Genomic DNA, 114,718 nt, shown 5'->3' on the forward strand with positions numbered 1-114,718 from the left:
CTCGTACGCCTTCATGTGCCTGCCGGACGACGCCGACGCGGTCACCGGGCCCACCGTGCGGATCACCGGCGGCGGGCGCAGCGGCCCGGCCGCCGCCCCGATCACCCAGCACGACCTGATCGGCCCGTCGATCGACTACCAGAGGTGGGTCGCCGGCGGACTCGACGACCTCGTCCGGCAGACCGACGCCCTCCGCGACGCCGTCACCGGCGGCGATCCGGCGGCGGCCCGCGACGCCTGGCTGCCCGCCCATCTCACCTACGAGCGGCTGGGCGCCGCCTACGGGGCGTTCGGCGACGCGGACAAGAAGATCAACGGGACCACCGCGGGCCTGGCGGGCGGTGTGCACGACCCGGAGTTCACCGGATTCCACCGCGTCGAGTACGGCCTGTGGCACGGCGAGTCAGCCGACGCCCTGCGCGCCCCGGCCACCGCGCTCGCCGACGCGGTCACCGCGCTGCGGGACGACTGGGCCCAGGCCCGGATGGACCCGGCCGCGCTCGGCCTGCGGGCGCACGAAATCCTGGAGAACACGGTGCAGTTCGAGCTGACCGGCCGCACCGACTACGGCAGCGGCAGCAACCTCGCCACCGCCCGCGCCAACCTCGACGGCACCCGCGCGGTACTCGCCCGGCTGCGACCCCTGCTCGCCACCAGGCTCCCCGAACTCCCGCAACTGGACCGTGAGTTGGACCGCACCCAGCAACTGCTGGACGGCTTCCGCACGGACGGCCGGTGGACACCGCTCGGTGAGCTGGACCGAAGCCGCCGGCAGCAGACCAACGCGGTGCTGGGGAACCTGGTGGAGCGGCTGGCATCGGTGGCCACCCTGTGCGATCCGCGCAGAACGGTCTGAGGCGGCGCTACAGATGGAGAACGGGACAGGTGGAGAGAAGAACGGTGGGTTTCGGTGAGCGGTGACATGAGCGGGGTCGGCCGACGGGGATTCCTGCGCGGCGCGGCGCTCGCCGGCGCCGGACTCGCGGCCGGCGCCGCCGCCCCCGCCTCGCCGCAGAACGGCGGGCAACTCCCGGTGCCCGGACCGCAGTTGACGAACGGTTCGCCGGCCGCCGTCGCCTTCCACGGACCGCACCAGGGCGCCGTTCTCGCCCCGCCCCGCCGGGTCACCGCGTTCCTCGCCTTCGACGTCACCGCCGCGGACCGCCAGGGGCTCGCCGACCTGCTGCGGACCGTCACCGAACGGGCCCGCTTCCTGGCCGGCGGCGGCGTCCCGGAGCCCGTCGGCATCACCGGCCCGCCCGCCGACTCCGGCATCCTGGGCCCCCGGCTGCCCTCCGGCGCGCTCGCCGTCACCGTCGGCGTCGGTGCCTCCCTCTTCGACGACCGTTTCGGGTTGCACGGCCGGGCGCCCCGCCGTCTCGCCCCGATGCCGGCCTTCCCCGACGACGACCTCCAGGCCGACTGGTGCCACGGCGACCTCAGCCTCCAGCTCTGTGCGGACGACACCGACACGGTGCTGCACGCACTGCGCGACATCGCCCGGCACACCCGCGGCGGGATGCAGGTCCGCTGGCGCCTGGACGGCTTCGCCAACCCGCCCCGCCCGACCGGCACCCCCCGCAACCTCCTGGGCTTCAAGGACGGCACCGGCAACCCGGACACCGGATCGGCCCGCGAGATGGACCGCCTGGTGTGGGTCGGCAAGGGGCAGGGCGAGCCGGACTGGGCGGCCGGCGGCAGCTACCAGGTCGTCCGCCTGATCCGTATGCTCGTCGAGTTCTGGGACCGGGTCTCGCTGACCGAACAGGAGCGGATGTTCGGCCGCGCCCGCGAGACGGGCGCGCCCCTCGACGGCGACCACGAGCACGACACGCCGAACTACCCCGGCGACCCCAAGGGCGACATCATCCCCCTGGACAGCCACATCCGGGTGGCCAACCCACGGACCGCCGCCACCGCCGACCAGCGCATCCTGCGCCGCGCCTACAACTACGACCGCGGGATGGACGGCAACGGCAACCTCGACATGGGCCTGCTCTTCTGCTGCTACCAGCAGGACCTGGCCCGCCAGTTCGAGACGGTCCAGCACCGGCTGGCCGGCGAGCCGCTGACGGACTACATAAAACCGTTCGGCGGCGGCTACTTCTTCGCGCTGCCGGGCGTCCGCGACACCGCCGACTGGTACGGCCGGGCGCTCCTCGCGGCGTAATCGTGGCGTGCGTCGCCTGGCAGGACGGGCCTTGCTCGCGTAGTACTGGGATACGAGCCGCTCCGTGGCCCCAAAGGTCAACAGAGGGTCAAGGTTTGGCCTGGGATACCTGACTCGGTGTTCACTTTCGCGCCATCATGGCTCTGCCCCGCCGCCGTCCGTCCGGCAGAGCATCCGGACGTACGGACCAACTCGATCCGCCCGGAGGAATAACCAGCATGACCAGTAGGGGAAGCAGAGCAGCGATACGGACCCTGGGAGCCCTCACGGGTGCCGTGGCCCTCGCCGCCGTGGGTGGGGGAGCCCCCGCACTGGCCGCCGGTCAGCCGCACGGCGGCGCCTCCGGCACCGCCACCCCGATCAAACACGTGGTGGTCCTCTTCGACGAGAACATCTCGTTCGACCACTACTTCGCGACCTACCCGCAGGCCGCGAACACCGACGGAACCAAGTTCACCCCGTCGCCCAGGACCCCCCGGGACATCGACAACCTGCGCACCGCCGGGCTGCTCAAGCACAACCCCAACCAGTACGCCCCCAAGCGGCTCACCCCGAAGCAGGCCATGACCTGCGACCAGAACCACGACTACGGGCCCGAGCAGTACGCGTACAACGGCGGCAAGGCCGACAAGTTCGTCCAGAACACCGACTCGGGCAAGTGCTCCGGCGGCCTCTTCGGCGAGCCCGGACTGGTGATGGACTACTACGACGGCAACACCGTCACCGGGCTGTGGAACTACGCCCAGCACTACTCCCTCAACGACCGCTCCTTCGGGTCGGTCTACGGACCGTCGACCCCCGGTGCCATCAACCTCGTCTCCGGCCAGACCCACGGTGTGATCTCCATGGATCCGGCCTCCGGCACCGAGAACCCCAAGCAGACCGCCAAGCCGGACAAGGAAGCGGTCCAGTCGCCCGACGTCAAGGGCGTCGGCACGATGGTCAACGACCCGGACCCGGCCTACGACGACTGCTCCGGCAAGGACCGCAAGAGCAAGAACGCGGTCGCCTCGATGCAGGGCCGCAACATCGGTGACATCCTCAACTCCCGCAAGGTCAGCTGGGGTTGGTTCCAGGGCGGCTTCCGGCCGAGCACCGCGTGGGACGGTCAGCAGGGCCACTACGCCAAGTGCAGCGGCACCACCCACACCAACGTCGGGGGCGCGCCGGTCGTCGACTACAGCCCGCACCACTCGCCGTTCCAGTACTACAAGTCGACCTCCAACCCGCACCACCTGCCGCCGAAGAGCGTCAACGAGATCGGCCACGCCGGCCAGGCCAACCACAACTACGACCTCAGCGACTTCGACGCGGCGCTGCGTGCGGGCAAGCTGCCGGCTGTCAGCTTCCTCAAGGCCGGCGCCTACCAGGACGGCCACGCGGGCTACTCCGACCCGATCGACGAGCAGCACTTCCTCGTCAACCAGATCAACCGCATCGAGCAGTCGCCGCAGTGGAAGGACACCGCCGTGGTCGTCGCCTACGACGACTCCGACGGCTGGTACGACCACGTCTACGCCAAGCCCCGCAACGGCTCCAAGGACACCTCCACCGGCTCCAACGGCAAGGCCACCGACAGCCCGGCCTGCCAGTCCGGCCCCGCCGCCGCGGGCGGCTACGCGGACCGCTGCGGCCCCGGCACCCGCCAGCCGCTGCTGGTGATCTCGCCGTACAGCAAGACCAACAAGATCGACCACACCGCCACCGAGCAGACCTCGATCATCAGGTTCATCGAGGACAACTGGCACACCGGCCGCATCGGTGACGCCTCGTTCGACGCCCGCGCCGGCTCGCTGAACGGCATGTTCGACTTCCGGCACCCCAACAACAAGCAGGTGCTGCTCAACGCCGACGGCTCGGTCAAGTCCGTCGGCCCGATCCGCCCCGTGGCGCCCGTGAACACCTCCATCGACCCGGGCCCCGCGATGCAGGACACCGCCTCGGCCAGTGACGCGTCCGGCTTCCCCGTCGTGCCCGTCGGCATCGCGGCGGCGGTGCTCGCGGCAGGCGCGACCGGAACGGTCTTCGCCCTCCGGCGCCGCAAGGAGCAGGGCGCGGCCTGACGCCCGCTCCACCGGCCCGCAGCCCGGCCGGATCGCCGCCCCGAGCGGTGATCCGGCCGGGCGTCGCTGCTTTCCGCCGCTTCGCCCGCTGCCCTCGCCCGCCGGGACCGCCGGCGGGCGAGCCTCACGCCCGCTCCGCCAGCAGCAGATTCGCGGCGAACCCCAGGAACGCCACACCGCTCAGCTGCTCCATCCGGCGCCGGAAGGACGGCCGCCGGACCCGCTCACCGAGGGCCGACGCGGCGTGGGACACCACCCAGTACCACAGCGCCAGTTCGGCCACATCGACCGCGGTGAGCAGCAGCGTGGAGCCGAAGACCGATGCGCCGTGCGGAATGAACTGCGGAATCAGACTCATGTAGAAGATGCCCGCCTTCGGATTGAGCAGGTTGGTGGCGACCCCGGCACGGAAGGCGGCCCGCCGTCCGCGCCGGGGCGATCCGTCGGTGGACCCGTCCTCCGCCACCGCGGCCACGACCGCGTCGGCACCGCCGTCCGCCGCCCCCTCGCCGTCCTCCGCCGTCTTGCCGGCGAACCGCCGCCGGGACGTCCAGAGGGCCGAAACCCCCAGCCATGCCAGGTAGATGGCGCCGCCGATCCGCAGGGTGTCGAAGGCGAGCCGGGAGGCGGTCAGCAGCGCCGTCAGCCCGACGGCGGTCGCCGCGCCCCAGGCCAGGCAGCCGGTGAGGATGCCGAGCGCGGCGGCCCGGCCGCCGGTCCGGCCATGGGCGACGGAGGTCCGGAGGACGAGCATGGTGTCCAACCCGGGCGTGACGTTGATGAGCGCGGCGACGCCGGCGAACCACAAGAGCGAAGTGAGCATGCCAAGAGCCTAGGAGAACCATGGCCCGCGGTCGTCCCCCTTCCGACCGACCCGGGTAGGGTCGCGCGGTCAGGGGAGGAGCCGGACGGAAGGGCGCTGTCGTGATCTGGATGGGTTTGGCCTGCCTGGTGGTGGCGGTGTGCTGCGCGTACCTGGTGCGCGTCGCGAACACCCGGGCCCGCGCGATGGAGAGCACCGAGACGCTTCCGGTCCAGGACCTGCGGGCCATGCACGAGGCGGCGGTCCGGGCCGCGGGGGAGGGGCACTTCCGCTACCGATGCGAGGTGGTCGGCCAGGCCCGGCCGCACGAGAACGGCGTACTCCGCTCCGAACTGGAAAACCTGGAGTGCGTCTGGCACAAGCACAAGATCACCCGCAGGTACGAGGAGACCTACCGGGACGGCAACGGCAACCGCAGGCGCCGGACCAGCACCGAGGTGGTCTCCCAACACTCCAGCTCCACCGCGTTCTTGGTGGCGGACGCCACCGGCATGATGGTCGTCCGCCCCGGCAACGAGAGCGTCATCGGCGCGGAGAAGGTCCTGGACCGCTTCGACCCGCACACCGACAACGGCAACCGCCTCGAACTCGGCCCGCTGCGCCTGAACCTCGGCGGCGGCGACGGGACCATCGGCTACCGGCGCGAGGAGTGGATCGTCCGCCCCGGCAGCCACTTCTACGTGCACGGCGAGGCCGGCGACGCCGGCGGCGTGCTCGCGATGGCCGCCCCCGCCGAGGGCGGAGTCTTCGTCATGTCCGTCAAGACCGAGGAGGAACTCCTCCGCGGCGAGAACAACAAGGTCCTCGGCTACGGCATCGGCACCGGACTCGCCGCGATCGCCGGGGTCGTCTTCCTCGTACTCGCCGCTCTCCGCTGACCCCCGCACACACCATGGGCCGTCTCCAACTCCGCCCCCTCTTCCCCCTCTTCCCCCTCTTCCTCTTCTTCCCCGCTCTTCACAACTCCTTGGCCGGCCAGTCCAGCAGCCGGGCACCGATCACCGCCGTGTGATGAACTGGCGTCGCGCGGCATCCTCTTGGCGTACCGCGAGGTGCTGCGCCCGCTCATACCCGCCGGCCGGTGCGTCGACGGCCTGCGCAACCACGGCCAGCACGCTGTCGGCCGACGCCGAGGCGGTCCGCGGCCACGCGGTCCGGGTCACCGCGAGGTGCGCATTGACCAGGGCACGCAGGCTGTGCCCCGCCTCGGCGCCCCGTTCCCCCGCGGCGCGCCGCGACTGGAGCTCATCGCGGTTCAGTCGCCGCCCGGTCTGTGCGACATCGGTGAGAACTCCCGCATACCCCTCCAGAAACCCCTCGGGCAGCTCTCGCCCCGTCACGCCGTCCCTCACCCCTTCATGTGTTTTCCTGACGCTTTCCTCACGTACGGGGGGTGCGGGCAGTCCAGGCGAGCGGTCGGCCCCTGCCGCCCGGCCGGCCCTCTGGACTGCCGGGTCGACCCGGCGGCGATGCTTCCCGCCCTCGGGCCGCAGACCTGCAAGGACGGTCCGACACGTCTGCAGCGCTCCCGCCCGAGCGTCGCGTTCCCGCCCGGCATCCGGTCCGCCGACGGCCGTCCGCTTCCGGCGCGCCGGCGAAGGGTGCGTCCGGTCGCCCTCGGTGATGACCGGGTGCACCGAGTGAGCGCACCGGCGAGGCCGTATACGCCTTGAGCCCGGCAAGAACGCGCTCCGGGCGATGATCCCGTCCCCATGACGGACGTTGGCATGAGAGGCGGGCCCGCGTGGCACTCGCGGGCCCGCCTCGGGCCGTGCACCGGGTCCGTGGACCCGACACAACACTCAGTCGTTGTCAGCTGTCGGTCGGCTGCGCCGGCAGCGGATCAGGTCACTACCGGACGATGACGACGACGTTGTCACTGCGGCCCCAACGGCCCCAACGACCCCAACCGCGGAAGCCGCCGCCCCAACCCCAGTCATCCCAGTCACCCCAGTCACCCCAGCCTCCGCGATCGACCTTGCGGAGTCGGGGGAAGAGTGCCTTGAAGGTCATCTTCGCCTCCTGTGCATCGAGCTTCGCCGCGGCTTCCCCGGATCGTGCTCTGGTGGCGATTCGGCGCGCCCGTCGGGGCGTTCCTGAGATTCGTTCCGGTGGAACGATCCCGCCGCGACGCTATCGACCCTACGTCGCTCCAGTAGCGCTAACAAGGATTTTATGTGAAAATTCAGGCAAAAGGGATGATTGCTATGGGTAGTTGGATGCTCGCTCATGGTTGGTGCGGTGGCCCCGGAGGCGACTGCCGCCCCTGCTCTGCCATGAAGCGTGCACGTCAGGGGCGGCATCGGGGGCGGCAACTGCTCTGCGGGCGAGGCTAGTCGGCGACCTCGATCCGGCCGTTCGCCGCTGTCGCCGCTGTCGCCGCTGTCGCCGCTGTCGCGCGGGCCGGGTCCTCGGCCTCCTTGACCTGGGCGATCCGCCGGGCCTCGGCCTCCTGCTCGGCCTGGTAGCGGGCGGCGTCCGCGGGCTTGCGGACCTTGGTGTCCAGCTCGCGGTCGGTCGGCGCCGCCTGCCGCTCGGCCACCTTCTCCTGCTCGGACGGGACCTCCTGCCGGCGTGCGGCCTCGGCGAGCGGGCCCGCCGTATTCGCCCGGGCGGCAGCGGTCTCGGTCTTTACGTTCCCTTGACGTCGCGGCGGATTGCTCAGGTCTCTTCGCTTCCCCTCTTGACTCTGGCCAAATCGGGAGGAAACTGGTTATTACACCAGACAACCGGAGAGCCGCACCGTCGACAAAGACGTTTGTTGGCAGGAGACCCTTGACGTGGCTCTGGCTAGGCCCCCGGAAGCCCCGCGATGCCGGAGCCTCAGCGACGACTGAGGCAGATGGCGACGACGCGGACTCCCGGGGACTGAATTGTGTCCGCGGGTATCGTGTGGAGCCCCTCCCGCACGCAGGGCGCCGGCTCCGCCCGCCCCGGCCGGAGGCCGTCCGGCTGCCCCGCCGGACCGAGGGACACCGCCAGGTCGGACATGTCCGCCTCGATCCAGCTGTGGACCAGGACATGGTCCCCGTCGCCGCCCCCGTGCATGATCACGACCGCGAGCCCGAACGACCTCCGCGCCGGTCCCAGTGCCAGATGCCCGCCCACGATCCGCAGCGCCGCCGCCGCGTCGCGCTCCGACACCACCCGTCCCGGCGCCACCAGTGCGTACACACCATCACCGCATCTCGGCCGGCCTCACGAACCCCCAACGCCCGTGCTGTACGCGCATGATGACCGTCACTCAGCGCCAGCAGCGCAGCCCCGTCGGCCGCCCCCGGAAGCCCTCCGGAAGCCCCTCCGGACGCCCCTTTTCCGCACCTTCGCTCGTCGTCACCATCCCGCCGTCATGCAGCGCCTGCCGCTTCCTGTGGGGTTTCCCGGCGGAGCCGCCTCGGAGTCGGTTCTCCTCGCCACCGGACCGTGCTCGGTGCCCGGTGATACCCACGAACCAGTCGTTGGCACGTGGGGGGTGCGCGTAGGGCGCCGGGGTGGCGGCGCCGATCGTCTCCGCCGGTCTGTGCCACCCGGTCTTACGGGCCGAACGGGGCGCACGGCCCGTAAGCCACCGCGGTGCTGGAGCTGGTTCTGGTGGGGACGTCAGCCGGCCGTCCGCGTGCCGCACTGCTCTTTGGTCTTGACCACGGTGAGCGTGATCTTCTGATGCTCCAGTCGGGCCCCGGGAGCCGGCTGCTGGTCGCAGACCTTCCAACTGCCGGGCCACAGGACGTGGCGGCCCGTGCCCCGGCCGTCCTTCAGCTGGACATGCGTGCTGTAGTTGAGGGCTTGGTAGGCGGAGACCAGGCCCCTGCCGCTCACGTTCGGCATGGTGCCGTCGTCGGCGTGGGCCGGGGCGGCCAGGGCCAGCGCGGACAGCGGGAGGGCGGCGAGGGCCAGCGCTGCGCTGGTGACGGTCTTCTTCAGGGGCTTGTTCACGGGGATTCCTTCGTGGCTGCCCGGGGCTTGAGGCCGGGGAGAGAACGGGTTTCTGCGGAGCAGGGTAGGGAACGACGGCTCGCCGCCGGGCGATTCGCCGTCGGGCATCCGGGCGGTGTTCAGCGCCGCGGCCCTGTCGTACGGATCGCCCAGGAGTCCGGCGAGAGGCAGCACGGTGAGGGGCCGGCAGCCCGGCCCCTCACGTGCGCCGGTCGGTGGTCAGGGTGTTCCGTTGCCCCCCTTGCCCTCCCGGTCGGTGCCTGTTGCCGGTGCGCCTGCGTCCACCGGGGTGGCGGCGGACGGCCGGTCGGAGCGGCAGCGGCTCTTCTCGGCCGCGGTGAACGGACCGGTGCGCTGGTAGATGCGGTCGGGAACCAACGCCGACGGCCCGTCGGCGACGACGTGCAGGCGGATCTGTTTGTCAGGGGCCTCGCCCTCGCCGATGAACCAGCCGTCGACGCGCTGGCGTCCGGCCTGGCCCTCGATCCACGACGCCTCGCCGGCCTCGATGGTCTCGTGGATCCTGCGGTCCGTGACGGTGTCCCAACGCCACGGCTCGGGTGAGCTCTTGGCGAAGCCCCTGAGGAACTGCTGGTGGAGGTTGTCCTTGGAGTTGGGCAGCCGGTCGATGTCCGCGCTCTGGCTCAGGCTGTCGTAGGAGCCGCCCGTGAAGCGGACCGGGCGGTCGTGACTGACGGTGTTGCGCGTGCAGTTGAGATACGACTCGCCGACCACGCGCGCCTTGTCGTAGTAGGTGTAGGAGTAGGGCGTATCGACCGTGAAGGTGCAGTTGTTGCGGCTGCCGGCGCAGTGGTCGGCGGCCTTTCTGGCGTCGATGCGCTCATTGCCTTCGAAGGCTTCCGCGGTGGGCAGCGCGTTCTTGTCGATGGACTTGTCGACCGGGGGCGGTACGTCGGTGGCGCGCACCTTGGCGAGGAGCGGGCCGCAGTCCCAGGATCCCTTCGTCTGAGCGGAGGCGAAGGTGATCAGCGGTTCGTTCTCGTCGGCGGTGAAGGTGTAGGTGCGGTCGCGGTGCCAGTCGGTGCTGCCCGGGTCGGTGGTGAAGGTCTGCCGGGTGCCGCCGGAGCCTTGCAGGGTGTACGGCTGGCCGCCGGCGATCTGATCCTTGGAACAGGCGCTCTTGAGCCCGCCGGTGCTGTCGTCGAAGGTGACGGTCACCTGCGCACCGGCCCGTACGCCGCGCAGGCGTTGGCTCACGCTCTGGTCCGTGGTGCGTTTGTTGCGCAGCAGGAGGGCGGCGAGGCCGTCGGGGTGGTTGGCGTCGGCGGGCAGCAGACGGAACGGGTACTGCACGGTCCAGCCGGTGAGCTTGTCGCCGCTGCCGCTGGCCGTGAAGTTCGGCGCGGTGAAGTCACCGTTGATGACCGGCACTTGGCGGGCGGTGACCGCGGATGCCTGCGGTGCGAGGGCCGGCCCGGCCAGCAGGGTGCCGGCCAGGGCGGCGAGTGCGGTGGCGGTACGTGCCGGATGGCGCCGGTGGGGGGATCGACCGGTTCGGGTCACGGGCTTGTGTGGGCCTTTCGTGCGAGGTCGGCGGGGAGCGGGGCCAGGCCGGAGGCGGTGCCGCGGACCGGGGCGGTGCCGCGGTGCCGTGACACCGCCGCGCGGCCGGTGCCCGGGGCCTCAGGGGCGCAGTTGGTTGCAGGTGGCGCCGGGTGTGGTGTCGGTCCGGGCGATGAAGGAGCTGGTGTTGATCGAGGACGGGGCGTCGACGATGACGTTGGTGATCCGCTGGCCGTTGTTGGTCGTCAGGATGCCGAAGATGCGCTCCATCGCGGCGTTGGCGGCGAAGACCAGGGTGTCTCCGCTCTTGACCTCCATCCGGTACATGGTGGATTCGGTGTGGGTGGTGGTCCAGGTGCGCTGGTATTGGGCCTTGAAGGCGCCGGAGAAGGTGGCCTTGAGGCCCACCTCGCCGCCGACCTTGCCGCTGCCGTTCGCGCCCACCTTGGCACCGGCCTCGGCCATCGGCCCCTTGTCCATGACGGGGGTCTTGGCGGTCACGTTGCCTTCGCCGTTGACGCCCGCAGACACCTCCCCGGAGGCGTTGATGTGGCCCTCCAGGGCGATGGAGCCGGTGATCTCACCGCCGAGGTTGTCCTGGCTGCCGGTCTGGAGCTGGACGGTGCGTTCCACGATGATTGGTTTGTTGGTGCAGTTGATGACCGCGTTGCCCAGGGACTTCACCACGCTGGTGAACTGCACAGGGAAGGCGCGGGTCATCTTGAAGTCGCAGCCCTTGGGATTCTTGTTGCAGTAGCGCAGCACCGGAGCCACCGACGCCATCGGCCTGTTGTTCTTGTCGTACGCGCGTGCCTGGGGAATGGCGGGAGGGGCCCCGGGCAACGGGGTGGTCGGGCCCTGGGCCTCCTGTGCGGGATCGGCTGCCGGCTCAGCGGACCGGGGGTGGGGCTGGGGCAGTGGCTCGGCGGCCACCGAGCCGGCTGCCGGGAGGAGCGTGGCCAGTGCCAGCGCGGTCGCCGGCAGGAGGCGGGAGCGTCGGATCCGACGGCCGCCGGAGGTGCGGGAGCATCGGCTCATGGTGTGGTCGCTCACTTGGCCATCGACTCGCACATGTCGGCGAGGGACTCTTCGCCGTCGTGGTGGTCCACCGTCGCCCCCGGCAGCATGCTCGCGAAGTTGTCGCAGGTGCTGCCCACCGCGGCGCCGGCGTCGTTCTGCGCCTCGGGGTGGAAGCCGTCCAGCTTCTTCTGGGTGTCCGCCATCCCCTGCTTCTGCTCCGCTCCGTCGCCGGCCAGCTTTCCCATGCACTCCTTGGACTCCGGCTTGCACTCCGCGACCTGGTCCTTGGCCTTGGAGATGTCCTGCTTGGCCGCCTCGGAGTCCTTGGACACCTGGTCCCGCCCGGAGTCGACCTGCTTCTCCTCCTGCCCGCGCTTGTTCTCCTCCTGGCACTGCTTGTCGTTCTCGTCGCACGGGGGCTCGGGCGCGGCCACGGGAGCGGAAACGGCGTGCGGCGCGGGCAGCGGGGCGGCGGTGGCGGCGGGCGCGCCGCAGAGGGCGGCGGCACAGACGGCGGCGGCGAGGGCGAGTGCGGTGCGGGTTCGGGTGGTACGACGGTTCATCGGTGGTTCCCTTCATGACGTGTGTCGATCGAGGTGGTGGGCACGGCGGCGCCGGGCGTGGCGCTCGGGCGCCGCCGGTGCCCGACGGCTCAGTAGGCGAAGCTGAAGGATGCGTTGCGGCCCGTGGCCAGGTGGGTCACCTCGCTGTGGGCGGGCAGCACGGCGACCGGCTGCTCGGCCCGGTCCGCGGCCGCCGCATTGCCGTTGCCCAACTGGCCGTTGGCATTTGCGCCCCAGGAAACGACCGACTGGTCGTCGCGTAGGGCAAGAGTGTGGTCGCGCCCGGGGGCCAGTTCCCGCACGCCGGTCAGCCCGTCGATGGCTACAGCGGCGGTGCGGTTGGTCTTGGTGCCTTCTCCCAGCTGGCCCGCGGCGTTCCAGCCCCATGCCTTGACGCTGCCGTCCTCGAGGACCGCGAAGGTGTCGTGCGGACCGCCGTAGAGTTTGGCGACGCCCTCAAGGTGCGGTACGTCGACGGGCGAGGTGCTGTTGACGGTGCTGTCATTGCCCAGTTCGCCGTTGCCGTTGTAGCCCCAGCTCTTGACCTTGTGGTCGCTGGTGAGGACGACCGCGTGAAGTGTCCCCGCGGCGAGCGCGGTCACCCCCTGGAGTCCGGGGACCTGCTGCGGGGTGTTGCGGTCGGTGGTGTTCCCGTTGCCCAGCTGGCCTTGGGCGTTTGCGCCCCATGCCCAGACGGTGCCGTCCTGGCGGAGCGCCAGGCTGGTACGGCAGCCGGCGGCGATGGCCTTGACCTTGTCCAGGCCCTGTACGGCGACCGGCCTGGGGACCCCGGTGTTCTTGGCGCTGTTCGTGCCGTCGCCCAACTGCCCGAACTCGTTGTAGCCCCAGGCCCATACCCGCCCGTTCTTCAGAGCCAGGGCGTGGTGGCAGCCCACGGCGATCGACCGAATGCCGTCCAGTCCCGCGACGGCGGCCGGGAAGGAGCGGGCCGTGGTGGTTCCATTACCGAGTTGGCCGAAGGTGTTGTCGCCCCAGGACTTGACCGTGCCGTTCTTCAGCAAGGCCACAGCGAACGGGCCCGTGGTCGTGTTGCCGCCCGCCTCCAGCGACTTCACGTCCTCGCGTGCCAGTCCCTGGACAGGGCCCGGTGTCTGTTGCGCCACGGTGGAACCGTTGCCGAGCTCACCGGAGGCGTTCTGGCCCCAGCTGTAGACCCAGGGATCGGGCGATGCGGTACCGGCCGTGGCCGGTGCGGCCGTCCCGGCGATCACGGCCAGTGCCGCGGTGGCCGCGACCGCGCCGCACACCCCGCGCAGCCGGCGCCGGGTACGTCGGGCTGTCTGCATCTTCTGCATTCAGGCATGCCTTTCACAGGTGGTGGCGCGGAGGCAGGCTCCAGCGCCGTACGAAAGATGAGGTGAGGTCCTGCGCGCAGGGCAGCAGGGTCAATACGCGTAGCTCGAATTGCCCGCCAGGGACGCGGCGACGTGATGGAAGTCCCCGCGGGCGGCGGTCACCGGCGCGAAGCGGGCGTGGGCGGTGCCATCGCCGAGCTGGCCCTCGCCGTTGGCGCCCCAGGCCACCACCTTGTCGTCGAGGATGGCGAGGTCGTGGCCGCGCCCCGCGGCCAGGTCGCGGGCCCCTTCGAGCGCGTCGATCGCCACGGGCGTGTTGCGGTTGGTCCGGCTCACGCCGGTGCCGTCGGACGGGTCGGACTCCAGCAGCTGGCCGTCCCGGTTCTCCCCCCACCCGTAAACGGTGTCGTCGTTGCGGATCGCGAAGCTGTGGTCCGCGCCCGCGGTGATCCTGCGGATGTCGCGCAGCCACCGGGCCTTGACCGGTTCGGCGCTGTTGGATTTGCCGGTCCCGTCGCCCAGCTGTCCCTTGAGGTTGTCCCCCCAGGTCCACACGGTGCCGTCCTCGGTGCGGGCGAGCCCGTGGTGGCACCCCGCCGCGATCTCGGAGATATGGCTCAGGCCCTTGACCTCCTGAGGTACGGATTCGGACTTCCGGTCGCCGGTGCCGAGTTGGCCCCGGGCGCCGTTCCCCCACGACCACACCGTGCCGTCCTCCATCAGCGCCAGGCTGAAGTCGCAGCCGGCCGCCACCTGCCGCGCCATGAAGATGCTCGGTACGCGCACCGGAGCCGTACTGTCGTCACCGGAACGGTTGTTGCCCAGCTGGCCGTCGCCGTTGTCGCCCCAGGCCCACACCCGGCCCTTGCTGATGGCCAGCGCGTGCGCGCCGCCCGCTGCGACATCGTTCACGTCCCGCAGCCCGTTCACGACGTCCGGGGTGCCCCGGTCGGCGCGGCTGCCGTTGCCCAACTGCCCGGCGGAGCCGTGGCCCCAGGCACGTACGGTTCCGTTCTCCAACTGCGCCACGGCGAAGGAGTCGCCGCTGCCCGTCCCTCCGGCGGAGATCCTGCGCACCTCACCGCGGTGCAGTCCCATCACCGGTCCCGGCGACCAGCGGTCTCCGGTTCCCCCACTGCCCAACTGGCCCGCGTCTCCCGCGCCCCAGCTGAACACCTCCGGTCCGGGAGCGGCCTGTGCCGGTCCCGTGACGGCCGGTCCGGCGAGCGCCGCCAGCACCGCGGCCACCACCGGCGCCACCCGCCGGGTGCCCCACCCCTTGCCCGACCTGCGCGTCCTGCTCGTCGTCCTTCGCAATCCACCCGTCCTCTCGTCAAAGGCGTTGTCCCAGTGGGCAGTTGACCAGAACCCGCCGGGCTCGGACGGATCATTGGATCGGGCGACTCCAGGTATGCGCAGACTGTCCTGCTGTCACCCCCAACGGGGTATTCGGTACCCCAATGGTCTAACGGACATATGGGTGAATCTGCTTGGGGTGCTATACGGTTCTCGCCGCTTGGCGATGACGCCGCGGCTACGCGTCGTTGGGGGAGGGGCGCTCGGTCCGTATCTCATCCCCCTTGCAGAGGAGGCGAGTTGAGAGAACGGAACCGGGCTCCCCCTGGCGGTCCAGGCACGGTGAAGCAGTCACGCTCCACCGTCGGCTGCCCTGCCTGTCATCCCCGGAACAGGGATTCTCCTTCGACGGTGCATGGTGCGGCGCCCGGGGAGGCGGAAGGGGTGATAAGGACGATCAACGCGCGGGAGGGGGCGGGTGTGGAACGTCAATGCCCCAGGCGGTCCAGGGCCTGTTGCGGATAGCGGTCTCCGGCCACGGCGTCGAGAGGGAACGCCGCCCGAAGCAGGGCGAGTTGCTCGGTGGTGAGGGTCAAGTCCGCGGCGGTGGCGTTCTCTTCGAGGTAGCGCACGCGCTTGGTGCCGGGGAGGGGCACGATGTCGTCGCCCTGTGCGAGCAGCCAGGCCAGGGCGGCCTGCGACGGTGTGCAGCCGATGCTCTCGGCGATGTCGGTGAGGGACCGTACGAGGGCGAGGTTGCGGTCGAGGTTGTCGGGGGAGAAGCGGGGCCAGCGCCTGCGGTTGTCGTCCTCGGTGAGCTGGTCCCGCGAGGTGAGCGATCCCGTCAGCATGCCGCGCCCGAGAGGCGAGTAGGCGGTGACCGAGATGCCGAGTTCGCGGCAGGTGGCGAGCATCTCTCCCTCGACGACCTCTCTGGTGAAGAGGGAGTACTCCATCTGCACGGCGCTGATGGGATGCACGGAGTGCGCCGTGCGCAGTGTCTGCGGGCTCACCTCGGACAGGCCCAGACAGCGCACCTTGCCGGCGGCCACGAGCTCCGCCATGGCGCCGATGGTGTCCTCGACGGGCACGTGCGGGGCGCGGCGGTGGACGTAGTACACGTCGATGTGGTCGACACCGAGCCTGCGCAGCGAGGCGTCGCAGGCCGTGCGGACGTGGGCGGGCGAGGTGTCGACCCGGTCGACCCGGCCGCTCGCCGGGTCGTGCCACAGCCCGAACTTCGTGGCGAGGACCACCGTGCCGCGGTCCCGGCGCCGGAGCCAGCGGCCCAGCAACTCCTCGTTGGCGCCGCGTCCGTACGCGTCCGCGGTGTCGAGGAAGGTGACGCCCAACTCGGCGGCGCGGTCGAGGGTGCCGAGGGCCTCGGTCTCGTCGGCCGGCCCGTAGGCGATCGACATCCCCATGCACCCGAGACCTACGGCCGATACGTCCAGCTCGCTGTGTCCGAGCCTGCGGTATTTCATGGTCCTCCTTAGGCGGTTCCCGCCATCCTGCCCTTCTCCGGCCGGGTCCGGCAGCGGAGTTGGCGAGGGCGAGGGTGATCGGCGAGGGACCGTCGGAGGGTGGTGGTGCGAGTGGGATGGCTGGATCTCGATGGCGGGGAGGCTTGGTCAGGCGTCGGGGCGCACCAGTGCGGCCAGGCGGTCGGCGTGCTCCTCGACGATGAGGTGCCCGGCGCCGGGCATGACGCGGAGTTCGGTGCCGAGGGTGGCGCGTACCGCGGGGGCGAGGCGGCGGGGAGGGAGGAAGACGTCGTGCTCGCCGGTGAGGAGGAGACGGGGGACGGGGCGCGGAGGCAGCGCGGCGGTGCCGGGTTCGGTGCTGGAGCGGGCGTGCCGGGCGACCAGGGTCATCCAGTCCACCAGCTCCTCGCGCGGTGTGCGGCCGGGCGCGTGCAGGGCGCGCAGGAGGCGGGCGCTGCTCTTCGGGGTGGGGCGGAGGTACCAGGTGGCGAAGGCCGTCAGCAGCGTAGGGGGCAGCCTCAGTTTCGTCAGGCCGCCGGGGGACAGCAGCACCAGCCGCTCGATCCGGGGCGAGTCGGCGGAGAGGGCGACGGCGGCGCCGAAGGAGTGCGCCATGACCACGACCGGTGCGGTCGCGAGGTGCTCGACGGCCTCGCTCAGCCAGGCGCCGTACCAGGACGACGTGCCGCCGGGGAGCGCGCGTTCGGCGGCGCTCAGGCCGGGCTGGCCCGGGATGTCCGCATCGCCACCCGGTAGCCGGCGGTGACCAGGGCGGTGGCGAGGGGCAGCGAGGTGGCGGCGTTGAAGTTGGTGCCGGGGACGTAGACGACCGTGGTCGGGCCGGAGCCGGCGAGGACCAGGTGGGTCCGGGCGCCGTTGGCGGTCAACGTCGTCCGCTCGTGCGGCACCGGCCATGCGGTCAGCCGGTCGTGGCACCAGGCGCGGAGGAGATCCCGGCCCCGCGGGCTGCGGTAGATCGAGTCCATCTGTGCAGTATCCGGGCGTACCGTTGGTGAGCTGGGCTCTTTGCCTCCCCGTGACCAGGTGACTACACCGGCGTAGACATAATCAAGCCAGCTGACTAAGGTATGCCTTCGCTAACTGAGGCAAGGCATACCGGCGAGGTCCGGCCGGGGAGGACACATATGTGGGACGACGCGTTTCCGAGCTTCTTGATCGGCTTGCGAGAAGGTCTTGAAGGCGGGCTCATCGTCTCCATCCTCGTGGCCACTCTCGTACGGGCCGGGGCCAAGTCGCGCCTGGCGCAGGTGTGGACGGGTGTGCTCGCCGCCATCGCGCTGGCGCTGAGCTTCGGGGCGGTGCTCACCTTCACCGCCGCCTCGCTGTCGGCCACCGCGCAGGAAGCCTTCGGCGGCACGCTCAGCGTCATCGCCGTCGCGTTCGTCACCGGCATGGTGTTCTGGATGCGCCGCTCGGCGCGCAGCCTCTCCGGCGAGATCAAGGAGAAGGTCACCGGAGCGCTCGCCATGGGGTCGGGCATGCTGATCGTCACCTCCTTCCTGGCCGTGGGCCGGGAGGGGCTGGAGACCGCGCTGTTCCTGTGGACCACGGCGCGTGCGGCCGGTGAATCCGCCGGGCCGATGATCGGGGCCGGCATCGGACTCGTCATCGCGGCCGGGCTCTGCTGGGGCCTGTACCGCCGGGTGCTGAAGATCAACCTCACCAAGTTCTTCACCGCGACCGGCGCGGTGCTCATCGTCATCGCCGCCGGCGTCCTGGGCTACGGGCTGCGGGATCTTCAGGAGGGCGGCGTACTGCCCGGCAAGACCGCCTTCGCCTTCGACCTGAGCCAGAGCATCGACCCGAGCGCCTGGTACAGCACGCTGGTGCAGGGTGTCCTCAACCTGACGCCGGCGATGACCTGGGTGCAGGCCGGTGCGTATGCCGCGTATCTCGTCGTGGTGATGGCGCTGTTCGTACGCGGTGTGCGGGCTTCCGACGCGAAGCCGGCCCCGCAGAAGGCGACGGAGCAGCAGCCGGGTGCGCAGGCCGGTCCCGAGAAGGCGGCGGTGGTGGCCGCGGCCACGGAGGCCGAGGACGGCGCGACGGCTGCCGAGGGCACGACGGACGCCGAACGGAAGCCGGCGGCCGAGGGCGCCGGGGAGTCCGCCGCCACCACGCCGGTTGCCGAACAGCCCGCCGCCGCGCCGCAGTCCGCGTCCGAGCCGCCCGCCGCCCCCAGGAAGCGGCCCGGCTGGCTCCTGCCGACCGCCGTGGTCGCCGTGCCCGCCGTCATCGCGGGGGGCATCGTGGCCTTCGGGAAGTCCAAGTCCGCCGACGCCCAGACCGTCTCGGTGTCGGAGAAGGAGTGCGGCAAGGGGTTCACCGCGCCCAAGCCGGGCCGGCAGACCTTCCAGATGCACAACACGGGCGACAAGACCTCCGAGGTGTACCTCGTCGACCCCGCGTCGAACGCGGTGTACGGGGAGATCGAGGGCCTGGCGCCCGGTACCACCCGTGATCTGGTCGCGACCGTCGCCGGCGGCTCGTACGCCTGGCGCTGTGTGCCCACCGGCGGCAAGGCCGTCACCTCGGCCGCCGTACGCGTCACCGGCGGCGGCTCCGCCAAGGCCGTGGTACCGGTCTCCGAGGACGATCTGGCCGCCCCGCTGCGCCAGTACAAGCAGTATGTCGATCAGGGGCTGGGCACGCTGGTGTCCCAGACGCAGCAGCTCAGCGACGACATCGCGGGCGGCGACCTGGACAGCGCGCGCACGGACTGGCTCACCGCGCACCGCACGTACTCCTCGCTCGGCGCGGCCTACGGCACGTTCCAGGACTTCGACAAGAAGATCAACGGGCGGGCCGACGGGCTCCCGGCGGGGGTGAACGACAAGGACTTCAGCGGGTTCCACAAGATCGAGTACGGGCTGTGGCACGGTCGGTCGGCGGATGAGCTGAGCGGGCCCGCGAAGCAGCTGAACACCGATGTCGCGGGGCTGAAGAAAGCATTCCCCACGCAGGACTTCGACCCGGGTGACCTGCCGCTGCGGACCCACGAGATCCTGGAGAACACCCTCCAGTTCGAGCTGACCGGCGACACCGACGAGGGCAGCGGCACCAACCTCGCCACCGCCGACGCCAACCTCTCCGGCACGCGGGAACTCCTCGGCGTACTGCGCCCGCTGATCACCAAGCGCGATCCGCAGCAGCTCGCGACGATCGACGGGGACATCGACCGCTTGCAGAAGCTGCTGGACGCCGCGCACCACGACAGCACGTGGACGCCGGTCGACAAGCTCGACGCGACGGCACGGGCCCGGCTGAACGGCATGACCGGTCAGCTGCTGGAACACCTCGCTCCGGTGCCCGACCTCCTGGAGATCCGGAAGTCCGCCTGATGACACCGGAATCCCGCCCGTCCGGCAGTCCGGACCCCCGGCCGGGGAACGCCGCACCGGCCGCCCGCCCCGCACGATCTGATGCACGCTCCGAAGGGAACCACGAGATGTCCGCCGAAACGCCCGGCCCGCAGGGCCGCTGCCCCGCCGACCGGCGCTCGTTCGTGAAGACCGCGCTCGGCGCCGGTGCGGCCGGAGCGGCGCTGGCCGGCGGTGGATTCGCCCTGAGCCGGGCCGGTTCGGCGTCGGCCGCCGAGACGGCGAACCCGGGCAAGGTGCCGTTCCACGGCGTGCACCAGGCGGGCATCGTCACACCGCAGCCCACCGCCGCCGCCTTCGTCTCGCTCCATGTCATCGCGGACAACCGCAAGGAACTCACCGACCTGCTGCGGACGATCACCGAGCGCGCCCGGTTCCTGACCGCGGGCGGTACCCCCGACGACCTCGGCGTCGGCGCCCCGCCGTCCGACAACGGGATCCTCGGGCCGGTGGTGCCCGCCGACGCGCTCACCGTCACGCTGGGCGTCGGCGCCTCGCTCTTCGACGACCGGTACGGCCTCGCCAAGGCCAAGCCGCGCCGGCTGACCCCGATGCGGACCTTCCCCAACGACAATCTCCAGGCCGCCGAATGCCATGGCGACCTCTCGCTCCAGATCTGTGCGGCGCGCCAGGACGTCGTGCTGCACGCGCTGCGCGACATCGCGCGGCACACCCGCGGCGCCATGCAGATCAAGTGGCGCATCGACGGGTTCCAGAACGAGCCGCGGCCGGCCGGGGCGCAGCGCAATCTGCTCGGCTTCAAGGACGGCATCGTCAACCCGGATGTGCGGTCCTCGCGCGAGACGGACCGGCTGATATGGGTCGGCGACCATCTCGGCGAGCCGTCCTGGGCCACCGGCGGCAGCTACCAGGTCATCCGGATCATCCGGATGCTGGTCGAGTTCTGGGACCGCGTCTCGCTCACCGAACAGGAGAAGATGTTCGGCCGCCGCAAGGACACCGGCGCCCCGCTGGACGGCGCCAACGAGAACGACGCGCCGGTCTACAGCAAGGACCCGCACGGCAACGCCATCCCGCTCGACGCCCATATCCGCCTGGCCAACCCCCGTACCGCGGCCACCGACGACTCCCGCATCCTGCGCCGCGGCTACAACTACGACCGGGGTGTCGACAACGTCGGCAACCTCGACATGGGCCTGGTCTTCTGCTGCTACCAGCAGGACGTCCGCCGCCAGTTCGAGGCCACGCAGACCCGGCTCATCGACGAGCCGCTGGTCGACTACATATCGCCGACCGGCGGCGGGTACTTCTTCGCGCTGCCGGGTGTCCGGGACTCCTCGGACTGGCTCGGCCGGAGCATGCTGGCCGCCGCCTGACGTCCCCGGGCCGCGCCGCCCGGCCGTGCTCAGATCCGCAGCATCAGCGGCGGCTGCGTCCCGTTCAGATAGTGGTCGCCGATGGCGCGGAGGCTGTGGGCGGGGGAGCGCTGGGCGGTGAGGACGCGGGCGTTCCGCCAGAAGCGGTCGAAGCCGGGGTCGTGGGCGGGGGTGCCGGAGGTGGCCGTCAACTCCAGGATCCGGGTGGTGATCCGGATCGCGGACTCGTTGGTGACCGCCTCCGCGGCGGCCACCAGGACCGCGATGTCGGCGCGTTCGCCGACGCCGAGGTCCGGGCCCATCAGGAGGCCCCGAGCCAGCGCTTCGGTCGCCGGTTCCACGACCGCCGCGGCGGTGTGGGCGGCGGCGACCAATTCGCCGTAGGCGAGGAGGAGATAGGGATCTCCGCCCGGTTGCTCCCCGTATGCGGCGGTGTCCGGGTCCTCGGCCGGCCGGCTGTGGGGGGCCGCGCGGCTGACGTCGCGGGCCTCGGCGAGCGCGCCCTCGACGATCCCCAGGCCGACGTGGACCAGCGCGAGGCGCAGTGCCAGCGGCGCGAGGGTGGCGTACGGGGTGACGTGGTGCTCGTCGCGGGCGGCCGAGCCGAGGATGCCGGCGGGCGGTATCGGCACGCCGTCGAAGGTGACGGTGCCGGCCCCGGTGAGCCGCTGCCCCAGGCGGTCGTGGGCCGGGTCGGTGGTGACGCCGGGGTGGGCCGGGTCCACCAGGGCGATGAGGGTGTCGCCGGTGGTGGTGCAGACGGCGCCGAGCACCAGCCGGTCGGCGACGCTGACGCCGGCGGCGAAGGACCGGCGGCCGTTGAGGAGATGGCCGGCCTTGGTGGGGGTGAGGGTGAGGTCGGGGGGCGCGGACCCGGCGAGGGCCGCGGCGCGGGTGTCGGATTCGGCGGCCGGGACCGTGGTGTCGCCGGCCAGCAGCCACTGTGCGGTGGCGGTGCCGCGTTCGAGCGCGTCGGCGGTTTCCGGGGTGCCGAAGAAGCGGGCGCTCCAGGTCAGCGCGTAGTGACGGCCGAGCAGTTCGCCGATGGAGCTGTCGGCCGCGGCGATCTCCCGGATGACCGCGCACGCGGTACGCCAGTCGCTGCCGCTGCGCAGCGGTCCGGGCGGGGTCAGCAGGGCCGGCAGGCCGGCTTCGCGCAGCCGGGCGAGTTCGTCGGACGGCGGCTTGCCGGCGCGGTCGCGGCTGAGTGCGTCGACGGCGAGATCGTCGGCGAGTTCACGGGTGACGCGCGGCCAGACGTCGTCCTCCGCCGGCAGGCCGGCATGGGGGGCGGCGGGGTGTGCTGCGGACCTCTTCGGCATGGCGCCGTTCACCGTCCTCCGGGCTTTCCTGGTTTTCCCACTGGATTGGTAGGGAATTCCCGATGATGCTGCTGAACTTGGTTCAGGGCAAGGGCTGTTCAAGGGGTGGACAGCGGCGTGTTGCATTTCGGACGTCCGACCGGTGCGCCGGTACCCGTCGCCGTCCGCCGGGGCGCGCTGGGGCCTGTCCGCCCCTGACCCACCGGGCAGGCCCTAGGGATTCGTCCAGGAGGCCGGGTCCTCGGTCAGTGCGGAGACCCGGGTGGGGAGTTCGGCCGTCGCGACATCGGCGAGGGAGACGCCGTCGAGGATCTCGCGGACATTGGCCCGCAGGGCGACCCACAGCGGGAGCAGGGACTCCGCGGGGCCGGTGTACGACAACTCCGGTGGGCGGACGCCGCGTACGGAGACCAGCGGGCCGTCCACGACGCGGATGACATCGGCGATGCTGATGTCCTCCGGGGCCTTGGCGAGGCGGTAGCCGCCGTTGCCGCCGCGCTGGCTGAGGACCAGACCGCCCCGGCGCATGTCGTTGAGGATGCCTTCGAGGAACTTGTGCGGAATGTCCTGGGCGTCGGCGATGGCCTCCGCCTTGAGCGGCCCCGCGTCCCGGGCGTGAGCGAGTTGCAGGGCCGCGCGCACCGCATAGTCCGCTCTGGCTGAAATCCGCATGGCGGCATTATCCCTGAGGGGAGGGGGCCCGGTCGCCTGCTCCGGGTTCCCCTCTCCCTGCCCTCCGGCCGTACTCGACGGCGGCGGCGTCCGCCGGGCGGAGGGGAGCGCCGCGCACCACTGCGCCCGCCGGTGCGCCAAGTCGCCCGCCCGGTGGCCGGGTGCCGGGCATTCCCCTTGACGTGGCGGGACGCCGGCTCGACACTCGTGGGCGGGAACCCTAGTGAACGGGTGGGAATCCATGGGGCACGCAGAGCTGGACGACGACCGCGCACACCGCGCGGCCCGGCGGCTTCCCCTCCCGACCCTGCTGACCTCGCGCCGGCACATCGATCTGCTGCGTGTGTGCAGCGCGGCAAGTCTCCTCACCTGAGGCGCCGGAGGGCGCGCGCCCGCAGCGCCGCGCCGTCCCCGTCGGACCCCACCACACCCCCCTCGTGTCCGATGTCCCGCTGTGCGGCGCCCGTCGCTCCCGTAACCCCCCACGCCCGTACGTGCCCATCCGTACGTCCGTGAACCGGACCTCGCCCCCAGGGACTCGTATGACCACCACCCCCGCCACCTCCGCGCCGTCCGCCGCGGCGGACGCGTCCAGCGCCGCGGCCTCGCTCCGCGGCCGGATCGGCGCCGATGTGCGCAGCGGCCACTACCCCGTCCCGCACCGCTACCGGCTGCATCTGTCGCTGTCCTGTCCGTACTGTCTGAGGATCGCCGTCACCCACAGCCTCCTGGAGCTCGGCGACACGCTCCCGGTGACGCTGCTGCCCGCCGTGCCGGACGCCCCGGACTGCGGATACTCCGCGCTGCGCCCGCTCTACGAGGCCAGCGCCCACCAGTACCCCGGATCGGCCGCCGCCCCCGTGCTCAGCGACGGCTGGACCGGACGGATCGTCAGCACCCACGCCCCCGACATCCTGCGCGACCTGGCAGGGCAGTTCGGCGCGCACGGCCCCGACCTCCACCCGGACCCTGCCCGCGACGAGATCGCGGCGCTCGACCGGCTCTGCGAGCAGCAGGTCAACGACGCCGCGCAGCACGCCGGCAGCCTCGGCGCCGGCCACCCCGGCTACGAGGCCGCCGTCGGCACCCTCCTGCGCGCACTGGCGTCGCTGGAGCGGCGGCTGGCCGGCCGGACGTATCTGCTCGGTGATGAAATCGGCGCCGCGGACGTGCAGTTGTGGGTGACCCTCGTCCAGCTCGACACCGTCCACCGCTGGCATCTGGACGCCGCGGCCGTGCACCGGATCGCCGGCCACCGCCGCCTGTGGGCCTACGCCCGCCGGCTGGCGGCGCACTCCGCGTTCGGCCGCCACCTCGACCTGGACGCCATCGCCCGCCGCCACCACGCCCGCTGCCGGGGCCGGGAAGCAGCCGGGGCGGCGGTGCAGATCGTGGACTGGACGGCACCGGCCGCCGCTACGCCCGACCCGCGTCCACGATCCTCAAGGGCAGCGACTTCAGCCCGTTGATGAAGTTCGACACCAGCCGCTGTGGCGGTCCGGCGACCGCCACAGCGGGTACCGCGGCGCACATCTGCTCGTAGAGCACCCGCAGTTGCAACCGGGCGAGGTGCGCACCCAGGCAGACGTGCGGGCCGTCGCCGAAGGAGACATGGGGGTTCGGGGCGCGGGACAGGTCCAGCCGGTGCGGGTCGGCGAAGACCCGCTCGTCGTGGTTGGCCGAGGCGTGGAAGACGACCACCTTGTCGCCGACGCGGATCCGGCGGCCGGCCAGTTCGGTGTCGCAGGCGGCGGTCCGGCGGAAGCTGAGCACCGGCGGGTGCCGGCGCAGCAGTTCGTCCACGGCGGTCGCCATCCCCACCGCGCCGCTGCGCAGCGCGCGGTACGCGCCGGGCTGCCCGGCCAGTGCCAGCAGGCCGCCGGGGGCCGCGCTGCGCACCGTGTCGTTGCCGGCGACGGTCAGTAGGAAGAAGAACATCTCCAGTTCGGGCGTGGTGAGTTCGGGATCCGCGGCGAGCACGGTCATGACATCGTCGGCCGGGTGCCGCCGCTTGTGGGCGGCCAGCTCGCGGGCGAAGGCGAACATGTCCTGGAGCATCGACGGGGAGCGCGGATCGACGGGGCGGCCGTCGGGACCGCCGGCGGGCGGTCCGGCCTCGTCCGGGTCCTGGTAGCCGATCACGCGGCGGGTCCAGTCGAGGAGCAGCCCGCGCTCACCGGGCGGTACGCCGAGCAGATCGGCGAGGTTGAGAGTGGCGAAGTCGTCCGTGACGGCGGTGACGAGATCGCAGACGCCGTCGCCGCCGGTGCGGGCCGCGGTGAGCGCCGCGGCCAGCAGGCCGCGGGCCCGGTCCCGTACGGCGGTCTCGAAGCGGTCGACCCGGCGGCGGGTGAAGGCGCGGCTGACCAGGCGCCTCAGCCGGCCGTGGTCCGGGGGGTCCTGATTGAGCATCATGCGGCGGATGAACGGCAGATCGGCGGGGTCGGGGTCGCGGATCTGGGTGGCGCCCAGGTGGGAGGAGAAGCTCCGCGCGTCCTTCAGGACCCGTACGACATCGCGGTGCCGGGTGACCGCCCAGAAGCCGGGGCCGGCGGGCCAGCCGAGCACTTCGTACTCGTCCTGCCAGGCGACCGGGTGCCGATCGCGCAGCAGCCGGTAGGCGGTGTGCGGCAGCCCGCCGGCGTAGACGCGGGGATCGAAGACGTCGGGGACGGCGTCCTGGGTCGCGGCGCCGGCGGGCCGGGGAGCCGGGGACGGCACGGGCGTCATCCGGCCGCCGGTCCGTCACCGCCGTGCCCTGCACCGTCCGCACCGGCGTCCCCGGCACCGTCGCCATCGGCCCGCAGGAAGTCCTCCACGGCCCGGATCAGCTCCAGCGGCGTCTCGTCCATGGCGTAGTGACCGGCCGACGCCAGCTCCACCAACGTGCTGTCGGTGTACCACTGCATCCAGGTCTGCCGGGCCAGTTCGGCGCTGAGCGCGGGGTCCAGCGCCCCGGTCACCACCAGCGCCGGCACCGCCGAGCCCTCGACCTCGGCCGCGAACCCGTCGCCGGCCCAGGAGTCCAGCCAGGCCCGGAACGCCTTCTGGTCGCTGCGCTCCAGGGACCGCCGCACCATCCGGTCCAGCCAGGCGGCGGGGCGCTGACCGCCGGTGGTGAGGTCGATGATGGCCCGCCGGTTCTCCGGGGTGTGCGCCGCCGAGGAGAACAGCTCCCACTGCGGCGGCGGCATCGGCATCCCGGAGGCGGGCACCGGCGAGATCCCGACGAGCCGGCGTACCCGGTGCGGCGCCGCGGCCAGCACCCGCTGGACGACGCTGCCGCCCATGGAATGGCCGATCACCGAGAACCGCTCCCAGCCCAGCCGGTCGGCCAGCGCCAGCACATCGGCCGCGCCCTCACCCGTGGTGTACGCACCGGTTTCGGCCCTGGCCTCGCCGTAGCCGCGGAGGTCCACCAGCGCGTACTGGAACGCGTCCCGGTCGAGGTCCGGCAGGACCGGATCGTACGCGGACCGGTCGGCGAACCATCCGTGCACGGCGATGACCTTGTGCGACCCGCTGCCGTGCAGGGTGTGGGGCAGGACGAAGGAAGCCACGCTCAACTCCAGACGTGTGACGGGAACGGCCGCGGGCCGCACACCACCGGTGGTGGACAACTCCGCCCACAGTGGACGCCACCGCGGCGGGCCGCAAGAGTGCCGCGCGCGTGGGCCGGGACCGGATGAGCCGGCGGCGTCGACGCCTCGACCGGGGCCGCGCGGCCCCGCGAGGTCGTCCTGGCGCCCCGCCTCGTCGTCCCCGGCAGCACCGGCCCGGCTGCCTGACGGTGCATCAATCCGGCTTGTGCGCGATGAGTTGGGCGGATCGGCACATCACGGCCGGTGCGGGTCCTCGGGAGGGGCGGCGGCCGGGAGGAGGCCCGCCTCGTGGGCGAGGAGCGCGGCCTGGACGCGGTTGTCCAGGCCGAGGCGGGTGAGGATGCGGTTGACGCGGCTCTTCACGTTCGCCTCGGTGAGGCCTAGGGCCTCGGCGATCTGGAGGTTGGAGCGGCCCCGGGCGACCAGGACCAGCACCGGGAGTTCGCGCTCGGTGAGGGTGCCGACGAGGTCGGTGGCGCGGCTGCGGCCGGTCCGCGGGCGCGGGGCACCGGGGACGAGACCGGCGGGCAGTGCGGTGAAGGCGCTGATGAGCCGGTGGGTGACGCTGGGGGCGAGCATGGACTCGCCGTCGGCGACGACGCGGATGGCATGGGCCAGTTGGTCGGGCGGGCTGTTCTTGAGCAGGAAGCCGCAGGCGCCCGCGCGCAGCGCCGCGTGCACGTACTCGTCCAGGTCGAAGGTGGTGAGGACGAGCACGCGGGGCGGCGGCTCCGGGTGCGGCCAGTCGGCGAGGATGCGGCGGGTGGCCTCCACACCGGTCATGCCGGGCATCCGGACGTCCATGACCACGACGTCCGGGCGGAGGGAGCAGGCCAGGGCGACCGCTTGCGCGCCGTCGGCGGCGTCGCCGACCACCGAGAATCCGGCGCGGCGGCCGATGACGGCGCGCAGCGCGTCCCGGACCATCTCCTGGTCGTCGACGATGAGCACACGGAGGTCGGGGTCGGTCATGACGGCACCTCTGGGTTGGAGGGGACTTCCCGTTGCGGCGGCACCGGCCGGGAGGCACCCGGGCTCGCCGGGGCGGGGACCGGGAGCGTTGCGCGCAGCCGCCAACCGCCGTGCGGCTGCGGGCCGGTGCTCACCGTGCCGTCGAAGGCCGCGACGCGTTCGCGGATGCCGATCAGGCCGCGGCCGGAGCCGGGCACGGGCCGGTGGCCGGCGACCGGCGGGCCGTTCTCGACCGCGACCGCCAGCGCCGCCCCGTCATGCCGCACGGTCAGCGACACGGCTGCCGGCCCCGCGTGTTTGAGGACGTTGGTGAGCGCCTCCTGCACGATGCGGTACGCCGAGACCTGGAGCGCGGGCGGGATGTCGCCGAGTCCGTCCTCGTCCAGCGTCGCGGTCACCGCGCAGCCGGCCGCCCGGACCGCGGCGAACAGCCGGTCCAGGTGCCGCAGCGACGGCTCCGGCGCCAGGTCCGCTTCCTCGTCCCGGGCGGTGAGCAGGCCCAGGATGCGGCGCATCTCGACGAGCGCGGTGTCCGCGGTCTCCGCGATCCGCGCCACGCCCCGCAGGTCGTCCCGGAGGGCGCCGCGCGGATCGTCCCGGAGGACGTCCTCGATGATCTCCTCGGTGGACCGCGCCTGTACGGCGATGGCGCTCACGTGGTGGGCGACCACGTCATGGAGGTCGCGGGCGATACGGGTCCGCTCGGCGACGACGGCCTGCCGGGCGTTGACCTCCTGCTCGGCGCGGAGCCGCTCGTTGGCGTCCTGCAACCGGTGATTGACGTCGTGCAGCCGGGCGTTGAGGTCGCGCAGCCGGCCGGCCTGGATGCTGATCCGCCGCCGCCCGTACCCCAGCAGCCAGGCGAGGGCGTAGAAGGCCGCGAACGTCGTCGCGGTGATCGGCTCCAGCGAACCGAGCTGCGGGGGCCCGGTCCGGCCGCTGAGGAGGTCCGTCACCACGGCCGCGACGAGCGACAGCACGGCCCCGGACAGGCTCACCCGCAGCGCGGTCCAGCGGGCCACCGCGTACACGCCGAAGACCAGCAGGAACGGCCCCGGCGTCTTCCCCGGCACGGGGGCCAGTACCTCGAAGACGATGAAGGCCGCGGTCATGGCCGCCAGGACCGTCCGCGGGTAGCGGCGGCGCCAGAGGAGCGGAAGGGTCTGAAGCGCCCAGAGCAGAACGCCGAGGGGGCCCGGTGCCGGGTGCCGGGCCAGCAGGGTCGCCACGTCGACCGCGGTCAGCCCGCCGCCGAGTGCGAGATCGGTGAGCCAGGGGCGCCGGCCGGCGAACCGGCGCCGCGCGGTGCGCAGGGCTGTCATGGGGTGTCTGTTCATGTCCGGGGGCCAGGCTAGCGAGCCGCGCGCCGTGCGGGATCGTCCGCGGGGAGGCGTCCGGCGGTGTCCCGGCGCATCGAAAGTTGCGCGGCCCCGCGGCAGATCGGCAGCCGGGACGAGGCGGCGCGGGCCTGCTCTTCCCTAGCGTCGAGTACAGGCCGGATGCGGTACCGCGCACCGGCCGGCGGACCGGCGACCGGCCCCGTGGACAGCCCCATGAGCCGGCCGCCGAACGAGCCGCCGAACGAGCCGCCGAACGAGCCGCCGGAAGAGCCGGCGGACGACCCGCTGCACACGCCCCGCTGCACACGACCCGATGAACGAGACCCGATGAACAAGGTGGAGGACATGCGCACCCATACGCAGACGCGCGACGACCGGGGGACGAGCGATGCCGGCAGGCGTACCGGGCATCCGGGGCGCGGCGTGCCCACGCCACCGGCCCGACGGCGCTACCCGGTGCTGGTGCTCGGCGCCGCGGTACAGCTGCTCGCGGCCGGCGGACGCTGGGACGTCGCCGCCGCGGCATGGCTCTTCCCGGTGCTCCTGCTGCGCTTCAGCCGCACCGGCCGGGTGGCGTCCGGCACGCTCTGGCTGTGGCTGGCCAACATCGCCGCGGCGGTGTTCTGGCTCTTCGAGTCGGCGCTGGGATTCAGCCCGGTCACCCTCGCGGGAGCGGTCGCGCTGGCCGCGCTACTGACCCTGCCGTTCCTCCTCGACCGGCTGCTGGTCCGCCGGCTGCGGCCCTGGATGGCGCTGCTCGTCTTTCCCTCGGCCCTCGTCGCGGCCGAGTTCGTGATCACTCAGCTGACGCCGTTCGGCAGTGCGTACGGCTCCCTGGCGGCCACGCAGTACGGCAACCTGCCGCTGCTGCAACTCGTCTCGGTCACCGGCTCCTACGGCATCGGCTTCCTGATCGCCTGGTGCGCGGGTGTGGTGAACCTGGTCTGGGAGACGGCCTCCTGGCGCCCGGTGCGCGGGGCCGTCCTCACCTACACCGCGGTCCTCCTGGCCGTCCTCCTCGCCGGTGGGGCCCGGCTCGCCTTCTTCCCCTCCGACGCGCCCACGGTGCGGATCGCCGGCATCACCGCCGAGTCGTCCGTGCTCCGCGCCCAGAAGGCGGCGTTCTCCCATGTCACCGGTGGGCGCCGGTCCGTCGCCGAAGCGCCGCCCGCCGGGCTCGAACCGGCCATGAACGCCGTGGAGAACAGCCTGCTGGCCGCCACCCGACGGGAGGCCGCGGCCGGTGCGAAGATCGTGGTCTGGCCCGAGGAAGGCGTCCGGACCCTGGCGGTGCACGAGCGCGCCGCCATCGCCGCGGCGCAGCACGAGGCCCGCCGCTCCGGGATCCACCTGGAGATCAGCCTCGGCGTCTACAGCACCACCGGACCGGCATACGGGCGTGACGAGGCGCTGCTGATCGACCCCCACGGCACCGTCCTGTGGACATACCAGAAGGCCCACCCGATCCCCGGTTCGGAGCCCTTCACCCCGGGCGACGGCAAGGTCCCCGTCGTCACCACCCCGTACGGCCGCCTCGCCGATGTCATCTGCTACGACGCCGACTTCCCCGGCATGATGCGGGTCCCGGCCGACATCATGCTCGTCCCCTCCCACGACTGGGCGGAATACGGGCGTCCGCACACGGAGAAGGCCGCCCTCCGCGCCATCGAGAGTGGCTACGCCCTCGTACGCCAGGACGCCGAGGGCGTATCGACCGCCTTCGACAACCGCGGCCAAGTCCTCGCCACGACGGACTACTTCACCACCGGCCAGCAGACCACGGTGGCCTATGTGCCGACGCGCGGTGCCACCACGCTCTACGACCGCATCGGCGACAGCTTCGCCTGGCTGTGCCTGGCCGCGGTGGCGGCTCTGCTCGCGGTGGGTGTGCTGCGGCCCCGGTCGCCGCGGGAGCGGACGGCAGCCGAGGGCGACCGTTCGCGTGCGCCGGCAGGTGAAATGCCGTACTGAGGAACCGCACAGGAACATGAAATCAGGGAGGAGGGGGCGCCATGGTGTCCACCGACGGGCTGCTCGCGTTCGCCGTGATGTCGCTGCTGGTGATCGTGACCCCGGGCCCAGTGCCAGTGCTGGGCGCCCCACATCGAGGTGTAGGCCGGGTCGACGGCGACGACGGTGATGCCGAGTCCGGCCGCCATGGACACCAGCCGGGCCCGCAGTTTGGAGGTGGGCACACCCTTGCGTGCCCCGGCCAGGGGCACGGTCTTGACTGGCGGAATGCTCCAACACCCTCTGGGCCCTGACGGCCGCCGCCGCCCGCGGCTGGCTCGGCCGCTCCGACCGCCGGCTGTCGCTGATCGGCGGTGCGGGCGGGCTGGCGATGATCGGCCTCGGGGTGGCCGTGGCGGCCACCGGCCGCGCGGACTGACACCGCCGGGGGCCGGGCGCGGACCGGGCGGAGTCACCGGGGCGCCGGCCGCTCACCGGTGACGGAGACCTGGGCGGGCCGCAGCAGCCGGTCGCCCACCCGGTACCCCTGGCGGAGGACGGCATCGCAGACGGTGCGTTCGGCCCGGGCGGCGGGAGTGTACGTGACGGCCTCATGGAGGGTGGGGGCGAAGGGGTCGCCGACCGTGGCGACGGACCGGAGCCCCAGGGCCGTCAGTTCCGTTCTGAGGACCTGGACGACGCGCCGGAACCCTCCGGTGACCTCGCCCTGGTCGGCGGCCTCGGCGATGGCGTCGAGCACCGGCAGCATCCGCGCCAGCACATTGACCACGGCGATCTCGCCGACCGCCAGCCGGTCGCGGCGCACCCGCCGGCGGTAGTTGTCGAACTCCGCCTTCAGGCGCTGGAGGTCGGCCGTACGCTCCTCAAGTTCGGCCCGCAACCGTTCGCTCTCCGGCTGTTCGGTGCCGGGCCCCTCGGCGGTCGGCTGCCCTGCTTCGGGGGGCGCCGGCCGTCCGGCGGACGGGCCCGGGCCGGGCGGCGCGGCGGACCCGCGGGGGCGGTCCTCCGGCCGCTGCCCGACGAGCGCCAGCGGGGGGCGGGGGAGGCGGCCGGCGTCGGTCGGGCGGTTCATCGTCCGCTCCCTTCCTGTTTGTCGTCGTCGACGATCTCGGCGTCCACGACGTCGTCCTCGGCCTTGGCCTGCTGGCCCGCGTGGGTGCCCTCGGCACCGCCGGCGGCGGCCTGCGCGGCCTGGGCGTCGGCGTACATGGCCTGGCCCATCTTCTGCGAGACCGTCGCGAGCTTCTCGGTGGCGGTACGGATCTCGGTCGAGTCCTCGCCCTTGAGCTTCTCCTTCAGCTCGCCGACGGCGGTCTCGACCTCGGTCTTCACCTCAGCGGGGACCTTGTCCTCGTTGTCCTTGAGGAACTTCTCGGTCTGGTAGACCAGTTGCTCGCCCTGGTTGCGGGTCTCGGCGGCCTCCCGCTTGCGGCGGTCGTCCTCGGCGTACTGCTCCGCGTCGCGGACCATCCGGTCGATGTCGTCCTTCGGCAGCGAGGAGCCGCCGGTGACGGTCATCTTCTGCTCCTTGCCCGTGCCGAGGTCCTTGGCCGTGACGTGCATGATGCCGTTGGCGTCGATGTCGAAGGAGACCTCGATCTGCGGGACACCGCGCGGGGCCGGCGGCAGACCGGTGAGCTGGAACATTCCGAGCTTCTTGTTGTACGCCGCGATCTCGCGCTCGCCCTGGTAGACCTGGATCTGCACGGACGGCTGGTTGTCCTCGGCCGTGGTGAAGATCTCCGACCGCCTGGTCGGGATGGTCGTGTTGCGCTCGATGAGCTTGGTCATGATGCCGCCCTTGGTCTCGATGCCGAGGGACAGCGGGGTGACGTCCAGCAGGAGGACGTCCTTGACCTCGCCCTTGAGGACACCGGCCTGGAGCGTGGCGCCGATGGCGACGACCTCGTCCGGGTTCACGCCCTTGTGCGGGTCCTTGCCGGTCAGTTCCTTGACCAGTTCCGTCACCGCGGGCATCCGGGTCGAGCCGCCGACCAGGATCACGTGGTTGATGTCCGCGACCTTGGTCCCCGCGTCGTCGATCGCGTTGTGGAACGGGGCCTTGCAGCGGTCGAGCAGGTCCGCGGTCAGCTGCTCGAACTGGGCGCGGGTCAGCTTCTCGTCCAGGTGCAGCGGGCCTTCGGGGGACGCGCTCAGGTAGGGGAGGTTGACGGTGGTCTCGGTGGCGGCCGACAGCTCGATCTTCGCCTTCTCGGCGGCCTCGCGCAGCCGCTGGGTGGCCATCTTGTCCTGGGACAGATCGATGCCGTACGCGTTCTTGAACCGCTTGGTCAGGTGGTCGACGATCCGCTGGTCCCAGTCGTCGCCGCCCAGGTGGGTGTCGCCGTTGGTGGCCTTGACCTCGACGACGCCCTCGCCGATCTCCAGCAGCGAGACGTCGAAGGTGCCGCCGCCGAGGTCGAAGACCAGGATGGTCTGGTCGTTCTCCTTGTCCAGGCCGTAGGCCAGCGCGGCGGCGGTGGGCTCGTTGACGATCCGGAGGACCTTGAGCCCGGCGATCTCGCCGGCCTCCTTGGTCGCGGTGCGCTGGGAGTCGTTGAAGTAGGCCGGGACGGTGACCACGGCGTCCGTCACGTCCTCGCCCAGATAGTTCTCGGCGTCCCGCTTGAGCTTCTGGAGCACGCGGGCGGAGATCTCCTGCGCGGTGTACCGCTTGCCGTCGATTTCACCGCTCTCCGGGAAGCGCCACTGCGCGTCGCCCATGTGCCGCTTGACCGAGCGCACCGTGCGCTCGACGTTGGTCACGGCCTGGCGTTTGGCGATCTCGCCCACCAGGACTTCCCCGCCCTTGGCGAAGGCGACCACCGACGGGGTGGTCCGGGTGCCTTCGGCGTTGGTGATGACCGTGGGCTCACCGCCCTCCAGCACGCTGACCACGGAATTGGTCGTTCCGAGATCGATTCCGACTGCTCGCGTCATGGTCATCTCCTCACCGTCAGGCCCGTTCCCGGCCCGGCCCCGATCCGGGGGCAGGCCCTCTCACCTGCTGATTTGGGGACCGGGACCGCTCCCTCATCTGCATAAAACGTGCCCCGATCCCTGTCAAGATGCACCTTTTCGGGGCAAATAGGCAGTATGTACTGACGAGGATCGGGCGGTTGCATGCTGTTACCGGATCGGGCCGGGTGCCCCGGACGCGGACTGACGAGGCCGCCCGGGAGCCCGCCGGCCCGGGGCTTGATAGACCGCGCCCCGGAACGGGGACGGATCCGGGCATGACCATCCTCCTCGGCACCTCCGGCTGGCAGTACCGGGACTGGCGCGGCGTCCTCTACCCGCAAGGCCGCCCGCAGCGGCTCTGGCTGGAGGAGTACGCACGGCACTTCGCCACCGTCGAGAGCAACGCCGCCTTCTACCGGCTGCCCGAGGAGCGGACGTTCGCGGACTGGCGGGACCGGACGCCCCAGGGGTTCGTGATGGCCGTCAAGGCCAGCCGCTATCTGACGCACATCAAGCGGCTGCGGACCCCGGAGGAGCCGGTCGGGCGGCTGATGTCCCATGCCGCGCACCTCGGCGACCGGCTCGGCCCCGTGCTGCTCCAACTGCCGCCCACCCTGCACGCCGACGCCGGGCTGCTGGACGCCTGCCTCGGCTGCTTCCCCGCCGGGACCCGGGTCGCCGTCGAGCCCCGCCACGACTCGTGGTGGACCGCGGAGATCCGTACGGTGCTGGAGCGCCACGGCGCCGCCCTGTGCTGGGCGGACCGCGGCTCCCGGCCCGTGACGCCCCTGTGGCGGACCGCCGACTGGGGGTATCTGCGCTTCCACGAGGGCCGGGCGGAGCCGTGGCCGCGCTACGGACCGCAGGCGCTGGCCACCTGGGTGCGGCGGATCGCCGAAGCCTGGCCGGACCGGGCCGACGTCCATGCGTACTTCAACAACGACCCCGGCGGGGCGGCCGTCCTCGACGCCGTGCAGTTCGCCCGCGCAGCGGCGGACGCGGGCCGCACGGTGAGCCGCGCCCCGTCCCCGGGCGGCTGCGCCGGCTGACCGCGGCCGGTCGCCACGCCGTCCGCGACGCCCAGCGCCCGCCGGCCGCCGCCCACTTGGAGAACCGACGCACCGCGCCGCGCCGGCTCGTGAGCCGGCGCCCGGGTCAGAGATGCGTCAACGTCTTCGAACGCAATCCCGGGATTTGCCGCCGTGAAGTGACGATGTCCTGGAGGACCCGGCACGCCGACCGGTGCCGCGGGCCACCCCCTCGGCACCGACCGGCGTGCCGCTATTTCCACAGAGGAGTGCGTGATGTCACGGGGCAGCGACAGCACCGGCGGGGCGGGGCCACGGCCCGGCCGGCTCAAGGTCTTTCTCGGGGCCGCCCCCGGGGTCGGCAAGACCTACCGGATGCTGGACGAGGGCCGGCGCCGGGCCGCCCGCGGCACGCATGTGGTGGTGGCCTTCGCCGAGTGCCACGGCCGTACCGCCACGGAGAGGATGCTCGAAGGACTCGACGTGCTGCCGCGGGTGACCCGCCACCACCGGGGCGCGGACTTCACCGAACTCGACCTCGGACTGGTGCTGAAGCTCCGCCCCGAGGTGGCGCTCATCGACGAACTGGCGCACACCAACGCGCCGGGCGGCCGGCACACCAAGCGCTGGCAGGACATCGAGGAACTGCTGGCGGCCGGCGTCGACGTGGTGGCCACCCTCAACATCCAGCACCTGGAGTCGCTCAGCGACGTCGCCGAGAAGATCACCGGAGTGCCGCAGTACGAGACCGTGCCCGACGAAGTCGTCCGCCGCGCCGACCAGATCGAGCTGGTCGACCTGCCCGCGGAGGGGCTGCGGCGCCGGATGGCGCACGGCAACATCTACCCGCCCGAGAAGGTCGACGCGGCGCTCTCGCACTACTTCCGGGTCGGCAACCTCACCGCGCTGCGCGAACTGTCGCTGCTGTGGGTGGCCGGCCGGGTCGACGAGGCGCTGCGCAAGTACCGCTACGAACACGCCATAGGACGGGTCTGGGAGACCCGGGAGCGCGTGGTGGTCGCGCTCACCGGCGGCCCCGAAGGCGCCACCCTGATCCGCCGTGCCGCCCGGATCGTGGACCGCTCCTCCGGCGGCGACCTGCTGGCCGTGCACATCACCCGCAGCGACGGCCTGGCCGGCTCCTCGTCCGCCGCGCTGGCCGGGCAGCGGCAGCTCACCGAGCGGGTCGGCGGCAGCTACCACTCGGTGGTCGGCGACGACGTCCCCACCGCCCTGCTGGACTTCGCGCGGGCGCAGAACGCCACCCAGCTCGTCGTCGGCGCCAGCCGCCGCGGCCGGCTCCGGCGGCTGCTGACGCCCCGCGGGGTGGGGGAGACCGTCGTCGCGCGCTCCGGCGACATCGACGTCCACACCGTCACCCACGAACACGCCGGCCAGGGAAGGAAATGGGCCACCCCCGGCAACGGGCTGCCGCGCTCCCGACGGGTGGCCGGGCCGGTGGCCGGCCTCGTCCTGCCCGCGCTCCTCACGCTGCTGCTGCGCGGCGTCTCCGCCCCGCTGGCGCTCAACCTCACCAGCGAAGCGCTGCTGTTCCTGCTGACCGTGCTGGGCGTGGCCTGCATCGGCGGGGTGGTCTCGGCGCTGCTCGCCTCCGTGACCACCTCGCTGATCCTCAACTACTACTTCATCCCGCCCCAAGGCGAGTTCACCTTCGCCGAGGCGAACATCGTCGTCGCCCAGGCCGCCTTCACCATTGTCGCGGTCACCGTCGCCGCCATCGTCGACCGCTCCCTGCGGCTGAGCCGGCGGGCCGCACGGGCGACCGCGGAGGCCGAGACCCTGACCTCCCTGGCCGGCGGCATCCTGCGGGGGGACCGGGCGGTCCCCGTCCTGCTGGAGCGCACCCGTGAGACCTTCGGTATGGACAGCATCGAACTGCGCCCCCGGCACGAGGAGTTGGAGCACCGGACGGACGCCGCGTCCGAACCGCCGCGCACCTGGCGCGTGGACGACACCCACACCACCAAGATCGCGATAGGGGACGACAGCGAGCTGGTGCTCACCGGCCGCCGGCTGCCCGCGTCCGAGCACCGGGTGCTCACCGCCTTCGCCGCGCATCTGACCGCCGCCGTCGAGCGCGCCCGGCTCGCCGAGGCCGCCGCCGAGGTCGAACCCGTCAAGGCCGCGGACCGGATGCGCACCGCGCTGCTCGCCGCGGTCGGGCACGACCTGCGGACCCCGCTGGCCGGCGGCTGGGCGGCGGTCAGCTCGCTGCGCAGCCGCGACGTGGAGTTCTCCCCCGAGGACCGCGAGGAACTGCTCGCCACCGCCGAGGAGTCCCTGGCCAAGCTCAGCCGGCTGGTCGACAACCTCCTCGACATGAGCCGGCTCCAGGCGGGCGCGCTGACCCTGCGCCTGGAACCGGTCGCGTTCACCGACGTCCTGCCGTCCGCGCTCGACACCCTGCCCGACTCGCCCCCGCAGGCCCTCGTCCACGTCGTGACCCAGGGGCTGGACACCGCTCCCGACGTCCTCGCGGACCCGCCGCTGCTGGAGCGGGTCATCGCCAACCTGGTGGCCAACGCGGTCCGCCACTCACCCGCCGGCCGCCCGGTCACCCTCGGCGCCAGTGCACTCGGCGAGCGGGTGGAGTTCCGGATCACCGACCGCGGCCCGGGGATGCAACTCGCCGACTGGGAGCGGGCGTTCGAGCCCTTCCAGCGGCTGGGCGACACCGACAACACCACCGGCCTCGGCCTCGGGCTCGCCCTCTCCCGCGGCCTGACCGAAGCCATGGGCGGCACCCTCACCCCCGAGGACACCCCGGGCGGCGGCCTGACCATGGTCGTCTCCCTGCCGGCGGCACCGGCCCCGGTGGCGGTCTGCGCGCACGAGGGCCACGTATGAGGCGTGCACGGCCGAGGCGTACGGGGCACGGGGCGGCCCGGCGCCGAGTCAGGAGTCCGCCAGCCGGGTCTCCTCCAGATCCAGCGAGCGTTGCAGCCGGCGCCGGGTGGTGTCGCTGATGAGGTGGTCGTCGTGCAGCCGCCGCAGCTCCGCGACCTCCACCGCGATCACCTCGCGGCGCAGCTGCCGGTAGGTCGCCGCCATGGACTCGACCGGGTCGTCCTCGTCGAGCAGTTGGCGGGTGAGGTCGAGGCGGGTGGTCATCTCGCGGCGGAGGCGCGCCACGAGGACGTCAGGGACCGCTTCCAGGTCGGCCATCTGCTCCAGATGCCGCAGACCGGCCAGCACGACCCGGTGCCGGGCCTCGGTCTCCTCGCGGCGGGTGTGCGCCGGCTCCAGCGCGACACCGGAGCGGCGGACGAGCGGGGCGAGGGTGAACCCCTGGGCGACCAGCGTGATCACGACGACGGACGTGGTCAGCACCAGGATCACCCCGCGCTGCGGGAAACCCGCCCCGCCGTCGGTGGCCAGCGGTATCGACAGCGCCGCGGCCAGCGGCATCACCCCGCGGGTGCCGGCCCACGACGTCACCGCCGCGACCCGCCAGGACGGCGTGCCCGCCGCATGCTTGCGGTGCAGTACGGCGGAGAGCGGGAACACCCACAGCATCCGCACCGTCATCAGCACCACGGCCAGTACGACGGCCTGCACCGGCCACAGCCGGTCCGCGTCCGTCAACGCCCTTATGAGCGACGGCAGTTCCAGCCCTATGAGGCTGAACACCACACTCTCCAGCAGGAAGACCACGGTGCCGTAGACCGCGTGCAGCTGGAGCCGCACGGGGGCGGTGGTCAGCCGGTGGCCGCTGCTGCCCAGCACCACTCCGGCCACCACCACCGCCGTGACGCCGGACGCCTGCACCGCCTCGGCGAGCACGTACGCCGCGTACGGGGTGACCAGGGCTATCACCGTCTCCAGGACCGGGTCCGCGGTCCGCCGCCGGATCAGCGCCACCACCCCCGCGACCGCCAGCCCCGCCAGCCCGCCGCCGCCCGCCAGCGCCACGAACTGCCCGCCGGCCGCCTGCCAGGTCACTACACCCGACGCCGCGGCGACCGAGACCGCGACCCGGAACAGCACCAGCGACGTGGCGTCGTTGAACAGGCTCTCGGCCTGCACCAGCACCTGTATGCGCGGCGGCAGCGCCAGCCGCCGGCCCAGCGCGGTCACCGCCACCGGATCGGTGCTCGCCAGCACCGCACCGAGGACGAACGCCGCACTGAGGGGGAGCGGCGTCAGCAGCGCGGCCACCGCCGCCACCGCCGCCGCGGAGAACAGCACCAGCCCGACGGCGAGCACCGTCACCGGCCGCCACACGGCCTTCAGATCCCGCCCGGACAGCTCCTCCGCCGACGCGTACAGCAACGGCGGCAGCACCACCGTGCCGATCACCTCGGGCGTCACATGGACGTCGGGCACCCCGGGCAGCATGCCCACCACCAGACCGGCCACCACCAGCAGCGACGGGGCGGGGATGCGCCAGCGGCGGGCACCGGTGGCCACCGCCGTCGCGAGCACCACCAGGAAGAGCACGGTAGCGACACTGTGCACGGAGCGCCCCCTCGAACACCGGAAAACCGCAGGCTGTTCTCTGTGCCGACCAGACTTCCCGGCGCTCCGCCGTCACCCTATCGGCCGAACGGGGCCAGAGCAGCGCCCCAGCAGCGGAAAGCCGACTGATCAGGGCCGGTAGCAGCCACATTCCGTACATCCCGGTCAGGGCCGCAACCAGGACTCCGAGTCAGGAAAACGTCAACGTCCCCGCGTTCCCGCACGGTTCGGCCCGGCCGGTGTGACCATGGGCCCCTGCGGAACGGTGAGGGAGGGGCCTTCGGTGGCGTCGAGTGCTGTCGCGGCGGACCCACCGGGCGTCCGGCCGGGGAGACTCAAGGTGTTCCTCGGCGCGGCGCCCGGGGTCGGCAAGACCTACCGGATGCTCGACGAGGGCCGCCGGCGCGCCCGCCGCGGCACCGACGTCGTGGTGGCCTATGCCGAGTGCCACGCCCGGCCGCGCACCGAGGAGATGCTCGACGGGCTGGAGGTCGTCCCGCGGCTGCAACGCCCCTACCGCGGAGCGGTCTTCGGCGAACTCGACCTGGACGCCGTCCTCGCCCGCCGCCCCGCGGTCGCCCTCGTCGACGAACTGCCGCACAGCAACATCCCCGGCGGGCGCAACGCCAAGCGGTGGCAGGACGTCGACGAGCTGCTGGCCGCCGGGATCGACGTCGTCACCACCGTCAACGTCCAGCACCTGGAATCGCTCAACGACGTCGTGGAGAAGATCACCGGGGTCCCGCAGCGGGAGACCGTACCCGACGAGGTGGTCCGCCGCGCCCACCAGATCGAACTCGTCGACATGCCCGCCGAGGCGCTGCGCCGGCGGATGGCGCACGGCAACATCTACCAGCCGGAGAAGATCGACGCCGCCCTCTCGCACTACTTCCGCGTCGGCAATCTGACCGCCCTGCGGGAGCTGGCCCTGCTGTGGGTCGCCGGCCGGGTGGACGAGACCCTCCAGAAGTACCGCTCCGAGCACGGCATCGGCACCGTGTGGGAGACCCGCGAACGCGTCGTGGTGGCGCTCACCGGCGGCCCCGAGGGCACCACCCTGATCCGCCGCGCCGAACGCATCGCGGACCGCTCCTCCGGCGGCGATCTGCTCGCCGTGCACGTCGCCCGCAGCGACGGACTCGCCGACGCCTCACCCGCCGCTCTCGCCAAGCAGCGCGCCCTCGTCGAAAGTCTCGGCGGCAGCTACCACTCCGTCGTCGGCGACCATGTGCCCACCGCCCTCCTGGACTTCGCACGGGCCGAGAACGCCACCCAGCTCGTCCTGGGCACCAGCCGGCGCGGCTGGTTCTCCCGCCTGCTGGCGTCCCACGGCATCGGGGAGACCACCGTCGAGCTCTCCGGCGACATCGACGTCCACATGGTCACCCACGAGCGCTCCGGCCGCGGACGCCGGCTGCCGGTCCCCGGCCGGCTGCTGCCCCGCTCGCGCCGGACCGCCGGGCCGGTGGCCGGCCTGCTGCTCCCGATCCTGCTCACCGCCGCCCTCGCGAACACCCGCGGCACCCTCAACCTGACCAGCGAAGCCCTGCTCTTCCTGGTCACCGTGGTCGGCGTGGCCTGCTTCGGCGGGGTGCTCTCCGCGCTGCTCGCCTCCCTCACCGCCTCGCTGCTGCTGAACTACTACTTCATCCCGCCCAGCGGCGAGTTCACCATCACCGAGCCCAACAACGCGCTGGCTCTGGCGGTGTTCGCGGGCGTCGCCGTCACCGTCGCCGCCATCGTCGACCGCTCGCTGCGGCTGTCCCGGCGCGCGGCCAGCGCCACCGCCGAGGCCGAGACGCTGTCCTCCATGGCCGGCAACATCCTCCGCGGCGACCAGGCGGTCTCCAGGCTGCTGGAGCACACCCGCGAGACCTTCGGCATGGAGTCCGCCGAACTCGTCCCGCGCGGCGACCAGGAGACCGAGATGCCGGTCGACGTGGACGGCACCGTGAAGGTACCGGCCGGTCCGGACCGCCTCCTCGTCCTCAAGGGCCGCACCCTGCCCGCCTCCGAACACCGCGTGCTCACCGCGTTCGCCGCCCACCTCGCCGCCGCCCTGGACCACGCCCGCCTCACCGAAGCCGCCGCCGAGGTCGAACCCGTGAAGGCCGCGGACCGGATGCGCACCGCACTGCTCGCCGCCGTCAGCCACGACCTGCGCACCCCGCTGGCCGGCGGACGCGCCGCCGTCAGCTCGCTGCGCAGCACGGAGGTGGAGTTCACCGCGGACCAGCGCGAGGAACTGCTCGCCACGGCCGAGGAATCACTGATCGAGCTCAACCGCCTGGTGGACAACCTCCTCGACATGAGCCGCCTGCGGGCCGGCGCGCTGACCCTGCACCTCCAGCCCACCGCCTTCGCCGACGTGTTCCCCCTGGCACTCGACACCCTCGCCGCGACACCCGTGCCGATCCGCTCCCAGGGCCTGGACGAGATCTGCGACGTCCTCGCCGACCCACCGCTCCTGGAGCGCGTCATCGCCAACCTCGTCACCAACGCCGTACGGCACTCCACCGACGGGCAGAGCGTGCTGATCACCGCCAGCTCCCTGGGCCCCTGGGTCGAACTGCGGGTCGTCGACCGCGGGCCGGGCCTGCAACCGGGGGACCGGGACCGGATCTTCGTCCCCTTCCAGCGCCTGGGCGACACCGACAACACCAGCGGCCTCGGCCTCGGACTCGCCCTCTCCCGCGGCCTGACCGAAGCCATGGGCGGCACCCTCACCCCCGAGGACACCCCCGGCGGCGGTCTCACGATGGTCCTCTCGCTGCGCGCCGCCCCCGCAGCGGACACCCCGGACAAAGACGCATGGGTGCCGGGGCGCTAGCGGTACTCGCCGGCTTCACGGCGTTCGGCGGCCTGGTCGCCGCGCTGGCGGGCGCCTACGGCCTGCGCCAGACCCGGCGGCTGACCCGGGCCGGCGTGCGCGCGCAGGCCCTGGTCAAGATCTCGCCGGGCCGGGCCGCCGGGGAACCGGCACCACCGCGCCCGCTCCTCCAGTTCGCCACCGAGGACGGCCGGGTGATGGAGATCGTCTGCCCGGTACCGTCCACCCGCCGGCACCCGCTCCGCGACGGCGACCAGGTGTCCGTCGCCTACGACCCGGCCGACCCGCGTACCGCCGTCGTCCACGGCCGGGAACGCCTCGCCCTGGAACGCGCCTTCCTCACCGCCGGCACCGCCATCGTGGCGCTCGCCCTCGGCCTGCTTGCCGTCGCGCTCCTCGTGCGGTGAACGGGACGTGATACCCACTCGGCCAGGGCCGGCGCCCGACCCCACGTAAGGGGAACGTCGTCCGTCGGCGCCTGGATCAGGCCGGGACGCCGTCGCCCGGACGAGGTAACCCGCCCTCGTACGGTGCGTCCCGCGCCGCTCCGTACCGCGCCGGGGGAACGATCGACGGCAGCCGCCGCCCACCGGGCCCACCGCGCCGAGGAGTTGCCCGTGCCCCGTGTCTCCGTCGTCCTGTACACCTCCGATCTGCGGCTGCACGACCATCCGCCGCTGCGCGCCGCACTCGGCTCCGCCGACGCGGTGGTGCCGCTGTTCGTCCGCGACGACGCCATCGCCGCGGCGGGGTTCACCACCCCCAACAGACAGGCGTTCCTCGCCGATTGCCTGAGCCTGCTGGACGCCGGGCTGCGCGAGCGCGGCGGGCGGCTCGTGGTGCGCTCCGGCGACGTCGTCGACCAGGTGGGCCGGGTGGCCGCCGAGGCCGGGGCCGACGAGGTCCATCTGGCGGCCGGCGTCAGCGCCTACGCCGCGCGCCGTGAGGAGCGGCTGCGCCGGGCGCTGGAGGCCGCCGGGCGCCGGCTGCACGTCCACGACGCGGTGATCACCGCGCTCGCGCCCGGCGCGGTCGCCCCGGCGGCAGCCGACCACTTCGCCGTGTTCACCCCGTACTTCCGGCGCTGGTCCGGGCAGCGGCTGCGCGAAGTGCTGGGCGCGCCGCGCACCGTACCGGTACCCGACCGCATCGGCTCGGAGCCGCTGCCCACCGCCGCCGGTCTGCCAGGGGTGTCGCCGGGGCTGGCCGCGGGCGGCGAGGCGGAGGGCCGGAAGCGGCTGGCCGCGTGGCTGCGCGGCGGCCTGGACGCCTACGAGGACCGCCATGACGACCTCGCCGGCGACGCCACCTCGCGGCTCTCCCCACATCTGCACTTCGGTACCCTCTCGCCCGTCGAGCTCGTCCACCGCGCCCGCCGGCACGGCGGACCCGGCGCCGACGCCTTCGTACGGCAGCTCGCCTGGCGGGACTTCCACCACCAGGTCCTCGCCGCGCGCCCCGACGCGGCGGCCGTCGACTACCGCACCCGGCACGACCGCTGGCGCACCGAGGCCACCGCCGGGGACGAGATCGCCGCGTGGAAGGAGGGCCGCACCGGCTATCCGTTGATCGACGCGGCGATGCGCCAACTGCTGTACGAGGGCTGGATGCACAACCGCGCCCGGCTGCTCACCGCGAGCTTCCTGAGCAAGACGCTGTACGTGGACTGGCGGATCGGCGCCCGCCACTTCCTGGAGCTGCTGGTCGACGGCGATATCGCCAACAACCAGCTCAACTGGCAGTGGGTGGCCGGCACCGGCACCGACTCCCGCTACAACCGCATCCTCAACCCCCTCGTCCAGGCCCGCCGCTACGACCCGGACGGGGAGTACGTACGCCGCTGGGTACCCGAACTCGCCGCACTCGCCGGCCCGTTGGTCCACGAGCCCTGGAAGCTGCCGCACCCCGCACGCGCCGGGTACGGCTACCCCGCCCCCGTCGTCGACCTCGCCGACGGCCTCACCCGCTTCCGGCGCGCCCGCGGCCTCGACTGACGACCGCACAGCCGGACACCCCGCCGGCGCCCGGACGCCGCTCGCTACCCTGGATGATCGATGATCTCCGAGCCGCCGCCCGGCGACCCGCCCCCCACACCCCGTTGGAAGCCGCCGCATGACCCCGTCAGACATCAGCCGGGCCCCGGCCCACACCCAGCTCCAGGCCCTGGCCGCGCGCACGGTCTCCAGCCGGGAACTCCTGGACCTGCACCTCGACCGGATAGCCGGGTCACCCCTGAACGCGGTGATCGCCCTCGACCCGGAAGCCGCCCGCGCCGCCGCGCACGCCGCGGACCAACGCCGCGCCAACGGCCGTGCCGGCGGCCCGCTCGACGGCCTGCCGATGACCGTCAAGGACTCCTTCGAGACCCAGGGTCTGCGCACCACCTCCGGATCGCCCGACCTGCGCGACCACCTCCCGCAGCGCGATGCGGACGCCGTCGCCCGGCTCCGGAGCGCGGGCGCGATCATCATGGGCAAGACCAACCTGCCCGCCTACTGCCAGGACCTGCACACGGACAACGCCCTCTTCGGCGCGACCCGCAATCCCCACCACCCCGAACGGACGGCGGGCGGCTCCTCCGGCGGCGCGGCGGCTGCGGTCGCCGCCCACCTCACCCCGCTCGAACTCGGCAGCGACCTCGCCGGATCGCTCCGCCTCCCCGCCCACTACTGCGGCGTCCACGCCCTGCGCCCGACCCACGGCATCGTCCCCTCCCGCGGCCACATCCCGCGCCCACCGGGCTGGCTCACCAGCAGCGACATGCTCACCCCGGGCCCCCTGGCCCGCCACCCCCGGGACCTGCGGATCGCCCTGGACGTACTGGCCGGCCCCGCCGAGGCCGACGCGGTCGCCTGGCGCCTGGAGCTGCCCGCACCCGCCCACGAGCGGATCGCCGACCACCGCATCGGCATCTGGTCCGACGACGCGCACTGCCCGGTCGACACGGCCACCCGCACGCTCGTGGAAGACCTGGCGCAACGCCTCCGCGACGCCGGCGCGCGGATCGACACCGACGACCGCCCCGTGGACCTGCCGGCGTCGGACGCGCTCTTCCAGCGCCTGCTGCACGCCACCGCCGCCGGCAGCGCCGAGGACGACGCCTTCCGGCGCGACTGCGCACAGGCCGCGCAACTCCCGCCCCAAGACGCCTCCCCGCGCGCGCAGTTCCTGCGGCTGCGGACCCAGCGGCACCGCGACTGGCTCCGGGCGAACGAGGACCGGGCCCGGATGCAGGAAGGCTGGGCGGCGTACTTCCGCCGCCACGACGCCCTGATCACCCCGGCCGCCCCCACCGCGGCCATCGGGCAGGGCGCCCGCTCGCTCACCGTCGACGGCCGCGAGCGCGGCTTCTTCGACCAGACCGGTTGGCTCAACCTCGCCGGCCACATGGGCCTCCCCGCCGCCGTCGTCCCGCTGGGCACCGACCCGGACGGCCTGCCCCTCGCCGTCCAGATCATCGGCCCCCGTCTCGCCGACCGCACCGTCCTGGACCTGGCGGAGCGCATCGGCGGAAGCTGAGCCGCCGGACCGGCCGAAGGGCCTGTCGTCGGGCGGGCCCTACGGCCCGGCGTCGGCCCCCGGCGTCCGTGCGGCGAGCCGCAGCGCCGCGGTACGCAGATCGTCGCGCGGGCGGCCGGCGGTGAGTTCGTGCAGCGCGATGTCGGCGACGGCGGCGACGAGCAGCGCGGCGACCGGCTCGGCCGGCCGCCAGCCGAGTGCGACGAGGTCCGCCACCGCCATACCGGCGAAGGTGTCGTTGCGCGCCGCCACATACGGGCCGAGCGCGGCATCCGTACGGGCCTGCACCAGCAGCGCCTTGGTCGCCGGCTGGGCGAGGCAACCGTCGAGGTAGGCGGTGATGCCCGCCGCCAACCGGTCCGGCCCCGGGGGAAGTTCGTCAATCGCCGCCTCGACCCGCGCCAACAGCTCGTCGTGGAAGATGGCGTGCAGCGCGACGAGATAGTCGGTGCGGGTGGGCCAGTGCTGGTAGAAACTGCCCTTGGCCATGCCTGCCGCGCCGACTATGGCGTTGACCGACAGCCGGGACAGGTCCTCCCCGGCGAGCAGCCGCCGACCGGCATCGAGCAGCGACCGCCGTCCCGGCTCAGCCGGCCGCACCGGCAACTCCCCATGCGGACGTGGCGTGTTGGCGCAGGAAGGGGATGACCTCGGCGAGGAACTCCCGCGGCCGTTCGCTGAACGGCTCGTGCCCCGTGGCCAGCAGCACGCTCTCGGCGTGGGGGAGTGCGCGCCGCGCGCGGCGGCCGTCCACGGCGGCGGAGAGGACGGGATCCCGCCGCCCCCACACCAGCAGCGTCGGCGTCGTCCCCGCGCCGACCCGGTCCACCGGTCCGGTGAGATCGCACCGCGGATCCGCGAAGCTGCGCCACAGCGCGCAGTGCACCGCGAGCCGCTGCGTATCGTGCCGGAGCTGCCGGGCGCGGGCGTAGGTGGCGCGCGCGCTCGCGGTGCGCAGTCCGCCGAGATAGGCCCGCGCCAGTGGGGCGACCAGTAGCCGGGCGAAGAACTGACGCCCCATCACCTGACGGCAGAAGAACCGGGTGGCCGCGTTCTGCGGGGTGAACCCGGCGGGGTCCACCAGCACCACCCCGGCGACCTCGTCCGCCCGGCGCTGCGCCAGCCGGGCCGCGACATAGCCGCCCACGCTGTTGCCCAGGACGCACACCCGGCGGATCCCGTGGCGGACGGCCAGGGCGTCGAGCACGTCCTCGGCGGTGGCCACCAGCCCGTCGGCGGTCACCTGGCGCGGATCGGTCGCCGTGGACCGCCCGAACCCGGGCCAGTCCACGGTCACCACCCGCCACTCCCGCGCCAGTACGGGAGCGACCGCCGCGAAGTCCCGGCTGTCACCGGGGTTGGCGTGCAGCAGAAGCAACGCCGGGGCGTCGTCGGCCGCTTGGTGATCGTCCGTCATGCGGACCGCGACCTCACCCAGCGCCGTGGACACCGTGAACGCCAACGCCTCCTCGATCAAGGGGACTTCCATGGCGAGACCTCCTTCATGAGGGAACCTCCTGCTGATCGCGCCAAACACGCTAGCCATGACCGACCGGTCGGTCAACGCCTTTCGGGGACATCCCGCCGCAGCCGGCGACGGATGGCGCGGGATGGCTCCGAAGCGCCGGTGAGATCCCGGAAATCTCTCCGTCACAGGGCGCGAAGTGGCAGGAAATACATCGTGCTTAGCGTTCCCGCCACGGATCCCCAGGAGGCGTGGCATGAGTGTTCCACCGACGGCAGCGGAAGACGTCCGGCGCGAGCCGGCGCACGACGAGGCGTCCGGCACCGAACGGGCGGCGGCCAAGGAGACCCTGGAGGACTACACCCTCCGCTTCGCGCCCCGCAGTTACCGGCGCTGGACCCCCATGGTGGTGGCGACCACCGCCCTCGGCGGCATCGCCTACATGGCCGACTTCTCCATCGGGGCGGGCATCGGCCTCACCCACGGTACCGGCAACGCGCTCGCCGCCATCGCCGTCGCAGCGGCGGTCATCTTCCTCACCGGCTTTCCGCTCGCCTACTACGGCGCCCGCTACAACATCGACCTCGACCTGATCACCCGCGGCTCCGGCTTCGGCTACTACGGCTCGGTCCTGACCAGCGTCATCTTCGCCAGCTTCACCTTCATCTTCTTCGCCTTGGAAGGCTCGATCATGGCGCAGGGCCTGAAGCTGGCACCGGGGCTGCCGCTGTGGCTGGGCTATCTCGTGGCCACCCTGATGGTGATCCCCCTGGTGATCTACGGGATGAAGGCCCTCAGCAAACTCCAGGTGTGGACCACCCCGCTCTGGCTGCTCCTGATGGTGGGCCCGCTGCTGTACCTGATCGCCCATGACCCCGGCTCGGTCCACCGTTTCCTGTCCTACGCCGGCACCGACGGCGACCGCGGCATCAACACCGCCTCCGTGCTGTTGGGCGCAGGTGTCTGCCTCTCGCTGATCGCGCAGATCGGTGAGCAGATCGACTACCTGCGGTTCATGCCGCCCAAGACCCCGGAGAACCGGCGCAGTTGGTGGGCGGCCGTGGTGCTGGCCGGTCCCGGCTGGGTGGTGCTCGGCGCCCTCAAGCAGGCCATCGGGGTGTTCCTCGCGGTATACATCCTCGCCGAGGTGGGACCCGCCGCGGCCACCGAGCCCATCCAGCAGTTCCGCGGAGCCTTCGCCACGATGCTGCCCTCCTGGCTGGTGGTCCCCCTGGCCGTCGTCCTGGTCGTGATCAGCCAGATCAAGATCAACGTGACCAACGCCTACTCGGGATCGCTGGCCTGGACGAACTCCGTCACCCGGCTCACCAAGCACTACCCCGGCCGCATGGTCTTCGTCCTGCTCAACCTGGCGTTCGCGCTGGCGCTGATGGAGACCGACATGTTCAGCGTCCTCAACACCATCCTCGGGTTCTACTCCAACTGCGCCATCGCCTGGGTCGTCACCGTCGCCACCGACATCATCGTCAACAAGTACCTGCTCCATCTCTCCCCGCAGGCACCGGAGTTCCGCCGCGGCATGCTCCACGCGGTCAACCCCGTCGGCGTGGTGGCGTTCGTCGCCGCCTCCGGCCTGTCGATCGCCATGTACTTCCACGCCCTCGGCGACACGCTCCAGCCGTACTCGCCGGTCGCCGCGGCGCTGATCGCCGGGGTCCTCACCCCGCTCATGGCGGTGCTGACCCGAGGCCGCTACTACCTGCGCCGCACCGACGACGGGATGGCGGAGGCGATGCTCGACGCGGACGGCAACCCCAGCGCCACGACGTACCCCTGCCATGTGTGCCGGCAGAGCTTCGAGCGGCCGGATCTGGCCGCCTGCCCCACCCACGACGCCATGGTCTGCTCCCTGTGCCTGACCACCGACAAGACCGGCGACCATCTGCTCCCGCCCTCGCCCGCCGGCGTCTGAGGCCGGACCCGCGCGCACGCCCGGGTCCGGCCGGCAGCCGCCGACCGGACCCGGGCCGGAGCCGCGCGCGCCCTCAGGCCCGCGTCAGCTTCCGCCGCCTGCTCAGCAGCACCCCGGTGCGGGCCAGCACCATCGCCAGCGACATGAAGACGAAGGTGTTGGCGTACACGTCCTGTCCACTGAGCTCGTAGTCGATGCTGAAGGTGACGATCCCCTGGCTGAACCAGTGCTCCGACCCGTACGCGAACAGCACCCGCGAGCTGGAGATGGCGATCCACAGCACCGCGTAGCCGATCCCGCCGGTGGTGTACACGCTGCCGTCGGCGGCGCGGTCGGCGGGCAGCAGCGCGCCCGCTATCAGTCCGCAGATCACGCCGATGCCGATCCCGGCGAGCTGCATCGAGATGTCGTTCCCGCCGGTCGGCAGCGAATGCACGAAGAGCCCGATGACCACGGCGACCGCGATCAGGGACCGCAGCATCCGCATGTTGGTCAGCCGCCGGTGACCGAGGTCGGTGGCGAGGATGATGCCGAGAATCGTCACGCTGGCGATCAGCGCGGTCACGAACGGAGTGAACAACGTCGACGTCGTGTTCATGAAATGCGAGGTCTCCCCTGGTATTTGGCGCGTGTTCCGCTGCGCCGACGTCCTCGACGCTATGGCCCCACGGCGTCCCCCCGCGTCGACCGACCGTCGGGTCCGGCTGTCCACCGACCGGTGGACACCGGCCGTCGCCGGGGTGGTAGGACTGGGCGGGTGCGCACTCACACCCAGGGGAACGGCGAGGGCCACGCCCCCGAAGCACGGAACCGCTGGTTCGGCCTCTGGGACGGGTACTTCGCCGTCAGCTACGCCGTCACCACCGTCCTGCTCTTCACCACCGGCGGCGACCCGCTCCGGCGCGCCCTCGCCATCGGCGCCCTGACCCTGGCCATCCCGTGGTACGCGGCGCTCGGCCGCGGCCTGATGCTGCACGGCCCGGCCGGCCGCACCGCAGGCCCGCGGCACCTCACCTTCGCCGCCGGGCTCTTCCTCCTCTTCGCCGCGGCCACGGCGTGCGCCATCGGCGGCTCCTTCGCACTGTTCGCCGTCGTCCCGATGCTGATGATGTCGCTGCCTGCCCCGCCCGCGGTCGCGACGGCCTCACTGGCCAACCTCACACCGCCGGCGGTCGTCTGGCTCACCGGCGGCGACTGGCGCGCGACGCTGCCGCTCTCCCTCCTCGGCATCGCGCTCTCCGTGCTGCTGGGCCAGTGGATCACCAAGGTGGTCCGGCAGAGCCGGGAGCGGGGCGAGCTGATCGCGGAGCTGCACCGCAGCCGCGAGCAGCTCGCCGAGATGTCCCGCCAGGCCGGGATCGCCGCCGAACGCGAGCGGCTGGCACGGGAGATCCACGACACCCTGGCCCAGGGCCTGACCAGCATCATCACCCTCGTCCAGGCCGCCGAGTCGGAGCTGGCGAGCCAACCGGACCTGGCCGCCCGGCACCTGGCGCTGACCGGGCGGGTGGCCAGGGAGAGCCTGTCCGAAGCACGGGACTTCGTCGCCGCCCGCACCCCGCCCGCACTGCGCGAGAGCTCCCTGGCCCGGGCGGTCCGCCGGCAGGCCGACACCCTGTCCGAGCAGACCGGACTGACCGCGCGCTGCACCGTCCAGGGCACCGAACGACCGGTACCGATGCCCGCAGCCGTGGTGCTGCTGCGGTCCGCACAGGAATCCCTGGCGAACGTCCGCAAGCACGCCGAGGGGGCCCGCACCGTGGCCGTCGCCCTGGCCTACGAGCCGCACACGGTCCGCCTCACCGTCACGGACGACGGCGCGGGCTTCGCCGCGGACCAGGACCACGCGGGCTACGGGCTGCGCGGGATGCGGGCCCGCGCCGCGGAGATCGACGGACACGCTACTGTCGACAGCCGCCCCGGTCAGGGCACCACGATCACGATCACGGTGCCCGCGGACCCGGCGGCCGGGACGGAGCCCGCCGACGGCACGGGCGAGCCGTGACCCGGCAGCGCGCCACACGCACCGGGCGACCGGCAGGGCAACAGGCGGCGCAGCAGACGGACAAGGCACAAAGGGACAAGGGCGCGGGGAACGATGACGAACCACACGGTGTCCGGCGACGCGGCGGCGGACCGCACGATCCGGGTCCTGCTCGCCGACGACCACCCGGTCGTCCGCGAGGGCCTGTCCGCCATGCTGGAGTCCGCCCCGGACATCACCGTCGCCGGACAGGCCGCATCCGGCGAGGAGGCAGTGACCCTGGCGGCACTGCTGCGACCGGACATCGTGCTGCTCGACCTGCGGATGGGTGGGATGGACGGCGTCGAGGCCACCGGGCACATCCTGCGCCAGGCGCCCGGCAGCAAGGTCGTCATCGTCACCACCTACGAGAGCGACGCGGACATCCTGCGCGCCGTGGAGGAGGGCGCGGCCGGCTATCTGCTCAAGGGGAGCACCCGGGCGGAACTCATCGACGCGGTACGGGCGGCAGCGCGCGGCGAGACCGTGCTGACCCCGTCGCTCGCCCCCAAGCTGTTCCGCCCGCGGACGGTGGAGTCCCCACCCCTCTCCGACCGGGAGACCGAAGTGCTGCGGCTGGTCAGCCAGGGCCTCACCAACGCGGCGATCGGCGCACGGCTGTTCATCGGCGAGGCCACCGTGAAGACCCATCTGCTGCGCGCCTACCGGAAACTGGACGTGACGGACCGGACCGCCGCCGTCGTGACCGCCCTGGAACGCGGTCTGATCTGACCGCCTGCCCAGGGCGTCAGCCCGGTTGCGCCGGCGTCAGGGACATGAGCCGCATCCGCCTCTCCGGGAGGAGCGTCGCCAGCGGGCCCCGGGCTTCCCGTTCCCCCCACGGTGCCGGTCGCGCATGTCGCGGTGGGCCGGTGCCCCGGGGCAGGCCGAGGCCCGTTCACCGGCACTCGTTAGGATCGGCGGCATGCCCAAACACCTGTTATTCGTGACCCTTGGCGGCCACGGGCACGTCAACCCCACGTTGCCCCTGGTCGAGGAACTCGTACGGCGAGGGCACCGCGTGGACTACGCCACCGCCGTGGACCACTCCCACGCGGTCATCGGAGCCGGCGCCCGCTGGGTGGAACTGCCGAAGCGGGAATGGGGGGCGCCGCCCAGCAGCTTCGGCCCCGAGGCCTTCGGTGAATTCCTGCGCAACCTCTTCGGGACGATGCGGGCGGCCTATCCGGTCCTGCGCGAGTACTGCGTCACCGAGAAGCCGGACGCGATCTGCTACGACGCGATGAACTGGCCGCCCCGGGTCCTCGCCGAGGAGTTGGGCCTGCCCGCCGTCCGGACGATACCGAACCTCGCCTCCAACGCGTCGTATTCGCTGTTCGCCAAGTTCCTGGGCGGACTCGGCGAGGAGAATCCGGTGATCGCCGCGATGGCCGAACCCTGCGCGGAGTTCTCCGCCGAGTACGGGGTGGCGCTCGACCCGGCGAGCCTGCTGGACGCGACCGAGAAGCTGAACCTGGTGTTCATACCCCGGGAGTTCCAGTTCGCCGGCGAGACCTTCGACGAGAGCTTCCACTTCCTCGGTCCCTCGCTGGGCAGCCGGGAGCACGCCGAAACGTGGGCGCCGGCCGACCCCGAGGCCCCCGTGCTCTTCATATCGTTGGGCACGGTCTTCAACGACCGGCCCGAGTTCTACCGCACCTGCCTCGACGCCTTCGGTGACGGCCCCTACCAAGTGGCCATGACCGTGGGCGGTTTGGATGTCTCCCTGCTGGGCGACATCCCGTCCAACTTCGATGTCCGGCCGCACTTCCCGCAGCCCGCCGTGCTCCAACGGGCCGCGGCCTTCGTCTCGCACGCCGGGATGAACTCCACGATGGAGTCGCTGTATTACGGCGTCGGGCTGGTCACCGTCCCGCAGATGCCCGAACAGGCCGCCAACGCCGGGCGGGCGGCCGAACTGGGCTGCGGTGAGCAGCTGGACGCCGCCACCGTGACGGCCGAGAAGCTGCGCGAGGCGGTCGACCGGGTCGCCACCGACCCGTCGATCCGCGCCAACCTCGACCGGATGCAGAAGGTCGTCCGGGAGAGCGGCGGCGCCGCCCGCGGTGTGGATGTCATCGAGGAGTACCTCCGCTAGCGGCTGACGGCGGCTCCGTCCCGCAGCGGCCGAATCGGCCGGGGCGACGCCGGACGCGCGGGGGCGCCACCGCCCCGCGCGCCCGACGTCGCCCTTCGTCGGCAAAGTCCGTTGGCGCATTCCGAGTTACCCGTGAGTATCTTTGGCTGATCATCGTCTCACCAGGGCCGATGGCGCCCCCGTACGCTCCGAACCACCGCACCGGATGGGTGCCACTGTGGCACCGCGGTCAGACCCCGATGGAGCATCGATGGCGCGATCCCGCCGTACCGCCGGCCGTCCCCGTGACCGGCACCGGACGACAACTGCCGTACTTGTCACGGCACTTGCCCTCAGCGGCAGCCTCGTCACCACCCCGGCGTCAGCCACCTCCCGCCCCGGCCCGCGGGCCGTCCAGGCCACCGCGCACGCCGCACCGTCCTTCCGCCTGGCCGACATCCCGATGAAGGACGGCACCGTCCTCAAGGCCGATGTCTTCACCCCCGCACCCGGCACCCCGGGCGCCGACCGGAACGGCCGCCACCCGCTCGTCGTCCAGCCGGCCAGCTGGGGCCAGAACGACCTGGAGTACGTCGCACAGGGCAGACAACTGGCCGCCGCGGGCTATGTCGCCGTGACGTACACCGTGCGCGGATTCTGGCGCTCCGGGGGGCAGGTCGACGTCGCGGGGTCCAAGGACGTCGGCGACGTGTCCGGCGTCATCGACTGGGCCCTCGCCCACACCCCGGCCGACCCGCAGCGCATCGGCATGGTCGGGCTGTCCCTCGGCGGCGGCCTCACCCTCATGGGCGCCGCCTTCGACCCGCGGATCAAAGCCGTGGCCGCGCTCAGCGGTTGGGGAGACCTGGTCGACTCGCTCTACAGCGGGCAGACGCGGCACCTCCAGGCCGCCGCGCTGCTCCACGCCATCGAGGCGCCCACCGGCCGCCCGAGCCCGGAGTTCTCGCGGATGCTCGCGGACCTCTACGCCGATCGCGACATCCCCCAGGTCGTCGCCTGGGCGCACAAGCGGTCCCCGGCCGCGTACGTGGACCGCATCAACGCCCACGGCACGGCCGTCTTCCTGGCCAACGCCTGGGGCGACAGCATCTTCAACCCCAGCCAGATGACCGCCTTCTATCAGCGGCTGACCGTGCCGAAGCGGCTCGAACTCCGTCCCGGCGACCACGCCACCCAGGAGCTGACCAGCCTGCTCGGGCTGCACAACGCCACCTGGACCAGCGCCCGCCACTGGCTCGACCAGCACCTCAAGGGCAGCGGCGGGAACGACGACACCGCCGGGGGGTCGGTGCACCTCCAGGTCAGGCGGAGCGGCGCGGAGGAGAACTACCCGGACTGGCGGGCCGTCAGTTCCCGTACCGCGCACCTGCGGCTGGGCGACCCGAACGTCCACGGCACCGGGACGCTCGGCACCTCGACCGCCGGGAGCGGATGGCACAAGGAGGTGGCCGGCGGCACCGACTCGGGCGCGGACGGCGGCATCGCCGAACTGTCCGGTGCGCTGGACCAGTTCACCGGCCTGCCGCCGACCGTCCTCGTCCCGCTGCTGCCCCGCAGCTCCGCCGCCGTATGGCAGTCGGAGCCGTACGCGACGGCGCAGCGGGTACGCGGGGCCGCGCGGCTGCACACGCAGATCACCGCGTCCGCGCCGCAGGGCACCGTCTTCGCCTACCTCTACGACGTGGACGCGCTCGGCGTGGGCAAGCTGATCTCCCACGCCCCGCAGAGCTGGTCCGGGAAGACGCCGGGGCGCGCCTTCCCGTTGGACGTCTCGCTCTTCGCCACCGCCTACGACCTGCCCGCCGGGCACCGGCTGGCGCTCGTCCTGGACACCAAGGACCCGCTGTACGGCGGCCGTACGCCGAAGGGGAGCAGCGTGTCGTTCGGCGCGACGGCGGCCGGCCCGTCCGAGCTGACCGTGCCGCTGCGCTGACGGCCACGGCGGAGGCCGTACCCGGCTGATTCCCCCTGTCCGCGGACCCGTGGTCGCGGCGCGGTCACGCCGGCGCCGCGACCCGGTCCGCGGACAGGGCCTGGTCGAAGACCTGGACGTTCTTGATGCCGCCGGTGAAGAAGCCGACCGGCCGGTCAGCAGGCGCCCAGGTCCTGCCAGACCCCCGAGCCGCCGGTGGAGGGAGCCTCGCCCTGCGTCCACCACTTGGCCTTCCAGGTACGGCCGTTGTACGAGACGGTGTCACCGCCCACGTAGACGGTGCCCGCGCTGTACGCCGCGGCGGTACAACTCCCCTGGCTGGGCGGCGTGGTGGTCGGGGGAGCGGTGGGCGGCGTGGCCCCGGCGAACTTCACCGAGTACTTGGTGAAGTCGTACGCGCCCTGCGGCACGCTGCTGCACGTGCCGGACGTCTTGCCGTTGTTGTCCGGCGGGGTGCACTGCCGGTCCCGGTTGACGGACCAGTTGGTGAACCGCGCCATGTGGTGGGAGGTCGCGAAGTCCAGCACCGTCTGGAAGTCCGCCTGGGTGAAGTTCTCGCCGGTGTCGCTGCGCCCGTTCATCTGCGAGATGCCCTCGTGGGCGTACGCGGTGGCCTCGTCCCAGCCGAACGTGGACCGCAGGACGGCGTTGAAGTTGGTGAGCGCCGCGGTCTGTGAAGCGGCGCCGTTGAAGCCGCCGTCGAAGGGCATGATGGAGAAGTTGTCCGGGGTGAAGGTCTGGGACTTGGCTTCGTTGAGCATCTGCTTGCCGAACCAGCCGGTGCCGTCGGCGGTCCCGGCGGTGGTGACGGAGAGGTAGAGGCCGGGGTTCTTCTGCTGGAGGATCTTGGCGGCCCCGATCTCGTTGTGGATGGCGGCGGAGTCCTCGTACTCCGGCTCCTCCAGATCGAAGTCCAATGCCTTGAGGCCGTACTTGTCGATGACCTGCTGGTAGGCGGCGGCGGTCGCCTCGGGGGTGCCGCAGCTCTGCCCGAGCTTGGTTCCGTTGTATCCGCCGACGGAGGCGGAGACATCGCCGCCCTTCGCACGGATCGCGGAGATCACACCGGCGACCGCGGTGTCCGAGCCGACGGGGCTGTTCCCGTCCCATGTCGGGGAGCAGCCGCCGCCGTTCGGCGCCAGGATGAAGGCGAGCTGGAACGCCTTGAGGCCGGTGGCGTCCATCACCGCGCCGGCGTCCGGCGGGTCGTTGTCGAGCGGCATGAAATAGGGCGCCGCCGCATACCAGTTGCTGCCCAGGGCTTCAGGGGCCCGGGGCGCGGTGCTGCCGTGGCCGGCGGCAAGAGCCGTACCGGCCGCCACGAGCGCGACGCAGGCCGCGGAGACGGCGGCGGCGAGAGTTCCGACATTACGAGGTGGCACATGTCCTCCCACGATCCGAGGGGGTGGTCCAGACCAATGGCCCACAGAGTGACCCCTGGCCACGGGTGCGTCAACACTTTGGACTGGACCAGTGTCGAACCGAACTCGCCGTCCCCGTCCCCGTGTTGGCGCGGACCGGCCCGGTCACCCGTGGACCAGTGCCCGGGCGCGGGCGTACCCCTCCCGGATGCGGAGCCCGGCCGAGGCGTCGGCCGGGGCGGCGATTTCCCTGGTCGCGGCGAGTGGCCAGTGCGGCGGCCGGGGGGTGCCGGCCAGCGCCCAGGCCGCCTGCCGGGCCGCGCCCAGGGCGACGTACTCCTCGGGTTCGGGCACGGTGACCGGCGTCCCGAAGATCTCGGCGGCGATCTCGCCGACCACGGGAGCCTTGGCGGCCCCGCCGATGATGAAGACGCGCCGGGCGCTGACGTCTTGGGCGCGCAGCCGGTCGAGCGCGTCGGCCATGTTGCACAGCATGCCTTCGACGGCCGCGCGGGCGAAGTTCTGCGGGTGCATGTTCGCCGTGCGCAGCCCCGTCAGACTGCCCGCGGCGTCGGGGAGGTTGGGGGTGCGCTCGCCGCCCAGGTAGGGGAGCAGGACCAGCCCGCCGGCCCCGGGCTCGGCCGCGCGGGCGAGCGGACCGAGGCCGTCGAGCGTGCTGCCGAGCATCCGGGCGGTGGAGCTGAGCACCCGGGCGGCGTTGAGGGTGCACACCAGCGGCAGGAAGCGGCCGGTGGCGTCGGCGAAGCCCGCGACGGCGCCGGTGGGGTCGCCCACCGGATGCTCGGACAGCGCGAAGGCGGTGCCGCTGGTCCCGAGGGAGATCACCACATCGCCCGGCCGGATGCCGAGCCCCAGCGCGGCGCCCATGTTGTCGCCGGTCCCCGCTGCCACCAGTGCCCCGTGCGGGGTGCGGCCGGCCGCCTCGTACGGGCCGAGCACGCGGGGCAGTTCGGGGGTGCGGCCGTCGAAGGCGAGGGCGAGCAGGTCCCGGCGGTAGGCGCCCTCGGCCGGTGACCAGTAGCCCGTGCCGGAGGCGTCGCCCCGGTCGGTGACCGGTTCGGCGGACGTGCCGGGGCCGCCGCACAGCTGCCAGGTCAGCCAGTCGTGCGGCAGCAGCACCCGGTCCGTGCGGTCCGCGGCCCGCGGTTCGTGCTCGGCCAGCCAGCGCAGTTTGGCGACGGTGATGGCGGCGACCGGCACGGTGCCGACCGCCTCGGCCCACTTCTCCGGCCCGCCGAGATCCTCGACCAGGTCGGCCGCGGCCTGCGCGGACCGGGTGTCGTGCCACAGCAGCGCATCGCGTACCGGCCGCCCGGCCGAGTCCAGGGCCACCAGGCCGTGCTGCTGCCCCGCGACGGCGACGGCGTCCACCTCCTCCAGGAGGCCGTCGCCCGCTTCGCGGAGCGCCTGCCACCAGACCTCGGGGGCGATCTCGGTGCCGTCGGGGTGGGCGGCGCGGCCCCGGTGCAGGACTTCCCCGGTGTCGGCGTCGCAGACGACGATCTTGCAGGACTGGGTAGAGGAGTCCACCCCGGCAACTGTGGGCATGACGATGTCGCTTCCGTGCAACGAGACGAATCAACGGGAGGAATCCACCGGGAATCCGTGGGGGGAATCAGCGGGCGGAATGGGCGGAGTGGGCGGACTGATCGGCGGAGGGGCGGCAACGGTCCGCCGGGGAAGGGGAGTTCAGAGCTGCGGGCGGATTTGGATCTTGCGGCCGGAGCCGTCGCGGAAGGTCTGGAGGGCGGTGCCGAAGTCGTCCAGCCCGAAGCTGTGGGTGATCATCGTGTCGGCGTCGACGACCCCCTTCGCCATCAGGTCCACGGCGCGGCCGAAGCTGTGCAGGACGGCCATCGACCCGACGATGGTGATCTCGTTGTGGTAGACGTCGAACGGCGAGAAGGACGCCTTGGCGGCGGACGGCGCGACGCCGAACTGCTGGAAGGCGCCCCCGCGGCGCACCCGGCCCAGGCCGTCCTCGATGACGGGGATGACGCCGGTGCAGTCGATCACCGTCTCCCAGCCCTGCGGCCGGTCCAGGTCCGCCGCGCTCACCGCGGTGGCGTCCGCGCCGAGGCGTTCGGCGACCGCCAGCCGGTCCTTGTTGAGATCGACGACCGAGAGCGAGGCCGCGCCGGCGGTCCGGGCGAGCTGAAGCATCATCAGGCCCATGGTGCCCGCGCCGTAGATGAGGTAGTGGTCGCCGAGGCGGCGCGGCAACACGTCGAAGCCGCGGACCGCGCACGACAGCGGCTCGATCAGCGCGCCCTGGACGACGTCGACGCTCGAAGGCAGCCGGTAGCAGTTGGCGGCCGGCACGGCGACGTACTCCGCCATCGCGCCGTTCACGGTGTCGCCGATCGCGCCCCAGTTCTCGCACAGGTTGCCGCGCCCGATCGCGCAGTAGTGACACGCGCCGCAGAACAGCGAGGGGTCGACGGCGACCCGCTCCCCGGTGCGCAGTCCGCTCACCCCGGACCCCAGGGCGACGATCTCGCCGGTGAACTCATGGCCGGGAATGATCGGATACGGCGTGGGGGCGAACTCCCCCTGGACGATGTGCACATCGGTGCCGCAGATGCCCACCGCGGCGGGTGCGACGACGACCTCGCCGGGGCCCGGGGCAGGGTCGTCGACCGTGGTGACCTCGTAGTGCCCGGGGGTGTGGATGACGACAGCGCGCATGGCGGGGAGCCTTTCTCGGGGGGGAGTCCCGGCCGGGGCCGGTGGTTCAGCTGAGCGGGTCTACGGTGCGGATCTCGACGCCGAGGCCCCGGACGGCCCGGAGTTCGCTCTCCGGGGTGCCGGCGTCGGTGACCAGCAGGTCGTAGCCGCTGACGTCGCCGTAGGGATAGGTGGCGGTGCGGCCGAACTTGCTGTGGTCGACGGCCAGTACGGCGCGGTCGGCGGCCTGGAGGTACGCCTGCTTGGTCTCCGCGTACTCGCGCACCGGGTGGAACAGCCGCCCCTCGCGGACCGAGGTGGCGGTGACGAAGGCGACGGTGGCGCGGATGTCCTGCAACTGGTGTCGGGACTGCGGTCCGGCGCAGGACTCGAAGTCCTCGTAGTAGCGGTCGCCCAGCAGCGTCACCTCGGCCGGTGATGCCGCCAGCAGGTAGGTGATGCGCAGCGAGTTGGTGATCACGCGGATTCCGTCGACGGTGGCGAGCCGGCGGGCGAGCGGGAAGAGCGTGGAGCCGCAGTCGATCAGCACCGTGTCCCCCGGGGAGACCTCTTCGGCGAGCGCGTCCGCGATGGCGGACTTGATCTCGACACGGGCGTTCTCCCGGAAGCGGAGCGCGCTCTCCATGGCGACGTTGGAGAACGCCGTGGCCACCCCGCGCCCCTTGCGCAGCAACTGCCGGTCGTGGAGGTTGTCCAGGTCCCGGTGCATGGTCATCACGCTGACGTGCATCCGCGACGCCAGCTCGGCGATACGGATCTCGCCCTCCTGCGCGACATGGCGCAGCACCGCCTGACGGCGCTCCTCCACCTCGGCCTCGGAGCCGCGACTCGCTCTCATCGTGGGACACCCCCGTTCGTCATCCGGCGATCTTCGCCGTGGCCCCACCCTAGAACATCACACACTTTATGTGAAGCTCTTGAAATTCTCTGTGAGCTTGTTCAGTCTGTTGGCCAGCTACGGGCGAACGCCCGGCTCATCAGGAGGTCCCACCGTGCTGCCCACGTTCCCGGAGCGCGTAGCGCCGCTGCCCCGCCCCGCCGTCCTCGGAATCCCCCGGGCCCTTATATGGGGTTATGTCGGCGTCCTGCTCTTCATGATCGGCGACGGTGTGGAGACCAGCTATCTGCCCACGTACTTCAAGACCGACCTCGGCTTCGCGGAGGCGAGCGTCGGCATCATCTTCACCGTGTACGGCGTCACCGCCGCGGTGGGCGCCTTCCTGGCCGGCGGGCTCTGCGACCTGTGGGGGCCGCGCCGGGTGATGATGGCCGGCGCCGTCTGCTGGGCGGTCTGCCACGCCCTCATGCTCGCGGTCGCCGTCCCCGCCCACTCCTACTGGCTGATCCTCTTCACCTACGGCCTGCGCGGCTTCGGCTATCCGCTGTTCGCCTACGGGTTCATGGTCTGGATCATGGCGGGCGCCCCGGAGCGGCAGCTCGGCAAGGCGCTCGGCTGGTTCTGGTTCTGCTTCACCATGGGCTACCCGGTCATCGGCTCCGTCCTGGTCTCGCTCCTCAAGCCCTCCATCGGCTTCTACCGCACGCTGTGGGTGTCGCTGGCGATGATCACCGCGGGCGCCCTGGTCGTCCTGCTCCTGCTGCGCGAACGTACCGGATTCCAGGGCCTGTCCAGGGAGCCGGAGCGGGTCAGCCTGCCGCGGACCTTCATGGGCTGCCTCACCGTGATGTTCGCCCGGCCCCGCGTCGGCATGGGTGCGCTGGTCCGGCTCATCAACACCACGTCACAGTTCGGCGTATGGGTCTTCCTGCCGCTCTTCCTCGTCGACCGAATCGGCTTCAGCGCCCAGGAGTGGGCCTCCCTGCTGATCGTGATGATGGTCAGCAACCTCGCCTGCGTCGTACTCTTCGGCGCGCTCGGCGACCGGTGGAGCCGGCGCGGGACCGTCGCCTGGCTCGGCGGGGTGGTCTCGGCGCTCGCCTGCCTGGCGCTGTACTACGTCCCCGAAATCGCGGGCCACAACTACCCGTTGGTCGCGATCGCCGTCGGCGCGCTGGGCGTCGGCATGGCCGGCTACGTCCCGTTGCCCCCGCTCATGACCGCGCAGGCACCGGAACGCAAGGGCCAGATCATGTCCGCGTACACCCTGGGCGCCGGCGCCAGCATGGCCCTCGGCCCGCTGATCGGCACGGTCTTCCTCGGCGTGCTCGGCATCGGGGGAGTGCTGGGGATCTACGCCGCGCTGCACCTGCTCAGCACCGTCCTGGTCCTCCGCATGAAGGCGCCAGCGCCGCACCCGGAATCCGGCACCCCTACTTTCACGGCGCACGTGGCGCCCGAGATGTCCGCGGGCAGCGTGCGTTAGCGCGTCCGGTGCCGGTGCCCGGAATGTCCCGGGCGCCCGGGAAGATGCCTCACCGGTACGTCGACGGCACCAGCCGTTCGCCGACTCACCAGCCGGGCCGGATCGGCCCCCGCGGTGCGATCCGGGCGAGGTCCGCGACCAACTCGGCGAAGCGCGCCTCGCCCAGCTCCGCGCGCCAGGGGGCGACGGCGGCGCGCGCCGCCCGATCGGCGGCCCGCGTCGCGGCCCGGCCGGTCTCGGTCAGCTCCAGCAGCCGGGCGCGGGCGTCGTGCGGGTGCGGACGGCGCACCACGTATCCCTTGCCGGCCAGTTCGCCGACCAGTTGCGCGGCGGCCTGCTTGGTCACCCCCAGGTGCTCGGCCAGATCGGCCGTGGTGGTGTCGCCGGCGGCGATCCGCGCGAAGGCGAAGCCGTGCACGGGGCGGAGGCCCTCGAACCCCTGCCGGGACACCTGTGTGTGGATCTCCTGCACCAGCTGTCCGGAGAGGGCGAGCACGAGTGCGGAGAGGGCGAGGGCGTCATCCATCCCTTGACTATAACTGGTCAAGCCGCTTGTCTAAATGGACAAGTAGCTTGTCCATCTGGACGGGTGCCCGCTTTCTTTCCATGGAGACAGTTATGCCCTTTATCAGCAGTGATGAGGCCGTGGTTCACGAGATCCACGGCGCCCGCTTCACCTCGTACATCCGGCCGGCCACCGGCAGCCGGGATCTGGCCGCCTGGCGTGCCGAGATACCCGCCGGAACGATGGCTCCCCGACACGTGATCAGCCAGGAGGAAGCGTTCTACGTCCTGTCCGGCCGGCTGCGGCTCACCATCGACGGCGAGACGGCCGAACTGGGCGCCGGCGACGCGGCGGTGGCTCCCGCGGGCTCCGCGCTGTCGGTGAGCAACCCCGCCGACGGGCCCGCGACGATGTGGGTCACCACCCGCGTCGGCCTCGGCGCCGAACTGGACGACGGCAGCACCCTCACGCCTCCGTGGGCCAACTGACCCGGGGAGCGGCAGGCGGTCGCCGCGCCGGGTTCCCGGCGCGGCGGCAGAGGATCTGAACGTTCGCTGAACAATCAGCGGCCATGGCATCCCGGCGGGCGATCCGGTCATCTGGCACACAGAACGGTGAGTTCCACCAGGGAGGCTTCGTCCATGGCCAGCACCACCTCGACAGCGATCGCGTCCGCAGCGCGCACCGGCGGCGGGCTGCTCGCCCGCACCGGGACACGGCCCCAGGGCACACAGGACCGGCCGGGGTACACCAGGTTCGCGCTCCCGGTGATCCTCGTGGTGGCGGCGGTGCTGTTCACGTGGGACATCCAGCACAGCGCGTATCACGCGTTCTACGCGGAGACCGCGCGCAGCATGACCGAGAGCTGGAAGGCTTTCCTGTTCGGCGCGTTCGACCCGGGAAGTTCGATCACGATCGACAAGCTGCCCGGCTTCCTGTGGCCCCAGGCGCTGTCCGCGCGGATCTTCGGATTCCACCCGTGGGCGCTGACCCTGCCGCAGGTCGTCGAGGGCCTGCTGAGCGTCGTTCTCCTGCACCGCGCGGTGCGCCGCTGGGCGGGGGAGAACGCGGCGCTGCTCGCGGCGGGGGCCTTCGCGCTCACCCCGGCGATAGCCGGGCTGTTCCGTACGGCGGTCGAGGACCCGGCGTTCACCCTGCTGGTGATCCTGGCCGCCGACGCGACGCTGCGCGCGGCACGCGAGGCCCGGGTGCGCCCGCTGCTGGCGGCCGGGGTGTGGGTCGGCCTGAGCTTCCAGGCCAAGATGCTGGAGGCATGGGCGGTGCTCCCGGCACTCGGCCTGCTGTACCTGATATCCGCCCCGACGGCGCTGCGCCGCCGGCTGGCGCACCTGGTGGTGGCCGGCGCGATGTGCCTGGCCGTGTCGGCATCGTGGGTGCTGCTGGTGACCGCGACCCCGGCCAAGGACCGCCCGTACATCGACGGTACGACCAACAACTCGGCGGTCAGCCAGGTCGTCGGCTACAACTTCCTCAACCGCTTCTCCAGCATCCACATCGACGCCAGGAAGACCGGAAGCGTGGCCGTGTCCACCATGGCCGGCACCGCTCCGGCGACCCCCTCCGGCCACAGCCGGCCCACCGCCGCGCTGTGGGTCAAGATGTTCGGCCCGTCGCTGGCCTCGCAGGTCGGCTGGCTGTACCCGGCGGCGGCGCTGGCCGCGGTGTGCGGCCTGGTGTGGCGGCGCGGTAGGCCGCGTACCGACCCGCTGCGGGCCGGATTCGTGCTGTGGGGGGTGTGGCTGGCGACGTACTTCCTGGTGTTCAGCGCCGGCTCGATCGGCGGCCACACGTACTACATGGGTGTGGTGGCGGTGCCGCTGGCGGCGCTGTTCGGCGCCGGCATGGTGCAGTTCTGGCGTGCCTGGCGCCGCGGGGGCCGGGCACGCGCCTGGGCGCTGCCGGCGGCGGTGGCGGGCACGGTGGCCTGGTCGTCGTTCGTCTCAGTGCAGTTCCCCTCGTTCCTGCCGTGGCTGACGCCGGCCGCGATCACGCTGGGGGTGGGCGCGCTGGCCCTGCTGGCACTGTCCCGCAAGGGCGCCGGCGGCGCGCGCCGGCGGATGGCGCTGCTGGGCCTCGGCGCGGCCCTCGCCGCCATGCTGCTGCCGTCCGCCGCCTGGGCGTCGACGGTCCTGAACCCGACGTACGGCCACTCCGGCATGGGCTCGACCGGTCCGGTGGCCGTCAGACGCCACACCGCGCCGCAGCGGACCGCACCGCATCACCCGCCGGCGCACGGCGCCCCCGATGCCGGGAAGGCCGCCAAGCCCTCCGACGGCGCCTCGCTCGACGACAGGCAGCGCCGGCTCCTGGCGTACACCCGGGCGCACCAGGACGGCGCCGACTACGTTTTCGCGACCACGAGTTGGCGGACCGCCTCCGCGTACATCCTCGCCGCGGGCGCCAAGGTGCTCCCCATGGGCGGCTTCACCGGCACCGTGCCCACCCCCACCGAGGCCGCGTTCCGCCAGCTCGTCGCCACGGGCCGGCTGCGGTACGTCCTGCTGGGCGGCCCGGCGACCACCCAGGGCCGCGCCATCGCCCCCTGGGTAAGGGCCCATTGCCCGCGCGTGCCCGACCGGACGGCGCAGCTCTACCGCTGCTCGCCGTCGTCCGCCGGTCGATGAAGCGGGACGGATCCTTCCGTATGCGGCGGCCGAAGGCACTTCGTGGCCGAACCGACCGGCACGTGGCCCCAGGTGCCCCACGCGTACAACCGGGACCTGGTCTTCGGCCGCGGACTCCGGCGGTTCCGGGTGCCGGTCGACCGGCACCTCGACATGACCCCGAAGCGGACCTGGTCCGCCGTCGCGCCCGGCGCCGCGCTGCTGCGCCGGCCGCGGCGCGCGGAGCCGCTCTCCCGGCTCGCCGCCCCCGTCCTGGAAGGTCTGGACGGAACCCGAGGTGTTCCTTCCCCGGCGCCGGAACGCCCTGGACCCGGGAAGACCGCCCGGGATACCTGCCGTTCGGCCACGCCGACGAGCGCTGCTGGGGCCGCCATAGGGTCATGCCCTTGTCCGGGCGCCGCCCCGACCTCGTACGCCGGGACGGCCTGACGGTGAGCGCGGGCCAGACCGTCGGCAAGGTCGCACTCGACGGGCTGATGGAGGTGGCCGAGGTACGCGTGACGCGCCGCTGACCGGGCCCGAGCCCCCGGCGGAACCATGCGGGAGGCCCACCGGACGCTCTCCAGGCGCGTCCCGTGGGCCGGTCTCGTTGCCCGCGCGGCCGGTCAGCCGGCCGCGACGACGTTGGTGGCGTCGATCGCGGGGCGCAGGGCGCGGGCCAGCCGGACGGCGTCGCCGACGGCCCAGAAGTGGACGAAGAACAGCCGGGGTTCGTCCGTCAGGCCGTGGTTGTGCAGCTCGACGAGGTCGGCGCCGGCCCGCCGCAGGGCGCCCAGCACCTTCTGGACCTCCTCGGCGATCATCGCGCAGTCGCCGCTGATCGCGGCCCGGCCGTCGCCCAGCGGCTGGAAGTTGAGCGCGCTGGTCGATCCCAGTCCCGGCGGCAGCACCAGGTCGCCGTCGGTGATGCGCTCGCGGCGGACGAAGATGCACTTGTAGATCCCGGCGTCGACGGAGCCCTTCGCCCCCAGCCCCTCGTCGACGCCGTCGGTGTCCATGTCGACGGGTCTCTCCCTGCCGGGCGGCAGCGGGAGCGGGGTCCCGGTGCGGTCGAACGCCGCACGCAGTCCGCGGGCGAGGGGCACCGGGTCGTGGCCGTGCCCGTGGATGTGCAACCACCAGATGCCGGGCCGCTGGGCGAGGAGGTGCTTGTGGATCGCGGTCACCCCGAGGCGGTGCCGGTGCAGGGTGTCGCAGAACCGCTGCAACTCGTGCTCGGTGACCACCACGTCGCCCATCACCAGCGTGCCGCCGTCGGCGTAGCGGACGAAGGACACATGCGACCCCAGGGCGAGCGGCGGTTTGACCTGGACGCCATGGGAGACCACGCGGAGGTCCCGGCGGGGGAGCCCGGTGTGGTACATCAGGTTGCGCTTCATGTCGCCCAGGCCGCCCAGGTGTGCGGCCACGCTTCCCCAGTCCGACAGGTGGGTGCGCACCGGCTCGATAAGCCGGCGGCTGCTCGCCCCGGCCGGCGCGGTGGCCACGGCCCGGGCGTGGGCGGTGGCCGGTGCCGCCGCGGCCAGTGCCGGGGCCAATGCCGCCGCGGCCAGTACGTGCCGCCGCGGGGTCCCCGCTTGCGGGCGGAAGTCCTGCTGCCTGTCTCCAGCAAACACCTGAGCACCTCCATGACATGACGAGATGACAGCGTGACGCAGCAGCAGGGCGAACCGACGGCGACGTGACGTCAACTAGGCGCCAAGTGGGCTAAAACGGTCATCGTGAAGGGGGAGTCGACCGGGCGCCGGGAGCCCGTGCGGGCGAGTCGCACGGCCTCGGCACCCGGTCCCCGTACACCCCGCCGGCGCGCCCTCCCCAGGCGGCGACCGCCTTGACGAGGGACGCGAACGCGGGGTCGGGCAGGATCCTGGTGCGGCGCAGGCCGGCCCGTGCGAAGAGGGCGTCCAGCTCGCCCGGCCCGCGCTCCTTGCCCGCCGCGACCGTCGTCACCGCCACGTCCCATGCCGTCCCCGGGGGCCGGGCGTTGCCCGGCGCGCGTACGGAGTCGACGACCAGGACCGTCCCGCCTGGAGCCGGGCCGCGCCGGCGGGCGCGAAGGCCGGTTCGCCGGTCCGTACGGTGCCGTCGAGCGCCGACGCGGAGCGCACGAAGATCTCGTGGGTGAGCGTCAGCACCGCGGCACGCAGTGAGCCGGTCGCGCTGGTGTGCAGGAATTGCACGGCGGGCGTCGGATGGAAGGCGCCGTTCGGGTCCTCGCGGAAGACCTCTCGGGAGGCGAGACGACTTCGCCTCGGCCTTCCGTCCCAGGGCCTGTCCAGTGGCTGATGGCCGGGCGCGCCTCGGACGCCGGTCCACCGGACAGGCCCCGGGACGGGCGACACCCGCGGGATGTTCAGGCGCTGTGGCCGAGGTGGACGAGGGGGCGGGACCAACTGCGCAGCGCCGCCTTGTCCTTGAAGTTGCCGATGCTGGTGTCCATCGGGGTGTCGGTGTATTGGTGGAACAGCCACGGGTGCTGGATGTCGGGGTGACCGGGCTTGTCGTTGTACTGGGCGATCCACAGCCCGTCGCCGGCGAAGGACGTGGTGTCGCGGTGCACCCAGAAGTCCTGGTTGCAGTAGAGGAGCGTCTTGTGTCCGGGGGCGGACTTCTGTACCTGCTTGAGCCAGCTGTCCTTCCACGCACTGGAGACGCCCGGGTCCTCCCAGTCGAGAATGATGATGTCCCCATCGGCCAGGTCGATTTGGGAGAGGAAGTAGTCGACCTGCGCCGTCACCTGTCCTGGCCGGGCGACGTGGTAGAACCCGGTCACCAGGCCGGCATTGCGCGCGGTCCTTCGCTGACCGGCCCACTTGGGGTTCGTATGGCTGGTCCCCTCGGTGATTTTGATGAACACGAAATCGCTGCCGGATGTCTTGTATCCCTCCGGCTGGGACGACGATACGTCGATTCCTTTGATGGTCATGGCCGTCTTCTCGATCACTTCGGGCCGCGCCTCCGGCCGGGGATTTCGCGGTCGGCGCCGTGGTGCGACGAGCCGGGGAGCCACCGGAACCGGCCGCGGCACCATCGGACGGTGTGCTCCGCGCCGGAAACCTCCCATCGTGCCCAGAGGTCGACTCCATTCTCCCGCCGTGTCGCGGCCACTGCACCTGGATCACCGCGCCGGGCGTGGATCTCCTTTGTGACAACGGGCGTTGGTTGTTCGGTCAACCGCTTTCCCAGGGGAAGATTCAGAGGGGAAGATCTCTCGTGCACCGGCTCGGCGGTGCCGCGGCGGTGCACACCGCGGCACGTAAGGCCGTGGCAAAAGCCGTAGCGCCGGATCAGAAGGTGATCGTCCACCCTTCGCGTCGGCCCTGTTCCCCGGTGTAGGCCACGCCGTGGATGTTGATCCCGGTGGGGTCGAGCAGGGTGATCGTGCCGCCGCGGTCGGCGAGTTGGAAGCCGTTACCGCCCGGGACGGCGACGGTGGCTCCGGGTGCCACCTGCTGTGCGGGCAGCGGGAGCCGGTGGCCCTGCTGGTCGGCCAGTTGCCAGCCCGCCAGGTCGACGGGGGCGGGAGAGGCGTTGAGCAGGGTGACGGACTCGGCTTCCGGTGCCGGGCCGGCGGGGTTGACGAGGGCCGCCACGATGCGCAGCGGTGCCGCGCCGGTGCCGGACACCGGGGCGGTGGTCGGAATGGCGTGGCCGGTGATGTCGTCGGTGTGCCAGGACTGGGACTGGAAGGCCAGGAAAAGGGCGACCCAGCGTGATTCGGCGGGCAGGTGGATCAGCATTCCGCCGTCCTGCCAGACCCCGTCGTCGGCGCGGAACCGCCCGCTGTTGCCCTGGTTCATGTGCATGTCGTGCACGCCGTTGCCCGGCAGGAAGTGAAAGACCTTGTCGGGGACGGACGGTTCGGGGCCGAAGCGCTGCCCGAAGGCGTAGACCTCCATGGTGGGATCCGCGATGGCGCGTTGTACGTAGTGGTCCAGCAGGTCGGCGAGGTCGTTGTTCGCGCCGGGGAGGTCCGCCGGCAGTACCCGCATCGCGGACGGGACGAACATGTTGCCGCGGATGTAGTCGAGGCTGTCGCCGCCCGACCGGGACGGCAGCGCCGTCCATCCGCTGCCGGCGGCCGGAAGGAGCTGGGTCAGCGGATGGCGGAAGTCGTCATCGGCCAGGTACAGCAGCTCCGGCGGGGACTGCTGGGACAGGACGTTCACCGCCGCGCGGTAGTCGGTGCCGGCGTTGTCGGTGAGGTGGATCTGGTAGTGCGGGGTTCCGGTGCTTCCCTCGCGGCGCCGCTCGACGGCGCGGCCCGCCAGTACACCGTAGAAGGCGATGGGCATGGTGAGGCCTCCGAGCCGGGACGGCCCCCGTGCCGGGGGCTATGCGTGCTGCAACTGCTGGTGGAACGCCTGCCGGGCCAGCTCGTCGTCGGCGGGGAGGACGGCGTCCCGCCATGCGTCGGCGCGTGCTTCGGCGTGCGCGGGCACGGCGGCACGGCCTGCCGGGCCTGGGGTGACGAGATGCGTCGCGTACGGCGAAGAGGGGTGGGCGGCCAGTACTTGCACCCGGCCGTCGCCGGAGCCGCGGGGGGCGACCGGAACCACCGCGACCGGCAAGCCCTTCGCGTCCGTCACGAACAGCTGGAAGTCGTCGTAGCGGAAGTGGTCGATATCCACGATCGGCTTCGGGTAGTGGTGGTATCCCGCCGCCGTGGGCAGCACCCCGGTGTGCGCACCGGCGGGCAGCGGCACCGAGGCGTTGAATATCGAATCCGTCCACTCGGCCACCTGGTCGGCGGTCTGTATCGGGGTGTTGAGCAGCCGCTCGCCGTCGTTGTAACCGAAGCTCACGTAGCCGGGCAGGGTGTCCGGGAAGGCCGCGATCACGCGGAGTGCGTATTGCCGGATGCCGTCCACCTTCGCCGGATCCGCGCAGAACTGTGCCGACCACTCGATGCCGAGCGGCAGAATCAGGCATATCCAGCCCTTGGCGTCCTTGAGCCATAGGCCGGCCCCGTGATGGTCCTGATACGGACCGGGTGCGAACGGCCAGTCGTCCATCGTCCCGACAAGTTCATTCATCAACTTGCGGCTTGCCACATACTGCGGGCTGTCGGTGCGCGGGGGGTGGTCCGCCACGGAGATGGTCCATGGCTGGTCTTCGTGTTCGGTGTGTGTCGATGCCGCGGTGTTCATGGTGATCTCCACGGGGGGCTGGGGAAGGCCGTGACGCGTGACAGAGCGTGCTGCGCAAGCTGGACTCGCAAGCTTGATGCGCAAGCTTGATGCGCAAGGGAGGGAGGTGAGTTGTGGAGTGCCGTATTTCATGCGGCACGCGTGAAATTTCCCTGTAGGGGCGATTTTACCCCTGCCGCCGGAGTGTCGGAAGGGATGCCTGCCTGGGTCAACTACCCGTTGGCGCACCGGTCGGTGGGGTGCTGCGCGGGTCGTGAGCCCCCGTTTTTCACGTACCGGGAGCGCCGGTGCGTAGGCCGTCCATGACGAGGTCGAGGAGGCGGCCGGCGCGCGACTGCCAGTCGCCGTGCGGGTCGAGCTGCCAGAGGCCGGAGATGGCGAGGATGAAATCGTCCGGGGTGACTCCCGGGCGGATCGTGCCGGCCTCCTCGTTCGCCGTCAGCAGGAGGGAGACGGCCGAGGTCAGCGGGCCGTGGGCGAGTCCGGCCAGCGTGCCGCGGGTGTCGGCGGCCTTGCGCAGGGCGGCGGCAAGACCGGCCTTGGCCATGGCGTATTGGGCGAGTCGGTCCATCCATTCCCGCAGGGCCCGGTCGGGCGGCCGGGTGGCGAGCAGGCGGGCGGCGGCGTCGCAGACCTGTTGGACCTCGTGGCGGTAGACCTCCAGGACGAGTGCCTCGCGGTCGGGGAAGTTGCGGTAGAAGGTCCCCTGCCCGACGCCGGCTTTCCTGGCGATCGCGCTCAGCGGGGCGTCGGCCGAGTGCGTCAGCTCCGCCAGTGCCACTTCCAGGATGCGTTCGCGGTTCCGCTGCGCGTCCGCGCGCAGGGGTGCGCCGTGGGGCCGCTGCACTCGTCCTCCTTCCCGGATCCATGGGCGGGCCGGTCCGGTCTTGATGGGCGGTCTTGATAACCGGACAAGTGTCCGGTAGGTTCCGAGGCTAGCGGACAGCTGTCCGTTTAAGGTCCACCATAGCGGCAGTCGGGGCGGTGGATACGGCCGGTCGGAGTGCCGGGCCACCGCGGCCCGGCGGCCACCACGCATCCGGCGGCCGGTGCCCGGACCGACGCCGCTGCGCACCGCACCACGCTCTCCCCTCCCGTATTCCGTACGGTCACCGGGACCGCCCCGTCCGGGGTGCGCGTCCCGGGTGGCAGGCACGTTCGACGTCTTGGTTGACCGCGGCAGGCATCAGGCCGGCGCCCGCCGCGCCCCGTATACGCGAAAGAAGGCTGATCATGGCCCTATCGACGGCCGGCGCCATCACCCTGAACATCAACGGCGAGAAGCACACGCTGCCCGTCGACCACCGCACCACCCTGCTCGACGCGCTGCGCGAGCGACTCGGCCTGACGGGCACGAAGAAGGGCTGCGACCAGGGGCAGTGCGGCGCCTGTACGGTGCTGATCGACGGCCGCCGGGCGGTCTCCTGCCTCCAGCTCGCGGTGGCCGCCGAAGGGCGCGAGATCACCACCATCGAGGGCGTGGCGGACGGCGAGCGGCTGCATCCGGTGCAGCAGGCGTTCCTCGACCTCGACGGCTACCAGTGCGGCTACTGCACACCGGGCCAGATCTGCTCGGCGATCGCGGTGATCGAGGAACACGCGGCGGGCTGGCCGAGCGCGGTCACCGCCGACGTACGGCCCGAGGCGGAGGCGCCGCCGCTGACCGCCGACGAGATCCGGGAGCGGATGAGCGGCAACCTGTGCCGGTGCGGTGCCTATGTGGCGATCGTGCAGGCGGTCGCGCGGGCCGCGGCCGACACCGAGCGGGCAGTGGGTGCGGGGCGGGCGGCGGGCGCGGAGGAGGCGGCATGAGGGAGTTCGGCTATCAGCGGGCGTTCGACGTCCCGGGCGCGGTCGCGCTGCTCGGCGCCGAGCCCGAGGCGCGCTACCTGGGCGGCGGCACCAATCTCGTCGACCTGATGAAGACCGGGGTCGAGCGGCCCGCGCTGCTCATCGACGTACGGGAGCTGCCGCTCGACCGGATCGAGGCCACGGACGCCGGCGGTCTGCGGATCGGCGCGACCGTCACCAACAGCGATCTCGCGGCCCACCCCGAAGTGCGGCGCCGCTACCCGGCGTTGGCGCAGGCAGTGCTGGCCGGCGCCTCGGGCCAGCTGCGCAACATGGCCACGGTCGGCGGCAATCTGCTCCAGCGCACCCGCTGCGGCTACTTCACCGACGTGGCCAAGCCGTGCAACAAGCGGGTCCCGGGGAGCGGTTGCCCCGCCATCGAAGGCGAGCACCGCAACCACGCGATCCTCGGGGCCTCCGCGCACTGTGTGGCAGTCCACCCCTCCGACATGGCGGTGGCGCTCGCCGCCTTCGACGCCGTGGTCACCTACGAAACGGCGGACGGACCGGGCGAGTTGCCGCTCGCGGAGTTCTACCGCCCGGTGGGGGACACCCCGCATCTGGAGACCGTGCTGCCGGCCGGTGCGCTGATCACCGGCATCGTCCTGCCGCCGGCTCCGGTCGCCGCGGTGTCCCGCTACCGCAAGGTCCGTGAGCGCGCCTCGTACGCGTTCGCCATCGGGTCGATCGCCGCCGCCCTCGACGTCCGCGACGGCGTCGTGCAGGAGGTCCGGCTCGCCTTCGGGGCGGTCGCGTCCCGGCCGTGGCGGGCCAGGGAGGCCGAGCGGCTGCTGACCGGGGGACCGGTGGGCGCCGAGGCGTTCGCGGCTGCCGCGGACGCCGAACTGGCAGCCGCCCGGGCGCTGCCCGACAACGGATACAAGGTGACACTGATGCGCAACCTCGTCGTCGCCGTACTGTCCGAGCTGTCCGAACTGCCCGGCGCGCCCGGGGAGTCCGGGACCACCGACCTGAGCGGGGAGGCCGCCCGATGACGACCACGACGACCGGACGGCTCGCGGTGGTGGGGGCCGTCGGCACCGCGCACACCCGCGTCGAGGGCCGGGACAAGGTCACCGGCGCGGCCCGCTACGCCGGCGAGATCCCGTTCGCCGAACTCGCCCACGGCTGGCTGGTGCTGTCCACCATCGCCCGCGGCCGGATCCGCTCCGTGGAGACCGCGCCGGTGCTGGAGATGCCCGGCGTGCTCACCGTGCTCCACCACGGGAACGCCCCGCGCGTCGACGGGGACTACACCGGCCCCATGGGACCGCCCGACCCGGCGCTCCTGGTCTTCCAGCACGACCGGGTGCCGTACGCCGGCTGGCCGGTGGCGCTGGTCGTCGCCGAGACCTCCGAGCAGGCCAGGGAGGCCGCCGAGGCGCTGGTGGTCCAGTACGACGAGGAGCCGCACGACGTCGCGTTCTCTGCCGGGCGCCCGGGCACGTACACCCCGGCGGACACCCCGCGCGCTGCGGCGGAGCAGCGGAAGGGAGACCCGGTCGCCGGGTTCGCCGCGTCCGCGGTCGTGGTGGACGCGGAGTACACCACGCCGGAGGAGCACCACAACCCGCTGGAGCCGCACGCGGCGGCGGCGCAGTGGGACGACGGCCGACTCGACGTCGTCGACTCCAATCAGGGCAGCGCCTTCGTGGCCCAGGAGCTCGCGAAGCTGTTCTCCCTCGACCCGGGAGCAGTCCGGGTGCGCTCCGAAAACGTCGGCGGCGCCTTCGGGTCCAAGGGAACCCGTCCGCACCAGGTGCTCGCGGTGATGGCGGCGACCGTCCTGCACCGCCCGGTCCGCGTCGTGTTGACGCGCCGTCAGATGTTCTCGCTGGTCGGCTACCGCAGCCCGACCGTGCAGCGGGTCCGGCTCGGCGCCGACCCCGACGGGCGGCTGCGCGCGCTCGACCACGAGGCGCAGAACCTCACCTCGACCCAGCGGGAGTTCATCGAGCGGAGCGCGGACCCGGCGCGGGTGATGTACGACGCCGATGCGCACCACACCGTCAACCGCGTGGTGCCGCTCGACGTGCCGACCCCGACGTGGATGCGCGCCCCGGGCGAGGCACCGGGCTCGTTCGCGCTGGAGTGCGCGCTCGACGAACTCGCCGAGAAGTGCGGGGTGGACCCGATCGCCCTGCGCGTGCGGAACGAGCCCGCGGCGGGACCCGTCTCCGGGCTGCCGTTCAGCAGCCGCAATCTGCTCGCCTGCTACGAGGAGGGCGCCCGCCGGTTCGGTTGGGCCGGCCGGGACCCGCGTCCGGGCATCCGCCGCGAGGGGCGCTGGCTGCTCGGCACCGGTATGGCCGCGGCCTCGTTCCCCTCAGGGGCCGCCCCGTCCACGGCGTCCGTGACGGCGGAGCCGGACGGCACCTTCACCGTGCGTATCACCGCCGCGGACATCGGGACCGGGGCGCGGACCGCGCTGACCCTGATCGCCGCGGACGAGCTGGAGGTGGCACCGGACCGCATCAGCATGAGGATCGCGGACAGCGACTTCGGGCCGGCGATGATCGCCGGAGGCTCGATGGGCACCCGCTCCTGGGCCTGGGCGGTCACCGCCGCGGCCCGCGACCTGCGCGGCCAACTGGCCCTCGGCGGCAGCATTCCGCCGCACGGGATCACCGCGCGGTCGGACACCGCGGAGCTCATCGGCGCGCTGCCGGCCCGGGAACGGCACGCCTTCGGCGCCCAGTTCGCCGAGGTGGCCGTGGACGTGACCAGCGGTGAGGTGCGGGTACGGCGGATGCTCGGCATCTTCGCCGCCGGCCGGATCGTCAACCCGCTGACCGCGCGCAGCCAGCTCGTCGGCGGCATGATCTGGGGGCTCTCCATGGCCCTGCACGAGGAGGCGGTCCGCGACGAGGTCTCGGGCGGCCTTGTCGGCGCGGACCTCGCCTCGTACCACTTCGCGGCGAACGCCGACGTACCGGTCGTCGAGGCGGACTGGGTGGACGACCCGGACGACGAGGACCCGGTCGGCATCAAGGGGATCGGCGAGATCGGCATCGTGGGCGCCGCGGCGGCGGTCGCCAACGCCGTCTGGCACGCGACCGGCACCCGCCACCGGCATCTGCCGATCCGCCCGGACCGCGTGCTGCTCGCGGGCCCCGGCTCGCACCGGCAGAGCTCCTGAAGGGACCTGGCCCACGGGCCGTTACAGTAACCACCCGTGTCCCCGATGTCCTCCTTGTCGCCTCTGAGTTCGGCGACTTCCGCCCCGTCCGCCGCCGGTGCCGTGGCGCCCCCGCACACCAGGGGGCGCCGCCGCGCCGTCCGCCGGGCCGCCGTCGCGCTCGCCCTGCTCCCGCTGCCGCTCGCCGGCTGCTCCACGGGAGCCCCCGGGGCCGGGCACCATGACCCGTCGGCTTCCGCATCCGCCACCGCCCGGGGCGGCGTCCGGCAGCCGGCGGCCCATGCCGTCTTCGACTACCAGCTCGGCGGGGCGTACCCGCCGGGTGCGCACGTGCGGGTGGTCTCCCGGGACCGCACCCAGGCCCCGGCCCCCGGGCGGTACAACATCTGCTACGTCAACGCCTTCCAGGCGCAGCCCGGCGCCGAGGCCGAGGGCTGGTGGCGGCGGCACCATCCCGATCTCCTCCTCCACGACCGGGACGGCGGCCTCGTCATCGACGAGGACTGGCAGGAGCCGCTGCTCGATGTCTCCACGGCCGGCAGGCGCAACGCCCTCCTCGGCGTGGTGGGTTCCTGGATCGACGGCTGCGCCAGGGACGGCTTCGACGCCGTCGAGCCGGACAACCTCGACTCCTACGAACGCTCCGAGGGCCTGCTCACCAAGGAGGACGCGACGGCCTTCGCCACCCTGCTGACGCGCCGCGCCCACCGGAACGGGCTGGCCGTCGCCCAGAAGAACACCACCGACCTGCTGCCCCGACACCGCGGGATCGGCTTCGACTTCGCGGTCACCGAGGAGTGCGCCCGGTACGGGGAGTGCCCCGCATACGCGACGGCATACGACAACCGGGTCTTCGACATCGAATACGACGACAAGGACTTCACCACCGCGTGCCGCAAGTGGGGCGGCACCCTGTCCGTCATCCGGCGCGACCACGACGTCACGACGCCGGGCACGGAGGGGTATGTGTACCGCACCTGCTGAACGCCTCGGTACGGCGGCAGGTGCGGCCGGCGGCCGGCAGACGGAGTTGACGTCCCGGGGTGCGCTCCGGTTTTCTGCTGCGATGCCTGACCTGCACTTCACGCAGCCGGACGGCGACGCCGAGTTCGCGGACTGGCAGCTCGTCCACAACACGATCATTCCGACCCATGTGCTGTCCCTGGACGACGTACGGGAACGCGCCCGGAGGAACCACCTGGAGGTGGCCTACCTCGGGGACGTCCTCGTGGGGTGCAGCACCGTGCGCCCGCCGTCGGACGATGCGTCGACCGCCACGGTGATCGCCCGGGTGCTCGCCGACCACCGCGGCCAGGGGTTCGGCGAGGAACTCTATACGCGCGGTCTGCGGCGGGCCCGCGAGCTCGGTGCCGAGGCGATCGAGACCGTTGTGCTGTCCTCCAACGAGGACGGTCTGCGCTTCGCCCTGAAGCACGGGTTCACCGAGGCGGAGCGCTATCTGCTGCCCGGCGACACCATCCCCTGGATCGACCTGCGGCTCTCCTGAACGCGAGGTGCCGGTGGTGTGCCGCCCGGGGCCGTTTGCGGTCGTCGCGGGTCGCCGGCTGTCCGGGCAACGCCCTTACGGAGTGGGTTGCGGGCTGGGCGTTGCCCGTCTGACGGACCGGCACGCCCAGGGCCCGTGGTCATCAACGGCCATGGCCCTCATGCTCGTTCACTGCGCCGGGGGAACCGCCCATCATCCGCAGCATCGCCGGCCCGCCGGTGCGGAGAAAGCGCATCAGAAGGGCGGCGGCCAGAAGGAGGAAGGCGACGTTGAGCCAGCTGGTGTAGTTCCAGGAGACGCCCTCCATGGGGACCGTGGCGTGGGCCTGGTCGGGGACGAGGCCGAGGGCACGGAAGGCGAACTCCACGACGTAGCCGGCGATGACCACGGCGGCGTAGAAGGTGCCGAGGAGGAAGAGGGCCGTCCGTCCGCCGTAGTACTTCCGGTAGATGTGGAGGATGGGCAGGATCAGCAGGTCGGCGAAGATGAACGCGACGACGCCGCCGAAGCTGATACCGCCCTTCCACAGGACGACCGCGAGCGGCACATTGCCGATGGAGCAGACGAACGAGGCGATGGCGACCAGCGGGCCGATGAGCGGCCCCCACACCGCGGACGCCAGCGGGTGGCCCGCGAAGAAGAAGGACCGCCAGAAGGAGTCCGGCACCCAGGCGGCGATCGCGCCGGCGATGAGCAGGCCGACCACCAGGTCGCGCAGGATCGCCGCCCACTCCATGACGAAGACGTGCGCGGTGGCGGTGAACCCCTCGCGGGAGAACAGCCGCCGGGCGAACGTGCCGTGGCGCCGTACGGACATGTCCATCGCGGCATGGCCCTCCATCGAGCCGGCCAGTCCGCGGTCGGCCTGCGCGCGCGCCTCGCGCAGCAGTCCCGCGGGCAGCAGCAGCCGGAACAGCACCGCCAGCGCGACGATCATGACGGTGCCGCCGATGAATTCCGCCGCGGTGAACTGCCAGCCCATGAGCAGGGCCAGGATGACGCCGAGTTCGACGACCAGGTTGGTGGACGCGATCTCGAAGGCCATCGCGGCGGTGAAGTTCGCTCCCTTGCGGAACAGCGAGCGGGCGAGCGCGACCGCGGCGTACGAGCAGGAGGACGAGGCGACGCCCAGTCCGGCGGCGATCGCGAGAGTGCGCGGGCGGTCGTCGCCGAGCAGCGCGACGACCGTGGACTTGCGCACGAGCGCCTGGACCACGGCGGACAGGACGAAGCCCAGGATCAGCGCCCAGGCGATCTCCCAGGCCATGGAACCGGCGATCGACAGGGCGTGCAGTACGGCATGCATGGGTGAAGCCTTACCTTCCGCACCTCGGACACCGCCCCCGGGACACGCCGGAGACGCCCTCTCCGCATGCCGCGCGGCCCGCATTCACGCCGCCGCCGCTCGTGAACCGGGGCCCGCGACCTGCTGGAGTGGCACGGTCCGGGGCAGCGGTCGTAGCGTGTCGGCAGAAAGGCAACGACCGCCCCGCGGGGGAATGCTCGGACCGTAACGAACACCGCACCCTGCGTCGCAGCCGGTGGCCACCCATGCGAAGCGGCTGAGGAGCGGATATGCGAGCTCACAGAACGACGGCAGCACTCATGGTCTGTGCCGGGGCGGCACTTGCGGCGGCCACGGCGGCGCCCGCGTCCGCCGCCACCGGGCCGCCCGCGCGGGCCCGTGTGGCGGTCATCGACTGCACCGGGAACGCCCAGGTCCGCCCCGGCCAGTTCATGCTCGCCTGCGGTGACGGCAACAACGTCCTCACCTCGCTGCGCTGGTCGCAGTGGCAGCCGCAGGCGGCGGTCGCCGAGGGAACGGACATGGTCAACGACTGCAAGCCGTACTGCGCGGCGGGCCGTTTCCACGGCTACCCCGTCCACGTACGGCTCCAGCACCCACAGCTCCGGTCTGGTCACCCTGGGCAGTGGCACTTCACACAGGCCACGCTGACCTACCACGGCAGCCGGCCCGCAGACACCGCCGCTGTCGTCACCTCCCGGCTCTGGGGCTGACGCGCGGCGCCTGCCTCCCTGTGCGCGGCTGCGCCAACCGGCGTGCCCCGTGGAGCAGTTCGCTGCCGGGGCCGGGCGCGCCCCGGCCACCGGCCCGCCGTCCGTCTCAGAGGGCGCGTCCGAACAGGTCGAGCAGTGCGTTCCAATGGCGCTCGTCCGCCTCGGCGTTGTAGGCCGCGGTGTCCTTCTGCGTGTAGCCGTGGTGGGCGCCGTCGTACAGCTCGCTGCGGTAGCGCACCCCCGCGGTGTCCAGCGCCTGTTCCAGGGTCTTGATGTGCTCGACCGGCATCGACGTGTCCTGGTCGGCGTGGCCGAAGTACAGCTCCGCCGTGATGCGGTCGGCGAGCAGGTGCGGGCTGTCTTCCGTATCGGTCACCAGCCGTCCGGTGTGGAAGGCGCCGACGGCGGCGATCCGGTCGGGAAAGGCCGCCGCGGTGCGGACGCCGAGCACGCCGCCCATGCAGTAACCGGTGGTGCCCACCGGGCCGTCGGCGACCAGTGGCGAGGCGGCCAGCCAGTCCAGATAGGCACCGGCGTCCCGCATCGCCAGCTCGGGCGTGAAGGTCTGGATGAGCGGCATGAGCTGCGCGAAGATCTCGGGCCGCTCGGAGGGGTCGATGTAATCGGGCAGTTCCACCACCGGGGCGCGCCCCGCGCGGTGGAGGACGTTGGGTACCAGCACCGTATAGCCGTGCCCGGCCAGCCGCCGGGCCATCTCCTGCAACGAGGGGCGCAGCCCGAAGGCGTCCATGTAGAGCAGGACTCCCGGGTGCGGTCCGCCGTCGTCCGGGTGGGCGAGATACGCGTCGGCGGTGCCGTCCGGTACGGGGATGTCGAGGGACACACCGTTCACAGTTGCCATGTCCGTACCTTTCATCAGGCTTCCCGGCAGGACGCGAGAGGTGCGCCACCGGATCGCCGGCTGCGATGGCCGGCGGATGCCCACACGGTAACCCGCCCGGTGCACAACGCCCGACGGGGGAGTGGCCCGGTGGCCGATTCCGGCCGCACCCCAGGTGAGCGCCCCGTGCCGGACCCCTCGGGGGAGAACGCCCCGTCAACTGGCCTGGCAGGGGAGCCCTTTGGGTATCCGCGGCACCGCGCCTTACTCCTGCGGTTCGCGCGCCGCCGCCACGATCCGTTCCAGGGCCGCGGCGTGCCGCTGGAATGCCCACCGGCCGTGCGGAGTGAGTCGGACGTGGGTGTGCCGTCCCGTTCGGTTGCGGGTCTTGCGTACCTCGACGTATCCGGCCTCTGCCAACGCGGCGACCTGTTTGGACAGGGCCGAGTCGCTGGTTTCCACGCTGTCCCGTACGAAGCCGAACTCCACCCAGTCGGCCGGAGCCAGCAGCGCGACGATCGAGAGCCGGGCCGGTACGTGCAGGAACTCGTCGAAGTTGGGGTCCATCAGCCGTGGCCGTCCCGGCGGGTGATGGCCTTGATGGTCGGGCGGGTCGCATACCCGGCCACCACGGTTGCCACGGCCGCGACGGCCCCGGCGACCATGCTGGGCTCCGGGAGCCCCAGCAGCCGGGCGCCGATCACCGCCGCCACGAGGATCACGGTGACAACGCCCCCCACCCAAAGGGAGAGCGCCCACTCGGCGCTGGACGGCTTCCGGCGGACCGGGGCCCGCCGCTGGTGCACGAACAGCATGCCCGTCATCAGGCCGCCCCCCGCCAGGAGGGTGAGGGTGCGCCAGGGGTTCGGCAGATCGAAGGCCGCACTGAAGCCGAAGACGGCCAGCGCGGTGACGAGCAGGTAGGGGAGCTTGGCGCCGTGGCGCACATACGCGTCACGGGTCTGCTCCTGGTGGTGGTGTATCGCGTCGAGCGCGGTCCGGGCGTCGTACGAGGTCATGGGTCCCCCTGGTGATGCGGGTCGGGTGAGGTGCTTGCTTGTAAGGAAAGTACCACCTTCTTTCCCCATGAGAAAGAAGGTGGTACCGAGGGGGCCTGACCGCAGGTGGAGCTCAGGCGGTCCGCTCGCCGGGGCCCAGCCGCTCGAAGGAGACCGGGAGTTGCTCCGGTCCGCGCAGGATGGCGTTCTCCCGGTACGGCGGCGGATCGGCGAGCAGGCGCGGCGACTCCAGCCGGCGGGCCAGGGCGGTGAGCGCGATCTGCGCCTCCGCGCGGGCGAGGGTGGCGCCGATGCAGTAGTGCAGGCCGCCGCCGAAACCGAGATGGGTGTTGTCGGGGCGGTCCGGGACGAACCGGTCGGGGTCCGGGAAGCGGCGCGGATCGCGATTGCCCGCGGCGAGCATCAGCCGGACCCGGGCGCCCCGGGGGATGGTGGTGCCCGCGATGTCGATGTCGGCCAGTGTGCTGCGCCCGGACATCTGCACCGGCGGGTCGTAGCGCAGCACTTCCTCCACGAGCGGGGTGGCGAGGTCGGGGTCGGTGCGCAGCCGGGCCAGCGCGTCGGGGTGGCGCAGCAGGGCGAGGGTGCCGTTGGCGATCAGGTTGACGGTGGTCTCGTGACCGGCGATCAGCAGCAGGCCGAGCGTGACCCGCAGGTCCACCGGCCCCATCCCGCCCGCCGGATCCGTGCCGAACATCAAGCCGGACAGCAGATCGTCACCCGGGGCGGCCCGGCGCCGCGCGATGAGCCCTTCGAGATACTGCACCAACTCCTCGCGGGCCTGCTGGAGTTCGCGCAGTTCGTCCTCGGTCTGGGTGTCGATAGGGTCCAGTCCGCGGGTGAGCCGGCGGGCGAGGCTGCCGAAGACGGCCTCGTCCTCGCGGGGTACGCCGAGCAGTTCGCAGATCACCGTGACCGGCAGGGGGTAGGCGAGGTCGGCCACCACGTCCCATTGCCCCGGCCGGTCGCTGCGGTGCGCGTCGAGCAGGCGGGCGACGAGGGTGTCGAGGTGGTCGCGCATGCCCATGATGCGCGGGATGAACTCCTGGGTGACCAGGCGGCGCAGTTGGTCGTGCCGGGGCGGGTCCAGGACGAGCAGACTCCGGGCGGCGGGCTTCGGCGCGTCGGGGTTGAGCCGGTCGGCGCTGATCCGCGGATCGTGCAGCAGCTGCGAGATCTCCCGGTGGCCGCTGACCAGCCAGGTCCCGTCGTCCATGCAGGTGACCGGCTGCCGGAGCATCCGCGTGTAGTACGGGTAGGGGTCGGCGCGGTTCTCGTACCGCAGGGCGTGGGCGAACAGGTCGGTGGCCGTGTCGGGCAGGGTCGTGGTCATGGGCGTTCTCCCTACGGGTGTGCCATCGGCGTGGAGACGGCGGCTGCCGGGGTGCGGGTGTCGTGGTCGTGCGCGCCGTCCGGCGCGTATCCGGTGGGACGGGTGAACTCCGCGTCGACGGGCTGGAGTTGCGCGGGACCGTCGGGCGCGTTGAGCACCGGCGGGAACGGCGCCCTGGCCTCGATGAGCGCGGCGTAGCCGTCCAGGACGCGCGGCGAGTCCACCGCGACGGCCGCGACCAGCCGGCCGCGCAGCCCGTAGGCGGCCACGAACCGGCGCTCGTCCAGGGCTCCTTGGGTGACGGCGACCTGGTCGGCGAGGTGCGGCAGCCCCACGGACTTGAGGTTGACCCCGAACTGGTTGGACCAGAAGGCGGGCAGCGGCTGGTGGACGCGGTGGTCGAGCCGGGCGTGCGCCATGTTGTGCGCGGCGGTACGCGCCTGCGCCACGGCGTTGTCCCAGTGGTCCAGCCGTAGCAGCTGCCCCGGGAACAGCGGGTGCGGCCAGCGGGCGATGTCACCGGCGACGAAGACGCCCTCGACGGTCGCCCCGTCGGTGCCCAGCGCCCGGCAGCTGCTGTCGCAGGCCACTCCGCGGTGGTCGGCGGCCAGCCCGGAACCGGTCAGCCACTCGGTGTTGGCCGGTGCGCCGGTGGCCACCACCGCCACCTCGGCGTCCACCACGGTGCCGTCGGACAGTCGGGCGCGGCGCAGCCGGCCGTGGGCATCGCCGTCCAGCGCACGGACCGTGGTGTTCAGCCGCAGGTCCACTCCGGCGGCGCGGTGCCAGTCGGCGGCGGCGCGGCCGAGCACACCGCCGAGCGCGCTCGCCAACGGGGCCGCGCCGCGCTGGACCACGGTCACCTCAAGCCCCAACTCCCGGCAGCCCGAGGCGACTTCGCCTCCGGTGAAGCCGCCGCCGATGACCAGTACCCGACGCGGGCCGGTGGCCAGCGCGGCACGCAGCCGGTCGGCGTCGTCCCGGCCGCGCAGCGTGTGCACACCGGCCAGGCCGCCGCCGGCCGCGGCGGGCCACGGGCGGGCGCGGGTGCCGGTGGCGATCAGCAGCCGGTCGAAGTCCACCCGCCGCCCGTCGGCCAGCACCACCTGGCGGCCGGGTATGTCCAGTCCGGTCGCGGCGGTGCCCAGCAGCCACCGCGCGTCGATGTTCCGCACCCGGGGCAGTGTGATGCGGTCGGTGGTCAGCCGGCCGGACAGCACCGCCTTCGACAGCGGCGGCCGGTCGTAGGGCTCGTGGGGCTCGTCGCCTATGAGGCTGAGCTCCCCGGTGAACCCCTCGTCCCGCAGCGCCTCGGCGGCGCGCAGCCCGGCCAGCGAGGCGCCCACCACGACGATGCGGCCTGCGCCGGCCGGTCCGGGCGCGCCCGCGGCGGTCACTGGTCCCGCCCCGAGGACAGCGGCGACGGCTCGGTGGCGCCGCTCAGCGTGATCGCCTGCACGGGGCAGGCCGCCGCGGCGCGTGCCACCTCGCGGCGCGCGCCGGCGTCGGGCGCGTAGTCGTACTCCAGCGACTCCTCGCCGTGGAAGCGGAAGACCGCCGGCGCGGCGTAGACGCACTGCCCGTAGCTCTGGCACCGGTTGAGATCCACCACGAGCCGCAGTGTCTCCGGCGGGGCTTGCGTGATCATCTTTCTTCCTTTCCTTGCTGGTCGGCGCGGTCCTGTCCGTCATCCGCAGGTCGACGGCGAAGGGCTCTGTCATCGCGAGTGCGATTCGGATAGTGACCGCTATGGGAACTGTACTCGCTATCCGGGCATTGACATAGCGATCACTATCCGAATAGCCTTGCCGATATGAACGGCGAGCACGATGCACCCCGACGGCAGCGCCTGACCCGCGCCGAGGCCAAGGCCCGTACCCGGACGCTGCTGCTGGACGCGGCGGCGCGGATCTTCGCCCGCAAGGGCTTCACCGGCGCCTCGGTGGAGGAGATCGCCGAGGCCGCTGGCTTCTCCACGGGTGCGCTGTACTCCAACTTCAACAGCAAGGAAGCGTTGTTCCTGGAACTGCTCTCCGACCGTCAGAACGACCGCATCGCGGAGGCCGCCCGTGCCCTGGACAGCCATGAGGCGGGCTCCGGGGAAGCCGCCGCCGAGCTGGGCCGGCTGCTGATCGACGTCGCCGACAAGGACATCGACTTCGCCCCGCTCCAGGCCGAGTTCTGGCTGTACGCGGTCCGCAACCCGCAGGCCCTGGAGACGATGGCGGCCAAGCTGCGCGAACCCCGCCGAGCGCTGGAGCAGGTGATCAGCACGTCACTGGCCGAGCGCGGCGCACCCGAGGGGGTCCCCGCCGAAACCGTGGCCACCGTGGTCGCGGCACTGTTCCAGGGCCTGGTGCGGCTGCGGCGCCTGGACCCGTCGAGCGTGTCGGAAGAACTGTTCGCCCAGGCGCTGACCTGGCTGTTCGCCGGTATCGACGCCGCCGGTACGCCCACCGGCGCCGAGGACGACTGACCGGCCCAACCACCCCCGCCCCGCCGGTCGTTCCCCCTCCTGCCGTCCTCCCGCGAAGGAGCAGCCCCTCATGAATCCGGCCCCCCAGGTCTCCCGCGCGGCCCGCCCGCGACCACTCGGCGAGGCCCGGAAGCTTCGGATCCGCTATGCCGTCGCCGGTGTCGTCATGGCACTCACCTGGATGGGAGAGGGCGGCGAGCCGGCCTGGGCGCACGCCCTGCGCACGTCCGTGATCCTGTTGATCGTCCCGCCCCTGCTGCTGCGGTCCAACCGCCGTCTCACCCAGCAGGTCTACGAGGCCGCCGACCCCCGTTGGGCCATTGCCCGGCTGATCACCGTCCGGACGGCCATCGTCGGGGGCGCGCTGGTGGCGGCCTACCTGCTCGGCTGCCTGCTGGACCCGCACAGCGCGCAGCCCGCCGCCTCCCTGGGCGTCCGGCTGCTGGTGGTCCTGCTGACGGTCCCGCTACAGATCCGCCTGGCGCACCGCACCCGCACCAGCGAGGTGCATCCGTCCGCCGGGCCGGTCCTCTCGGCGCCCCGGCTGATCGCCGCGAAGCTCACCCTCATCATCGCCGCGCTCCTCGCTCAGATGCTCCTCGACGGCGTCACGCACCACGCCGACGTCATCGTTGCGGTGGCCATCGCCGTCGCCGCGGCCGGCCTGGGCCCCAAGATCCACGCCCGTCTGCTGGTCGCCCCGCCCGCCGCCGGCGCCGCCCCCGTGAGCGCCGCGGTCCGACCCCGTGAGGTACGCGCGGATTCCTGCTCACCATGAAGAGGATCAAGGCCGACTCCTGATCGGAGCGGACCGGGCGGGCGGCGCTCAGCTGTCGGCCGACTGAAGACCCCGCCTCGGGGTCGGCGCCCCGGCGCCGATCGTCGTGCCCCGCGTCCTCCCGTGCTGCCTGCACGTGAGATGCAAGACAGGGAAATCGGGGCGCAATTGGGCGATTTGGCTTGATAAATCAGCACATTCGGCGCGCTGGTGCGGCCGTGGGGTGATCGTCGCATCCCGCTCGGGAGGGGCTGCCCGAACGGGTAAAACGGCAGGGGGTTAGCATATGAGCGCCGCCTAGCTCGAAAGATAAACCTGTGACTGTCAACGAAGACTCGTTCACTGACTGGAAGAGCCGCGAGGAGATCGCGGAGTCGATGATCCCGATCATCGGGAAGCTGCACCGGGAGCGGGACGTCACCGTCCTGCTGCACAGCCGCTCCCTGGTGAACAAGTCGGTGGTCAGCATCCTCAAGACCCACCGATTCGCCCGGCAGATCGCCGGCGAGGAGCTCTCGGTCACCGAGACGCTGCCGTTCCTCCGGGCCCTCGCCGCGCTCGATCTCGGTCCTTCCCAGATCGACATCGGCATGCTCGCCGCGACGTACAAGACCGACGGCCGCGGACTCTCCGTGGAGGAGTTCACCGCCGAGGCCGTCGCGGGCGCCACGGGCGCCAACAAGATCGAGTGCCGCGAGCCGCGCGACGTCGTGCTCTACGGATTCGGCCGCATCGGCCGCCTCATAGCCCGGCTGCTCATCGAGAAGGCCGGCTCCGGCAACGGCCTGCGGCTGCGCGCCATCGTCGTCCGCGGGGGCGGGGACCAGGACATCATCAAGCGCGCCTCGCTGCTCCGCCGGGACTCCATCCACGGGCAGTTCCAGGGCACGATCACCGTCGACGAGGCGAACAGCAAGATCATCGCCAACGGCAACGAGATCAAGGTGATCTACTCCGACGACCCGACGTCGGTGGACTACACGGCGTACGGCATCAAGGACGCCATCCTCATCGACAACACCGGCAAGTGGCGCGACCGCGAGGGCCTCTCGAAGCACCTGCGCCCCGGTATCGACAAGGTCGTCCTCACCGCGCCGGGCAAGGGCGACGTCCCCAACATCGTGCACGGCGTCAACCACGACACCATCAAGCCGGACGAGCAGATCCTGTCCTGCGCGTCCTGCACCACCAACGCGATCGTCCCGCCGCTGAAGGCGATGGCGGACGAGTACGGCGTTCTGCGCGGTCACGTGGAGACCATCCACTCGTTCACCAACGACCAGAACCTGCTGGACAATTACCACAAGTCGGACCGTCGTGGCCGTTCCGCGCCGCTCAACATGGTCATCGCCGAGACCGGTGCGGCCTCCGCCGTCGCCAAGGCGCTGCCCGACCTCAAGGCGACGATCACCGGCAGCTCGGTCCGCGTCCCGGTGCCGGACGTCTCGATCGCCATCCTCAGCCTGCGGCTCGGGCGCGAGACCACCCGCGAGGAGGTCCTCGACTACCTCCGCAATGTGTCGCTGACCTCGCCGCTCAAGCGCCAGATCGACTTCACCACCGCCCCGGATGCGGTCTCCAGCGACTTCATCGGCTCGCGCAACGCCTCGATCGTCGACGCCGGAGCCACCAAGGTCGACGGCGACAACGCGATCCTCTACCTCTGGTACGACAACGAGTTCGGCTACTCCTGCCAGGTCATCCGCGTCGTCCAGCACGTCTCCGGGGTCGAGTACCCGACCTACCCGGTGCCGGTGGCCTGACCCCGGCGTCTAGGATCCGCGACTTCGTTGACAATGAAGGCGTTTCATTGACACCGGATTGGCAAATCCGCGGCTCCATTGACAACGGCTACGCTCAGTAGCGGTCCTCTCTGGGACTATTTCGATCTCCGCGAGTCTGCGACGCCCGCTCTCCGTACCGTCTCAAGCATGGCAGTACGGAGAGCGGGCGGTGCCCGTAGTAGGCGAAAAGTTCCTTCGGTCTCGATCCGGTACGACGATGGATTGGTACGCGAAGTCCCGGTCCGACAGCTCAGGTTGACCGATTTTGCGGAGTCCAAGCCGTGGCGGGCTGTTCGCTCGATCCACGGAATGGCCCACTACTCGGGAAAGTACTCGTCTGCGACGACGGGTGGGCACGTGCTCTATGAGAGCCGCCTGGAGCTGGCCCGGTTGCTGCTTGCGGACTTCGATCCGGAAGTCCGAGGGATCTTTGCACAGCCGTGCCGGCTGGCGGCCCGGGTCGGTGACCGGACTCGTCACCATGTGCCGGACTTTCTGCTGGTCATGCGTTCGGGGACCGTGCGGGTGGTGAACGTCAAGCCAGCGAGCCGCCTGAATGATCCGAAGATCGTGGAGGCTCTGGCGTGGCCTGGCGAGTTGTTCCGGCAACACGGCTGGGACTACGAAATCTGGTCCGGGGCGGATCGGGTGCTGCTGGAGAACGTGCGGTTCCTGGCTGCCTATCGGCGTCCCGGTGTGGTGTCCGAGACCGACACAGAGCAGGCGTGGCAGCAGGTGGTCGACGGCGGAGAACTCGCCTTGGCTGAGCGCCAATTAGCCCAAGGGCGGCCCGCCGAGGAGGTGAGGCCTGCATTCATGGCTCTGCTGTGGTCTGGGCGGTTGACGACGGACCTGTCGCGTCCATTGTCGGGCGAGTCGGTGCTGCGGAGGTGCGCATGAGCACGTGGACGACGCCCTTGAGGCCAGGGTTACCGATCAACTTCGACGGTGAACAGTTCACGGTCGCCGAGATTGAGGGCCGCCGAATTCTCCTCCAGCCGGCAGTTTCAGGCGTCGGTGTCCCGAAGTGGCGGCAGGTCGACATCTCTGTGCTGTTGACGCATCCCACCACCGAGATCCTTACTCCGGTCCCGCAAGGTGAACCAGCTGATGCTGCTGCCCTGAGTGGTCTCAGCGACAAAGAGGACGACGAGCTGACCCGGCAGTTCCGACATGTCCAGGAGGTTCGCACCGGCTATCAACTCGGCAGCGAGGAACTGGCTCTGCCGGGCGAGCCACGACCCGACTACGCGCCCGGAACACCGAAGATGCACCGGTACGCCGCGAAGGCAGCGGAACTCGGAGTATCCGAAACGACGATCCGCAACTGGGTGCGTCAAGTGAATAGCTCCGGCCCGGCCGGTCTGGTTCGTGACCGCCCCCAAACGAGCGTGCTGGACAAGGTCGACCCGCGGTGGCTGGAGAAGACCCGGTCAGTTTTGAAGGGCCATGAGAAGTCCTCCCGGCCGGTGCGGAGTCTGATCCTGATCGAGATCGAAGAGCGTTTGGTCAAGGAGTACGGGGAGGGCACCGTCCCGCTCCCGGCCCGCACGACGGGCTATGAGGCGCTGCGGGTGCTTACCAAGGGCACGAACGCTTTCGAGGGCAGCACGAAGGGGAAGAGGTCGATCGCGGACGCCCCGAAGGGGACTTACGGTCGACTGCGGGCGACACGACCGGGCGAGTATGTGGTGTTGGACACCAATTGCCTGGATGTCTTCGCGATGGAGCCGGTGACCTGCCGGTGGGTGCGGTGTGAGCTCACGGTCGCCATGGATCTCTATAGCCGGTGCATCACCGGGCTCCGCCTCACCCCGGTGTCGACGAAATCGACAGATGTGGCGGGGGTGTTGTTCGAGACGGTTCGTCCGCGGGAGGTTTCGGATTGCGGGGGTGAGCCACTTCCGTACTGCGGGGTTCCCTCCACCGTGGTGGTCGATGCGGACAAGCTGGTCGACCGGGACGGGCAGCCGTTGCTGCCCACAGTCGCGGCCGAGACGATTATCTATGACCACGGCAAGGTATATCTGTCGAACCACATCGAGAGCGTCTGCGCGAAGCTGGACATCTCTCTGCAGCCGGCGCGGCCGAAGACACCGACCGACAAGCCGATCGAGCGCTGGTTCCGGACTCTCAACCAGGGAGTGTTGGCTGCGTTGCCCGGCTACAAGGGCTCGGACGTGCATAGCCGCGGCGAGAAGGTCGAGGACGAGGCGTTTTTCTTCATCGACGAACTCGAAGCGATTATCCGTGAGTGGATCACTCTGGTCTATCACCGGCGCCGCCACCGCGGCCTGCGGATTCCGGAGGTCCCTGGGCTTCAGCTCAGTCCGCTGGACATGTTCGACCACGGAGTCACCCGGGCGGGCCCGCTGAGAATCCCGGCCCGCCCTAATCTGGCCCTGGAGTTCCTGGAGGAAGAACGCGTCCCGATCCACCACTACGGTGTCGAGATCGAAGGGATGCGCTACAACGGGGACGGGCTGAACGACCACCGCAATCAGCCCAGTCCATTTCGCGGGGTGGATGCGGGCAAGTGGCCGATCGCAGTGGACCGCGGCGATATGCGGAAGGTGTACTTCCAAGATCCCGAGACGCAGAAGTGGCACACACTCGACTGGGAACATGCAGCCGCACTGGACGGCCCGTTCAGCAGGGAGGCGCTGGTCTACGCTCGCCGGCTTGCCAAGAAGACGCACCGCTTCCCGGACACCAAACGCGCGCTGGTCGAACTCCTCGAACGGTGGGGCGCCGGACTGGCCGCGGACCGCACCGAGCGACGGATGGCCCTTCGCCTGTCCCATGAACGGCTACGGCTGGTGGGCGAGGACGACGAACCGCGGGACGCCAAGGACGAGGTCGCGTCGCTGCCGTCAGTCCAACGTATTGCCGCCCTGAGTTCGTCTGACGGGATTCCAGCAGGAGACGAGCCCGGCGAACTTGGCCTGAGCGCCGTCGGAGCTGAGAACGAGGATCTCGGCGGGGACGACGACGAGGACGAGGAGTGTGAGGCAGTCTTCCCCGGCGACGAGTCCGCTCCCATCGATGAGGACGACTACTACGCTGACGTCTGGGACAGCCGTTGAACGCGCGGAACGGCGCCGAGCCGTTCGAGGGCGATGACCGCCAGTACAGCCCCACTCGGCTGCCGGGCTGGCTGCTGGAGGTCAACGGGCCAGACCGGGCCCGGCCAGAGCAGTACACCAGGGCCCAACTGGCTGACCTCTCGCCGCGAGCGCTCTTGATGCACAACGACGATCGGGCGGTCTGGCACGCCAACATCGGCCCAATCGACACCCCGCAGCTCCTCCAACTGCATGACGAGCTATCGGAGATCGTTGACTCGAACCGGCAGGACGGGGACAAGACGAAACCAGCTGCACTGCTGGACGCCTACCCCGGACTTGGAAAGAGCACCGCGGTCCGCGCCTACGGCCGGAAGATGTTCCGCGAACAGGTCACCTTACGCGGAGAGACGACCCCCAGCGGAGACCGCAGGGTCCCCGTCATCTACATCGCGCTCAGCGGGAACACGCAGATCCGCGGCCTGAACGCCGCGATCTGCCGCTTCTACGGGCTGCCCGTCACCGGGGACGCCGACACCCTGGCCGAGCGGGCGGTGGACGCTGTGCTTTCGCTGAGGACGGCCGCATTCATCATTGATGACATTCACTTCCTGGCCGGAGCGAACACCAACTCGGTCCGCATGTCGAATCAGTTGAAGTATCTGGCGAACGTCTTCCCCGTCACCCTGATCTATGTCGGCGTCGGGGTCCAGAAGCGCGGAATTCTTCAGGAGGGCTTCTCCGGGAAGAAGAACGAACTCGCCCAGTTCGGACGCCGCACTACCCCGCTGACGCTGCTCCCTTTTCAGATCGACGACGAGCAGGGGCGCAAGCAGTGGCGGACTCTCCTCAAGACGATCGAGAAGAAACTCGTCCTGGCCGACAAATACCCCGGAATGCTTGCCCGGGATCTGTCCGACTATCTCTACGCCCGTTCCTCCGGGCACTTCGCCTCTCTCATGGCATTGATCAACCGTGGCTGTCTGCGGGCGATCCGCAGTGGTCATGAGCGCCTCGACAAAGATCTGATGAACCAGGTGAAGAACGACGCTGCCGCGTCCCGACTGCCAGCGATGCTCTGGCCCGCCTGGACCATGCGGATGCTGCCCCGGCTGCCCGAACCCCTCTTCCGGCTTTCGGGACTCCGCAGGGCATGCGCAACCCTGCTCTTGGCGCCAGGGACATCCTGGAACTATCCGCGAGCCGCTGAACTGCTGGGAAACCCCCGCACGTTCGGCAACAAGGACGCTCTCGATGCTGCCCTCGGCAAGCAGCGATCCGACGAACTTGCAACGTTCATCGTCCTGTTGGCTCGCGCTGTCGACACCCATCCAGTGCCCATCGACTACCACCGTCGACGAACAACCTTCTCCGAGACCACCGTCAGCTTCGACCTGGACGCCTTCAAGGAATACTGCCGTCGTCGCGGCCTACGCAGTGGCCCGGTGCAGGTCAAGCGTCTGCGATGGCACCTTCTCAAACTTCTCCTCGGAGCCGACCCGGGCACCTCATCCCGGACCCCAACCTGGAACGCGGACTTCTCGCACCGGATCACCGGCGAGCTCAAAGAATTCCTCTTCCAGCAGGCGGCAGCAAACCTCCAGGCTCACTGCATCGACGAACCTGTGCTCTGGCAACCACCATCCACCTGGCTCAGCAAGAGCACGTGGCCAGGGGAAGACCCGGATAGGGCCGACTCCTCCCAACTCGCCGAGATGCTGGCCGCTGGCCGTTCACTCACAGAGATCGCGAAACACCTGGATATCAGCGAGGACCACGTCCTCATGCACCTCGAATCGACCGGCGTCGACGCGGCAGCCCCCGACCCCCCACCGCGTCCCAGCGTCCCAGGACGCAATATTCCGCGACAGGGAGTTCTCGCGCCACGAGAACTTCAACAGCTCTACCAGGAACAAAGACTCACCCCCGCCAAGATCGCGAAGCTTGCAGGATGCAGCCAGCACACCGTTCGCCGAGCACTCACCGAGGCCGGGCTCCCTCTTCGGTCAACCCCCGGGATTCCTCTCCTCCTCCCGGCCATGATTACCCGAGAGTGGCTGGAAGAGGAGTACGCGCTGAAGGGACGCAGTTGCCTCGATATCGCACGGGAGCTCGGCGTCGGTCAAGACGCCGTGTTTCGCGCCCTGCGGCGTTGGGACATCCCGCGGCATTCCAACGGGCACGTCTCGAACCCCTTCGCCCGGCTGAACGTGACGCTCTCGCCTGAAATGCGGCGCGTCAGCAACACAAGTAACTGCTTATCGCGGCTCCGTAACCTCCTCAAAATTCCAGGACACCCCCGGTTGTCGGTCGCCGCAGCGGAACTCGGCGTCCCTGCGAGTACCCTCTGCCAGCAATTGCGATCTATCGAAAGCCTCGTGGGGTTCAGCGTGATCGCGAGAACCAACCCGCTATCTCCCGCTCCGGCAGGTGTGCCGTTCCTTGCCGAAGCACGAAAACTCATTGATCGTTTCGACAACACAACAACGCTGGACACTTCCGACTCGAGCAAGGGCGGCAGATACTCACGGTGACTACCGCAGCGATGCTCCGCGCTCGGATTGAGCAGTTCCGACCGACACGGCGTTGTTCATCTGGCCCGGATTTCAGCGTTCCCGCAGGAACCAGTGTCAGTGATCATGAGGAACCTACAGTCATCTAGGATCCGCGACTTCGTTAGCAATAAAGGCGGTCAGTTAGCAGTGGATTAGCAAATCCGCGCCCTTGTTAACAACGACAACGTTCAGCAGCGATCCGCGCCGGGCCTCTTTCGATCGTCACTGGGCGCGTGCTGCTCGTACTTCGTACCGTCTCCAGCATGGCAGTACGGAGCACGGGCAGCGCCCGTCGGACGCGCAAGGTTCCAACGGCATCGATCCGGTACCACACCGCCCAGAAGCCGACGGACAGCAGCCAGAGCATGAGACTGCTCCGGCTTACTCTCCGTCCAGTTTTCCTGCCTCCACGGCGGCCCTGCGCGGTTCCTTCCAGCGCAGCCGGCCTGGCGCGTGGGGCGGTTGCGGCCTACTGATCTGTGACGGGCTTGAATTTAAAACCTGTCGCCCGATAATCGCTGCCGACGTCGTCCCTCATGTAGATCCCGTCACTATCACCGCTATAGCGGTAGTTCAGTGAACTCTGGAGCCTCTCGAGGATGGCGGCCTCGTCCTGCATGTTCTGTGTTGCGCAGGTGCGGTGGGTGGTGAGTTGGGTGTCGCGGAAGAAGAGGTGGGGGCCGTTGAAGAAGACTTTGGCGGTGAAGTCGTTGCAGCCGAGCTTGCCGGTGACGGTGCCGTCGCGATGGAATGTGAAGGAGGTGTCCTTGGCGGACTTGATCTTGTCGCTGCTGTCGTAGACCATCCACTCGCTCACTTGGAACTTGGTGTCGAAGATGCTCGGGTCTCTGACGATGGCGAGGGTGGCTACGTCACCGTGCTCGTTCCGCAGTTGCGGCAACGAGCCGGGAGGCGGCCCTCCGACTTCCTGCGGCAGTCTCTTCTCGGTGATCTTCAGCTGGCCTCGGTGGAAGAACTTCTTGACCTTCGCCTCGAAATCCCTCAGCTCCGGGCTCCGTTGTGCGAGGCCCTCGACTGTCGGCTGCTGCGCATCCGGACCCGTGGAACTCGCGAAGTCCTTCTGCTGCTTGTCCGGCGTCGGGCATGCGGTCGTCTCGTCGGGCGAAGCAGGCGCCGCCGTAGGAGGGGGCAGCGCCGGGAGGCCTTCGCCCAACGTCACTGTGGTCGCTTCCAGTTCGGCTTTGATTCGAAACGGCGTGCAGCCGTAATCCCCCGCAACCGTCCCGTCGTCACGGAACTCCACCCACGGGCTGGCATTCGGGGGCTTATGCACCTCTTGCCCGTCCACCGTAAGCGTGCCTTCGTCGAAGGTCCAGATCCCACCGAACAGCCTGCCTCCGGGACCTCCCGGCCCCTTCTTCGTGAGGGAAGCGGATGCCGTAACACCCCCGCTCCGGCCGCCCTCACCGCCTGAGGCCGCCCCACACGCCGAGACCCCGCCGCACGCCAGCGCTATCCCAGCGACGACCCCCGCAACCCGTCTTAAAGAAATCATCATGCCTACCCAAACGCCTTTCACGGAACTGCAGTTCCACCGCCTGCGGTTGACAACTCAGGCGTGTGCAACAGCAGATGACTGATCCGCTCCACCCCGTAGGACACGGTCCAAAGAACGTTGGCACCTCACTCGCTGTCACCAGCTCGACGGCGTAGGGCCGCCGATTGCTCACCATCGGCCAGTACCGTCACTGCTCACTGCCCCCGGATTCCGGCGTTTCCGCAGAAGCCAGTGCTAACGAAATCTCGGACCCTACACCCCGGCGGACCGCCACCTCCGGCGTCCCGGCAGGCGGGGCGGCGGTCGGGCGGCGACCGATGCCGTTCGGTGTCGGCTGCCGCCCCACTGCCGCCCCGCCTGCCGGCGTTCCCGGATCAGTACGCCGCGCGCTCGCGGTGCGGGAGCAGACCGACGACCAGGCCGAGGAACCCGGCCGAGGCGCCGAGCGCGACGACAGCCGACCAGCCGGAAGCGGTCCAGACGACCGAACCGGCCAGTGAGCCCGCCGCGATGCCCGAGAAGCGGAAGGTGAAGTACACGGTGTTCAGCCGGTTGTGCAGGCCGGGCGGGAGGGCGAACAGCACGGTCTGACTGACGGTCTGGCTGCCCCAGGCCCCGACGTCGAGCAGCACCACCCCCGCCACCAGCCAGACCGGCGACGTACCGCCGGGCAGCAGCGCGAGCCAGCCCGCGATCACCAGCGTGATCAGGACGGCCAGGCCCCTTGCCCGGCCTTGGCGGTCGGCCATCCGGCCGGCCCACGGAGACACCAGCGCGCTGGCCGCCGCGACCAGTCCGAACAGCCCGATCCGGCTGGTGCCGTAGTGATATCGGTCGGCCAGCAGGAACGTCAGCGTGGTCCAGAAGGCGCCGAACGCGACGCCGACCAGGGCGCCCGACCAGACCACCCGCGCCACCAGCGGCTGCGCGGCCAGCCGGGGCAGCGAGGCGAGGCAGGCACGGTAGCCGCCGGACGCGCCCGGAGCCGGGGCCGGCGGCAGGTACCGGCGCAGGGCGAGAGCCAGGACGAGCGTGAGCACGCAGGAGACGGCGTACACACCGCGCCAGCCGAGCAGGGTGGCCAGCGCGCCGGAGTAGGCCCGCGAGGCGAGTACGCCGACGAGCAGCCCCGCCTGCACGGTGCCCACGACCCGCCCCCGTGCCGCCCCTCGCTCCTCGGACAGTGCCACGGCCAGCGGCGTGACCAACTGCGGGACGGGCGACAGCAGTCCGACCGCGAACCCGGCGGCGATCAGGAGCCACGCCGTGGGCGCCAGCGCACTCGCCGCGAGCGCGAGCGCGGAACTCGCGGTGAGGACCAGGATCAGCCGGCGGCGGTCGTGGCTGTCCCCGGCCGGCACCAGCAGCAGGATGCCCGCGGCGTAGCCGAGTTGGGTGGCCGTGGGTACGGCGCCCAGCAGGCCGGGCGCGGCCGACAGCGAGGTGGCGATCTTCTGGAGCAGGGGCTGGCTCAGGTAGACGTTGGCGGCGGTCACCGCGCTGGCGACCGCCAGTACGGGCACCTGGAAACGCGGATGCCGCCCGGCCCGCGACCCGTGTCGCGCTGCGGGAACGAAAGGGAAGTGACGCATGCGGCCGAGGCTATGAAGGCGCTGCGTGGCAGACTTTCGCCGTACCGCCAGGTGATGTCGAGAGTGCGCCATGTTCGGGAAGAGCGAGAATCGGGACGACTATCAGGACGTGCCCCGACCGGTGGCGGCGATGGCCCGCGACCTCCCCGACGGCCACCACATCCCGCCGCATTCCCACCGGCGCGCCCAGCTGATCTACGGCACGTCCGGCGCCATCACGGTGGGCACCGCGCATGGGACCTGGGTGGTACCGGCCAGCAGGGCGGCGTGGGTACCCCCGGGCCTCACCCATGAGATGACCTGCGCCGGACCGGTCGCCATGCGGACCCTCTACATCGCCGGGGACGCCGCCGCCGGTCTGCCCGGGACGCCCACCGTCGTATCGGTTTCCCCGCTGCTGCGCGAGCTGATCGACGAGGCGACACGACTGCCGGTGGAGTACCGGACCGGCGGCCGGGACGGCCTGGTCATGGAGCTGCTGCTCCGGGAACTCACCCCGCGCCCCGTCCGGGCCCTGCACCTGCCGGCCCCGGACGACCCCCGGCTCGCGGACCTGTGCCGGGAGATCCGGCGCGCGCCGGAACACCGGTGGACGACCGAACAGGCCGCGGCCCAGGCGCACTTGAGCCCCCGTAGCCTTCAGCGCCACTTCGCCGCCGCGACCGGGATGAGCCTGGCCCACTGGGTGCAGCAGGCGAAGCTGGTGCACGCGGTGGCACTGCTGGCGAAGGGCGTTCCCGTCACCACCGTCGCCCTGCGCGTCGGCTATGCCACCCCCAGCGCCTTCACCGCCATGTTCCGCCGCGCCCTCGGCACCACCCCCACGCGCTACTTCACCCCCTGACCGGCCGCACCGGCCCGCGCGGTGCTCACGCCCCCGGCGCTGCCCCGCGGTCCGTGGGCGGGGGAGACGCGGGCGCGTCGGAGGTTTCGGGAGTCCCGGACGATTCGGGGGTGAGGCTGAGGGTGGCCAGTGCCCCGCCGTCGGGGAGGTTGTCGAAGCGGACCCGGGCGCCGAGGACGCGGGCCTGGCCGACGACGATGGTCAGGCCGAGCCCGAGACCCGTGCCGCGTGCGCCGGTACGGAACCGCCGGGGGCCCTGCGTCAGAAGGTCGGCCGGGAAGCCGGGGCCGTGGTCGCGCACCCGGACGGTGGCCCCGTCCACCTGCACCTCCACGGGCGGGGCCGCGTGACGGTAGGCATTGGCGACCAGGTTCGCCAGGATCCGCTCGGCCCGCCGGGGATCGGTGCGCACCGTGGCGTCCTCGTGCACCACGACCTCGGCGTCCCGGCCCGTCTGCCCAACCGCCCTGCGCGCCAGGGCACTTACCCGGACGTCCTCGCACTGCGCCTGCTCGACGCCGGGCACGTCCAGGCGCGCGACCTCCAGTACGTCCTCCACCAGGTCGCGCAGTGCCGCGGCAGAGGCGGTGACCAGTTCCGTGGGCCGGCCGGGCGGCAGCAGACCGGCGGCGGTGACCATTCCGGCCACCGGTGTGCGCAGTTCATGGGCGATGTCCGCGGTGACCCGGCGCTCCGCCTCCAGACGGTCGTTGAGGGCATCGGCCATGGCGTTCACGGCGGCGCCGAGCCGAGCGATCTCATCGTTCCCCGCAGCCGGTACACGGGCCGTCAGATCACCGTCGGCGATCTGCTGCGCGGTCCGTACCGACGCACCGATCCGCCGCCCGACACCGGCCGCCGCCACGACGCCCGCCACACAGCCGAGCACGGTGGTCGCGGCGCCCGAACCCATCAGCACCCCGTCGAGGTCGGCCAGCGCCCGTACCTGGGGGGCGTAGGAGCGCCGTACGGCGATGATGCTGTCGCCGTGCCGCGCGGCGGCCCACAGCACCGGCCCGGCGGTGCCTCCGCGGTTCTCAAGGTACGTGGCGCGTACCGGACGCTGCGTCACCGCGGTGCGCAGTGCGGCGGGCAGGTCCGGGGGGTCGATCAGGGCCGTGGTGCTGGTGCCGGTGGCGGCGTCCGACAGTGCGTCCAGCAGCACCGCGTCGACCGTCTCACCCGCGGCCTTGCGCTGGTTCTGGGCGGTGCGGTGATGCACCAGGAACCCGATGACGGTGGCGGCGAGCGCGGTGGTCAGCGCGATCACCAGCGCGGTCCTGGTCCGAAGGCCCATGGTGCTCAGCGCTCTTCCCGGTGCGCCGGCAGGCCGGCCCCGTTCGGCCGCCGGACCGCCCCGTCGCCTCCGGGCAAGGCGCCGCGGACTCCGCGGCACGGAGCGGGTGTCCAGGCGGCGGGGGCATCGGTCATCGTGCGGGTTCCCAGGGCCCGGGGACGGCCAGGCGCACCTCACGCAGCCGGGCCGCCTGTTCGGCGGGCAGGCCCGAGGAACGCACCGTGGCCCGGGAGTAGTACGCGACCCGGTCATGCTGCGTCAGGCCGGTCAGCTCCACCGTCGCCGGAAACCCCGACGCCCCGCAGCCGGGCAGGCACCATTTACCACCGACCCGGCCGGTGGCGACGGCCTTGGTCTCGCCCCAGGAACGCCAGCTCAGCCGGGACAGCGACGTGTGCCGGGTGAGGGTGAAATGCGCCGGCCTGCCCAGCGGTTGCCCCATGGCGTCCGCGACATACACCGGACCGTGCTGCTCGGCGGGCGTGGGGACCGGGCCCTCGACGTGCAGCCGGGGCGGCTCCCCGCACCCGGTCGCCACCGCGACCACCAGGGCCGCCGCCAGGGCGAGTCCGGCCGGCGCCCGGGGTATCCGCTCGCCCACGAGGCGCCCTTTCTGCCGCACGAGAACCGGAGCACGGTGAACCCCTCACCGGCCCCGGCATCATACATTCCGGCTTTTCCCGCATACCGATTCATGCTGCACACGTCTCCTTCTCCGGACCGCATTCCATGCCGCGGTCCGCCCCCTCATTCGCCGAGGAACTCCGTGACCAGCCGGCCGGCTTCCTCGCGGCATTCTTCGAAATACGCGTGCCGGGCACCCGGGAAAAGGTGCGTTCTGGAATCGGGGATGCGGGCGGCGAGCAGGGGCAGGTTGTCCGGCGGAGTGAGCCGGTCCTGGTCGCCGTGCAGGATCAGGGTGGGGGCGCCGATGAGGGGCAGCGCGTCCCAGGCATCGTGGCCGTTGCTGGCCACCAGGTGCCCGTGGCGGGCGTGCGGGGGCATCCCGGGGTCGCCGAGGGTCGGGTAGGGGCCGGGGTGGCCGGCGCGCCAGGCGGGGGAGTACATCAGGTCGATCAGGGCCCGGCGCCCGGCCTCCGGGTCGGCCTGGGCCAGCGAGCGCCGTACGGCGGCGTCGCGTTCGACGGCGTGCGGACCGCCCGGAGAGGTGCAGCCCAGGACGAGGCGCCGGACCCGCCGCGGGTGGCGCGCGGCGACCCACTGGGCGACCCGGCCGCCCATGGACGTCCCGTAGACATCGGCCTGCCCGACACCCGACGCGTCCAGCACCGCGATGACGTCCTCCGCGAACTGCCGGGTGGAATAGCCGACTCGGGGCCTGTCGCTGTTGCCGGTGCCGCGGTAGTCCAGGGTGATCGTGGCGTGCGTGGTGTGGAAGTCCGCGCGGATCGGGTCCCACCAGTGGTGGTTGTTGGCCTGGCCCTGGAGGAGTACGAGCGGACGTCCCGCTCCCTGGCGCTGGTAGGCCAGCGCGGTGCCGTCGTCGGCGCGGGCGATGTGGTGAGCGTGCTGAGCGGTGTCGGCGTTCATGGGCCTTCCTCGGAACGTGCCGGGGTCCTGCATCCGGTATCCAGGTCGAGGTCCATCTTCCCTGCCGTCCAGCCGAGTTGATCTGCCGGCCCGGACGGCTGAGCGCCCGGTTCCGCCGGGGAGCCGGGCCAGGTCCGCCCTGCCCTTCACCAGGTCCAAGGCGGCCAGGGCGTCGGCGAGTCGGACATCGGCGTATGCGCCCGAGGCCGCCGTGACCGCCCTTCCTCACCCGCCGTTCCGCTGCACATCGTCCCGCATCGCGGCACGGAGTTCCGCGAACCTCTCCTCCCAGCGATCTCGCAGCTCCAGATAACTCTCCTCTCTGTGGAGAGAACCGCTTTCCACTACGTCACGGACATCCCTCAGGGCGCGAAAGGCCGCGGTGGAGGCATCGACGACCTCGGCCGGCGCCACCATGGCGACCTGGTAACGCAGTTCATAGGCATTCCCGTCGCGGAACGCTTCCCCTGCCATACGCGCCCGTTCCGCGGCAGGCGTCTCGGCGGACCTGGCCGCGATCCGGAGGTGATTTCTCGTCCGGGCCAACGCGGCGAGGTACTCGCCGTACAACTGCCGCCGCGCGACCTGATCGCTCTCGTCACGGCTGCGCCGTGCCCTGACCCGGTCGGCCGTCAGCGTCGACGCGATCCCGATCAGGGCGCCCAGTAGCGTACTTGCCAGAGATCCCCAGTTCATCGCAGCACGTTAAGTCGCAACGACGGCCCGCATCAGGGGAATTGGCGCGGACGGAGGATCCGGTCGTGGGCGTCGCCCGGTCGTGTGCAGCAGCGACGTGGATGGCCGCCGGGTGAGCGCCGATGTGTTCCTGGTGGAGCCCACGGTGTCCATCGACGAGCGGGGGCCGATCCGGTGGCCGCCGTGGGGCTTCGGGTCCGGTGAGTGAGTTCTGCGGCCGTGCCCGGCCCTTCGGCCCGCGTGTGGGACGGGTTGCTCCCCTCAGGTGGCCGGGCGTACGGCCCGTAGGGGGTCGACTTCGGGCGGCGCACGGCGGCGTGCGTCGGTGCCGGACGGTTCATCCGTGGGGCGAGCCATGGGGGTGAATGTCGCGCCGGTGAGTGTCGGCGCGGTGTGTGCACGACGGCCGCACTGCACCATGTGGGCTCGGCCGGAAGCGTCTGCTGGAGGAGAACGTCATGCCAACCACCGGCGGGGACCCGACCCGAGTGTTGCAGACGCCGCGTATCGCGGCGGTGGCCGGGATCGTCTCCGGGCTGCTGCTGGGCATCGCGATCCTGCTGGTGCGGCTGGCGGTGCCCGAGCACGCCGAGGACGCCGTCGACTGGATCCGCGCCACCTCCCAGCGGGACTTCCTCCGCACGGCGCTCGCCCTGCTGCCGTTCGCCGGGATCTTCTTCCTGTGGTTCATGGGCGCCGTCAGGGACTACGTCGGTGCGGGGGAGGACCGGTTCTTCGCCACGCTGTTCCTCGGCAGCGGGCTGCTGTTCGTGGCCATGCTCTTCGTCCTCGCGGCGGCGGCCGGCAGCCTGCTGGCGGTGACGGACGTGTCCTCCTCGCCGTCGGCGGGGCAGCTCGCGCTCTGGCAGTACGGGCGCCACCTCGTCCTCGCGCTGCTCACCAGCTACTCGACACGGATGGCTGCCGTGTTCGTCGTGTCCACCACGACCATCGGTCATCGGCTCGGCATCTTCCCCCGCTGGCTGGTCTGGCTCGGCTATCTCGTCGCGCTGGCGCTGCTCTTCGCCGTCGGCACCACGAGCCACTGCGAACTCGTCTTCCCGTTCTGGATGCTGGCCGTCAGCAGCCATGTCTTCGTGGTCACCCTGCGCCGCCACCGGTCCGGCGGGCGGGCCGGACAGGGGAGCCGGGAGGGCCGGACGGGCGGGGCAGGGCGGTAGGGGGCGGTGCGGTCGGGGGTGCTGGGCGGCTCCGTGTCGTCCCGCCGTGATGGCGGTTCCGGTCGCCCGCCCCCCCGTGATCGGGTTCTCGTCGCCCGTGATCGAGTTCCCGCCCGACCGTGATCGAGTGGCGGACCGGTGACGACCGCGCCGAGTGGGGTCCTCAGTGCTGCACGCCTCTGACCTGGGCGGGAGCCGGGAGCGGCGCCGGGGCCGGATTCGCTTTGGCGTGGCCGTCGGCGGGGGCGGAGAGTGGAGGTACGGCTCCCACAAGGCGGGATGATCATGGATCGGTACCCACCCATCGCGGACCACGGCGTCGTCGGCGATCTCCAGACCGCTGCGCTGATCTCGTCGCAAGGGGTCTGCGACTGGTTCGCGGCGCCCCGGTTCGACTCGCCCAGCATCTTCGCCGCACTGCTCGACCATGATCGCGGGGGCTATTTCCTGTTCGGGCCGGAGGATCCGGGCAGCATCTGCAAGCAGCTCTACTTCCCGGACACCGCGGTCCTGGTCACACGGTTCATGTCCCCCGACGGCGTCGGCGAAGTCTTCGACTGCATGCCACCGGACCGTACGGGGACACCGTCCGACCGGCACGTCCTGCTCCGCGGGGCGCGAGCGGTCCGGGGAACGGTGCACTTCGACCTGGAGTGCCGGCCGCGCTTCGACTACGGGCGGGCCGTCCACGAGCGCGACCTCGGGGAGGGCATCGCCACCTTCCGGGCACCGGGCACCACCGCACATCTGCAAACCACCTTTCCGTTGCAGCCCGACGGCACCGATGTGCGGGGCGCGGTCACGCTGCGCGCCGGCCAGGCGGCGGCGGCCGTCCTCACCGTCGGCGGGGCGGACGCGCCCGCCCCGCCGCCCGTGACACCGGACACGGTGGAGGAGCGGTTCTGGGAGGTCGTGGACTTCTGGCAGCACTGGGTGCGGACCTCCCGCTACCGGGGCCGGTGGCCGGGCGTGGTGCACCGCTCCGCGATCACGCTCAAACTCCTCACCTACGCCCCCACGGGGGCACCGGTCGCCGCGGCGACCATGGGGCTGCCCGAGCAGGTGGGCGGCGAACGCAACTGGGACTACCGGTACACCTGGGTGCGCGACGGATCGCTGTCCGTGCGGGCCCTGCTCGATCTCGGATTCATCGAGGAGGCCGCGCAGTTCACCCGCTGGCTGGGGGACCGCCTGCAACCCCCGGAGGACGACAGGAGCGAACCGCTCCAGATCATGTACCGGGTGGACGGGGACCCCGAGCTGTCGGAGGAGATCCTTCCGCACCTGGAGGGCTATCGGGGCTCGTATCCGGTGCGGGCCGGGAACGCCGCCGCCGACCAGTTGCAGCTGGACATCTACGGGGAGGCGCTCTACGCCCTGTCGGAGGGGCGGGAGATCGCCATGCGGGCCGGCTACCACGGCTGGAAGAACCTGGCCCGGACACTGGACTGGCTCGCCGACTCCTGGGACCGCCCCGACGAAGGCGTCTGGGAGACGCGCGGCGGGCGCAAGGACTTCACCTTCAGCCGGATCATGTCCTGGGTGGCGTTCGACCGGGGGCTGCGCCTCGCTGCTGCCTACAGCCGCCCCGCCGATACCGTCCGGTGGACCGCCGCCCGCGACGCGATCATGGAACAGGTGATGCAGCGCGGCTGGAACGAGCAGGAACAGGCCCTCGTCCAGCACTACGGCGGCACGGTGCTCGACGCGTCGCTGCTGCTCCTGCCGCGGGTGGGCTTCCTGGCCCCCCGGACGGAGAGCTGGCTGTCCACGATGGACGCGATGGAGCGGACCCTGGTGTCGGACAGCCTGGTCCACCGCTACGACCCCGCCGCGTCACCCGACGGCCTGCGCGGCTCCGAAGGCACCTTCAGCCTGTGCACCTTCCTCTACGTGGACGCCCTGGCCCGGGCCGGCCGGCTCCGCCTGGCGCGGTACGCCTTCGAGAAGATGCAGACCTACGCCAACCACGTCGGGCTGTTCGCCGAGGAAATCGGCCCCAGCGGCGAGCAGTTGGGCAACTTCCCGCAGGCGTTCACCCATCTGTCGCTCATCATGGCCGCCACCACCTTGGACGACGCCCTCGACCGGCAGCGTGACTGACTGACTGACCGAACGACCGGCGGCCCGGCCCGGCCCGGCAGGACGGATCGGGCTCAGTCCGTGACCCCGCTGATCGCGATCGGCAGGTGCCGGGGGCCGCGCAGGACGGCGTTCTGCCGGTAGGGGGGCGGGTCCTCGACCAGGCTCGGGCCGTTGAGCCGGCGGACGAGCGCGGTCAGCGCGAGCTGCGCCTCCAGCCGGGCGAGGGGCGCGCCGAAGCAGTTGTGCAGGCCGTGGCCGAAGCCCAGGTGCTGGTTGTCGGGCCGGTCGGGGATGAAGCGGTCGGGGTCGGTGAACCGCTGGGGGTCCCGGCTGCCGGAGGCCACCATGAGGTAGAGGGAGGCGCCCTTCGGGATGATGGTCCCGTCGATGTCGATATCGGCCAGCGTCGTGCGCTGCGGCAGCATCTGCACCGGAGGCTCGAACCGCAGCAGCTCCTCGACGAGCGGGACGGCCAGACCGGGCTCGGTGCGCAGCCGCTGGAGGACGTCGGGGTTCCGCAGCAGCGTGAGCATCCCGTTGGTGATGAGGTTGACCGTGGTCTCGTGGCCGGCGATCAGCAGCAGCGCCGCGGTGGTGATGATCTCCACCGGTGACATCTGCCCGTCCGGTCCGTGTTCCGTGGCCATCGCGGTGAGCATGTCGTCGCGGGGCGACCGTCGGCGCTCCTCGATGAGACCGGCGAGATAGGCGGCCAGTTCGCCCCTGGCCCGCCGGACGCCCTGGACCTGCGCCTCGCGCTCCTCGGCCGTACCGACCGGGTCGAGACCGGCGGCGATGGTGTCGGCCCACTCGTGGAAGTGCGACTCGTCCTCGCGCGGGACGCCCAGGATCCGGCAGATCACGGTGACCGGGAAGGGGTAGGAGAAGTCGTCGACGAGGTCGATGGTGTCCCGCCCGCGCAGACCGTCGACGAGCCCGGAGACGATCTCCTCCAGTTCGCCGTGCATGTCGAACACCCGGCGCGGGGTGTGCGGCGGACCGAACGGCCGCATGCTCAGCCGGCGCAGCCGGTCGTGCTCCGGCGGGTCGAGCCGGATGAAGGCCGGCGGCAGGTTCGGGTCGTGCTCCTGACCGCCGGCCTTGGCCGCCTCGGGGGTCAGATTGCGGAGGTCGGAGCTGATCCGCGGGTCGTGCAGCAGCCCCTTGATCTCCCAGTAGGTGCTGACCAGATAGGGCCCCGACTCGTCGCGGACCACCGGCGTCCTGCGGAGTTCGGCATAGAGCGGGTACGGGTCGGGGCGGTTGGCGTAGTCGGTGATCCGGTGCAGGAGTGCGACGGACGTCATGGCGGAATCCTTCCGAGGTGCTGCGGCCGGGGGCGTCCGTGCCGGTGTGCCCGGGTCAGGCGCGTCGGGGGGTGAACGAGATGCGGCGGTCGGTCGGTGAGTGCCCGCTGAGGGTGATGGTGGGCCCGTGGCTGGGAAGCGAGGGGTCCGGGAATCCGGCCGGCACCGGCTGGAGCCCTTCGGTGCGCCGGTCGACCGTGGTGAACTCGGGCGGGAACGGCGCGGCCTGCTCGATCTGCCGCTCGTAGAAGTCGAGCCACTTCGCCTGGTCGAAGGTGACGGCGGCGATGACGCGTCCCTGATAGCCGTAGGCCGCGGTGAAGCGCTGTTCGGCGAGCGAGCCCTGGGTGACCATGATCTGCTCGCCCATCGGCGGCACGCCGACGGACTTGATGTTCACCCCGAACTGGGCGGACCAGAAGGACGGCATCCACAGGTGCGGCCGGCGGTCCGCGCTGCCGCTGACCATGTTGTGGGCCGCGGTCTCGGCCTGTGCGACGGCGTTGCCCCAGTGCTCCAGGGAGAGGAACTGGTAGCCGAAGAGCGGGTGCGGGGACCGGGCGACGTCACCGGCCACGAAGACGTCGTCGGTGACGATGCCGCGTACGTCGAAGGCCCGGCACCCCGCGTCGCAGGCGATGCCGCGCGGACCGGCGCCCAGACCGGAGTCCGCGAGCCATTCGGTGTTGCGGGTCGCGCCGAGCGCGATGACGACCACGTCCGCCTCGACCGCGGTGCCGTCCGAGAAGTGGGCCTTTCGCACCCGGCCGGCGGAGTCCCCCTCCAGCCCGGTGACCTGTACACCGCACCGCAGATCGACACCGTGCGCGCGCTGGAGTTCCGCGGCCACCTCACCGACCACACCGCCGAGCGCCCCTACGAGGGGAGCCGGTCCGCGTTCGGCAACGGTGACCGGCAGGCCCCGTTCCCGGCAGGCGGAGGCGATCTCCGAGCCGGTGAAGCCGGCCCCGATCACCAGCACCCGGCGCGGACCGGCCGTCAGCCGGTGGTGCAGCCGGACCGCGTCGTCCCGGGTACGCAGCACGCAGACCCCGTCGAGGTCGGCTTCCAGCTCGTGCGGCCACGGACGGGCGCGGACCCCGGTGGTGATCAGCAGCCGGTCGTAGTCGATCGCGTCGCCGTCGGCGAGCTGCACCCGCCTGGCCGCCAGATCCAGTCCGGTGGCCGCCGCACCGAGCCGCCACTGTGCGTCGATCGGGCGCCGCCTCGCCAACAGCGTGTGGTCGGCGGGCACCTTGCCCAGCAGGACCTGCTTGGACAGCGGCGGCCGGTCGTACGGATCGTGGGGTTCGTCGCCGACCATGGTCAGCGTGCCCTGGAACCCTTCGGCGCGCAGCGCCTCGGCGGCCCGCAGGCCGGCCAGGGAGGCACCGACGACAACGATGCGCCCCTCGCGCCGGAACGTCTCCAGGTAGCCGTCAACCGACACGGGACGCACCCGCCTTACCGTCAGCCGCGCCCAGGTCCTCGTAGTCGAGGGTGATGGCCTTGACGGGGCAGGCGTCGGCCGCCTTCCGCACGTTCTCCCGCTGCGCGTCATCGGCGAGCGGGTCGTACATCAGCGCTTCGTCGCCGTGCATGGTGAACACGTCCGGGGCGAGGAAGGCACACTGGGCATACCCCTGGCATCGGTTGAGATCGACGACAAGCCTCATGAACTCTCCGCTCCTCCGCGACGCGACGTGGTCATGGGCACGGCCGCTGAGCGCGCCAGCGTGCGACCCCATGAGGTCCGGCCCCGTTTCAGGATGGCGAGGCCCCGGGGACAGGCGCACGTCACGCGGTGCGTCGGGGTGATGCACGAGATGCGGGAACGGCCGGGAAGGCCGGGGGAGGCCGGAGCGGAACGGGAGAGCCTTCCGTCGCCGTGTGGATGGGGCGCGCCGCCACGCACCGAACCGGGTGCGGAACGCGACAGGGCCCCTCACTCGGTGGGCGTCCCTCCGGCGCATACGGCGCGTCACGAGGGGGCCCGGCCACCACCTCGGCCGGACCCGGCGTTGCGTCGTGGGCCGGCCGCCGTCACCGGTGCCAGAGATAGCGTCCGAGGCTCCGTTTCAGCGGCGGCGGCGTGATGGGCAGGAGGGCGTTCACGGCCTTGTAGGGAGCGCCGGGCACGCAACGCGCTTTCCCGCGGCGACGGCCTTGAGACCGGCGGCGGCGACCTCGTCCGCCGCCAGCCAGAAGAAGCCCGGTACGGGGGCGGGACCCAAGGCGTTCACCGCGAAGTACTCGGTCTTGGTCAAGCCCGGCAGGAGGACGGTGACATGGATGCCCGAACCGCGGTTCTCGATGGCAAGGTCCCCGGAGAAATGGGTGAGGAACGCCTTGGTCGCGGCGTAGGTGGCGCGGGACGGCGACGGGAACTCGCCTGTCAGGGAAGAGATGTTGAGGATTCCGCCCCGCCCTGCCATCCGCATCTGCGGCAGGGCGGACCGGGTGAGCCGCACCACCGCTTCGTTGTTCAGCCGGAGCGTGGTTTCCTCCCGGTCCATGGGGAGGTTGGCGAAGACTCCGGCTGCTCCGGAACCGGCGTTGTTGACCAGCAACTCGACCGGTTCGGCCGCATCGGTGAGGCGGGCTTCCACCTGCGCCCGTTGTGCGGAGTCGGTCAGGTCGGCCGCCATACGCGATCTCCCCTGTCAGAAGGCGCGCGGACATCCACGCTCGCGAGCAGGCGAACCGGCCGACGCGGCGTGTTCGGGGAATACGTCAGTCAGAAACCGTACCGCTCACAAGGCCGCGCGCGACAGGGTGCACGGGTTCACGGGGCGTCCGGAGTCCCATCCTTGAGGCCGCGTCACGTCGCCGCCCGAGCGGATCCGGCCGCGATGCCGCTCACTGCGGACGACCGGATCCTCGCCCCCCTCCGGATCGCAGCGGTCTTCGCTCCGGCAGTTCCGGGGCGGCGGGTCCGGAGCCGTGACGGGCGGTCGGCGGGGGCGTCGTGCGGCGGTGGCGGCAAAGACGGGCCATACCCACCGTTCCCTGGTTGTTCATGTGCCGGATCCCGGTGCTACACGCGGTCCGGTTCATCATGAGCGCGCCATTCCACCCCCCTCCGGTACTCACGACATCAGGGGAGACCTGTGACCCGCCGCTCCATCCGACTGGCTGCCGCGCTCTGCGCGGCCGGCACCCTCGCGGGCGTGACCATCGCCCAGGCATCCGCCTCCGATGAGGCCGCCGCGCACCACAAGGCCGCCGCTCGGCACGTCCTGCTGGTTTCCGCCGACGGCCTGCACCAGTCGGACCTGGCCTGGTACATCGCCCAGCACCCGCAGTCGGCCCTGGCCCGCCTGGTGCACGGCGGTGTGCAGTACACGCACGCCAGGACCACCACGCCCTCGGACTCCTTCCCCGGCATGACCGCCCAGGTCACCGGCGGCGGACCGGGCACCACCGGCGTCTACTACGACGACACCTACGACCACGCCCTGCTCCCGGCCAGCACCACGCACTGCCAGGGCGTCAAGCCCGGAGTGGAGGTGGACCTCACCGAGGACCTGGACAAGAACAAGGAGTCCCTCGACGCGGGGCAGGGCCTCAAGGGCCTGCCGGGCAGCATCCTCCAGATGACCGGTCAGCCGCAGAACCTGCTGGACCCGAGCAAGCTCCCGGTCGACCCGAAGACCTGCAAGCCGGTCTACCCGCACTCCTACCTCCAGGTGAACTCCGTCTTCGAGGTCGCCCGTCAGGCCGGTCTGCGGACCGCGTGGTCGGACAAGCACGCGGCCTACGACATCCTCAGCGGCCCGTCCGGCACCGGGATCCAGGACCTGTTCGCCCCGGAGATCAACAGCGCCGCCCCCGGCTACAAGGCGGGCGGTGACTGGACCAGCGACAACAAGGCCACCGAGCAGTACGACCACTACAAGACGCAGGCCGTCCTCAACGAGATCGACGGCTACGACCACAGCCGCACCCACAAGGTCGGCACCCCGGCGATCTTCGGCCTGAACTTCCAGTCGGTCTCCACCGCCCAGAAGCTGCCGTCCTCCGACGGCCTCAAGGGTGGCTACACGGCGAAGAACGTGCCCGGCCCGCTGCTGGCCAGGAATCTGGACTTCGTCAACGGCGAAGTCGCCTCGCTGGTCAAGGAGATCAAGGACCGGCACCTGGAGTCCAGCACCACCATCGTGCTGTCCTCCAAGCACGGCCAGTCACCGACCGACCCGGCCGCCCTGAACCGTGTGGACGACGGCCCGTTGCTCGACGGGCTCAACGCCGCCTGGAAGAAGCTGCACCCGAAGGCCGGCGACCTCGTGGCGCACTCCGTGGACGACGACGGCATGCTGCTGTGGCTCAACGACCGTTCCCAGGAGGCCACCGAGTTCGCGAAGAAGTACCTGCTGGCGCAGCACGGCAACGGTACCGACATCGACACCAGGCCCAAGGCGTTCACCCGCGGCGGCCTGAGCACGGTCTACGCCGGCAAGGCCGCGGCCGAGTACTTCGGCGTCGAGCCCGGGGACGCCCGGGTCCCCGACGTCTTCGGTATCGCCCAGTACGGCGTCGTCTACACCGGCGGCACCAAGAAGATCGCCGAGCACGGCGGCGCCCACGCCGACGACCTCGACGTCCCGCTGGTCGTCTCCGGCGCGGCCACCCCGTCCGGCGTCCGCACCGCGGCGCCGGTCCGGACCGCACAGATCGCGCCCACGATCCTGGCGCTGCTCGGCCTCGACCCGCAGCAACTCCAGGCCGTGCAGCGCGAGCACACCGCGGTGCTGCCGGTCCGCTGACCGGCCGACCGCCGGGCGACCGAGCCAGGGGCCGCGCACCGTTCGGTGCGCGGCCCCTGTGGCGTTGGTGGCGTCCTCCGTCCTGGTCGCCGGGAAGGAACCGGACCCTGAACTCCCCCGGGCCGAGGGGGTGGTGGTGCCGTCACCGTCCCGCCCGGCGACTTTACCGTGCGAACTATGTCGACATCAAGTATCTTGACGTCGAGCGAATTCTCGCGGCAAGGTTCCCCTGTCGGGCGTCGGGCACGGCGCGGAAACGGGAGGGGCAGGGCCACATCATGCGGTGGGAAGAGAAGGGTCAACACGGAGCGGGGCAGGGCCTGTTGGCCCAGCTGCGCCATCCACCCGGCGGCCGGAACGCCCGGATCATGCTGCTGGCCCTCTGCCTCGACCGGACCGGCTCCGGGCTGTGGACCTCCGCAGCCGTGCTGTACTTCACGTTCGTGACGCACCTGAGTGCCCAACAGGTGGGTGTGCTCGTGGGCGTGGCCGGGGTGGCGGGCATCTTCGGCTCCCCGCTGGCCGGTTGGCTCGCCGGCCGCCACCCGGTGCGCGGGCTGCTGATCGGCTGTCACCTGCTGCGCCTGGTGACCCTCGGCCTGATGCTGCTGTGCACCGGCTTCGGCGCACTGCTCCCCGTCGTGGCCGCGACCTACCTGGGAGACCGGGCGGCCAAGACGCTGGAGATGCTGTTCGCCACCCGGACCGCGGGGGAGCGGCGCGTCGCCTACCAGGCGCTGTCGCGCAGCGCGGCCAACGCGGGCTACGCCTTCGGCACCGGCATCGCGGCCGTCGGCGTCGCCGTGGGCACCCACGCCGCGTACGCCGCGCTGATCCTGGGCGATGCGCTGTCGTTCGTCGCCGCCGCGGCGCTGGTGTGGCGCACCCGCGAACCGCGGGACGGCGCCGTCGAGTCGGCGCGGGCCGACAGCGGCAGCGGCGCTCCGCCGTCCCGGCCCGCGAGCCCGTGGCGGGACCCCGGGTACCTCCGGTTCGTCCTGCTCGACATCGTGATGAACATCGACGACTCGGTCCTCAACGTCGGCCTGCCGCTGTGGCTGATCACCCGCACCTCGGCGCCGCACGCCCTGGCCCCGGCGTTCCTCATCGTCAACACGGTGCTGGTCGTGGCGCTGCAAATACGGGTGTCGGCGCGCGCCGAGGGGCCGCGCCGGGCCGCGCGTGCGGTACTGCTGTACGGGGCCGTGCTGGGCACGTCCTGCGTGGTCGTGGCGGTGTCCGCCCGTGGCGGGACGGGATGGGCGACGGCGGCACTGCTGACCGCGGCCCTTCTGGTCACGCTGGCGGAGCTGATGCGTTCGGTGAGTTCATGGGAACTGGCGGTCCTGCTCGCCCCGGCGGACGCGCGCGCCGGGTATCTGGGGGTGGCCGGCATGGCGCAGTCCATCCAGAAATCCGCCGGGCCGCCGCTGCTGACGGGCGCGGTGATGGCCGCCGGGCCGGCCGGGTGGCTGGCGCTGGGGGCGGTCACCGCCGGTGTGTCGGTGTGGCAGTGGAGCGCGTGTGCCCGGCGGCTCCGCACCGTCGCCCCGCCCGCTCCGGCCCCGTCCCGTCCCGCGGAGCCGCGGCCCACGTCCACCACGCCGTACGAGTCCGCCAACCAGTAATGCCCGCAGCCGGATGGGAGATATTTCGCCATGACCCCCGCCACCGTGCCCCGTTCACCGGATGACGTCTCCGTGGTGCTGTCGGGCCACGGCCCGGTCGGCCGCGCCTTTGCGGAGCGGCTGCGCACGCGGGGCGACGAGACCGCCCGTGACTACGGGGTCCGGCTGAGGATCGGAGCCGTCCGCGTCGGCGCTGCCCAGTGCCTGCCCCGCGGTGAAGGGCCGCTGCCGCCGCGATCGGCCTGGGGACCGTCGGAACCGCTGGCGCGGACGCTGGACGAGACCGGCGCACGCGTGCTGGTACAGGCGCTTCCCTCCTCGCGGCAGGCACGCCAACAGGCCGCCGAAGAGGCCATCCTGGCGCTGCGCCGGGGCGTGCACGTGGTCACCGCGGCCAAGAGCCATCTGCTCACCCACTGGCGCGCACTCGGCGACGCCGCGCAGGCCGGTGGCAGCCTGATCAGGATCTCCGGGGCCACCGGCGCCGCACTGCCGGCCGGGGACCTGGCGAGAACCGGGGTGCGCGGTCTCGGCTGCCGGTCGCTCCGGGCCTGTCCCAACGGCACCGCCACGTTCGTACTCGACCGCCTGGCAGCGGGCGACTCCTTGGCCGACGCGGTCGGCGAGGCGCAGCGGCGGGGCATCGCGGAAGCCGATCCCTCGGCCGATCTGTCGGGTGAGGACGCGGCCACGAAGGTGCGGCTGCTGGCGGCCCTGCTGTGGGGGTGGGACCCGGCGGACGTCCGGACGCAGACGGAACCGGTGGACCGGCACACCGCACGGGCGGCGCTGTCCGCGGCAGCCGACGGGCGCCGGCTGCGGGCCGTGGCAAGCGCACGGGCGGACCGGCCGCTCCTGGTCGGCGTCCGGCTGGAGGAGACCGCCCCGGGCGATCCCCTGCACGCGCTGACCGGACCGGAGAAGGCCGTGGTGTACGGGTGCCCGGACGCCGGTGACATCACCGTGAGCGGTGGCCGGTCAAGCCCGCTCGGTGCCGCTCTCGCCATGGTCAAGGACACCCTCGACGTCACGACGGCCGGGCGCTGCGGCTTCGGCTGATGCGCCGCGGCGTGCGGCCCGGTTCCGCCGCCTGCGTCTCAGAGCAATCTTGCGGCGAAACATCCGTGCGATTGTACTGAAGGTCGTTCGGCTCGGGGCCGGGACGACCGGCGGCGTAGGAGGCGGAAGGAAGCGGATGGAGCTGGAGCTTCGACACCTGCGAGCCCTGTGTGCGATCGCCGACACCGGGAGTCTCGGCCGGGCCGCGCGGGTGCTCAGGTACTCGCAGCAGGCGATGAGCACCCAACTCCAGCGGATCGAAGGGCACTTCGGCCAGCCGCTGTTCGAGCGGCACGCGTCGGGCGTGGAGCCGACCCGGTACGGCGCCGAAGTGCTGGCCCAGGCGCGCGAGGTGCTCAACCGCGCCGATGCCATCGGGCGTCGGCCGGGCAGCCGCGCCGCGGGAGCGGATCAGGTCCTCCGCCTGGCCGCGACCAACTCGCCCGTCCTGTCCGGCATGGTCGTCCGGATCCGCAGCCGGCTGCCGGATCTGTCGCTGACCGTCAGCAGCGTCTACGCCTCCTCGGAGATCGTGGAGCGGCTGGAGAAGGGCGAGTTGGACGCGGCGATCGCGGTGGACTACCCCGGCCTGGAGCTGCCGCATTCCCCCGCCATGGCGCACCGCGGGATCGTCGTCGAGCCGTCGTTCGTGGCCGTACCCGCGCACCACCGCGTGAAGCACCGCATGGAGGTCGCGCTCGCCGACCTCGCCGACGACGGCTGGTTCCTGACCCCGGACGACGGGGCCGGCTGGCCGGGAGTGTTCTACACGGCCTGCGCGGCGGCCGGATTCACGCCGGCGGCGGTCCATGAATTCCTCGGCGACCAGCTCCAGCTCCAGAACATGATCGCCGACGGGCTCGGGGTCTCCGTCGTCCAGGCAACCATCCGGCCGATGACCGGGGTGCTCGTCAAGCCGCTGACCGGCACGCCGCTGTGGTGCCGCTATCTGCTCCTCTGGCGGCGCGACAGCGTGACCGACGAGGTCGCCGAGACGCTGCACCGCTCCGCCTGTGCCTCCTACCGCGAACTCAGCTCCCACTCACCGCACTTGCAGGCGTGGGCGGCACGGACGTACGGGGTCGACGGCGCGCACGGCACACCGGGATGCGGATCGGCGCCGGTCTGACAGGCGGGCGCTGCGCGGCCGGTGTGCCGGCAGCGCAGGCGGGCGGATGTTGTGGCGGGTCCGCCGATGGTGCTGTCCCCCAGCCCATGGTCCGCGGCCGGCGGGAGTGGCACAGTCCTTCAGGCATCTGCCGATCCCTACAAGGCACTTGCCGACCCCCACAAGGCGCATGAATTCACAGAGGGAGCCGCAATGCGCCATCGCAACCCCCCACACAGATTCCTGACCATCGGCCTGGCGGCCTGCGCCACCACCGTCGGCCTCCTGGTCACCCCGACACTCACGGCGTCCGCTTCGCCGACAGCCGTCAAGGCCGCCGCCGAGCCCGCCGCCCGATCCCACGGCCCGGTGCGACCGCTGCCGCCGACGGGCCCGGCCACCACCGCCTCGGACCGGTCCGACGTGCAGAGCAGGCCGCACACCGCGGCCCGACTCCGGCCGCAGCAGCCGCGAATGAGAACCGCGCACCATGCCCGTGCGGCATCCTGCGCACCGGGCGACTTCGGCAGCCGCAGCGGTGCGGAGCTGGTCGACTTCATCAAGAAGTCGACCACCGAATGCGTCAACACGCTCTTCAGCATCACCGGCAAGGACGCCCACGACGTCTTCCAGGAATCCCAGATGGTCCCCGTGGCAGACGCGCTGAAGAGCGCCTCGGCGACCTATCCCGGTGACGACTCGACCAGCGTGCAGCAACTGGTCCTCTTCCTGCGCGCCGGCTACTACGTCCAGTACAACGACTCCAAGGACGTCGGCGACTACGGCAAGGACCTGGCATCCGCCATCGAAGGGGCGCTGGACGCGTTCGTCGGCAACTCGCACTTCATGGACGTCAGCGACGCGAACGGCGCCGTCGTCGGCGAGGCGATCACCCTCACCGACAGCGCCAACGAGCAGGGGCGGTACCTCGGCACCTACAAGAAGGTCCTGGACGCCTACAACAGCTCGTACGACGCCTTCCCGGCCATGGTGAACGCGGTCAACAACGTCTACACACCGCTGTTCCGCGGCCACCAGAACGACGCCTTCGTCAAGGCGGTCACCAGCGACCCCAGCATCATCGACACCCTGGACGACTTCGCCAAGAAGCACCTCGATCTGCTGGGCACCGACAACGCGTTCCTGACCTCCAACGCCGGTACCGAGATGGGGCGCTTCGTCCAGCACGCCGGGGCGCTCCAGGACAAGGTGCGGCCCCTGATGAAGGACCTGCTGGGCAAGTCGCAGATCACCGGCCGGACCGCCGCGCTGTGGGTCGGCGTGGCCAACATGGCCGACTCCTACGACAAGGCGAACTGTTCCTACTTCGACACCTGCAACCTGGCCGACAAGCTCACCAAGGCCGCGCTGCCGACCACCCACGCCTGCGATGACACGCGCACCATCCTGGCGCAGGCGCTGACCCCCCAGGACCTCGACGCCGCCTGTGCCAGCCTCCAGAAGCAGGACGCCTTCTTCCACGGCGTGGCGAAGGACAGCGGCTCGATCCCGGGCCAGTACGAGGACAAGATCCAGGTCATCGTCTTCGCCAGCCCCACCGACTACAGGACCTACGCGGGACCGATATTCGGCGTCGACACCAACAACGGCGGCATCACCATCACCGGCGACCCGACCAAGCCCGACAACAAAGTCCAGTCCATCATGTACCAGAAGGGCTCCGACGACGGCTTCCCGGCCCGGATCTGGAACCTCAACCACGAGTACACGCACTACCTCGACGGCCGCTTCGACATGAAGGGCGACTTCAGCCAGGAGATCACCGTCCCGGACGTCTGGTGGATCGAGGGCCTGGCCGAGTACGTGTCCTACAGCTACCGCGGTGTCACCGACACCGAGGCGGTCTCCGAGGCCGGCAAGCACACCTACGCGCTGAGCACGCTGTGGCAGAGCACCTACGCCAACAGCGACGTGACCCGCAC

The 114,718-nt window shown here is 71.7% G+C and carries 97 protein-coding genes and 3 pseudogenes (2 of these 100 only partly in view); 45 read left to right on the forward strand and 55 right to left on the reverse strand.

The window, feature by feature from the left end:
• The 3 genes from IEZ17_RS19375 to IEZ17_RS19385 all read left to right on the forward strand — a co-directional run.
• Window positions 1–856, forward strand: partial view of an EfeM/EfeO family lipoprotein gene (locus IEZ17_RS19375; protein ID WP_189301976.1) — the 3' portion only. 407 nt of this gene lie to the left of the window's left edge; only the last 856 of its 1,263 coding nucleotides appear in the window; the start codon falls outside the window, past its left edge; the stop codon is at window positions 854–856.
• Between the two features lie 66 nt (window positions 857–922).
• Window positions 923–2,170 (forward strand): iron uptake transporter deferrochelatase/peroxidase subunit, encoded by a 1,248-nt coding sequence (gene efeB / locus IEZ17_RS19380; RefSeq protein WP_189301977.1) that lies wholly within the window; start codon window positions 923–925, stop codon window positions 2,168–2,170.
• A gap of 218 nt (window positions 2,171–2,388) precedes the next feature.
• Window positions 2,389–4,233: a phospholipase C gene (locus tag IEZ17_RS19385; RefSeq protein WP_189301789.1), complete on the forward strand. Its 1,845-nt coding sequence runs from the start codon at window positions 2,389–2,391 to the stop codon at window positions 4,231–4,233.
• Window positions 4,234–4,357: 124 nt separating this feature from the next.
• Here IEZ17_RS19385 and IEZ17_RS19390 read toward each other — a convergent pair whose 3' ends face one another.
• Window positions 4,358–5,056, reverse strand: a complete 699-nt coding sequence (locus tag IEZ17_RS19390; RefSeq protein ID WP_189301790.1) for a LysE family translocator — start codon at window positions 5,054–5,056, stop codon at window positions 4,358–4,360.
• 110 nt (window positions 5,057–5,166) lie between these two features.
• Between IEZ17_RS19390 and IEZ17_RS43880 the strand changes: the two genes are divergently transcribed.
• Window positions 5,167–5,934 carry a GIDE domain-containing protein gene (locus IEZ17_RS43880; RefSeq protein ID WP_268249833.1) on the forward strand — a complete coding sequence of 256 codons (768 nt, stop codon included), beginning with the start codon at window positions 5,167–5,169 and terminating at the stop codon, window positions 5,932–5,934.
• Window positions 5,935–6,066: 132 nt separating this feature from the next.
• Here the strand turns inward: IEZ17_RS43880 and IEZ17_RS19400 are convergent.
• The 13 genes and pseudogenes from IEZ17_RS19400 to IEZ17_RS42530 all read right to left on the reverse strand — a co-directional run.
• Window positions 6,067–6,396, reverse strand: a pseudogene (locus tag IEZ17_RS19400) (PucR family transcriptional regulator); the annotation flags it as partial.
• Between the two features lie 511 nt (window positions 6,397–6,907).
• Window positions 6,908–7,069 carry a hypothetical protein gene (locus IEZ17_RS19405; RefSeq protein ID WP_189301794.1) on the reverse strand — a complete coding sequence of 54 codons (162 nt, stop codon included), beginning with the start codon at window positions 7,067–7,069 and terminating at the stop codon, window positions 6,908–6,910.
• Between the two features lie 370 nt (window positions 7,070–7,439).
• Window positions 7,440–7,688 (reverse strand): annotated as a pseudogene (locus IEZ17_RS19410) (flotillin family protein); the annotation flags it as partial.
• Window positions 7,689–7,879: 191 nt separating this feature from the next.
• On the reverse strand, window positions 7,880–8,230 hold the full coding sequence (locus tag IEZ17_RS19415) for a hypothetical protein (RefSeq protein ID WP_189301796.1): 351 nt from the start codon (window positions 8,228–8,230) through the stop codon (window positions 7,880–7,882).
• 426 nt (window positions 8,231–8,656) lie between these two features.
• Window positions 8,657–8,992, reverse strand: a complete 336-nt coding sequence (locus IEZ17_RS19420; protein ID WP_229852394.1) for a PASTA domain-containing protein — start codon at window positions 8,990–8,992, stop codon at window positions 8,657–8,659.
• A 219-nt stretch (window positions 8,993–9,211) separates the two neighbouring features.
• Window positions 9,212–10,516, reverse strand: a complete 1,305-nt coding sequence (locus IEZ17_RS19425) for a hypothetical protein (protein WP_189301798.1) — start codon at window positions 10,514–10,516, stop codon at window positions 9,212–9,214.
• Between the two features lie 120 nt (window positions 10,517–10,636).
• Window positions 10,637–11,554 (reverse strand): hypothetical protein, encoded by a 918-nt coding sequence (locus IEZ17_RS19430; RefSeq protein ID WP_189301800.1) that lies wholly within the window; start codon window positions 11,552–11,554, stop codon window positions 10,637–10,639.
• An 11-nt stretch (window positions 11,555–11,565) separates the two neighbouring features.
• Window positions 11,566–12,099 (reverse strand): hypothetical protein, encoded by a 534-nt coding sequence (locus IEZ17_RS19435; protein WP_189301802.1) that lies wholly within the window; start codon window positions 12,097–12,099, stop codon window positions 11,566–11,568.
• An 89-nt stretch (window positions 12,100–12,188) separates the two neighbouring features.
• Complete coding sequence (locus tag IEZ17_RS19440; protein WP_189301804.1) at window positions 12,189–13,406, reverse strand: RCC1 domain-containing protein; 1,218 nt, start codon at window positions 13,404–13,406, stop codon at window positions 12,189–12,191.
• 99 nt (window positions 13,407–13,505) lie between these two features.
• Entirely contained in the window at window positions 13,506–14,732 is a 1,227-nt protein-coding gene (locus IEZ17_RS19445; RefSeq protein ID WP_229852395.1) for an RCC1 domain-containing protein, read from the reverse strand.
• 467 nt (window positions 14,733–15,199) lie between these two features.
• Window positions 15,200–16,195, reverse strand: a complete 996-nt coding sequence (locus IEZ17_RS19450; RefSeq protein WP_189301805.1) for an aldo/keto reductase — start codon at window positions 16,193–16,195, stop codon at window positions 15,200–15,202.
• A 147-nt stretch (window positions 16,196–16,342) separates the two neighbouring features.
• Complete coding sequence (locus IEZ17_RS19455) at window positions 16,343–16,930, reverse strand: alpha/beta fold hydrolase (RefSeq protein ID WP_229852418.1); 588 nt, start codon at window positions 16,928–16,930, stop codon at window positions 16,343–16,345.
• Window positions 16,909–17,181, reverse strand: coding sequence for a hypothetical protein (locus tag IEZ17_RS42530; RefSeq protein ID WP_229852419.1), 273 nt, complete (start codon window positions 17,179–17,181; stop codon window positions 16,909–16,911). Before IEZ17_RS42530 ends, IEZ17_RS19455 begins: the two co-directional genes overlap by 22 nt.
• A gap of 159 nt (window positions 17,182–17,340) precedes the next feature.
• Between IEZ17_RS42530 and efeU the strand changes: the two genes are divergently transcribed.
• Both efeU and efeB (IEZ17_RS19465) read left to right on the forward strand, forming a co-directional pair.
• A complete protein-coding gene (efeU, locus tag IEZ17_RS19460; RefSeq protein WP_189301809.1) occupies window positions 17,341–19,557 on the forward strand; it encodes an iron uptake transporter permease EfeU in 2,217 nt (738 codons plus the stop codon).
• A 107-nt stretch (window positions 19,558–19,664) separates the two neighbouring features.
• The gene (efeB, locus tag IEZ17_RS19465; RefSeq protein ID WP_189301811.1) at window positions 19,665–20,933 is read left to right on the forward strand and encodes an iron uptake transporter deferrochelatase/peroxidase subunit; all 1,269 of its coding nucleotides are present in this window, start codon (window positions 19,665–19,667) and stop codon (window positions 20,931–20,933) included.
• Between the two features lie 29 nt (window positions 20,934–20,962).
• Here the strand turns inward: efeB (IEZ17_RS19465) and IEZ17_RS19470 are convergent, their stop codons facing one another.
• Window positions 20,963–22,255 (reverse strand): acyl-CoA dehydrogenase family protein, encoded by a 1,293-nt coding sequence (locus tag IEZ17_RS19470; RefSeq protein WP_189301813.1) that lies wholly within the window; start codon window positions 22,253–22,255, stop codon window positions 20,963–20,965.
• 213 nt (window positions 22,256–22,468) lie between these two features.
• Window positions 22,469–22,927, reverse strand: a complete 459-nt coding sequence (locus IEZ17_RS19475) for an RrF2 family transcriptional regulator (protein WP_189301815.1) — start codon at window positions 22,925–22,927, stop codon at window positions 22,469–22,471.
• Window positions 22,928–23,168: 241 nt separating this feature from the next.
• On the opposite strand from IEZ17_RS19475, the gene IEZ17_RS43885 reads away from it, so the two are divergent.
• Both IEZ17_RS43885 and IEZ17_RS19480 read left to right on the forward strand, forming a co-directional pair.
• Complete coding sequence (locus IEZ17_RS43885) at window positions 23,169–23,300, forward strand: hypothetical protein (protein WP_268249831.1); 132 nt, start codon at window positions 23,169–23,171, stop codon at window positions 23,298–23,300.
• A 169-nt stretch (window positions 23,301–23,469) separates the two neighbouring features.
• The gene (locus IEZ17_RS19480; protein ID WP_189301817.1) at window positions 23,470–24,396 is read left to right on the forward strand and encodes a glutathione S-transferase C-terminal domain-containing protein; all 927 of its coding nucleotides are present in this window, start codon (window positions 23,470–23,472) and stop codon (window positions 24,394–24,396) included.
• Here the strand turns inward: IEZ17_RS19480 and IEZ17_RS19485 are convergent.
• From IEZ17_RS19485 to IEZ17_RS19500, 4 genes are all read right to left on the reverse strand, one after another.
• Window positions 24,344–25,657, reverse strand: coding sequence for a cytochrome P450 (locus tag IEZ17_RS19485; protein WP_189301819.1), 1,314 nt, complete (start codon window positions 25,655–25,657; stop codon window positions 24,344–24,346). The genes IEZ17_RS19480 and IEZ17_RS19485 overlap by 53 nt on opposite strands.
• Window positions 25,654–26,487 carry an alpha/beta fold hydrolase gene (locus IEZ17_RS19490; RefSeq protein ID WP_189301821.1) on the reverse strand — a complete coding sequence of 278 codons (834 nt, stop codon included), beginning with the start codon at window positions 26,485–26,487 and terminating at the stop codon, window positions 25,654–25,656. Before IEZ17_RS19490 ends, IEZ17_RS19485 begins: the two co-directional genes overlap by 4 nt.
• 276 nt (window positions 26,488–26,763) lie before the next feature.
• Complete coding sequence (locus IEZ17_RS19495; RefSeq protein WP_189301823.1) at window positions 26,764–27,501, reverse strand: response regulator transcription factor; 738 nt, start codon at window positions 27,499–27,501, stop codon at window positions 26,764–26,766.
• A complete protein-coding gene (locus IEZ17_RS19500) occupies window positions 27,498–28,823 on the reverse strand; it encodes a sensor histidine kinase (protein WP_229852396.1) in 1,326 nt (441 codons plus the stop codon). The genes IEZ17_RS19495 and IEZ17_RS19500 overlap by 4 nt, the downstream gene beginning before the upstream one ends.
• Before the next feature lie 231 nt (window positions 28,824–29,054).
• On the opposite strand from IEZ17_RS19500, the gene IEZ17_RS19505 reads away from it, so the two are divergent.
• The gene (locus tag IEZ17_RS19505; protein WP_229852398.1) at window positions 29,055–30,812 is read left to right on the forward strand and encodes a nitrilase-related carbon-nitrogen hydrolase; all 1,758 of its coding nucleotides are present in this window, start codon (window positions 29,055–29,057) and stop codon (window positions 30,810–30,812) included.
• Between the two features lie 271 nt (window positions 30,813–31,083).
• Window positions 31,084–31,230: pseudogene (locus tag IEZ17_RS42535) on the forward strand (LysE family translocator); the annotation flags it as partial.
• Window positions 31,231–31,263: 33 nt separating this feature from the next.
• On the opposite strand, the gene grpE reads toward IEZ17_RS42535, so the two are convergent.
• Window positions 31,264–31,884 carry a nucleotide exchange factor GrpE gene (gene grpE, locus IEZ17_RS19510; protein WP_189301827.1) on the reverse strand — a complete coding sequence of 207 codons (621 nt, stop codon included), beginning with the start codon at window positions 31,882–31,884 and terminating at the stop codon, window positions 31,264–31,266.
• Entirely contained in the window at window positions 31,881–33,752 is a 1,872-nt protein-coding gene (dnaK, locus tag IEZ17_RS19515; RefSeq protein WP_189301829.1) for a molecular chaperone DnaK, read from the reverse strand. The genes grpE and dnaK overlap by 4 nt, the downstream gene beginning before the upstream one ends.
• Before the next feature lie 296 nt (window positions 33,753–34,048).
• Here dnaK and IEZ17_RS19520 point away from each other — a divergent pair, with 296 nt between their 5' ends.
• Window positions 34,049–34,822 carry a DUF72 domain-containing protein gene (locus tag IEZ17_RS19520; protein WP_189301831.1) on the forward strand — a complete coding sequence of 258 codons (774 nt, stop codon included), beginning with the start codon at window positions 34,049–34,051 and terminating at the stop codon, window positions 34,820–34,822.
• A gap of 255 nt (window positions 34,823–35,077) precedes the next feature.
• Window positions 35,078–37,669 carry a sensor histidine kinase gene (locus IEZ17_RS19525; RefSeq protein WP_189301833.1) on the forward strand — a complete coding sequence of 864 codons (2,592 nt, stop codon included), beginning with the start codon at window positions 35,078–35,080 and terminating at the stop codon, window positions 37,667–37,669.
• A gap of 48 nt (window positions 37,670–37,717) precedes the next feature.
• Here the strand turns inward: IEZ17_RS19525 and IEZ17_RS19530 are convergent, their stop codons facing one another.
• A complete protein-coding gene (locus tag IEZ17_RS19530) occupies window positions 37,718–39,280 on the reverse strand; it encodes a Na+/H+ antiporter (protein WP_189301835.1) in 1,563 nt (520 codons plus the stop codon).
• 247 nt (window positions 39,281–39,527) lie between these two features.
• Between IEZ17_RS19530 and IEZ17_RS19535 the strand changes: the two genes are divergently transcribed.
• From IEZ17_RS19535 to IEZ17_RS19550, 4 genes are all read left to right on the forward strand, one after another.
• Window positions 39,528–42,110 (forward strand): ATP-binding protein, encoded by a 2,583-nt coding sequence (locus tag IEZ17_RS19535; RefSeq protein ID WP_189301837.1) that lies wholly within the window; start codon window positions 39,528–39,530, stop codon window positions 42,108–42,110.
• Window positions 42,092–42,517: a DUF3592 domain-containing protein gene (locus IEZ17_RS19540; protein ID WP_189301839.1), complete on the forward strand. Its 426-nt coding sequence runs from the start codon at window positions 42,092–42,094 to the stop codon at window positions 42,515–42,517. The genes IEZ17_RS19535 and IEZ17_RS19540 overlap by 19 nt, the downstream gene beginning before the upstream one ends.
• 210 nt (window positions 42,518–42,727) lie before the next feature.
• Window positions 42,728–44,104 (forward strand): cryptochrome/photolyase family protein, encoded by a 1,377-nt coding sequence (locus IEZ17_RS19545; protein WP_189301841.1) that lies wholly within the window; start codon window positions 42,728–42,730, stop codon window positions 44,102–44,104.
• A gap of 118 nt (window positions 44,105–44,222) precedes the next feature.
• Entirely contained in the window at window positions 44,223–45,629 is a 1,407-nt protein-coding gene (locus tag IEZ17_RS19550) for an amidase (RefSeq protein ID WP_189301843.1), read from the forward strand.
• Window positions 45,630–45,668: 39 nt separating this feature from the next.
• On the opposite strand, the gene IEZ17_RS19555 is transcribed toward IEZ17_RS19550, so the two are convergent.
• Entirely contained in the window at window positions 45,669–46,229 is a 561-nt protein-coding gene (locus tag IEZ17_RS19555; RefSeq protein WP_189301845.1) for a TetR/AcrR family transcriptional regulator, read from the reverse strand.
• On the reverse strand, window positions 46,216–47,118 hold the full coding sequence (locus IEZ17_RS19560; RefSeq protein ID WP_189301847.1) for an alpha/beta fold hydrolase: 903 nt from the start codon (window positions 47,116–47,118) through the stop codon (window positions 46,216–46,218). Before IEZ17_RS19560 ends, IEZ17_RS19555 begins: the two co-directional genes overlap by 14 nt.
• 232 nt (window positions 47,119–47,350) lie before the next feature.
• On the opposite strand from IEZ17_RS19560, the gene IEZ17_RS19565 reads away from it, so the two are divergent.
• The gene (locus tag IEZ17_RS19565; protein WP_229852401.1) at window positions 47,351–49,027 is read left to right on the forward strand and encodes a purine-cytosine permease family protein; all 1,677 of its coding nucleotides are present in this window, start codon (window positions 47,351–47,353) and stop codon (window positions 49,025–49,027) included.
• A 73-nt stretch (window positions 49,028–49,100) separates the two neighbouring features.
• Here IEZ17_RS19565 and IEZ17_RS19570 read toward each other — a convergent pair whose 3' ends face one another.
• Window positions 49,101–49,625, reverse strand: a complete 525-nt coding sequence (locus tag IEZ17_RS19570; RefSeq protein WP_189301849.1) for a hypothetical protein — start codon at window positions 49,623–49,625, stop codon at window positions 49,101–49,103.
• A gap of 159 nt (window positions 49,626–49,784) precedes the next feature.
• Between IEZ17_RS19570 and IEZ17_RS19575 the strand changes: the two genes are divergently transcribed.
• The 4 genes from IEZ17_RS19575 to IEZ17_RS19590 all read left to right on the forward strand — a co-directional run bounded on the left by IEZ17_RS19575 (window position 49,785) and on the right by IEZ17_RS19590 (window position 55,081).
• Window positions 49,785–51,032 carry a histidine kinase gene (locus IEZ17_RS19575; RefSeq protein ID WP_229852402.1) on the forward strand — a complete coding sequence of 416 codons (1,248 nt, stop codon included), beginning with the start codon at window positions 49,785–49,787 and terminating at the stop codon, window positions 51,030–51,032.
• Window positions 51,033–51,125: 93 nt separating this feature from the next.
• Window positions 51,126–51,782, forward strand: a complete 657-nt coding sequence (locus IEZ17_RS19580) for a response regulator (RefSeq protein ID WP_189301852.1) — start codon at window positions 51,126–51,128, stop codon at window positions 51,780–51,782.
• A 193-nt stretch (window positions 51,783–51,975) separates the two neighbouring features.
• The gene (locus tag IEZ17_RS19585) at window positions 51,976–53,148 is read left to right on the forward strand and encodes a macrolide family glycosyltransferase (protein WP_189301854.1); all 1,173 of its coding nucleotides are present in this window, start codon (window positions 51,976–51,978) and stop codon (window positions 53,146–53,148) included.
• Window positions 53,149–53,398: 250 nt separating this feature from the next.
• Entirely contained in the window at window positions 53,399–55,081 is a 1,683-nt protein-coding gene (locus tag IEZ17_RS19590; RefSeq protein WP_189301856.1) for a CocE/NonD family hydrolase, read from the forward strand.
• Between the two features lie 155 nt (window positions 55,082–55,236).
• Here the strand turns inward: IEZ17_RS19590 and IEZ17_RS19595 are convergent, their stop codons facing one another.
• The 4 genes from IEZ17_RS19595 to IEZ17_RS19610 all read right to left on the reverse strand — a co-directional run bounded on the left by IEZ17_RS19595 (window position 55,237) and on the right by IEZ17_RS19610 (window position 59,989).
• Complete coding sequence (locus IEZ17_RS19595) at window positions 55,237–56,463, reverse strand: chitinase (protein ID WP_189301857.1); 1,227 nt, start codon at window positions 56,461–56,463, stop codon at window positions 55,237–55,239.
• A 144-nt stretch (window positions 56,464–56,607) separates the two neighbouring features.
• Window positions 56,608–58,011 carry a xylulokinase gene (gene xylB, locus IEZ17_RS19600; RefSeq protein ID WP_189301859.1) on the reverse strand — a complete coding sequence of 468 codons (1,404 nt, stop codon included), beginning with the start codon at window positions 58,009–58,011 and terminating at the stop codon, window positions 56,608–56,610.
• Window positions 58,012–58,152: 141 nt separating this feature from the next.
• Complete coding sequence (locus tag IEZ17_RS19605; RefSeq protein ID WP_189301861.1) at window positions 58,153–59,151, reverse strand: zinc-dependent alcohol dehydrogenase family protein; 999 nt, start codon at window positions 59,149–59,151, stop codon at window positions 58,153–58,155.
• Window positions 59,152–59,197: 46 nt separating this feature from the next.
• Window positions 59,198–59,989, reverse strand: coding sequence for a DeoR/GlpR family DNA-binding transcription regulator (locus IEZ17_RS19610; protein ID WP_189301863.1), 792 nt, complete (start codon window positions 59,987–59,989; stop codon window positions 59,198–59,200).
• 154 nt (window positions 59,990–60,143) lie between these two features.
• Here IEZ17_RS19610 and IEZ17_RS19615 point away from each other — a divergent pair, with 154 nt between their 5' ends.
• Window positions 60,144–61,475, forward strand: a complete 1,332-nt coding sequence (locus IEZ17_RS19615; RefSeq protein ID WP_189301865.1) for an MFS transporter — start codon at window positions 60,144–60,146, stop codon at window positions 61,473–61,475.
• Window positions 61,476–61,560: 85 nt separating this feature from the next.
• Here IEZ17_RS19615 and IEZ17_RS19620 read toward each other — a convergent pair whose 3' ends face one another.
• Window positions 61,561–62,001: a MarR family winged helix-turn-helix transcriptional regulator gene (locus tag IEZ17_RS19620; protein ID WP_189301866.1), complete on the reverse strand. Its 441-nt coding sequence runs from the start codon at window positions 61,999–62,001 to the stop codon at window positions 61,561–61,563.
• 92 nt (window positions 62,002–62,093) lie between these two features.
• Between IEZ17_RS19620 and IEZ17_RS19625 the strand changes: the two genes are divergently transcribed.
• The 3 genes from IEZ17_RS19625 (at window position 62,094) to IEZ17_RS43890 (ending at window position 65,137) form a co-directional block, all read left to right on the forward strand.
• On the forward strand, window positions 62,094–62,468 hold the full coding sequence (locus IEZ17_RS19625; RefSeq protein WP_189301868.1) for a cupin domain-containing protein: 375 nt from the start codon (window positions 62,094–62,096) through the stop codon (window positions 62,466–62,468).
• 153 nt (window positions 62,469–62,621) lie between these two features.
• A complete protein-coding gene (locus tag IEZ17_RS19630; RefSeq protein ID WP_189301870.1) occupies window positions 62,622–64,625 on the forward strand; it encodes an ArnT family glycosyltransferase in 2,004 nt (667 codons plus the stop codon).
• A 380-nt stretch (window positions 64,626–65,005) separates the two neighbouring features.
• Entirely contained in the window at window positions 65,006–65,137 is a 132-nt protein-coding gene (locus IEZ17_RS43890; RefSeq protein WP_268249832.1) for a hypothetical protein, read from the forward strand.
• Window positions 65,138–65,230: 93 nt separating this feature from the next.
• On the opposite strand, the gene IEZ17_RS19635 is transcribed toward IEZ17_RS43890, so the two are convergent.
• The 7 genes from IEZ17_RS19635 to IEZ17_RS19665 all read right to left on the reverse strand — a co-directional run bounded on the left by IEZ17_RS19635 (window position 65,231) and on the right by IEZ17_RS19665 (window position 70,622).
• A complete protein-coding gene (locus IEZ17_RS19635) occupies window positions 65,231–66,241 on the reverse strand; it encodes a DUF1259 domain-containing protein (protein ID WP_229852403.1) in 1,011 nt (336 codons plus the stop codon).
• 100 nt (window positions 66,242–66,341) lie between these two features.
• On the reverse strand, window positions 66,342–66,581 hold the full coding sequence (locus IEZ17_RS19640) for a hypothetical protein (RefSeq protein WP_189301872.1): 240 nt from the start codon (window positions 66,579–66,581) through the stop codon (window positions 66,342–66,344).
• Window positions 66,572–66,805 (reverse strand): hypothetical protein, encoded by a 234-nt coding sequence (locus tag IEZ17_RS19645; protein ID WP_189301874.1) that lies wholly within the window; start codon window positions 66,803–66,805, stop codon window positions 66,572–66,574. The genes IEZ17_RS19640 and IEZ17_RS19645 overlap by 10 nt, the downstream gene beginning before the upstream one ends.
• A 173-nt stretch (window positions 66,806–66,978) precedes the next feature.
• Window positions 66,979–67,551, reverse strand: a complete 573-nt coding sequence (locus IEZ17_RS19650; RefSeq protein WP_189301875.1) for a glycoside hydrolase family 25 protein — start codon at window positions 67,549–67,551, stop codon at window positions 66,979–66,981.
• Between the two features lie 361 nt (window positions 67,552–67,912).
• Window positions 67,913–68,920 carry a DUF2278 family protein gene (locus tag IEZ17_RS19655; protein ID WP_189301877.1) on the reverse strand — a complete coding sequence of 336 codons (1,008 nt, stop codon included), beginning with the start codon at window positions 68,918–68,920 and terminating at the stop codon, window positions 67,913–67,915.
• Between the two features lie 39 nt (window positions 68,921–68,959).
• Window positions 68,960–69,775 carry a DUF6424 family protein gene (locus IEZ17_RS19660; RefSeq protein WP_189301879.1) on the reverse strand — a complete coding sequence of 272 codons (816 nt, stop codon included), beginning with the start codon at window positions 69,773–69,775 and terminating at the stop codon, window positions 68,960–68,962.
• A 268-nt stretch (window positions 69,776–70,043) separates the two neighbouring features.
• Entirely contained in the window at window positions 70,044–70,622 is a 579-nt protein-coding gene (locus IEZ17_RS19665) for a TetR/AcrR family transcriptional regulator (RefSeq protein WP_189301881.1), read from the reverse strand.
• A 386-nt stretch (window positions 70,623–71,008) separates the two neighbouring features.
• Between IEZ17_RS19665 and IEZ17_RS19670 the strand changes: the two genes are divergently transcribed.
• The 5 genes from IEZ17_RS19670 (at window position 71,009) to IEZ17_RS19690 (ending at window position 76,272) form a co-directional block, all read left to right on the forward strand.
• Complete coding sequence (locus IEZ17_RS19670; RefSeq protein WP_189301883.1) at window positions 71,009–71,587, forward strand: (2Fe-2S)-binding protein; 579 nt, start codon at window positions 71,009–71,011, stop codon at window positions 71,585–71,587.
• Window positions 71,584–72,621: an FAD binding domain-containing protein gene (locus IEZ17_RS19675; protein ID WP_189301885.1), complete on the forward strand. Its 1,038-nt coding sequence runs from the start codon at window positions 71,584–71,586 to the stop codon at window positions 72,619–72,621. Before IEZ17_RS19670 ends, IEZ17_RS19675 begins: the two co-directional genes overlap by 4 nt.
• Complete coding sequence (locus tag IEZ17_RS19680) at window positions 72,618–74,765, forward strand: xanthine dehydrogenase family protein molybdopterin-binding subunit (RefSeq protein ID WP_189301887.1); 2,148 nt, start codon at window positions 72,618–72,620, stop codon at window positions 74,763–74,765. The genes IEZ17_RS19675 and IEZ17_RS19680 overlap by 4 nt, the downstream gene beginning before the upstream one ends.
• A gap of 45 nt (window positions 74,766–74,810) precedes the next feature.
• Complete coding sequence (locus IEZ17_RS19685) at window positions 74,811–75,749, forward strand: endo alpha-1,4 polygalactosaminidase (RefSeq protein ID WP_189301984.1); 939 nt, start codon at window positions 74,811–74,813, stop codon at window positions 75,747–75,749.
• 82 nt (window positions 75,750–75,831) lie between these two features.
• Complete coding sequence (locus IEZ17_RS19690; RefSeq protein WP_189301889.1) at window positions 75,832–76,272, forward strand: GNAT family N-acetyltransferase; 441 nt, start codon at window positions 75,832–75,834, stop codon at window positions 76,270–76,272.
• Between the two features lie 142 nt (window positions 76,273–76,414).
• Here the strand turns inward: IEZ17_RS19690 and IEZ17_RS19695 are convergent, their stop codons facing one another.
• Window positions 76,415–77,578 carry a permease gene (locus IEZ17_RS19695; protein ID WP_189301891.1) on the reverse strand — a complete coding sequence of 388 codons (1,164 nt, stop codon included), beginning with the start codon at window positions 77,576–77,578 and terminating at the stop codon, window positions 76,415–76,417.
• Window positions 77,579–77,847: 269 nt separating this feature from the next.
• On the opposite strand from IEZ17_RS19695, the gene IEZ17_RS19700 reads away from it, so the two are divergent.
• Window positions 77,848–78,291 (forward strand): hypothetical protein, encoded by a 444-nt coding sequence (locus tag IEZ17_RS19700; RefSeq protein ID WP_229852404.1) that lies wholly within the window; start codon window positions 77,848–77,850, stop codon window positions 78,289–78,291.
• Between the two features lie 106 nt (window positions 78,292–78,397).
• On the opposite strand, the gene IEZ17_RS19705 is transcribed toward IEZ17_RS19700, so the two are convergent.
• From IEZ17_RS19705 to IEZ17_RS19730, 6 genes are all read right to left on the reverse strand, one after another.
• Window positions 78,398–79,153, reverse strand: coding sequence for a dienelactone hydrolase family protein (locus tag IEZ17_RS19705; protein ID WP_189301893.1), 756 nt, complete (start codon window positions 79,151–79,153; stop codon window positions 78,398–78,400).
• A gap of 243 nt (window positions 79,154–79,396) precedes the next feature.
• A complete protein-coding gene (locus IEZ17_RS19710) occupies window positions 79,397–79,699 on the reverse strand; it encodes a winged helix-turn-helix domain-containing protein (RefSeq protein ID WP_189301895.1) in 303 nt (100 codons plus the stop codon).
• Entirely contained in the window at window positions 79,699–80,151 is a 453-nt protein-coding gene (locus IEZ17_RS19715) for a hypothetical protein (protein WP_189301897.1), read from the reverse strand. The genes IEZ17_RS19710 and IEZ17_RS19715 overlap by 1 nt, the downstream gene beginning before the upstream one ends.
• A gap of 112 nt (window positions 80,152–80,263) precedes the next feature.
• Window positions 80,264–81,484 (reverse strand): cytochrome P450, encoded by a 1,221-nt coding sequence (locus IEZ17_RS19720; protein ID WP_189301899.1) that lies wholly within the window; start codon window positions 81,482–81,484, stop codon window positions 80,264–80,266.
• Window positions 81,485–81,495: 11 nt separating this feature from the next.
• The gene (locus IEZ17_RS19725) at window positions 81,496–82,881 is read right to left on the reverse strand and encodes an NAD(P)/FAD-dependent oxidoreductase (protein WP_189301901.1); all 1,386 of its coding nucleotides are present in this window, start codon (window positions 82,879–82,881) and stop codon (window positions 81,496–81,498) included.
• Window positions 82,878–83,132, reverse strand: coding sequence for a ferredoxin (locus IEZ17_RS19730; protein ID WP_373299876.1), 255 nt, complete (start codon window positions 83,130–83,132; stop codon window positions 82,878–82,880). The genes IEZ17_RS19725 and IEZ17_RS19730 overlap by 4 nt, the downstream gene beginning before the upstream one ends.
• A gap of 165 nt (window positions 83,133–83,297) precedes the next feature.
• Here IEZ17_RS19730 and IEZ17_RS19735 point away from each other — a divergent pair, with 165 nt between their 5' ends.
• From IEZ17_RS19735 to IEZ17_RS42540, 6 genes are all read left to right on the forward strand, one after another.
• Complete coding sequence (locus tag IEZ17_RS19735) at window positions 83,298–83,960, forward strand: TetR/AcrR family transcriptional regulator (RefSeq protein WP_189301903.1); 663 nt, start codon at window positions 83,298–83,300, stop codon at window positions 83,958–83,960.
• Between the two features lie 70 nt (window positions 83,961–84,030).
• Complete coding sequence (locus tag IEZ17_RS19740) at window positions 84,031–84,738, forward strand: hypothetical protein (protein ID WP_189301905.1); 708 nt, start codon at window positions 84,031–84,033, stop codon at window positions 84,736–84,738.
• Between the two features lie 317 nt (window positions 84,739–85,055).
• The gene (locus IEZ17_RS19745) at window positions 85,056–86,501 is read left to right on the forward strand and encodes a glyceraldehyde-3-phosphate dehydrogenase (protein ID WP_189301907.1); all 1,446 of its coding nucleotides are present in this window, start codon (window positions 85,056–85,058) and stop codon (window positions 86,499–86,501) included.
• A gap of 276 nt (window positions 86,502–86,777) precedes the next feature.
• Window positions 86,778–87,422 carry a TnsA-like heteromeric transposase endonuclease subunit gene (locus IEZ17_RS19750; protein WP_229852405.1) on the forward strand — a complete coding sequence of 215 codons (645 nt, stop codon included), beginning with the start codon at window positions 86,778–86,780 and terminating at the stop codon, window positions 87,420–87,422.
• Window positions 87,419–89,608, forward strand: a complete 2,190-nt coding sequence (locus tag IEZ17_RS19755; RefSeq protein ID WP_189301910.1) for a DDE-type integrase/transposase/recombinase — start codon at window positions 87,419–87,421, stop codon at window positions 89,606–89,608. The genes IEZ17_RS19750 and IEZ17_RS19755 overlap by 4 nt, the downstream gene beginning before the upstream one ends.
• Entirely contained in the window at window positions 89,605–92,121 is a 2,517-nt protein-coding gene (locus IEZ17_RS42540; RefSeq protein ID WP_229852406.1) for an AAA family ATPase, read from the forward strand. Before IEZ17_RS19755 ends, IEZ17_RS42540 begins: the two co-directional genes overlap by 4 nt.
• A gap of 490 nt (window positions 92,122–92,611) precedes the next feature.
• On the opposite strand, the gene IEZ17_RS19765 is transcribed toward IEZ17_RS42540, so the two are convergent.
• Both IEZ17_RS19765 and IEZ17_RS19770 read right to left on the reverse strand, forming a co-directional pair.
• Window positions 92,612–93,451, reverse strand: a complete 840-nt coding sequence (locus IEZ17_RS19765) for an META domain-containing protein (RefSeq protein ID WP_189301912.1) — start codon at window positions 93,449–93,451, stop codon at window positions 92,612–92,614.
• A gap of 584 nt (window positions 93,452–94,035) precedes the next feature.
• Window positions 94,036–95,253 (reverse strand): MFS transporter, encoded by a 1,218-nt coding sequence (locus IEZ17_RS19770; RefSeq protein WP_189301914.1) that lies wholly within the window; start codon window positions 95,251–95,253, stop codon window positions 94,036–94,038.
• A 70-nt stretch (window positions 95,254–95,323) separates the two neighbouring features.
• On the opposite strand from IEZ17_RS19770, the gene IEZ17_RS19775 reads away from it, so the two are divergent.
• Window positions 95,324–96,097: an AraC family transcriptional regulator gene (locus IEZ17_RS19775; RefSeq protein ID WP_189301916.1), complete on the forward strand. Its 774-nt coding sequence runs from the start codon at window positions 95,324–95,326 to the stop codon at window positions 96,095–96,097.
• 25 nt (window positions 96,098–96,122) lie between these two features.
• Here IEZ17_RS19775 and IEZ17_RS19780 read toward each other — a convergent pair whose 3' ends face one another.
• The 4 genes from IEZ17_RS19780 to IEZ17_RS19795 form a co-directional block, all read right to left on the reverse strand.
• A complete protein-coding gene (locus tag IEZ17_RS19780; RefSeq protein ID WP_189301918.1) occupies window positions 96,123–97,394 on the reverse strand; it encodes an ATP-binding protein in 1,272 nt (423 codons plus the stop codon).
• 130 nt (window positions 97,395–97,524) lie between these two features.
• Window positions 97,525–97,995 (reverse strand): hypothetical protein, encoded by a 471-nt coding sequence (locus IEZ17_RS19785; protein WP_189301920.1) that lies wholly within the window; start codon window positions 97,993–97,995, stop codon window positions 97,525–97,527.
• Window positions 97,996–98,141: 146 nt separating this feature from the next.
• The gene (locus IEZ17_RS19790; protein WP_189301922.1) at window positions 98,142–98,945 is read right to left on the reverse strand and encodes an alpha/beta fold hydrolase; all 804 of its coding nucleotides are present in this window, start codon (window positions 98,943–98,945) and stop codon (window positions 98,142–98,144) included.
• A 225-nt stretch (window positions 98,946–99,170) separates the two neighbouring features.
• Window positions 99,171–99,641 (reverse strand): hypothetical protein, encoded by a 471-nt coding sequence (locus tag IEZ17_RS19795; protein ID WP_189301923.1) that lies wholly within the window; start codon window positions 99,639–99,641, stop codon window positions 99,171–99,173.
• 458 nt (window positions 99,642–100,099) lie between these two features.
• Between IEZ17_RS19795 and IEZ17_RS19800 the strand changes: the two genes are divergently transcribed.
• Complete coding sequence (locus IEZ17_RS19800; RefSeq protein WP_189301925.1) at window positions 100,100–100,822, forward strand: hypothetical protein; 723 nt, start codon at window positions 100,100–100,102, stop codon at window positions 100,820–100,822.
• Between the two features lie 285 nt (window positions 100,823–101,107).
• The gene (locus tag IEZ17_RS19805; protein WP_189301927.1) at window positions 101,108–102,925 is read left to right on the forward strand and encodes a glycoside hydrolase family 15 protein; all 1,818 of its coding nucleotides are present in this window, start codon (window positions 101,108–101,110) and stop codon (window positions 102,923–102,925) included.
• Window positions 102,926–102,978: 53 nt separating this feature from the next.
• Here IEZ17_RS19805 and IEZ17_RS19810 read toward each other — a convergent pair whose 3' ends face one another.
• From IEZ17_RS19810 to IEZ17_RS19825, 4 genes are all read right to left on the reverse strand, one after another.
• Entirely contained in the window at window positions 102,979–104,214 is a 1,236-nt protein-coding gene (locus IEZ17_RS19810; protein WP_189301929.1) for a cytochrome P450, read from the reverse strand.
• A 55-nt stretch (window positions 104,215–104,269) separates the two neighbouring features.
• Window positions 104,270–105,664 (reverse strand): NAD(P)/FAD-dependent oxidoreductase, encoded by a 1,395-nt coding sequence (locus IEZ17_RS19815; RefSeq protein ID WP_189301931.1) that lies wholly within the window; start codon window positions 105,662–105,664, stop codon window positions 104,270–104,272.
• On the reverse strand, window positions 105,654–105,890 hold the full coding sequence (locus tag IEZ17_RS19820; RefSeq protein WP_189301933.1) for a ferredoxin: 237 nt from the start codon (window positions 105,888–105,890) through the stop codon (window positions 105,654–105,656). Before IEZ17_RS19820 ends, IEZ17_RS19815 begins: the two co-directional genes overlap by 11 nt.
• 435 nt (window positions 105,891–106,325) lie before the next feature.
• A complete protein-coding gene (locus tag IEZ17_RS19825) occupies window positions 106,326–106,862 on the reverse strand; it encodes an SDR family NAD(P)-dependent oxidoreductase (RefSeq protein WP_229852407.1) in 537 nt (178 codons plus the stop codon).
• Between the two features lie 462 nt (window positions 106,863–107,324).
• On the opposite strand from IEZ17_RS19825, the gene IEZ17_RS19830 reads away from it, so the two are divergent.
• The 5 genes from IEZ17_RS19830 to IEZ17_RS19850 form a co-directional block, all read left to right on the forward strand.
• A complete protein-coding gene (locus IEZ17_RS19830; protein ID WP_189301936.1) occupies window positions 107,325–108,980 on the forward strand; it encodes an alkaline phosphatase family protein in 1,656 nt (551 codons plus the stop codon).
• 278 nt (window positions 108,981–109,258) lie between these two features.
• Complete coding sequence (locus tag IEZ17_RS19835; RefSeq protein ID WP_229852408.1) at window positions 109,259–110,608, forward strand: MFS transporter; 1,350 nt, start codon at window positions 109,259–109,261, stop codon at window positions 110,606–110,608.
• Window positions 110,609–110,638: 30 nt separating this feature from the next.
• Window positions 110,639–111,667 carry a homoserine dehydrogenase gene (locus tag IEZ17_RS19840; RefSeq protein WP_189301937.1) on the forward strand — a complete coding sequence of 343 codons (1,029 nt, stop codon included), beginning with the start codon at window positions 110,639–110,641 and terminating at the stop codon, window positions 111,665–111,667.
• Window positions 111,668–111,803: 136 nt separating this feature from the next.
• A complete protein-coding gene (locus IEZ17_RS19845; protein WP_189301939.1) occupies window positions 111,804–112,796 on the forward strand; it encodes a LysR family transcriptional regulator in 993 nt (330 codons plus the stop codon).
• A 192-nt stretch (window positions 112,797–112,988) separates the two neighbouring features.
• Window positions 112,989–114,718 carry the 5' portion of a collagenase gene (locus IEZ17_RS19850; protein ID WP_189301941.1) on the forward strand. The gene runs 223 nt beyond the window's last position, so only the first 1,730 of its 1,953 coding nucleotides appear in the window; the start codon lies at window positions 112,989–112,991; its stop codon lies beyond the right edge, outside the window.

Source organism: Streptomyces albospinus (assembly GCF_014648695.1).
Lineage (GTDB): Bacteria > Actinomycetota > Actinomycetes > Streptomycetales > Streptomycetaceae > Streptomyces > Streptomyces albospinus.

Excerpts from the sequence above, each read along its gene's own strand:
- IEZ17_RS19790 (WP_189301922.1), bottom strand. The coding sequence starts at position 98,945 with ATGAACGCCGACACCGCTCAGCACGCTCACCACATCGCCCGCGCCGAC.
- IEZ17_RS19475 (WP_189301815.1), bottom strand. The coding sequence starts at position 22,927 with ATGCGGATTTCAGCCAGAGCGGACTATGCGGTGCGCGCGGCCCTGCAA.
- IEZ17_RS43885 (WP_268249831.1), top strand. The coding sequence starts at position 23,169 with ATGGGGCACGCAGAGCTGGACGACGACCGCGCACACCGCGCGGCCCGG.
- IEZ17_RS19435 (WP_189301802.1), bottom strand. The coding sequence starts at position 12,099 with ATGAACCGTCGTACCACCCGAACCCGCACCGCACTCGCCCTCGCCGCC.
- IEZ17_RS19840 (WP_189301937.1), top strand. The coding sequence starts at position 110,639 with ATGACCCCCGCCACCGTGCCCCGTTCACCGGATGACGTCTCCGTGGTG.
- IEZ17_RS19825 (WP_229852407.1), bottom strand. The coding sequence starts at position 106,862 with ATGGCGGCCGACCTGACCGACTCCGCACAACGGGCGCAGGTGGAAGCC.
- IEZ17_RS19680 (WP_189301887.1), top strand. The coding sequence starts at position 72,618 with ATGACGACCACGACGACCGGACGGCTCGCGGTGGTGGGGGCCGTCGGC.
- IEZ17_RS19550 (WP_189301843.1), top strand. The coding sequence starts at position 44,223 with ATGACCCCGTCAGACATCAGCCGGGCCCCGGCCCACACCCAGCTCCAG.
- IEZ17_RS19700 (WP_229852404.1), top strand. The coding sequence starts at position 77,848 with ATGCGAGCTCACAGAACGACGGCAGCACTCATGGTCTGTGCCGGGGCG.
- IEZ17_RS19685 (WP_189301984.1), top strand. The coding sequence starts at position 74,811 with ATGTCCTCCTTGTCGCCTCTGAGTTCGGCGACTTCCGCCCCGTCCGCC.
- IEZ17_RS43880 (WP_268249833.1), top strand. The coding sequence starts at position 5,167 with ATGGGTTTGGCCTGCCTGGTGGTGGCGGTGTGCTGCGCGTACCTGGTG.
- IEZ17_RS19740 (WP_189301905.1), top strand. The coding sequence starts at position 84,031 with ATGAATCCGGCCCCCCAGGTCTCCCGCGCGGCCCGCCCGCGACCACTC.
- IEZ17_RS19625 (WP_189301868.1), top strand. The coding sequence starts at position 62,094 with ATGCCCTTTATCAGCAGTGATGAGGCCGTGGTTCACGAGATCCACGGC.
- IEZ17_RS19835 (WP_229852408.1), top strand. The coding sequence starts at position 109,259 with ATGCGGTGGGAAGAGAAGGGTCAACACGGAGCGGGGCAGGGCCTGTTG.
- IEZ17_RS19450 (WP_189301805.1), bottom strand. The coding sequence starts at position 16,195 with ATGAAATACCGCAGGCTCGGACACAGCGAGCTGGACGTATCGGCCGTA.
- IEZ17_RS19775 (WP_189301916.1), top strand. The coding sequence starts at position 95,324 with ATGTTCGGGAAGAGCGAGAATCGGGACGACTATCAGGACGTGCCCCGA.
- IEZ17_RS19755 (WP_189301910.1), top strand. The coding sequence starts at position 87,419 with ATGAGCACGTGGACGACGCCCTTGAGGCCAGGGTTACCGATCAACTTC.
- IEZ17_RS19585 (WP_189301854.1), top strand. The coding sequence starts at position 51,976 with ATGCCCAAACACCTGTTATTCGTGACCCTTGGCGGCCACGGGCACGTC.
- IEZ17_RS19430 (WP_189301800.1), bottom strand. The coding sequence starts at position 11,554 with ATGAGCCGATGCTCCCGCACCTCCGGCGGCCGTCGGATCCGACGCTCC.
- IEZ17_RS19540 (WP_189301839.1), top strand. The coding sequence starts at position 42,092 with ATGGGTGCCGGGGCGCTAGCGGTACTCGCCGGCTTCACGGCGTTCGGC.
- IEZ17_RS19520 (WP_189301831.1), top strand. The coding sequence starts at position 34,049 with ATGACCATCCTCCTCGGCACCTCCGGCTGGCAGTACCGGGACTGGCGC.
- IEZ17_RS19720 (WP_189301899.1), bottom strand. The coding sequence starts at position 81,484 with ATGACCACGACCCTGCCCGACACGGCCACCGACCTGTTCGCCCACGCC.
- IEZ17_RS19655 (WP_189301877.1), bottom strand. The coding sequence starts at position 68,920 with ATGCCCATCGCCTTCTACGGTGTACTGGCGGGCCGCGCCGTCGAGCGG.
- IEZ17_RS19480 (WP_189301817.1), top strand. The coding sequence starts at position 23,470 with ATGACCACCACCCCCGCCACCTCCGCGCCGTCCGCCGCGGCGGACGCG.
- IEZ17_RS19405 (WP_189301794.1), bottom strand. The coding sequence starts at position 7,069 with ATGACCTTCAAGGCACTCTTCCCCCGACTCCGCAAGGTCGATCGCGGA.
- dnaK (WP_189301829.1), bottom strand. The coding sequence starts at position 33,752 with ATGACGCGAGCAGTCGGAATCGATCTCGGAACGACCAATTCCGTGGTC.
- grpE (WP_189301827.1), bottom strand. The coding sequence starts at position 31,884 with ATGAACCGCCCGACCGACGCCGGCCGCCTCCCCCGCCCCCCGCTGGCG.
- IEZ17_RS19590 (WP_189301856.1), top strand. The coding sequence starts at position 53,399 with ATGGCGCGATCCCGCCGTACCGCCGGCCGTCCCCGTGACCGGCACCGG.
- IEZ17_RS19780 (WP_189301918.1), bottom strand. The coding sequence starts at position 97,394 with ATGGGCCTTCGGACCAGGACCGCGCTGGTGATCGCGCTGACCACCGCG.
- IEZ17_RS19505 (WP_229852398.1), top strand. The coding sequence starts at position 29,055 with ATGAGCCGGCCGCCGAACGAGCCGCCGAACGAGCCGCCGAACGAGCCG.
- IEZ17_RS19715 (WP_189301897.1), bottom strand. The coding sequence starts at position 80,151 with ATGACCTCGTACGACGCCCGGACCGCGCTCGACGCGATACACCACCAC.
- IEZ17_RS19565 (WP_229852401.1), top strand. The coding sequence starts at position 47,351 with ATGAGTGTTCCACCGACGGCAGCGGAAGACGTCCGGCGCGAGCCGGCG.
- IEZ17_RS19495 (WP_189301823.1), bottom strand. The coding sequence starts at position 27,501 with ATGACCGACCCCGACCTCCGTGTGCTCATCGTCGACGACCAGGAGATG.
- IEZ17_RS43890 (WP_268249832.1), top strand. The coding sequence starts at position 65,006 with ATGCCCTTGTCCGGGCGCCGCCCCGACCTCGTACGCCGGGACGGCCTG.
- IEZ17_RS19650 (WP_189301875.1), bottom strand. The coding sequence starts at position 67,551 with ATGACCATCAAAGGAATCGACGTATCGTCGTCCCAGCCGGAGGGATAC.
- IEZ17_RS19570 (WP_189301849.1), bottom strand. The coding sequence starts at position 49,625 with ATGAACACGACGTCGACGTTGTTCACTCCGTTCGTGACCGCGCTGATC.
- IEZ17_RS19390 (WP_189301790.1), bottom strand. The coding sequence starts at position 5,056 with ATGCTCACTTCGCTCTTGTGGTTCGCCGGCGTCGCCGCGCTCATCAAC.
- IEZ17_RS19820 (WP_189301933.1), bottom strand. The coding sequence starts at position 105,890 with ATGAGGCTTGTCGTCGATCTCAACCGATGCCAGGGGTATGCCCAGTGT.
- IEZ17_RS19560 (WP_189301847.1), bottom strand. The coding sequence starts at position 47,118 with ATGGAAGTCCCCTTGATCGAGGAGGCGTTGGCGTTCACGGTGTCCACG.
- IEZ17_RS19710 (WP_189301895.1), bottom strand. The coding sequence starts at position 79,699 with ATGGACCCCAACTTCGACGAGTTCCTGCACGTACCGGCCCGGCTCTCG.
- IEZ17_RS19690 (WP_189301889.1), top strand. The coding sequence starts at position 75,832 with ATGCCTGACCTGCACTTCACGCAGCCGGACGGCGACGCCGAGTTCGCG.
- IEZ17_RS19470 (WP_189301813.1), bottom strand. The coding sequence starts at position 22,255 with ATGCCGAAGAGGTCCGCAGCACACCCCGCCGCCCCCCATGCCGGCCTG.
- IEZ17_RS19845 (WP_189301939.1), top strand. The coding sequence starts at position 111,804 with ATGGAGCTGGAGCTTCGACACCTGCGAGCCCTGTGTGCGATCGCCGAC.
- IEZ17_RS19735 (WP_189301903.1), top strand. The coding sequence starts at position 83,298 with ATGAACGGCGAGCACGATGCACCCCGACGGCAGCGCCTGACCCGCGCC.
- IEZ17_RS19810 (WP_189301929.1), bottom strand. The coding sequence starts at position 104,214 with ATGACGTCCGTCGCACTCCTGCACCGGATCACCGACTACGCCAACCGC.
- IEZ17_RS19610 (WP_189301863.1), bottom strand. The coding sequence starts at position 59,989 with ATGAGAGCGAGTCGCGGCTCCGAGGCCGAGGTGGAGGAGCGCCGTCAG.
- xylB (WP_189301859.1), bottom strand. The coding sequence starts at position 58,011 with ATGCCCACAGTTGCCGGGGTGGACTCCTCTACCCAGTCCTGCAAGATC.
- IEZ17_RS19805 (WP_189301927.1), top strand. The coding sequence starts at position 101,108 with ATGGATCGGTACCCACCCATCGCGGACCACGGCGTCGTCGGCGATCTC.
- IEZ17_RS19705 (WP_189301893.1), bottom strand. The coding sequence starts at position 79,153 with ATGGCAACTGTGAACGGTGTGTCCCTCGACATCCCCGTACCGGACGGC.
- IEZ17_RS19695 (WP_189301891.1), bottom strand. The coding sequence starts at position 77,578 with ATGCATGCCGTACTGCACGCCCTGTCGATCGCCGGTTCCATGGCCTGG.
- IEZ17_RS19795 (WP_189301923.1), bottom strand. The coding sequence starts at position 99,641 with ATGAACTGGGGATCTCTGGCAAGTACGCTACTGGGCGCCCTGATCGGG.
- IEZ17_RS19485 (WP_189301819.1), bottom strand. The coding sequence starts at position 25,657 with ATGACGCCCGTGCCGTCCCCGGCTCCCCGGCCCGCCGGCGCCGCGACC.
- efeB (WP_189301977.1), top strand. The coding sequence starts at position 923 with ATGAGCGGGGTCGGCCGACGGGGATTCCTGCGCGGCGCGGCGCTCGCC.
- IEZ17_RS19535 (WP_189301837.1), top strand. The coding sequence starts at position 39,528 with ATGGGCCCCTGCGGAACGGTGAGGGAGGGGCCTTCGGTGGCGTCGAGT.
- IEZ17_RS19580 (WP_189301852.1), top strand. The coding sequence starts at position 51,126 with ATGACGAACCACACGGTGTCCGGCGACGCGGCGGCGGACCGCACGATC.
- IEZ17_RS19620 (WP_189301866.1), bottom strand. The coding sequence starts at position 62,001 with ATGGATGACGCCCTCGCCCTCTCCGCACTCGTGCTCGCCCTCTCCGGA.
- IEZ17_RS19800 (WP_189301925.1), top strand. The coding sequence starts at position 100,100 with ATGCCAACCACCGGCGGGGACCCGACCCGAGTGTTGCAGACGCCGCGT.
- efeB (WP_189301811.1), top strand. The coding sequence starts at position 19,665 with ATGTCCGCCGAAACGCCCGGCCCGCAGGGCCGCTGCCCCGCCGACCGG.
- IEZ17_RS19385 (WP_189301789.1), top strand. The coding sequence starts at position 2,389 with ATGACCAGTAGGGGAAGCAGAGCAGCGATACGGACCCTGGGAGCCCTC.
- IEZ17_RS19670 (WP_189301883.1), top strand. The coding sequence starts at position 71,009 with ATGGCCCTATCGACGGCCGGCGCCATCACCCTGAACATCAACGGCGAG.
- IEZ17_RS19730 (WP_373299876.1), bottom strand. The coding sequence starts at position 83,132 with ATGATCACGCAAGCCCCGCCGGAGACACTGCGGCTCGTGGTGGATCTC.
- IEZ17_RS19630 (WP_189301870.1), top strand. The coding sequence starts at position 62,622 with ATGGCCAGCACCACCTCGACAGCGATCGCGTCCGCAGCGCGCACCGGC.
- IEZ17_RS19660 (WP_189301879.1), bottom strand. The coding sequence starts at position 69,775 with ATGAACACCGCGGCATCGACACACACCGAACACGAAGACCAGCCATGG.
- IEZ17_RS19675 (WP_189301885.1), top strand. The coding sequence starts at position 71,584 with ATGAGGGAGTTCGGCTATCAGCGGGCGTTCGACGTCCCGGGCGCGGTC.
- IEZ17_RS19605 (WP_189301861.1), bottom strand. The coding sequence starts at position 59,151 with ATGCGCGCTGTCGTCATCCACACCCCCGGGCACTACGAGGTCACCACG.
- IEZ17_RS42530 (WP_229852419.1), bottom strand. The coding sequence starts at position 17,181 with ATGGACTCGATCTACCGCAGCCCGCGGGGCCGGGATCTCCTCCGCGCC.
- IEZ17_RS19525 (WP_189301833.1), top strand. The coding sequence starts at position 35,078 with ATGTCACGGGGCAGCGACAGCACCGGCGGGGCGGGGCCACGGCCCGGC.
- IEZ17_RS19500 (WP_229852396.1), bottom strand. The coding sequence starts at position 28,823 with ATGACAGCCCTGCGCACCGCGCGGCGCCGGTTCGCCGGCCGGCGCCCC.
- IEZ17_RS19770 (WP_189301914.1), bottom strand. The coding sequence starts at position 95,253 with ATGCGTCACTTCCCTTTCGTTCCCGCAGCGCGACACGGGTCGCGGGCC.
- IEZ17_RS19440 (WP_189301804.1), bottom strand. The coding sequence starts at position 13,406 with ATGCAGACAGCCCGACGTACCCGGCGCCGGCTGCGCGGGGTGTGCGGC.
- efeU (WP_189301809.1), top strand. The coding sequence starts at position 17,341 with ATGTGGGACGACGCGTTTCCGAGCTTCTTGATCGGCTTGCGAGAAGGT.